The following is a 115,343-nucleotide window of genomic DNA, read 5'->3' on the forward strand; positions in this document are numbered from 1 at the left end:
TCACAAATGTCTCATACCCTCCGTAAACGTAGGGATATCCCCTTGTACCTACAATCGCCACATGCAAGGGCTTACTGTTTTTTGACATACTGTATTTATTTACTTATCAAGAAAAAATTTTTGTTATTTTCTTACCATAAGCCGGTAATGAAAAGTTTTCTAAAACACTCCTTCTGGCATTTAACCCTATATTTTGAATTTGGTTTATATTATTCACCAACTTTCCCACTTTCCTGGCAGCGGCTGCAGCATTATCCCAGGGTATATGATAGCCAGATTTTCCTTCCTCAATCATTTCCAGAGCACCTCCATGAGCAGTGGCAAACACAGGTTTGGCAGCAGCCATTGCTTCCAAAACAACGGTAGGAAAAGGATCCGGTAAAGTCGAGGGAAGAATAAAAATATCAATGGTAGCCAACACCTGGGAAATGTTTTTCCTAAAACCTAAATTATAAATTTTATCTTTAAATGTCTTTTCCAAAATCTTTTGTTCTAACCCGTCAAACAAGCACTCTTCACCTGGGAATGCATCTCCAACCAAAAGAAAATGTAAATCTAAAAACTTTTTGTTTAATTCTTCTGAAATCTCCAAAAAGTATTCCTGACCTTTCCAGCTGTTCACCCTGCCTATCATACCTATGACACATGCGTCTTTCGGAATGCCCAGCTCTTCCCTTAAATCTTTTGTCTCGTAAAGATAAGGATTATAATCTATCCCGTTATACACCAAATGCAGTTTATTACCAGATATGTACTTCTCCCAGTGGACTTTAACAGCCTGAGAGACCACAATCACCTTATCTGATCCATTTTCAACCATTTTACCCATCATGGAAGCAAACCAGGCCGGTTTGCCTATGATTTCATGAAGGTGCCATATGTGGATATATTTTTTCTTTTTAGCCAGCAAAGCCCCCACCCAGACTGCTGCTGTATTCGAATAAACATGGGTAATACCATTGGCATCAGCCAGCGCTGCAAGTGCCTTGTACGCTTTCAACATCACTTTTGACCGGTTTAATAAGCCCCTGGAATTAAAATACTTTCTTCTGATTACGCCAAGCCGAATGAATTCCACCCTAATCCCCAATTCCTGCAATTGCCCGGACAAAGGCCCTTCTTCTGAAAGTACTACAATCACCTCAATGCCATTTTGCTGTAAAATGGACGCTGTCAATAAAAAAATCTTACTGGCACCATATACATCAGAAGATCCATGCAGCATCAACACCTTGCTATTTTTCATTTGCTTGCTCATATACGCAAATTCAATCTCTTCCAGATTTCTTTAGGGCATAAATTGCTCCCAGATGTCCTCCATGATCAGTGAACTCAATATGTACCTGCTTTGAATAACAGGAAAACAATTCGAATAATTTTTGAGGGGAATAATGGTTCATCTGCATGACCGGCTCGGAACATAACCTGCGGTGTTTCAAACTGGAATAAATAAAATTGTAGGGTTGAAATTTGGTACGGAGGAAAAAATTTGTGTATGTCTTCCAGGGCAGGCGGTGGCCAAAGGTTACCTGCACCTGCACAATCCCATTCTCCCTGGTGATTTCCAACAATTGACGCAATAACCCCATCCCTTTCCGGAATTCTATATGCTGGAACACGATATAAGCGTTGACAAAATCAAAAGCAGGGATTCCTTCCAGGTCCTTTCCATTATAGGTTTTGAAATGCAGGTTGTGCAATCCCATGGAATCCCTGTGCGCATTTGCCCTTGCTATGATGTCTTCGGAAATATCCAAACCCCAAACTTCTTGTCGGGTCAATTTTGCAAAGGGTATGGCCAATCTTCCCACCCCGCATCCAAAATCCAGGATATTGCCCTGTGCAATATCTACTCCCATCCATTCACTGATTCGTTTTCGGCTTTCTGCTACATATACTTCACCCGTTTCAAAAAACTCCTTCAGACGCTCTTCCGAAAGGCCTTCCATCCGGTATTTTTCATCCGAAAGCACGCCATAGTAGGGGTCTTTTTCTCCCCATTTCTTCCAATTGCTAATTGATTCCGACATTACCTTGTTTTAATTACCTTGGCGGGATTTCCAGCTACCACACTATAAGGAGGCACATCCCTTGTCACAATGCTGCCTGCCGCCACCACGGACCCCTTGCCTATGGTTACACCTGCAAGGATAACTGCATGGGAGGCAATCCAGCAATCGTCTTCAATAATGACAAAAGAACGGTCAACACCCTGCTCAATCATGGGCCTGCCGGTATCTTTAAATACATGGTTCTCCGAATAAATACTTACTCTGGGTGACATCATGACATTGTTTCCAATTTCTATGTATCCCGAACAGCCGATGTAGGCATAAGGCCCGATGCTGGAATGATCCCCCACCTTTAACCCCAGGCCTGGTTCTCCGCCATACAGGTTGGTGGGGCGAATAATCGCATATGAACCCACCGTAACCTTATCTCCAAAAACGATCCCCTTTTGGGACAAACAGTTGATTTCACAGTGATCCTGAGCGACAAAATTTTTGCCCACCGTAAAATACCGGGCCTGACGAATGCTGACTCCCTTTCCAATCAAAAGCAGCCCTCTGGCAGATTTCATTCGCCACCTCAACCACAAGCCCCTTACCCACCAAATTCCCATCCTGCACAAAACGGCCAAAACCGATATACTGTCCCATCCCGGTCCGAAACGATCCGATAAATCCATACCGGATATTCTGGAAATAACTTTTCCGGCAAAATTACCCATGAAGTATCCTTTTGAAATATTCCTGCAAAGATAGAAAAAACTTTTCCCCGGAAAATTGCTCCAGCCTTTGTGTACCCAATGCAGCAAGCTTCTCCCTTAATTTCTCATCTCCGGCCAGGAGCTTCAGGGCTTTTGCAAAATCTTCCGGAAGAAAGGATTTGCTACAACAAACCGCAGGACCACCGACTTCCTGCAGGGCACCCTGAGGCCCTATGATTACCGGAAGACCATAAGCAAAAGCTTCCAATACAGGAAGACCAAAGCCTTCATTCCGGGATGGAAAAACATAGGCCAAAGCATTTTGGTAGTATTTTGACAAGGTATCCTGCGACACATACCCAGGTAAAATCACCTTTTTCTCCAGCCCCAGTTCTTTTATTTGTTCCATCATTTCATCGAATGCATCCAAAGTAGCCCTTGGAGCCCTTTGCCCTACCAACACCAGCTGGTAATCTTTATCCGCCTGCTCTGAAAAGAGTGCAAAAGCTTTGATCAATGTGTTGAGATTTTTCCTTTTTTCCATTACCCCTACATGCAAAAAATAGGGCTTTGTCTGAGGAGAAGCTACATGGGCATTCCTGCTACGGTGAGGCATATCCAGACCAGTAGGAATGGCGGTAATGGGCTGTGCACTTTTCAAATATTGTGCGATTTGGCTTTTTGCAAAATGGCTTACCGTAAGGATATGGGCACCCTTTTGAACACTTTTGGTCAATAGATACAGGTAAATCTTTCTCCACAAAGGATGGTAGTGCCCTGGACTCTCCCAAAAAAAAGCATCATGGATCACAGAAACCCGTTCACCCCTGCTTCCTAATGGCGAAAGAAAATCAGGAGAGAAAACCAAATCTGATTTAAACCAATAACTCAATACTGGCAAAACGATCAATTTATGTGAAAAATACCTGAGTTGAAACAGCCAGTTTTTCCACCTTGCAGTTTTGCCTTTAAAAAATGACTGATTCCTTAATTTTCCGGGGGAAGGATAAACGATAAACTGAAAGGTCTCCCCCCGGTAAGATTCAATCTGATCGAGCAAACTTTCGATATAAGTCTTGATACCGGTCTGGGCCAGGCGCAGAAAAAAAATATCCACCAGAATGATTTTTCTTTTCTCCTTCATCAGCTGCTTAATTGTACCGTCTGACTGTCTTTGCTGCTAAAAAGCCCGTTATAGGCTGTAAGGGTGTACCCCATCATCCACCAGGTGGTAAGTGAAACATAGGCATACAACTCGGCATTTGCCGTAAACAATGGCAACAAAAGACCAAATTTAGTAGTTGCTGCCACAAAAGCTACTCTGGCTACACTGCTATCCCTGCTGTGCCTGAAAACAAGAAGGCTTTTGTAAATCCCAATGCCCAAAACAAGGATATACAGCATCATTCCCAATACGCCCAACTGCACTCCGTAGATTAAAAATTGGTTTTCCCCACCTACCCGGACTTCATCTTCCACGCTTCCCGTATTGCCGCTCATGGCCAAACCCAGACCTTCAGGGTTGGCTATCATGGCATCCAGGGCCAAAAACCACTCCACCAAGTGACCTACACTGGAAGCATTTTGAAAGGTGATGGTATCATAAACGAAGTAGTAAAAATCCTCGGAAGCAAAATACAGTACATAAATAAAGAAAAGGAACAACATCATAGCACCCAGGGCCAATAGGCGGTACAACCTGAATACCAGGGCAACGAAAAACAACATCACAAAGAAGGCACCGAAAGCGGCCCGGGAAGCGGAAAAAAACAAACTTCCCAATGCTGCTGCCATAACCAGTAAATAAAACCAGCTCTCTGCTCTGTTCCTGCTGAGGTACCAGATCAATCCTGTGGCAAAGGCCAGCAAGCTTGAACTGGCCATCTCCAGTGGATCTGAGAAAAAAGAAGCCAGACGCATTCCAGTGGTCTGGGTTTCAAATGTCCAGGACAAGCCGTAATTACCAGAAGGTGCTATGTCGTTAATGGCAAAATTGAAAAGCGCATATCCTGTCAGGTTTTGAAAATGGATGCCTATGACTGTTTCCACCACATTCAGGCAAAAAGCAGCAATAGCTATCACCATAATGCATTTAAATACCAGGTCGATTTTTCGGGAATCAAAATGGGTGTTTCTACCCAGAAAATAAAAAGCTCCTATGAGCAGCGTATTCTTAAGATAAAGCAGTTTATTCAAAAAAGTGGCTTCGCCCAGCGGTAAAAACAAATAAATGGTGGCCAAACCAAAAAAAGCCATAAACAGTTTATCTACTGTATTTAGCCTGAAAGGGTATAACCAGAAATCCTTTTGGTAAAACAAAAAACCCAGCAATGCCATCAAAAGGAGCAACTCTTTAACATATTGGAACAGCGCTACCACAACTTCCGAACCGGTAGCCTGATAGACTATGCTCAAAATGGAAATATAAAAAGGCAGAAAAAGAATCATGAAGAAAATGATGAATTCCCATTCTCCCTCAAACACTATTTTCTTGATTGTCACATAAAGCAACATCGAGACATACACCACCACCAATAAAAATAAAATATAGGCCATCATGCTTCCTTCTTCAATAAGGTATTCATTCCTGCCATAAGCCCATCCAAAATCGCTTTGCGTTTCAATTTGCGGTTTTTTACAGTAAAATGGACCAGCATCAAACCAAATATCAGGAAATGAACCGGCCAGGACAACCAGGTTATGGGATGCCTGCAATATTTCCGCAACTGGAAAATCTGGTTCCTTACATTTAGAAAATGAACTTTGGGGCTCAAAAAGCCTTCATTTCCTTTATTTTTGCTTTTGGATGCCGCTCCAGCTTCATGATAAATGATTGACCCTGGATGGACTTTAAGCAAATAGCCGGCTTTCCTCATCCGAAGCGACCAGTCCACATCTTCGAAATAAGCAAAATACCTTTCATCCAAAAGACCTATTTCCTCCAAAACGGACGACCTTACCAAAATGGCGCAACCAGTAATCCAATCGGTGAGATAGGGAGCATTTCCTTTTGGTTTAAGTTTGGTCTGGGAAAAACCAATCCAGGAATGGTACCTGCCACCCGCATTCCAAAGGACATTCTTGTCATTCAGGAAATAAATCAAGGGTTGAATGGCGGCAGTCCGACTGCTGGCTTCCATTTCCTCCAGCAGGGGTTCCCAAAAGCCGGGCGCTATTTCTGTGTCGTTGTTTAGCAACATGATATAGCGATACCCTTGGTTAACCGCCAAACGCATGCCTACGTTATTTCCTCCGGTAAAGCCCAGGTTTTGTTGATTTTGCAGCAGCTGAACAGTAGGAAAATGTTCTGCTATGGACTTGGGAGAGCCATCTTCAGATCCATTATCCACAAGGATAACATCTTCCATAGGAAAACCAGCTTCCTGAAGAGATTGAAGACAAGCCCGGGTATATACCCAGCCATTCCAATTAAGTATGATGATGGCGGCCGAACAGGACATTGTAAAATTCAATTATTGCTTGAGGCTGGTGTTTGTAAAGCAAATAGGAAGTGCTGATATAGGCTACCAATTCAGTGGAAATTAGTGCCAATGCCAGACCGGTTCCCCCAAATACCTTTGCGAGAAAAATGGCCGCTAGCAACATGTACAAGCAAAAAACCCATGTAGCATGCAAAAGAATTACCTTTTGGTCCATTGCCAGAATAACCAACATGTTGCCAATATTCAAGGCAGCCAGGAAAGGTAAAAAAGCCAAAATCTTAAGAAACAAAACCGATTCCTCCAACACATTTCCAGCCATTACCTTAATGATAAAGGGTGCCAGATAAAATACAGTCAGGCTGATAAGCAGGTTGAGCAACAATGATGACCACTGGACTTTTTTCAAGAACGGATAAAATTTTTCGGGCTCATTGGCAAAAAGCACGCTTGCCCTGGGATAGGCTGACTGGGTAATCAGGGCAGGTGCTATCCGCAAAACCATGCCTATACGTTCGGCCATCCCATATAGCCCCAAAATCTGAGCAGAAGCGAAAAAACTCAGAATGATCACACCCCCATTTACAGCAACATGAGCTGTCAAAGAAGAGAAAAAAAGTTGAATATTCTTCCTCCATGAATTCCAAATATGGGAGAATTTTGGCCATGAAATCTGAATGTTCATTCCAAAACAGATATAAACAATTAAACCCAGATTAGCTATTAAAGCCGTTGAGCCCAATAAGAAATTGGCCAAAAAACTATCTGAGGGCTCTTTGATAAATGCTGTCAATAACAACAGGTAAACCAGCTTGCTGAAAATATTGGCTATAGAAACCCAATGAAGGCTTTCTCTTCCCTGAAAGAACCAGACCAGGGTAGTGGCCTCAGCAAACAATAAAATTGTAGACCAGCACAGTATCACCCAATAGTCCCCAAAAAAGCCGAAAATAAAACCCAGGATTGCAATCATCAAGAAAGCAAACAGGGCCAGGGTCAGTTTACTCCAAAGAATTTCGGAAAAACGCTCACCCATAACCGAAACACTCCCCCCGCTCAAGGCAATGTCTCTGGGACCGCTGAGGTTATAGCCATAACTTACCATCACATTAAAAAGTAAGATTACAGAAAAGGAGAGATTTACCAAACCAAATTCAGCCACACCTATGGAGCGGATCAGCAAGGGCATGGCCAGCAAGGAAACCAGGATATTGGAAGACTGGATCAGGAAGAGAAAAAAGAAATTCCTGATAGACTTGTGTCTGATAAAAGAAAGAAAAGAAAGCTGTTTGATTCTTTCAAGCATAGAAAAAAGGCAATCTTATTGCTTCAAATGCCTGAAATACATCGTTTTTAAATAAACCCAGACTAAAGCCAAAATAAAAAAGAATACCGCTCCCAGAACAATACCGGTCAGTATTTTAATTTCTGACTGCTCAAGTGGATAACGGGGCTTGTCTATGATCTGGATCAATGGCGTGTTATTTCTGTGGTTGATTTTGGCTATTTCCAGGTTTTTCACTACCTCTTCATATACTGCCGCAGCAGCCTGTATATCAATTTGCAGTTGCTTTGAGACAACCATTCCTTCCTGAAGCAGGGGGTTTGGATTGGGCACATTATCCTGAAACCGGGCCAGGTCCTTAATTTTATCATCAAGAACTGTTCTGACACTATCTGCCTGGTTTTGAAGTACCCGTAAGTTTTCCGCCGTCTTTTTTGTCTTCGTTCTCAGGTAAAAATCATTCACTGTTTCTACCAGATTTTCATTAAACACCTTTGCAAAAGGCTGGTCCTTTGAGGAAATGGTAACTTTGATGATATTCAGCTTGCGGTCGGGTTTATCCACCATCAGGTTTTCCTTTCGGATCAATTTCACCACTTCTCTGAGCACACTATCCTGCTGTATGGAAAAATCTTCTCTATTCAGAGAAAAGTCCAGGGCATCAAAATCCACTTCTTTTTCCCACTTTTCATCCAGTTCATGAAAACTAATAAACCTTTCCACCAGCAACTGCCCTCCTGCGCTGGTATCAAAGGCTGCCAGCAGGGTATTGGACAACATGGCGTCCGAGCGGTACAGTTCCATAATATTATCCCCTTTAAAGAGCCCGCTTTCAGAGCCAATTGAACCAAGGTTTAAACCCAGCATAGAGGCAATTCCCGAAATATTTCCCAAACCAGCCATATCTGACTGTTCCAGTACAAATGTGGTATCGGCATGGTAAACTGGCTTTTTTACGAGGGCAACAAGCAAGCCCAGCATTATACCAATCAAAACAAAAACAAGGAAGGTTCTGTAATGACGGATAAACACCATCAACCATTGACGTAGCCTGATCACAAGTTCCCTGAAGGTAATTTTATCATCCAAAATGTGGGGGTTCTCCTGCATCATCAATTGCTGTTTAGGATCTGAGTGATGACCAATGCTATGGTGGCCAGGCCTGTTGTCAGTCCTACCAAATCGCCTGGCCGGACGGGTATCCTGGGGCCTTTAGTAGGAACAATGATTTCGGATCCCGGTTCCACCGAGGGATAAATGTTAAAAAACAAATAGTTTTTTGTCCTGGCCACCTCTCCGTTGGCATAGACCACGTAGGTCCTTTTCCTTTTGGCCCGACTGTCAAAGCCCCCTGCCCTGTCAATATAATAGGGCAATCCGCGAAAATCTTCGTGTCGGACAGTAGTGGGATAAATCACGTCACCCCTTAAACGGACGGTCTGTAGCTGTCTCGGAACACTTAAAATATCCCCTTCCTCCAGGATGAGATCGAATTTTGAATCGGGGTTCCTTATAATTTCTTCCAGGTCTATGGCGATGGCTTCAGTTTCTTTTATTTTGATGGGATCTATTTCTTCCCGGGAGGCTGATATTTCATTTAAAAGGGTCCTTCTCGCATTGATGACACTTTCTTCCATTTCATTTTGGGTGGAATCCTTTTCTCCAAAAAGGTAGGCATTGATCCGATCGATCATTTGTTTTTGTGATTCTGTTGGTTCCTCATTTCCCCGGTTCAATCTTTCCAGGAGATTCAGCAAGTTTCTTTCCTTTCTTATGTTTTCCGATGCTGTCTGGTAAAATTCAGTGCGTCGAATGAGCGTGGCACCTTTGGGGTAGGCAAAAGCTGTTAACCCCCCCGCCCTTTCAATCAGGTCAGATATGCGCTCCTCAGCATCTTTGATGGCAAAGGTCCCCGGAGCGTTTACCTGACCTTCTATACTGGCCATCCTTTCCAGACTAAAATTTGTTTTCCGCCTGACGGTTAAATGGTCAAAAGGCATTAACCCTATGGGATTTTCCGAAAGTGCAAGGTCCTGTCTGACGGGCACAGGAATAATCCGGGCAAATTCCTTTCCATCCTGGTCAGCAGTCCTTCTGGCTATTTCAATATTTCCGACTGATGCGGCCTCTTTTAGTCCGCCAGCCATTAAAATAAGATCTTCAGATGTCATTTCACGGGAGTAAGGATAAGTCCCGGGATACAGTACTTCCCCAGAAACCTTAACATAAAACTCCTCACTCAATTGATAAATAGATGGGACATGTACCACATCCTCCTTCCTGAGGGGAATATCCGGAGAGATTCCGGTCTCAATGGCATTCAGGTCCACCTGTAACATGTTGGTTGTCAGGTCTTCATTTGTTCTCACGATATTTATTCGCTTCCTGTAAGCTTCTCCGCTAAGCCCCTCCGCTTTTTTGATCAATCCTGTGAGGGTAAGCCCTTCCTCATAGGCATAACTGCCTGGTCTGTATACAGACCCCTTTACCTGTACCCTATTGGTATACCTGTCCAGGACTTCACCTACTTTATACCGGTCCCCTCCTTTTGCTAAAAATAGAGAAAACTGTTCATTAAAAATGTCTGAAACCGCCTTCTCCTTATCCGTGAGCCGGGTTACGTTTACCCTTTCCCGATAAGCATTATCCGTAAATCCCCCGGCATAAGTGAGAATATTGGCAAAGGTTTCGTCCGGCTTAATCTCAAAAATTTTAGGACGTTTGACGGCTCCTTCTACCTTAACCCGCTCTAAATAGGGCTGAACCAATATTACGTCCTGATCCTGAAGGGGTACATTTAAGCTGGGATCTCCATTGATTAGGAAATCGTATATGTCAATTTCTGCAATTTCCTTATTTTGACGGATCAATTTTATTTCTCTTAAGGTTCCGTTTCTATTCGGGCCACCCGCAGCATACAATGCATTGAAAACAGTACTGAAAGCACTGAGGGTAAAAGTACCGGGCAGCCGAACCTCCCCTACCATATTCACTTTGATGGTTCTTACATTTCCCAAATTCACCTGTAAAAAAGTATTGGGGTTACTACCTCTTAATCCGGTATAAAAAACTGAAAGCCGGTTCTTTATGACAGCTGTTGCTTCATCAAGAGAAAGGCCCGATACATTAATAGGTCCTATATTTTCTAAAATTACCTGGCCTTCAGGAGTCACTGATGCCTTATAAAATTGCTCAGATTGGCCATAAACGTCCACATACAATTCATCTCCCGGACCCAAAATATAATTTCGGGGAGTGGCCATGTTCAAATTGGGTTCGAATGTGAGCCTTCTTTCCTTATTGTAAAAAATATCCAAGCCAAAAATGGGCTCTGTTTCTGGTGGAGTCGCATCCAATTCACTTTCTTGCGGGATGATCCCCTGAGTAATTTCGTTAAACCCTATTTGCCTTCTGGGGCTTCTTTTGTTTGGTGCCGTACCTGATTTCTGTCCTCCTTGCAAACCAATCACCATTCCTTGGAGGCGTTCTTTTAACTTGTCAATTTCTGATGCCGGCACACCCCTGAGTTGTGCCATTTGAAGTAATTCTGCTTCTGAGAGGCCTGCTTCTGTGGCTCTTTCCATTAAAACCTGAATTTGCTGGTCCGATAAATCATCGACTTTAATGGAGGAAATATCTCCCAGGGACTGAGCTCCCAAATTGAAGGGAAGGAATGAAAGCATTCCTATAATGAGCAACAAATTCAGGTTCAAAAGTCTACTTGAAATCATACCAGTGATTTTATCGTTTTTGCACAGCTTCGCCACCTCACCCACAATCTAATCAACAAGGGCCAGTTGGTTGGATTGAAAAAATCCCCAAAGCAAGCGTAAAGATAATTATTACTTTCTTTCTGGAACCGAAGTTTGGGTATTAAACCCGAAATATGCATGATAAATTCTATTGCAGTCTGATCTTGAGGTTCAGGGACAGCATCAACCAATACTTTAGAGATTTTAGCTTCACCATTTCGTTATTACAGCCAAATATCAATGCTGCCTGATTTTATTACAAAATAAATCTTTCCCGATAAGGGACAGGCCATAACCAACCCAAACAATATAAGCCTGATTAAAAAAAAATACCACCCTGAATTTCAATTCAAAGGCAAAAAAAAACAGGTTCCCGGAAGAACCTGCTTTTTCTAAAAAAACCCAATATAAAATTTAAGGAACTAAAACCTCATCAATCACATGGATCACACCGTTTGTTGCGTGTACATTCAGCAATTCAGGAACAAGACCTGATTCATTGATTTGAAGATCGGCCAGATTTACGATCAATTCTTCACCCTCAAGTAAGGTGGGCAACATGGCTCCTTCTCTCAAATCCTGAGAAAAAGCTCTGGCTGGTACAACGTGGTAGGTAAGCACATCTGTTAATGTCTCCAGAGGAATGTCTTCGTATCCGTCAACCTCAAGAGCCTCATATAAAGCTTCGAATGCCGCATCTGTAGGGGCGAAGACCGTTAAATTGTCATCAACTCCTCCACTGACTGCATCTACAAGATTTGCTCTGGTAAGCGCACCTACCAATTGCGTGAATTCAGGAGTTTCTGCTGTAGTATAACCTACAGCTATTTCAGCAATGGATTGGGTAGGTGGTGTAATCACATAATCCAATACGTGAATAATACCATTGTCAGCCATAATATCCGTTTCTACAACCTGGGCGTTACCGTTGATCCACACGTTGTCATCAGGATCCACGCTAACATAAAATGACGATTCATTCAAAGCGGTAACACTTCCAGCTTCTACAGCCGAGGCAGGAACTTCACCTTCTACAACATGATACGTCAAGATAGAAGCCAAGTCGGGAGAAGCCAGTAAGTCTTCTGCTGTCAACCCATTAGCAGTCAAATACGCTTCAAAAGCAGCATCCGTAGGTGCAAATACCGTAAATGGACCTTGCTCCAACAAGGCAGCGTCAAGTTCTGCTTCCAAAACAGCCGCCAGTAAGGTGGAGAAATTATCATTTCCCATTACGATATCAGCAATGGTATTGCTTTCTTCTTCTGGCATCAACACCCCATCGATTACATGAATCACGCCATTGGAAGCATTTAAATCACCGGTAGTTACCTCGATATCTTCATTGATAGTGATAGTTCCATCAGAAACCATAAAATTCAAGCTTTCCCCTTCCAATAAAGTAGGTACTTCTCCTGTACTCACCTGGGAGGATAAAACCCTTCCACTTACCACGTGATACAATAAAATATCACGCAGATCTTCGACAGGTACATCATTCACATCTGTGATCCCAGCATCTGTAAAGGCTTGATTGGTAGGTGCAAAAACCGTAAAAGGTCCTGCAGCTCTCAAATCATCTACCAGATCTGCCCTTTGTATGGCGGCTACCAATGTAGAGAATTGGTTATTACCCGAAGCCAGATCAATGATATCTTCTTCTTCAGGCGGCTCAGGTGTAGGATCATCATCCGAACAACTTACAGCGAAAAGTACTCCTACTACCATTAGCAGGGGCAACATTAATTTTCTTTTGAGCAATGTGATTTCCATAGTAAATATTGGTTTAGTTATAAATTAAAAACATGAACACAACTGATCCTAAGCCTGATAGTTATACATTTTGGTATGAATGATATATTTTGGTTAACAAACGACATGATTATTTGGGTTTATTTATCTGTATATACAGTTAAGTAAAAAGACTACGCTATATCCTTCAGGAGGGAAAGAACGTTTACTGATCATAGTGCATAAAATGATTAAATTTCTGGTCTTTAAACCTACCTTTGTTTGCATGAAAAAAATAACACTCCCTGCATTAACCTTCTTCTCCGTATTGGCTATTATCAGCTGCAACCGAACTAAGGACACCTGCGAATTGCCGGAAGCATATTTAAAAATCCCGGTTGATTTGGAGATTGTGAGGATGGAGGATTTGTATTTTGAGGAGTTAACCCGGGAAAAGCTACTCTACAACCAGGAAAAATATCCTGAGTTCTCTGCGGCCATGTTTGATAATATGGGATTCCAAAATCAGGACCAAATGGTAGATGAGTTGCTCAAGATACATGGAGACAGTGGCATGCAAGATTTATATCAGGAGGTAAAGGTACATTTTGACAATATCGAAAATATTGAGGAGTCTTTGGAAAATGCCTTTCGGGGAATCAAACACCATTACCCTGACTTTAAAATCCCACAAGTATATACCTTTGTAACCGGTTTTGGCAGTGACCTGATCATCAATGAGGACATCATTGTCATTGGTCTGGACTATTTTCTTCCGGAAGATCATCCTTTTCAACCTGTAGACCTTCCCTATTACATCTTAAAAAGATACAACGAACAGCACCTTGTCCCAACAATAGTCACTGCTCTTTCCTCTCAGTTCAATCATATCGATGTGAAAGACAGGACGCTTTTGGCAGAAATGATATTTTATGGAAAAGCCTATCATTTTACCAAAACCATCCTCCCCTGCACGCCAGATGAATACATTATCGGCTATGAAACTAAGGAAATACTTGGCAGTTATGCCAACGAGGAGATGATTTGGGGGCATTTTATAGAAAATGAATTGCTCTATGAAACCAATCCCTTTGAGATCCGAAGGTATACTGGTGAGGCCCCTTTTACCGATGTGATCAGTCCGGATGCACCCGGAAGAATCGGCAGATGGCTGGGTTGGAACATCGTGGATGATTACCTGATCAACAATGATCTCAGTCTTCAGGAACTAATGGAGCAAGACGATGCCCGGGAGATTTTCAGCAAGTCAGGGTACAAGCCCCGGTGATGTTGAGCCTGAAGGATTTCCAAGTCCCTTCACTATTTTCAATATCCGGGAAATCATGAGATGCTTATCAAAACGCTCTTCGGCCAGCTTCCTGGCCTTTAGGTTCATTTCATTCATCAATTGAGGAGAATTCTCCAGGTTTTCAAGTGAACCTATCAACGATTCGTGATTGAAGCAGTCATGGTAAAAACCTATACCATTCCCTTCAATCATTTCCCAAATCCAACCCTTGAAATTCACCACTACAGGCAAACCCATGGCCAGGGCATCAAAAAATTTGTTGGGACTACTAAGTTCCAGCACCTTGAGGGGCAAAAAGGAAATGTAGGCAAAATCTGCTTTTTTCATGCGCTCTCTCACCTCAGCTTTATCTCCAAAAGGGAGGAATTCCACCCGGTCGAGTGCATTTGCTTTCGCGTCTCTTTTCAAAGCCTCCAGTTGATTTCCTTTTCCCATTAACTGAAACCGCCAGTTTTTACGGTGTTTTGTTGCCGCAGCGGCCAATTCCAAATACTGGTAAAGCCCATTTACCTGCCCAATAGCACCTGCATAGATGAGGGTCAATGGTTGGCTTACAAAATCCCTGCTTTGCGTTTCCATTTCTTTTCTGCTGAAAAAATCCGTATCCGAAAAGTTTGGTACCATTTCCACACTTTTCTCAGGAACTAGTTTTTTGACATAGTCTTGAATACCAGGAGATAGCGCCACTATCCCTCTTGCTTTCCGGTAGATTTTATATTCCAGGCCATAGAGCCACTTTTTCAATAAACGATTCTGAATTTGCTTCACCTGAACCGGAGCTTCAGGCCAGAGGTCTCTAACCTCAAATACAAAGGGAATACTCCACTTTTTCCTTGCCCAAATGCCTATTTCCCCTGTAGACAGGGGCGTAGAAGTGATGTAAAACAAATCCGGCAAATCCTCCTTTTTGATTAAGCTTTTGGCTTGCCTGACAAAGGAATAAAAGGACCATAGCCTTTGTAAAGTATTGAACTTATTGTCGTAGGAAACGGGCAAAAGGTGAACTTTTACCTTTCCATCCCAGCGAATACCATAATTCTTCCCATTATAAGCCGTAATCACCTCTACTGTCAACCCTTCAGCAGACATGCCCTGGGTCAAATGGTAAGATCTGATTGCTCCTCCCTGACCTGGGGTAAGGTAATACTGATGAATATAAATAATCCTCATAATCGGTTGGCTTTCATCCATCCGGACAATAAAAAGACATTGAATAAAAGTAAAAAATGTTCTGCTATATAATTTTCAGGCTTTTTGACAAGGTCCCGCCACTCCAACGGTACCAGTTCCGAATGAAACTGGCCAAATTCCCTTATTGCGGACAAGACACTATTCCTGAATTCAGGATGCCTGGTAAGCCATTCTATAAGGGGCAAGCCAAAGCCAAGTTTCCTCCGATTGGCAAACTTTTCCAGGCCATTTTTTTTCAGGATAGATTTGATCCAAAATTTGGATGTTGTTTGCAATAATTCCTGTTCACTTAATCTGTTACTAAAATCCACCACTTGCCAATCCAAAAACGGTGCCCTCCCTTCAATGCCTTGGGACATACAGGCATTGTCATGAATTTTCAACAAATCCTGCACCAGATAAATCTTTCTGTCCCATTCCAATGCATTTTTAAAATGATCCTTCCCCACTGGATAGAAAGGGTCAAGGACCCCTGCCAATGCATCAGGAAGTGGATTCAGAGCAGCAAAGTTCATGAAAGTCCTTTGGGCTGTATCCTCTATGGAAGATAAAAACTTTTTCCTGCCCCTACCCCAAACAGGTACACGGCTGAGAAGGGAAGCTGCAAATAGCCAAAAATCGGGGTGTTTCAGGAATTTCCTGAAGGCAATGTGCCGGTTATAACCCGAAAAAAGCTCATCTGCCCCTACCCCACTAATCAGAATTTTTACTGATTCCCGGGCTTTTTTGGCAACAGCCCATGTGAGAAAGCCCGCACTATCGCCTACTGGCTGATCCAGTGTACGGATATATTCCGGCCAGTTTTCCAAAAACCATTCCGGCGAAATCCTAACCTCATGATGCAGCCCACCAAATTTTCTGGCCAGCAATGAAGCAAACTCAGGATCCTTGTATTTTCTATTGTAAGGATATTCAAAACCAACCGTAAAGGTAGGTAATGAAGTGCCCGTTTCCTTATACCATAGATGGTACAATAGGGTACTGTCGGCACCGCCACTCAGGATCAAACCCACCGGCACATCTGCATGAAAATGCTTCAATACCGCATCGGTCAAAACTTCTTCAAAGGAGTTGACATTTAGCGCTGGTTTTTGATCTGAAACAAGCAAATCAATGTGTTTTGACCGGGTTTGACCGGCATCCAAATCGAATTCCCTCAACTCCCCTGCTGCCAGCTCTTCAATCCCGGAATAAAAGGAATGCCGGGGCATAGCATGTCGCAGGTAGAAATAGGGCAGAACCTGATATTTATCGATTTTCTTAGGAAAAAGACCCGATGCCAGCAGACAGCGGCATTCTGAGGAACAGACCAGGCTGTATTCGTTCCTGGCAAAATACAGGGACTTCATTCCAAGAGGGTCTCTACCCAATAAAACCTTGTTTTCATGCACAAAAGCGAAGGCATACATGCCCTGAACCAGTTTTACCCCATCCTTTCCTTTTTTGAGTAACCATTCCAACAAGACTTCCCCATCAGAAGTACTTTTGAATTTCACCCCTTCTTGGATCAGTTGATTTCTTAAATCCTGGTAATTGTATAAAAAACCATTCCAGGAAAGGAATGCGCCGCTTTCTTTATGGAAAAGGGGTTGGTTGGCCTCTTCCCGTAGATCCAGGGTTTTTAGCCTGTTTGCTGCCAGGTAGACCCCAGCTGCAACTTTTTCCCAGGAGGAATGGTCAGGCCCCCTGTGTTGGCATGCCTGCATCATGGCAGTAATGTGATCTTCGTTTTTACCGGAAGTACTCACCAAAAGGTGTACGCCACACATGTCAGGTACCTTTGGTTTTGTTTTTGGTGATTACTTCCAGGTCTGTTTGGACCCTGTTTTTTTCGAAATACCGGCAAATGAACGTAATGGAACATTCCTGGCACTTTGGTTTTCTGGCCAGGCATACATATCGTCCATGAAGGATCAGCCAATGATGCGCCTGGTGTATGACTTCTTTCGGAAGGTGCCTGATCAGGTTTTTTTCTACTTCCAGAGGGGTTTTAGCACGCTGTGGTACCAGCCCCAATCTTTTGGATACCCTGAAAACATGCGTATCCACTGCCATATTGGGCTGGTTCCAGATCACACTGGTGATGACATTGGCTGTTTTCCTACCCACACCCGGTAATTTCATCAATTCCGGTACGGTGGACGGAACCTCCCCGTCAAATTCTTCCACAAGCATCTTTCCCAGGCCCAACAGGTGTTTGGTTTTGTTATTCGGGTAGGAGACGGAACGGATATAGGGAAACAATTGATCAAAGTCACTGGCTGCAAGATGGGCCGGGCTGGGAAAATCCCTGAATAGGGCAGGAGTAACCATGTTGATCCGCTTATCCGTGCATTGGGCACTCAATACCACTGCAAGAAGGAGCTGATAGGGCGATTCGTAATGGAGTTCTGTCTCTGCAACCGGCATGTTTTCAGAAAAATGATCAACGAAAGCCTTATACCTATCTTTTATTAACATATTAGCTTAAAATAAATTTTTCTTTCTAAATATCCAGAAACGAAATCAATCAGCGGTTGTGAGGAGATTTTCTTCATAAAAAAACCTACCGTTAGCTGCTAACGGTAGGTGGAATAAGTTTTTTGTTGGTGTTAAACTTTTTCCAGTCCACGGGACCGGGCCCTTTTTTTAATGGCGTAAACAATGCTCTCAGAGGGTTCAAGAAGCAATTGATCCAGTTTTTCTACAGTACTTAGCAGGTCAATGTATTCCTGCATCAGTAAGGGGTCTTTTTTTAAAGATTGCATCAATGTTTCATTCTCTTCCTCCGTCATTTCCTGATAAATAAATCTTATCAGCTCACTTTGGGTAAAAGATTTGGTCATAGGCGATATTTATTTGTTTAAGTTTCTTTCTTAGATTGATAAGCGCATAGCGCATCCTTCCCAAAGCTGTATTGATACTCACTCCCGTCTGCTCAGCAATTTCCTGGAAACTTAAATCCATGTAATGCCTCATGATCAGTACCTGCTTCTGACTTTCCGGCAATTCATCAATTAATTGTCTGACCAATTCGTAAGTTTCATCCCTGACCTTCATGTCTTCCACATTTTGTTCAGCAAAATGCATGGTATTGAAAACATTCGATCCATCTTCCATCACTACTGTGGGATAGCGTCTCATTTTCCTGAAATGATCAATGGCCAGGTTGTGAGCAATCCGCATCAACCAAGGTTGAAACTTCCCTTCCTCATTGTACCTGTCAGAATTGAGTGTCTGAACAACTTTTACAAATACATCTTGCAATAGATCCTCAGCCACGCCTTGCTCCTTCACTATCATCAATATGGTTGTATATACTTTGGTCTTGTATTTATCAACTAACCTTTCAAAGGCCACTTCACTTCCATTTCTATACTGTGAAATCAATTCACTGTCTTTAGGTCCTACCCTTTTGCTCATAAAACTGATGTTTAAATAACGTAGAGTTTTATCCCATATTGTGGCTTTTACGGTCGATTAATGTTTCTTGTGTTTTCAAATGTATATAATAGGATAAAACAACGCAATCTATTTTGTATTTTTTTATAATAAATAGCATCCTAAAAAAAGGAGGTCAGAAGATTATACTTTTTGTTAAATTTTTAACCAAATACAATACTGATCTTTTATGCCACATGATAAAATACAACAATTACAATACCAATATTGTTATTTTAGCCATTTAGGAATTGTCTAAATCTGGCACCTTGGTGAATCCTTTCGCCAAAATACTATAAACCGTACCTACCAAGCCCAAAATACCACTAATATAGGCAGATGTCTCGTTCAAAATATTCGGGTCGTAAAAACTAATCAATGCAATACAAATCAATACAAAACTAAAAACTGCTGCCTGAATCATTTTTGCATTGCCAGACTTTCTTTCATCTTGCTTGAACCTGGACAGGTCTTCTTCACTTACAAACAGGCATACAAAGTTTCTAAAGCTCTTGGAAAAAAGCACTAAACCGTCCCTTCCGGTATTCATCTTGATAATACCTTTTTGGATCAGGGCCGTCATGGTTTCCCTGTTAAAAAAATTGATAAATCCCTCAGTTGCATAGTTGTAAACCATTTTCCTTTCCTTAAGGCTTAATTCTGCCCAAATATTTAAAAAATAGGCCTTATTATATCTTTGGATTGAAAGGATACACTTTTCATATCTTTCCAGAGACAAAGGCTGTTCCAATGGATCACGCGACAACTCTTCCGTAATTAGTGAGGCCATGGCATGCGCATTCGGACCATAGGCTATTTCAGTTGCCAGTTCCAATGTCTTTGGATCATTGAACAAAACACTTTCCGCCCTGTGCTTAAAATGCTTTCTTTCATCCATATCCAATAGCTCCCATTCCAGCTCAATATAGGGAAGGGTAATGGCTTCATTTTGGAAATCCAATGGCACATACTGGAACAGGTATTCAGAAAAAACCTCTGTGATCATTAAACGTTGCTGCTTTGGGGTATCTGCCCTTAAAATTTCCTGAAGAGGTTTTCCGGAAGTCACAAAAAAGCAATGACTTTTTCCGGAGTATTTTTTCCGAAAAGTCAAAATTGCCTGCAATACCCCTTCCGCATTACCCAGACAATGCAGGTTTTCTAACACTACCCCCTTGTGGTGCGGCTCAGGGGCAGGCATTTCCAGGGAATCTTCCCCTGCATTAATGAACAACAGTTCTTCTGAGGTCAAACCAAATTCATGGCAAATCCATGCCCTGGACCGCAGGGCATCAACCCCTATGATAAAGCTGTATTTTTGTTTCCTGGCAGCATGTGGAAGGGAGGACGACCCATAGGCAAAGTGGTAATCGATAAGGTAAATCTTATTGCCAAGCCTCATGATCATATGGAAAAGCCAAATCAAAACCAGAAACAAGGGAAGCAAAAGCAGCAAGTTGGATTTTAGGATTTCTCCAAAAAAACCTTTTTTAAAAAATTCACCAAGAACAAAATTCGGTGGCCGTTTAAAGGCTTTTACCAGTACTTCATGTGGTGGGGCGATGAAATCCCTGATCAACTCATCATCCTGATTGGAGAACCTTCCAAAATTGGTCCTTCTGAATTCCTCGTGGATACCAATCAATTCCAAATAAAAAGCATCAGTGATACTATTCCCCTGAACTTCTCGTTCTTCTTCGCTACTGATTTGATCCCAAATAAACTTTTCCTGATTAAATATTTGCCTGTGAATAAAATAGCCTGGTAAAAAGCCAATGATGAGCAACCACAGCAGAAAATTCAGGGCATAAACCCTTTTATCCACGTGCACACCGGTTAGCTTATTCCAAAAATCGTTGAGCCAGCGATGCACCTTTCCAATCTTACTGTCCGGGGACCACATATCCGGTGCCAACCTGGGAAATTTTCCTGTATTGGAGAGGTAATGACAGAGTACCTGCAAGGATCCCATCAGGATAAGCACAAGAATGGAAAGTGAAAAATAAAAAGGTTCAATGCTACCTCGGGACAAAAAAACCAACAGATAGGCCAAAATCAGCCAAAGCAAGGTCACCATGATCAAAAACCCATTGATGTTTTTCTTTTGAGCACCAGTTCCTGAAGTAGATAACATCAAAAAATTACAGGTTCCGGATTGAATGGCAAAAAGAGCAGACCAAAGATAAATATTGAATATGCTCAAAGGTAAAAAAAGATACACCCCCACAAAGAGGATCAAATCAAAAAACAAAATCACATTCAACCATATGAATTTGGTTCTTTTAGCGGGGGAAGGGCTGTACCAGGCAAAGGAAAAGTCCTCAAAGGCCAGGTAAATACTAGATTTATTGGTGATTAGCGTTAAAAGACCAAGCAATACCAAAACCAACAAATAGGGCAGAAATACGGTGATGGCTTCAAGGGAGGCCAGGGAATGCAAGGTATGCTGCAGGTTTTTATCTTCCAGGTACAACACCCAATTTTCAGCTACAAATTGCCCCGAAGGTATCCGACTCAATAAAGCCTCATATTCATGGCCATTTACATAAATGGGGGTCTTCCAAACATGTTCATAGGCGGCATTTTGATTATTGCCCATCAAAGTTCTGATTTCCTGCCACTTTTGTTCTCCCACCCCTTCCTGCAGGTAATTAATGGGAATATTAACTTTTTGGCTTTTCAGGAGTACCTTTCCATCAGGCTTGAAAATAAAAAACCTTTGGTTTTGACTGATTTTCGGGGAAAGGGAATCAAGGCTAAAGGTCAATGCATAGCCCAGACTACCCGCCCGCTTGCTAATGACCCCCTCCAGATTGCCAGTAGATTTGGAAAAATGCGCACTGATAAAATGCTTTTCCGTGGATTCGGGAAGAGCTTGCACATAATCCCTGTTTGCAATGGAAACAAAAGGGAAATCACCAAAATCTATTGAACCATCCACGGCTGTGGTATCCGGTATGAGCATGGTCTGAATGTTTCCCCTCAAATCAAATTCAAGAAATTCGTTGACATTATTTTTCCTGTTCAGGGATTGAATTACAGTATCAGAGCCAATACTGCCCCTTTCCAAATGAATTCTGAACCGGTCCAATGACGATTTCAAACTGTCAATTTGTTCGGAAAATGAAAATTTCAAATCCCGGACGTACTGGTCGGAAGGAATATGGCTCCGGTAATTCTGAACCAGAGAAAACGAAAAAAAGCCCAAAATCACCATCACCACAATCAAGGATAAGCCCAGGCCCAACACTCTTTTTTTTGTCAGAACATCTCCGTCTCCCAGATTAAATATACTGATGATGGGGATGGAGACAAAAATCAATAACAACAGGGTAAGAAATGTACTGAGTACCTTGAAGTTGATCTTTAGCGCCACACTTTCAAACTGAGATTTTTCCTTGGTGCCCAGCAAATAAAAAACCTGGTTACCTATCACTGCGGGAGATAAAAACCCCTGGTATTCATCCCCGGAAATGCTGATGGTAAGCTCCCTTTCTCCAACATTTAGCTTTCCTTTCAGGGAATCCGTATCAATGACGGGAAGGCCCGCCACCTCATTGGGGTAAATGGCGGCACCCGTACTATCCAGGACAAACAACCTGTCAAAAAATAAACTTTGAATATTGTTTTCCATGAGGGAATAAACCGGAACGGAATGGTCTACTTCAAATCCTCTACCCACCAAACTATTCCTTTCAAATGTTTGGCCCAATACCTCTCCTATTTTTTCCGCAAGCAAAATATTATTCAATTCAGGTAGGTCTCCTGACCGGGTCGTATCATCCAGAAAAAACCGAAACCCTTTTACTTTAATCAGAAAGGCCGAATCCTTTTTTGCCAGGGAAATACCATCCTGAGCAAAAATTTGCCTGTCCTGGGAAGGGTCCTCCTGGAGATTTTTAATTTTTTCTATTCCAAATTTCGGTTTTCTATCAATCAGGCCTACCATTTGAGCAGCAGCACTTTGCCCCTGTCCTCCACCCCAGGTATAAAAGTTCCTTTTAAAGTACCCCTCCAACTGAACGTGGTAATTGTAGAAAGCATCAATAAAATTATGCTTGGCCAGGTAGATGGCTTTGATCCCCTGGGATTCAAGCTGTGATTGATTGGTTTTGGAGTGTTGATAAAGGTAGGCACCGATCAGCAACATGCTCCCAAAAATCAAAATCCAAATGCGTAAATCCTTGAACTTCATATCGGTGGACCCTAATTTGCCTGATGGCTTCAATTTAAGGAAAACACCTTACAATAAAAACTTTAATTTTGAACAGTTCAGAAATAAGGGGGATTATTCTTTTACCAGGTTTATATTTGAAGAAAACCTGCTGCTTATTGGCTATTTTATTGGGTTTTATTCCCCGGCCGGATCCGCATCCTTTTTATTCATCCATGAGGGGGCAGTACCAAACCACAATACCGTTCCGATCAACATCAGAAGTTTACAGGTATCTGCAGACATATAGGTGCCAAAAACTAGAATCGCAGGAATGATATTCAGGCCCAGGCCCAGAAAAGAAATAATTTTTATCAGCAGCTTCATTTTTTCTGAATAATTTTAGCGGTAACAACATATACCAGTACGGCAACAAACCATCCCGGGAGGCCCAGGAAAAATATTTCAATACCCATGACCAGATTCAGTAGCAGACAGAAAGCCAAAGTAATCAACCAGGTCAGGGCCACTGACCAGTTCAGGGAAGTACCCCTGGCTTCAGCATAGTTGGATTGAAGTCCAATTTTTTCCAGCAGGTAAACATCTATGAAAATCACGGCTCCAACCGGCATTAGGATCAACCCGTACAGGGCTACAAATTCCAGCAGCATCATGACCAGGGCAGGGAAACAGGCAGCAATAGTGGTAAACAAGCCTACGAATAGGGTCACTTTCCAGGTTTTCCATTTAGGATTGATGGACTGTATTGCCAGACCGGCCCGGTAAAGGGTAGGATTGGCGGTAGTCCAGCCTGCAATCACGACGCATATCGCTCCTGCCACTCCTACCGCACTGTAGGCGATAGGACCCGGGGCAAACGTGAGACTTCCTTCAGATTCGATCAAAAACAAGGAGTACAATATCCCGGAAGCAATCCAGGCAATGAAATGTCCCAAAAAGACGCCAGTAGCTGAGGAAAAACCAACCTGCCATTTTTTGGCATACCTTAATAAGGACAGATCCGCCATACCGATATGCATGGCCATATTGCAAAACCAGGCGAAGAACAGGATGTGCCAGAAACCAAATTTACTTTGACCCTCTAAGGGAGTACCGGTCCAAATAGTACTTTCTGCTACTGACCAGAAAGAGCCAACTTCTGTTACACCCAACCTGGGTAAAACTGCCAGGGCAGCTGCTATAAACACCATGATCATCCAGGGAGCTGCCACCATGGCAAACTTGGATACCTGATCAAAGCCGAACATGGCTATGACGGTAGTCACTGCCCCCACTGCAAAAACCGTGGTCACCCAACCCACGTTGTTGGGATAAATATCTGTCAACTGTGGCATGGTCATGTCAAAAGGAATACCTACTGCCGTAGCTGCCACTGCAATCATGGAGCCTGCCAGAAAACAAAACAAACCCGCATTTACCAGGTTATAGATCAGCGTAAATTTCTTTCCTGCGATTTTTTCCAATAAAAAATAAAGCGTAACCCTGGTCTTTACGGCAATTTTTGCGGTAAGAAATGCCCAGCTTAACACTGCCAGAATATTTCCCAGGATCAACCCGGTTACCAGGTCAATGGCACTTGCCCCGTGCGCTACAAACAAGGGCCCGATTACGAATTCGGTACCAGCAGTATGCTCCCCCGCATAAGTTCCTAAAAAACTCCGCCAGCCTTTAAGCTTGTTATTAGGTATAGCTTGTTGCTCGTATTCATTTACTGCATTTAAACGGGCTACAAGACTTTTTCTGTTTTCCATAAATAAGGTGGGGTAATTAAGCTTTTATTGAGATTCAGTGAATTTTAGATAATAGTAATTCATTGACTTCGGGAATAGGTTTATCCTTACAGGAAACCAAAATTCAAAACAACGATTGATCGACACGCCATTTGGCCTGCCTAAACTGATCCCCTGTTGATGAATTTGAAAACATTTTTAACCGATTCCCTCTTATTTTTCTTGATCATGTATGCCGCGGTCTCTCCCATCAGCTTGAAATCAGTGGAAATAACTGTGATACCCAAAAGCTCTTTCAATGGGGTGTCGTTATAGGATATAATTCCGATTTCCCTGCCCAATTCATAATGTTGCTCTCTGACCTGTTTGACGAGGTTTACGAGATCATTTTCCTCTATGACCACAAAGGCATCTTTTGGCCTGAGCTCCATTTCCGGATACACTGTTTCCAAAACTTCGAAATCAAAATCAAAATCCTGGCAGAATTTTTTAAACCCCATGAGTATTTCTTTGGGATAAGGGTAAACGGTTTCCAAAGGGTAAACAAGCATGAGCTTTTCATAATGCTGCAATTGAAAAATACCTTCACAAAGCGCATTATAAATGTCATTCTTAAAATCCTGATAGATGGCCGACACACTTTCACCCAATTGAGGGATTTGATTGTCCATGATGATCAATTTTTCATTGGGTATCTTTTTAAGACAGCGCATCACCTCCTCATCCAAATTGTAATGCCCCTCATGCTCACTTTTAAAATGGGGCATCAGCACATAATAGTCATAGGCTCCCATGTTTTCATTTAAAATATTCTTCAGTAATCTGGGGTCACAATGATAAATATGCAAATCCACCTGCGCATCAGCCCCCATGCTGTCGATAAAGGAATTATAGGTTTTGAGTTTATAGTTACTCAGCTTGTTCAATAAAAAAAGTACGCTTAATCTGGATGTGGATATATTTTTGGCCACATAGTAACCTTTACCTTTAACGGAAAGGATAATTTTCTTCTCCTTCAGCTGGTTGTAGGCTTTTTCTACTGTATCCCTGGAAAGGTAATGCTCTTCACTGATTTCGTTAATAGAAGGAATTTTATCCCCGACCAGCAAATGGGCATTTTCTATGTCTTCAATGATGGAATTGACGATCTGCTGATATTTGGGTATTCGTGAATTTTCATCCAGACGAACAAGAGTCTTTACTTCATTCATGGGTTCAGGTTATTTTGTGCTACCAATAATTACCGCTTCAAATGCTATGACTAAAATTAACTAAAAATTTTAAATTGTCGCATTTACACTCAATTAATTGAAATTAGTAAAGCTTACCACAAAAAATTTTATCAATGGTGGATTTCAAGTTTGACCGGACCGCGAAGACCAGAGGGCATGGTTTTCCAATCTGATGCATCAAATGGCCCATAATCGATATTTACAAAATTTATCTCATGGTAATTCCTCCAGACAATTTTGTTTTGGTCCAGATAACGTATCCTGTTTGCCATAAGGTTGGCCACTTCTATTCGCAGCTGGTTGCTGCCTTTCTGAACAAATTCGCTGATATCCAATTTAAAAGGCACTCCAAAAGCATAAGCCACTTCTTTTCCATTGATCCATACCCGGGCACTTTCCAACACCTGGCCCAAATTCAAAACATATTTGGCATTTTCATCTACCCGCTCCAGATTAAATGAATTTTCGTACAATGCCTGTCCCGAAAAATCTGAAGCTGCGGGATCGTCCAGTTCAGTCCAGGGCTTGATTTCATCCAGAGTTACCGTTTCGGGCAGTTCTGGTCCACCATGTATAAATTCCAAACGCCAGGGGCCTTTAATAGAGACGATTTCCGGCTTGCTACTATCATACTTCCAGTTCGGGATATTCCCTGGGTCCCGATTGAGCACATGGACAATCAGGGACTCCCCGGGATCTAAATTTACCTGCACCGAGCTTTTCCCAGCTGTTTCAGCATTCCTGCCCAATCCAATGATCCCTTGCTCCGGATCCATTAAGACAGCTGCCTTCCCGCCGTATTGCAGGTCTATGGATTTATTTACAGATTCACCAGAATGATTGACCAGGTAATAGTATTTTTCGCCATTCAAATCCCTCCTCAGAAATTTGAGCCCTTCATCAACCAGGCTCTCCCTTTGCAATCCCAGTCCTTCCAATGCCTGAAAAATATTTTCAGCTAAAATCACCTGCCCTTCACCTTCCACCGCCTCTTGCCCATAGACCTTGTCTTGAAAGGATAGTCCCGACCAAAGTGCATCGAGGGCTTCCTCTCTGGAAGAATGATCATGGAATCCGGGAACAGTCTCAGGTGGCTTTTGAAAGATTACCGTTCCTCCCTTTTTTGCCAGAGAAATGGCATTTTGCAGGGTAGCTACAGGCATGTAGGTTGTCTCCGGGACAATCAAAACCCTGGACCGGTAGTCTCCTCCGGCAGCCAAAAACTGGCCAGCATCTACCTGTAAGCCCCCAATCATGCTATCAGAGACAAAATCCAATCCAAAGCCCTTCTCCATGAGCATTTTGGATTCCTGGTAAAAAGCAGTGGGATGCAACCATTCATCAATGCCATGGACGGTCAACATTTTTGACAATCCCTGCGGATCGGACCAAATATCGTACACCGGCCAGTACATCATCAGCTCATTATCAGGTGTACCAGACTGCAATACAGACTGCACCCTTTGGATATATCCATTAAAACCCTTGAAATGCGGCCAAAGGCTATTGTGGGTGTTCAGATTCAGGGAAGCATAAAACAACCAACCCGGAAAATCCACGGCTTTGGGAGAATAGGTAAGGCCATGGTAAAACATGTGGTTGACGCCAGCCAGGAAGGCTTGCTCCAGTTCTGGCTTGGCCTGCGAGAAGGCAGACTTAAAATGCTCTCCCAGCCAGGTAAAGGTTTCGGTGGACACAAGGTTTTTCCCAGTCAGATGCGCTGCCGAAGAGGCGAATTTCAGCATGATAGGATCTGGATCAACATTCCTGATATCGGCACTGTCTCTTCGGATACCGGGGATAAGGAAATAGCTGGAGCCAAAAGTTTCACCTTCAGGAATGTCCACAGCGGCATAGAGGTCCAATAAATTCCCCGGGGAACCATGTGCCTGGTTTTTGGTCACCTTACCATGGCTATTAGCCCAGGCCGTCCAGGGCTTGGTAAAGTTCTCCAGCAACATGTCATGGATGGTCTCCCGGTAATCAGATTTCAAACGACGGCTGATGTCATCCGGCTCCTCAGCCAATAGTTTCGGCAGGTGTTCCCTCAGGTCATAGCCACGTTTTTGTTCAAAAATCCTGAAAAATTCAGCAGTGAAATCAGCCCCATACACTTCGAAACTATCGTTATAAAACGAGCGGATGCCGGGGAAATCTCCTTTAAATGCCGTTTCAAAATGGTTCAGATAGTGTTGTACGGCGCTGTCTGAATAGTGATCGAGGGTGAAGCCCTTTCCTCCCGGAGCTGCTCTTTTCACCATTTGCCCCGTCTGGGCCTGAAAGACGGCAATAAGGTCCCATGACCCGGGGGCATCCCAGTCCAGGCGAAGGGAATCAATAAGTTTTTCGCTAAGGTTTTCAACTTTCCCATCTTGGTAAGCCATTAAGGTGTGCAGTTCATATTCAAATCGGGAGGCCCTTTTATCTTCCAGAACGATGGGACGGTCCAGGCCTTGCCCATTGGTATACCTGTACCTTTGAACGATCATTCGCTGAGCTGCCAGTTCCGGACTGACCATGGGTCCGCCAAAAGGCCAGCCTGTACCCTGGGTCAGGTCAATCCCCATGTTCAAACTATCCGCTTTGGCAACAGTATGCTGCAGCATTTCCTTCCACTCCGGAGAAAGGTATTCCAGAAATTGGTCTTCAAAGCCCTTGGCCCCATATATCGGAGCTATTTCAAGCCCTCCCAGGCCCGCATCTTCGTATTCTTCCAGCAAGCCCGTCAGATTTTCCTTATCCACCGCATTGCCCATCCACCACCAGCGAGTCCATGGTTTTGATGTTTTGGTTACTTCCGGCCATTCCCCGGCGGTTACCTGGCTGGGTTTATCCTGTTGTTGACTACAAGCAGACAGGATTGCCAGGCAACCAGAGAAAAGAAGCAATAAAATGCCGGTAGATCGGGATATTTCTGGTTTTTTTTTCATGAAATGCTGACTTACTTGCTGTATAAGCTGTAAACTTTTTGAAGGGCTTGAACCTTGGGGGATTGGTCCGGGTTGGTTTCCATCAGGTCTGCCATAAAGTCCCACCATTTCTTCATGATGGCCTGCCCGGCCAGGCTGCCTGTTTGGTTGTCTTCACTCAGGCTTTGAAAAGCAAAGAGGGTACCAGAGGATTTGTCCAGAAAAATATGGTAGGACAGGATGCCTGCTTCTTTGAGTAGCTTTTCCAGCTCCGGCCAGATTTGTTGGTGACGTTTTTCATATTCCACTTCATTTCCGGGAAGAAGCTTCATGGTAAAGGCTACAGGTTTCATGGGCAAAGTTGATTTGAAATTGAAATAAAGGTAATTTTAACGGTTAAAAAATGCAAACCTTTTGAGAAAAGCAGTAGGAACTTATGGAGTGAGGGAGTCGGAGTCCTGGAAATACCTCCTGTAAATACCCCATCCAATCGTTCCAACAATTAGAAGCAAAACCAAGATTTGAATATAGAAAACATAATTTGTCCTCATATTAAATGTAAAGGACTTGCCAACAAGTACCTCCGCTGCCCAAAAGTATGGCAATTGATAATTGCCCGGGTTTTCATTCAAAAATCGCAATTTAGCTTCCTGTAAAGCCAGGTCGGTAGGTTTTCCCTGACTCAGTATCTCATAAAATATTTCTGATAAAGAATAGGTGGAATGATTATCTATTGGCCAAAGCGAAGTGATGCTGGATGGGATTCCTGCCGATGCAAACCCCCTGGCAAGGCTAAAAACCCCTTCTCCTGGTACATTTTTGCCAATTGCTGTATTGCAGGCAGAGAGTATAATAAGCTGCGTGGGTAAATTCCCCAGGCCCTGTAATTCGGAAACAAACATCATGGAATCAGCAAAGTACAAAGTGGGCTCGGTATCCGTATCATCAGCTACCGCATGGGAATATAAATGTACAATGTCATTTTGAGACAGTTGGCTCAGAAATTTCTCTTTGGTGGCCTGCTGCCCAGTGAACAATGAATAACTGGAAAAATGCTCCTTCAAACGGTCCAGGGATTGACCTGAGCCCAATAGCGATGTTTGCTGCAAATGCGATTGAAAATCTACCGGAGCCATGCCCAGCAAAGTTGCAGTTTGGTTCCTTACTTTATTCCCATTTTTCAAAAGGAAACCAACAGAATAGGTATAGCTAAACGCATGGTCTTTTAGTAGAAAGCTGTAAAAATCTTCCGGATCTTTGATCAGCATTTCGAAAGGAATTAAATAATCATCTGGTGAAATAAGGATTCTTCTGTTGGTGAGTCCCAGTGGTTGAAAAAAGGATTGGTACAAATCATTGGACAACTCAATATACCTGGAATATTGCTGGTTCAATTTTCCCTGGCTTGAGCTGAGTGAAAGCAATTCCCTTGCCGATGAATGGAAATCTCCCAGTGGAAATTTGTGCAGTGCAGCGGTATCCTGGTCCACTGTAAGCGCATAGAGGTGTTCCTTTCCAACAAAATATCCCAGGTAAGCCTGATCTGGTTCAAGAACCTCTTTGGTCAATTTATCCAATGAAACGACGGTGGTGTCGTATTTGTATTGGTAATAGTTGGGGTATTTCGCTTCCAGTGATCTGATAAATGCTTCATAGGCTTCCTGGACCTGAAATCTTTCATTGGCCAACTCTTTATAAATGGGGCTGGTCTGGGGCGTGCCTGACAATTTTCTTTGTAGGGATACCATCTTCGATTTGAATTCTTGTTCTTTGGTTGCGTCCTCCTCGCTTAAAAACTGATGGGCTCCCAGCTCACTGAGCTTGTCGTTTAACAAAACTGCACGGCTTTTTTCGAAAAAATACAAAGCACTTTCGATATCTTGTAAAAGGTAAGAAGTCTCTATGGCCAATTCATACATTCCCCTGGACTTTTTCCTCCAAAAAAGCTTGGATTCATCATGTTGTTGGTTCCACCGCATTAAATTGATGGTAAGGTCCGCCAGTTTGAAAGTTTCCAAGGCAACTGGTAAAATGGCCGGATCTTTTCGTTGTTTATGAAGTTTGAGTAAGGTTTCGGCTTTGTTATCAATTAAGGTGTATAATATTCTATCATATGCAGCTCCCCTGAGGGCTTTTCTGCTTGGATTTTCACTCCAATCCAGGTCTGAAACCCCTAAAGGCAATACCATTAAACCGCTTTGAAAACTATTTAATGCTTCCTCAATATTACCCTGGTCTTGATATACGTATCCAATATTATTATAGACAGTCGGTAGTTTTGTTTTCTCACCAAGTAAATCCAGTAATTCAATACACTGTTGAAAACATCTCAGTGAGGCCTCAGGGTCCTTTACATCCAGGGCATAAACAACCCCCATATTATTCATTGCCTTATAACTATCTAAAAAATACCCTAATTTGTAATTTAGATCATGTGTTTTCTGGTAGTATGAAATCGCTTCGTCAAAATTTTCTCTTTTCTCAGACAAAGAAGCCATTACCAAATAGGCTATGCGAAGATATCTTTCTTTATTACTACTTTTAGACAATAATTCTAATGCCGTTTCTATAGTCGTATTGGCCTCTTGAATTCGATTTTCTTGAAGTAGAACTTGTGCCTTTTGTAGGTACAGTAAGGAGGTATGCGCATTAGAACCAACTTCCTCAGCAAATAGCAAGCCCTTATCTATATGTTGTAAGCTTCGGAAATGATCTCCTCTTTCCATATAATGGATTGAAATTTTTTCGAATGCATTGATTCCATTTTCTAACCTTTTAGGGTAGTTCCTGGCTGTAACAATGCAACTATCCATATAAATATGAAAGTTTTCCAACGAATCTAATTTTTCATAAAAATACCCTAGATTAAAATATAATACAGCCGCAAAGGAAGCATCTACCTTAGGATTTTTTGAAATTTTACAATTACTCAATGTCTTTTTCAATAAGAATATTCCCCTATCATAGTCGCCATTTTTACAATACCAATCTCCCAAGCGATTTGCAATTTGGTTATAAATACTATCGCTATCTGTATATTTTTGTCCGTATTGCTCAAGCAATACTTCCAGTTCTTCGATATACCCATTCAAATTCCTTGGATTCAATCGTTGTTTCTCCTCCAGCTCCTGTAATTTAACAAGCCAATCTTTTTCAGGGTTAATACTTTTCCCTTCACTTATATTGGCAAATATTAAGAAGAACATTACTACAAGAATTGGGTATTTAGTACGTATCATCATGAGTGAATTAAATGAACTGAAAATTTGATCTAAATGACCAATTTTACACATAAAGTCCATGTTTAATCCAATCCTCCAACCGCGGATCTTTTCTAAAAAAATCCAGTCCTAAATCACTTTCAAGAAAATGTTTTTTATTAATTTTTTCTACTCTATCCTTCGATAAAAATTCTGAGGCAAAATTTGAGCCGATCTTTCCTGTAGCTATTGCGGCTGCAAAGGAAGACCCAAAAACAAACGCTTCTCCTTCATCTGATGCTTTTTTTAGAGGAATTTGAAATTTAAAATCCTCAATTTCCTCATCCTCAGAAATATACAAACCATCAGCTTTGATTCCCAGGTCCACTACATTAGGAGAAAAATTTTGTCTGGGGCTTATTTTGAAACTTTTGCTATCATTTTTTACGGTAGTCACCACAAACATATATTTGGATTCATCCTCAATTCGATTACCAAAAAAAGCTGGATAGAAATGGTGCTGTGATAGGTCCCTTGGATTTCTATCTTCTCCTTTTCTGGACGGGAAATCGTTTAAAAATTTATCATCATCTACTTTAAAAGCATTTCCCGAAGCAGCAACAAATAGAACACCCTTATTTTTTAAAGAATTAGTAATCAAGTCTTTTAAGGGTTCCAGGGATTCATAATCCTGTCTATAAAATCCCCAACTTGCATTAATAATATGAGCACCCTTCTCTATGGCAAACCGAATGGCCGATATAGCTGTAAATAAATTTCCTACACCTTTTTCATTATGGGTTTTCAGGTTCATGATTTTGACCTTAGTACCACTCCCCCTGAATTGCTCAATTATAAAAGCATTTACCAAGGTGCCATGGGATACATTGTTGTCATCTTCGATATCAAACCGTTCATAATTGTTCCCATCCTCACTAATTTGATCAACAAGAAAATTTACCCCATTTATCAGGAAACCATTCTCCTCTCCTTGCCATAGGTATTGTTCCGGAATAACACTGGTATTTACGCCTGTATCCAAAACAGCAATTATTACTTCTTTATCTCCATTTAATTGACTTGGATCAATGTCTATCTTTTCAAAATTTGTTAATCCCTCCAAATGCTCGATATCTATAATTTCAGGGATTCCATTTTCGTGGTTATAGATTATAAAATCGACATTAGTTCGATCCTGACCGGCTATTTCTCTTTCCATGGACCCGACGACATCAATACGCTGATGTTTCCATAATTCCACATTTTTAAAGACAGGATCTTGAATTCGCTCAATTTTTATGTCACCAAATTCTGGATGAATTTTTTTAACATTATCTTCTATCTCTTTCAAAAAACAATCACAAGCTTCCCGGTCCTCATCTTCTTTAAAAACAACGATAAGTTGGTTTTGATTAAAATTGGGGTTTTTGGATGGAGTTTTAATATTGCTCATTGCCATAATATTAATAATTGTAGGATTTATTAAATAGTTAGTTAAAATACTTGTCGAAACAAATCTTATTATGGGCTATACGTTGGTTTAATATTAAAAAGTATAGGTAATATAGCTCCCTAGTTTTACTTTAGCAAATTTTATACGGTTAATTTACCAAATAATCAAAAAGGAAGCTTCCAAAAGAAACCAAGCCCTACCTCACCGAGAGATTACCACTTTTTCTAAGAAAATCCAGGTCCCTGTTTAACTCATCTATTTTATCTTTGGAGGATCTCAATTCCTCCTCTAAATATTCTACCCGGGACAATCGGTCTTTCAAACCTATGAACTGTTCGTTCATGACCATATAGTCGTAAAGAAAATTAAAGATATCCGTATTGATCCTACCGAAAATTTCTCCATCCTTTTGCAGGTGTTGGTCCATGATACGCAGGTGCTGCTCAATGTCACTTTTTACCAATGGATTAATATCCCCGATCTCTTGAAGGGAATCGGTCAAATACTGAATCTCTTCCATGGCTACTATAAATGGTTGCTGTTCATGAATCTGAATTTCGAGATCTTGTATTTTTTCCCTGAGTAAGGCATTTTCATCTGCAGGAATCAGGGTATAGAAAAATACCGCTGCAACAATCAGCGATACCGTTACAATAAACGAAAGGACAAATACAATTAGCGCACGATTCCTTTCCCTGGCATTTAATACATTTTTCATGACTTTGGTATTTTATTTTAATGAAGATTTATTCTAAAAAGAAACTATTCCGCTTTCCTTGCCGCTCATCGCTTGTGGGAGGATTCACATGGCTTTTGGAGGAGGAGCCCTGCTCTTTTTCGGATACCTGTTCTTTAACAAATATTCCGGTATCTTTCCGCTTTCCGATATAATCCAGTTTGGCCAGGTTCATCCATAAATCACCCACACACCTGGCCATGGCTTCCATTTTATCGATGGAGGATTGAATATTGAGATGGTCGTAGGGATGATGGGCAAGATCCGTCAGGCAACTTTCAAGTTCTCCTTTCCCTACCCCACACCAGTCCACAAAATAATTGATCAATTCTTCTTTTCCTGATCCTATATAAAAGTCAAGGCTGTTTTTAAGCAATCTTGCAAAGGCGACTGCCCTATTGACCAGGTGTAACGGAGCCTGGTCCATCCCTTCCAATTTAAAACTTCCCAGATGAGCAGAAGTAAACTGAATTACCTGCTCCCCTAATTTCTGTACAATCTGGGCCATGTCATTCTGCTGTTTTTTCTGAAATATTTTCTGAATGATTTGTAGGGAATTCAGTTCCAATTTGCTGAAGAACTGTTCCATACCTGCATGCACATTGATCAACTCATAATGACTGCTGATCCTGGCACAAGGTGGAATATAGGCATCATCCAATGACACATTGTTTTCCAGCAAGCTGATTTTACCTATTGGGAGCTGATACTCCCCAATGGAATGAGAGGAAAGTTCGTCTGCAGGGATCAGGTGCAAGGTATAGGCAGGCCTCGTAAAAGGTAGCCTTGGAGACAGTTCCGTCAGGTCTGCCTGCCCAAAAGGATTCCTTTCAAAAGGGTTGATGACCAATACAATATAAAAATCGGAGGATTTGCCCTTCAACCTTTGAAAAGAAAGGTTCAATTCCGTTTGAGTGAGCCCATTGGCCTGGGCATTGGCACCCTCCCCTTCAGTAAGCTGAATCAAATGTCCTCCCCGGGTAACAGCCTGACATTGAAGCAGTCTTACCTGCACCTGTTGCTGATTGTCAATACTGACCGATATTTTGGGAACATTTCCCGAAACAGGTAGCAATCCATAATTGAATTCATTTAATGTAGTGCTTAATCCCAAAGCCATATGGTGGGTATGGGCATTATTTTGGGCAATAAAATGGGACTTATTGATTTTCATCCCATCCACCCAATTCACCGGCAGGTATTCAAATTGATTGTTTAACATGACAAAGGTTGTTTATGAGGATAATGTCCGGTTACAGCGTATGACATTATTTTCCCTGATTTGATTGTTGAATATGGTTTTTTCGGCATCCACATATTTTTCAATAAAGCGGATGTAAGGGTTTCTCTTGAAAAAAAGCCAACCGTAAGGCTCCCCGGATTTATCCATGTAGGCAATTTTATCATTGGGATGTCTTTCATTGTAGTCGTTGATAAAATAGTAGAACAGTTCACCCATTTCCATGTCAACGGGTGCTTTGGCCCGAAAATGGGTCTCCCTGGGATCATCTGGTTGCTTTTGGATCAGGAAGCTGATGACCAGCAGGTTTTTTAATTTATCTTCATCTGGTTCTCCCATTTCCTCGCTGCTGGGATAATACCACCTTTTGAGAATACCGGCAGGTATGGCCATGGCATTGGAAAAGGTTTGATTCAGCAGCCAGGGGACGATGAAAAATATAATACTCATGGACATGTTAAAGGCGAGCGTGGCCTCACTGAAATAACTGAATACCGCCATAAAGCCCGTTCCTCCCAGCAGGCCCAGCACCAGAGTAAATAAAAACTCTGCCCACAAGGACTGCTCATTCCCGGCCCATTTGACATATTCTTTCAACCAATTGACATGTGCTATTCCCAGAATCAGGAAATAAGCCATAAAAACCAGGTGAAAAACCTGTTGATCTTTCAAATAGGACCAATAAGAAAGTGAGGCAATTCCTGAGATCAATACAATGGCAACCAATAAATAAAGGACTGTGACTTTAAAGTAGGGTTTAAAACTCCCATGTACCCTTGAAATAAGCTTGACCATAAAGCCCAATGAGCCTGCTGCAGCCATACCGAAAATCAGCATGGTTCTGGTTAATTCGTCTGTGAGCATCCTTTCCATTTTTTAATTTTTTTGACTTTCAAGTATTAATAAGTATTTCATTACGGCCGCATGCCCGCTTGTGGACGAAAAGAGAATCCAGCAGGTTTGATCATCATCCCTACCTGGTTACCTGGTTGTTTTCGTCATGCTTGATTCCTATTTAAATATCCCACAACTGCTTCGGCAAGTAGCCCAAAAGAATATCCCAATAGTGGAGCTTTCTCTTGTTCCAATCCATTGGTCATTTCTTCTTCTGCCAACTTAATCTCGATCACACTTTCTGCTTCTACCGGAAGAAAAAAGCCTTTGAAGACCTTCAAAAAGGAATGGTAATTTCCTTTTTCCAGGTAATCCTTTACTCCGGAATTTCTGAGCGGTCCGATAATGAATGTATAGCAGGGGCTCTCTTCCCAGAAGTGGTTGCCCATGGTCAAATCCAGGCCCAGCCGGGAATTACCCAATTCATTATAACCCTCACCCATCTCCTCCAATCGCTCTAAATTATCCATCCTGACCTCTACAGGCTCCTGAATTATTTTCTCCAAACAGCGAGCTAGCAGCTCCGGATCGCCATTAACCTGGTGTACCTGTGGCAACATTCCGATAAAAGGGGTAACAAACCTGTAGGGAATATCAGGGGCTATTCCCCAAAATTCCATAAAGAAGTCATTTAGGGTTCCGGTATTCATTCCCTTCAGCAAGTGGAATTCTTCCGACTCCAGTGCCACCTTTTCATCATAAAACGCCTGTTCAAATGGCTTGAAAAACTGTCTGCTTTCTTGTTCAACCTGCTTGTTTTTAACATAGTCCCCAGCCATTTCACCTGCAGACAGCACCGGCAAGCCTGTATTGACCGGCTGATGAAACAAGCCCTCAGGCAATTGGTCATACCAACCATTTCTGCTAATGGCCAATTGTAAATAGGTTTTTTTATTGGCGTCTTCTTCCAAAGAAGGGGTACTTACATCCCTGCTGTAAGGCCTGTGACAGGTGCTTTCCGAGGCCAGAACAAAATCCTCCATGGCCAATCCCTTTTCCATGGCCAACACCAGGATGGATTCTGCTCTTAAATCATGGGAATGCTGAAGCATTTCCCGATGCAGTTCAGATATTAAATGGTCCTTTTCCATCTTCCTGTTTTAACAAGTTAATTTAAGATCACCTGTAAAGGCATCCATAGCATCGTTTTTTCTTCCAGCGCCTGGGTGAGGTATGCTTTCCAATAATCCAGCTCCCCTGACTGGGACATGGATTTATAATCCTCCTCCTGAAGATTTATGGACACAACTATGGACTTCTGGTAACCACGCTTCGCATCCGGCAGGCAGCAGACACCTTTTTCGATGGCAATATGTTTTACCTTTTTCCCCATTTCACTTTCACAATAAGCTTTAATGTCTTCTGCAGAAGTCAGCCTGTCTTTGGAAAGAAGGGCGTTTTTGTAAGCCATGACCTTTTCTGTAGCGGACAATTTGTTTCTTCCACCAATGGACCTACTTGCCAAAATGATATTGTTACTGATAAATGAGCCTCCATTATAGGGCAACAGCCTGGTACCCGGTTTGATGTGATTGGCCAAATCCCCATAGGTACTGCTGTATTGAATGGTCAAATTTGGTTTCAAAAGTTGCTGATCACGCTGAATTACCAGATAGGGCGTTGATCCTTTTTGAACCTGGCTGGCATGTAACCTTTGCTCCAATTTATTCATCACCTGTTTAAGGTTTTTCATTTCCTTGTTTACAAAATCATTGTCCATGATAGCAAATGCAGCACTTTCATCTCTCAATAGTTGTAAAAGGTAATCGATGGTATCCGCAGCATCCCGCTCATCAAAGCGACCAATCCCCCCCTGACGCATTAGCATGGCAGTAGAAGTAGTGCCATCTATTCCTCTCCCCCCTGTAGAAAGGGGCCTATTGTCATCGGTTTGAACCTTTTCCAAATCCAGAAACAGGTCCTCCGAATGGAGAGGAACTACATTGATGATGTCCTGCATCCTGAAATTGACCTCATGGACTTGCCGGTTGATGACCGGGAAACAATTCATGATGCAAACCAGGTCTTTTAACAGACTGCCGGATAATATTTCCGGAAAACAAATTTTCACCCAGCGTATGGGTTGACTTTTCCATTCATCCACTTCCTTACCCTGAAAGCCATCCAAAATATCCTGGGACTGACCATTGCTTCCTCCTGCTGTTTCCTCCTCAGGGTCCAGGAGAGTAATAAAATAAGGCTGATAAAACTGATTGGTTTGCCTGATTACTTGCCTCAACCGAATACCTTCAGTAGTATCTGATCCAATCCATGTTTGTTTATCAATGGTATTTTCTGAAAATCCAAAATCCTGGGTATGTATCAGACGGCGGTCATCAAAAAACCACTGTGCCTTGGGCAGCTGATGGTAAAACAAGCTTTTATCTGCTTCATTCCTGAAATCAAAATAAAATGTTGTTTGGTGCAGGCCCACTTCGGGATGATCGATTCCTAACCAAACTGTATCCCTGGAAAGGCCCTCAGGTGCTGTGGCCAATACCTCTTTCTGATTACCAGTGATTTTGTACAACTGATTTCCAATGACCATCAGCTGAAGGCCGGCTTTATTCAGTCGAAATGGACCTGTTGGTGAAAAATACACATCTTTTCCAAGAGGCTCCTGATTTTCACTGTTAGTCCCCAGTTTGATACGGGTATAAAACTGCATATCCGGATCCAAAACGGCTGTGTTTTCCAAAGGCATTGCGCTGGCCACAGCATGGGCCGGCAAGGCTCCGGTAAGCGTCTCGGGGGAGAGCAGGCCGACCAGCCGCTCCATGATCCTGGCCCTGGATGCATGGATGTCTGAAGAAACCTTTTCCAACTCTGTGGCACAAGCCTCCAACAACAGGCCTACCAACGGGTCAAAATTGCTTTCTGCCTGGGTTTCCGCATATCCCCACATCCTGGCTACATGCTTTAACATTCTGGTTTTTATATGTTCCTTGGATTCCAACATGGCAGATCAGATCAATTGGTAAGATAAGGGACCGGTGAAAATGGCATCTTCATAGATAAATTTTTCGTTGGTAGCATTGAGCCAGCCGGTAATGGTGATGGTGATTTTCTTTTTCACCCTACAGCCGTTTTTCTGGCTGGCCATCTCTTCCTGACCTATTTCCAGTTCCACCCTGGTATTGCCCAGGCGCTTCTCGTAGCGGAGAATGGCATTGGAAAGGGATTCCCGAATGAATTCCTTGATTTTATGGCTGCTGGTGATATTGTCAAAATCATATTCCCATATGCAGCAACCAAACTGCTCATCCATGGAAAGCTCTCCATAAGCCGTAGTAATGATCAGGTGCAGGTGCTGGGCAATAGACTGCTCCAGGCTACAGGTCCGGTGGTCCTTTTTTTGCATTATCCCGACCAGGGAAAAGGGAAGTTTATAGAAATGGTTTTTCATTACAACAATTTTGAATTTATATCCACCTAATAGCCTTAATGTTACCTGAATCGGATAGGAATTATCGGTTTTTAGGAAAATTATCATGAACTGGAAAGGGCTAAAAATTGGTGAACTACCAAAAAGAGGCATGGTTCTAGGTTGAGACGGGCTCAAAACAACTTTCCGGTTGAATGGGCTCCCCATAAAAACCGGCTAAAAAGATGCGTTTTATTTGCGTAAATCATTGAAGGTTGCGGAGTATGAATATGAACTTTCACATTAGGGGTTTTTAATTAAAAAAGCCTTGAAGGTTCTAGCCTTCAAGGACTGCTTAAAATGCTCAAAAATTCTTGCCGTCTTATATATTTATTTATGGTAACTAACATTATTCTCCCAGTCTTTTTTGTGAAGGGTTGTGGCTAGGAGTTTGATTGGTATTGGGTTTCCTTCGTTCCGGATTGCACCGGATCACCGATGGCCGTTCTACTGGTCGAAGGCTTCTTTGCTCTCTGGGCTTTTCTTCTTCTATACAGCCCCATTGCAGGGAACAGAAGATCACAACAAGGGCCATTCCTATCTGGTTACGAAGGTATGAGCTGGCATAATTCATGGTTTTGATGGTTTAAATTAAAAATTCCTTTACTTTGATTGTATATCCGGATTAGTCTTCGTTTGTTACCTATCCCATTAATAAAATTTTGGATCAAGTTTATGGATCGGGTTTGTGGCGATTTTTTCGTCAAGCTCATCAAAAGAATAGCCCTCGTTTGACATATCGATTTTTTCTTTAGAATTAGCAACCACTTCTTTCTCCTGCTCAGGGCTTGGAAAAGCTGCTAAAAAACCGATGGAGCCTATCAGGGTCAATATCATTTGGATATTGCTAAACCGCTTTCTTTTCCGAATACTGATTTGATTTTTGAAGGTCACATAGCCAGACCCGAATTCGATTTGGAAGAATCTCTGATGAATGAAAATCATCCGGCTTAGTATCTCCTCAGTCACGGTCGATTTCATAATGGATGTTGTTAGGATTTGAATGAAAACTAACTTTCTACAGGTAGATCGGGATATGTGTTCTGTTGTTACCCATTAGTAATTAAAAGTTCAAGGAAAAAGATCTGTTGATGGTAGTTTTCAAATTTACATCAGTTAAATGTCAATTTTGGAAATAAAAAATGGGGTCTAGGTCAGATAGGGTTACTTAATTATTTAATCGCTTAAAAACCCTACAATTAAAGGAAAGTTCATACCTGTAGAATAGGAAATTCTTCTCCTTACGCTAAAATTTGAACCAAAAAAAGCCGTTAAACATAACGGCTTTTTACTTAAATTAATAAGCGTCAATTTCAATCATTCTGCTAACCCTACACCTTGCATGACTTGATTATAGTCTCTTATATCAACAGTAGGTAAAACAGGAAGTTGAAATCGAACTGCAGGAGTGGTTTCTATAGCTATTACCTTTATTTCATTGTAGCTTTCTCCTGCACCAGTTTCTACTACCCGAGAAATACTTATTCTGGCCGAATTACTGCTTTCGAGATACCGGTGAAAGGTTCTGTAATAAGTTCTTCCCAGTGATCCATAATTCGGCAAAACGTACCAGTCAGCACCCCTCCGCATGTAGGTATAGAAAATTCTATTGCTAAAATCACTTTGAGACATTGGAATAAGCATTTCGTAACTCTCACTTTCAGTGAAATCATGGCCATCAAAGGTAAATTCCCTCACATTGGCATTTCCAGGAGCCCCTCTTTCACCTCTGGGGCCTTGAGTTCCCTGGGGACCAACCGGACCAATTTCTCCTCGCTGTCCCGGCTCCCCTCTCTCTCCCCGGGGACCCACCGGCCCCATTTCACCTTGTGCACCTCTCGGACCCACTTCTCCCGGGTCGCCTTTTGGGCCTTCAAACATGTCACATGACCAAGATAAGCTTAGGGCAACAATAAAAGTCATGATAACCCTGAATTTTTGATTAATGATTCGATAAAATTTCATACGAATAATATTTTGAGTGAATAAATAACAACAGGAAAAATTCCGATAGTTGTCGTTCCGTAGTTATATCCGACTGCAAAACATTTGTTACCTAATAAAAGAATGTACAGTACAATTTTAATCCATACAAACATCTCTGTTTAGCCTTTCTTTTTTTCACCAACTACCAACAGATAAAAAGGATTCAATAGAAAAAAATATCGATTTTATTCAGCGTGAAACCCCTTCTTTTATATACGTATGTGCTACCCCAGTCAATCCAAGAGGCCTAAGCTTTTTTAATAGGGTAAATGGCCTTAGGGGTGTTATTACAGACGGTGTTCGGAATCCTGACTGACCGCCTTATTCTAATAAAAAATTTATGGCATTTTGAATCTTATGGGCACCCGTATAAAAGACGAAATAGACTTACCGTTTTCCTGGGCGGGAGTCCATTTGTGGGGGTAAGCTTTTATTACCCGTAAGGCCTCTTTGGCCAGGGAAGGATAGCTCAAGGCAATAATGTTCCCTTTCGCTTTTAGCCGGAAGGAACAGAACTGGTGCTTTTGGGCCAGTCTCCGACCTGGAAATAAGGAGTCGTTGATGGGTGGGTAAAAATCAAGCATTTATTGGCTAGTAACTTACTCTTAGTGTAAGTGTATTTATCCGTTCCCAGCAGGGGAGTGATTGGAAAATAAAAAACAGACCCTGAGGAGTTCTTTCAAAAAAATGTTCATCCATTTTGCACCTGTCGGGTAGGCTTTCCAACCAGGAATTTTTCCGGAGTTCTACCCCGCTACCTGCCCTCCTTATACATGCCAAACGGTTCACAAAAAGATTACTATTCCCAATCAGTTTACGTTGGCTGCAACAGAACCGGTAAAAATGGTACCATTCAGGTTCACAGACACTTCCATTTGGATGGTGAACTACAATTAAAATGCGAATATTTCACGCCTCCCATGGATTATTAAAAAAGTCTTTTTAACTTAATGACAAATTTTCGTATTTGTATTTCATTTATTTTGTAATAAAAAAACTTAAATTCTTTATCGGGACACTGTTTTAGATCACTTTTTACCAAGATGCATGCCTATGAAACGTTGTAAAACCTACTCAGAAAGTTTTACTAAGGGATTGTTCTCCGATCTCCATTTTACGCAAGGCAACAATGTTCCCGACTGGAATAAAATCTCTATTGAATTATCCTCATTCATTCAGGCTTCACCCTGTGCCTGCATGGTTTCGGATTTGCCAAAGAACCAATGGGGATGGGTCAGCGAAAATGCGGAAGCTCTTTTTGGTATCCATCCCCGACATTTACTTAACCCGGGACCATCCTGGTTTCTGCCTATGATACCGGCCACTTACCAGGACGCGGTAACATCCACCATCGAATCCATTTGGGAGCATATTAAAAATCGTTACAAAAGCGAAAATCAGTTGTGTAACTACAACCTTTGCTTTCCTGTAAAGCTGCCAAATGGTCAGGAAAAAGAAATTCTGCAACAAAACACCTTTTACTTACCCGAACGCTATCAATGCAGTTATTTGCTCAGCATTTACAGCGACATTTCTTCCCTACAAGTCAAAAAATCAATCCACGCAACCGTATTGCTGGGTTCCTATTCCCAGGATATCTGTCCGAAAGCCTGCCAATCCCATCAAACTCATTTCAGCAAAAGGGAAAGGGAGATTTCCGTCTTGCTGAAAAAAGGCTACAGCAGTAAATGCATTGCTGACAGGTTGCACATCAGTTTCCACACGGTAAACAAGCACCGACAGAACATGATGGAGAAATCCGGTGCAAAAAATACGGCTGAGTTAATGGCCATGGTAGAATAAATACCTAAAAATCAGTATGGTATAAGGAATACCTTTTTTTTAACTTGCTCCGGTAAACAAACACAAATATGACCGGAAATGTAGCCCTCGATATTTTTATAGGTTTGGTATTTGTATACCTGCTTTATAGCCTTTTTGCCACCGTTATCCTGGAGATCATCAGCACCAACCTGAATATCAGGGGCTGGAACCTGAGGAGAAGCCTGTATTTTATGCTGAACGATAAAGTAAAGCTTGGCTTCCCTGCCCAGTTCTGGTCGGACATTTTGACCATGTTTGGCCGGGGATCAAATTATAAAAAGGGAGGATTGGCAGGAAAAGTTTACAATTCCCCTGGAATAGGCTGCAGAAATACCCAGGGACTGATAAGTGGGGCCCCATCCAATATTACCTGTCAGGGATTTATCAATGCGTTGATTTACGCAATGACATCAACATCGGAAGATCAAAAAGCCCAGGCCATAGGAATCAGGGAGTATCTGGAAAGCGATATAGATAATGAGGAATCGCATAATGGGAAAAAACATTTGCTTTTCCTATTCAATGATGCCAACAGCGACGTGGATAAATTTAAACTCAGGTTGGAACAATGGTACCGGGAAATGACCACAATTTCTTCAGAATGGTATAAAAAACGCATGCAGGTTTGGCTGTTTTTAATCGGATTCGGTTTAGCGTATTGGTTCAACTTAAACACCCTCTACATCACCAAGATCCTGTCCATGAACAATAAAGCAAGGGATCAAATGGTGCAGATGGCAGTAGCTTATCAGGAGAATAACCCTGAAATGGACTCTACTTGTCAAAAGCAAAAGGAACTAAGTCTCTATTACAAAGAAATCCAGAAACAGGCCAGAGAGGCCTCCGACGTATTGAGCCTGCCCAAAGACTTGCCGGAGAAAATAAAAATCAAAAACCTAAAATTGTCAGAAGAGGATTTTATAACCCGTAACGACTCCCTGGTTAGTTATGTCAAGGAGGATTCCACCTACATCACCTTTGAACAGCCGAAAGAATTACAATATTTAAATATAGGCCCCTATCTTAAAACAGGAAACGACGGAAAATTAAAAACCGCCAATGGATTTGCCATATTCAATAAGTCTCGGTATTTCCTGTGCTACCAGCTTTGGGGTTACATAATTACAGCTTTGGGAATTTCCTTAGGCGCCCCTTTTTGGTTTGATTTATTGAACAAGTTGATGCAGCTGAGAGGAGCGGTTTCGCAAAAGGAACCGATGAGGACGGAAACTCGGGAAAGTGGGACCGATAAACCTGATCCAGTATGACAAAGGGAGTGGTGACATGTAATCTTTATATAAAGAAAGATAAGTAAAAAACTTAAATAAATGTATGAATTTAATTTACTGATTAAAACTGCTATGCCGATCATCATCTTAAAACAATATAGCAGAATTATCAAATTATATTTTCTAAAATAATTTTACAAATTTTGAATAAAATTACCTAGATATTCTCTCAATCCGGTGAAGGGATCATATTCTAATATTTATGAACTCAAGTAATTAACAACACTGTACAAACTAGTTTCTTACCAGTTGTAAAACCAACATAAATTAGATATTGTTTTTACAATAAATTTTTCTTAAATTTAATATTATCTACTTCGATAAAATATTTATAACAATTTTAGGGGTATTGTAATAAACAATGTTTTTATCTGTGCAAGTCATGAAAAATCCATTCGTAATATTTTTATTTATCATACTTCCTTACATGGTGACTTATGGGCAACAAAAAGTGGTCAATTATAATATTGACACTGGTACCTTCACCGATGAACTTCCATTTGACGAAAGGTTTACAATCGCATTCACTTCCACAAACGAAATATCCTCCTTAGAGATTAAATACAAAATCCAGAATTATGATGTAAAAAAATTAGAAAAAAATCCAAAAAAATACTATTTTCAGGATCCTACCCTAGTAGACGATGATGGTTTTATCACTGTTACTCGAAGAGCCATTAATAGTAAAACGTTTTCAATTGGCAATATCGGACCGATACATGCTAACACACCCTATACTTTTAATTTTAAGGGGTTTGAAAAAATTGTATTAAATGAAGATGAGGAAAAAAGATTAAAAAATGATATCAAAAACTTTCTTGAAAACATTTACTTAGGTGACAAACAAATACCTGATTTTGAAATCGTTTTAACTGAATTTAACAATATTCTTAAAAAATATGTTGAGGATGATATATTTGAAAGTAACCGGAAAAAAGTGACCGAACTTGATCTATTAGCCTCACTAAGTGTACAAATACGTGAATTAAGAAATCTGCAAAATAAAAGAATTTATCTAGAGGAATCTAACGTTGCAATTGTAGGGAGTATTATTAAATCTTTACCCATAGTATGCTTCGAATTTAACTCAATTAATCTTGATGATAATAATTGGAAAGCACTTAATGGAAATATTAATAAAAATATTGAAAAGTTTAAGGATGTTACTATAAGGGATTTCATTTCATTTTTAAAAGAGGATTGTAATGACTTTATTCAAACAGAAAAATTAATATTAGGTGAAAATTCACTTGTCTTAAATAGCGGTAAATTAAAAATAATCGATACTGAAAAATTCGATAATATTGAAACACTAAATTTCATTTCTTCTGGATTTAAAGCTTTATTTGAGCTTAGGAAGCCTGATCAATCTCCAGAATATTATTTTAGAGAAGGCTCAAGGAATCTTTTCGAAAATTTAATCCATGAATTTGATTATAATATTGAAAGTGGTTATGAGAAGGACGGGTTAACCGCTATATCAGAAAAAATGCTATCCCTTAATAATAAGGCAATATCAGAAATCCCAAATATCCTTGCTAATAAGTATACAGAGGTAATGCTCTCACAAATAGAGTATTATAGTTTTACCGATGTGCAATCCCAATCTACCCCATATGTTAATGTAGATCTAGGTATCTTATATGCCGATGAACTAAATACTCCATTTATTTTGGAGACCATTAACTTTCATTTCAGCCCGATCAACAGGGATGCGCTTCTTTCAGATATAAAAGGATTTTGGAATCATTTAGAAAAAAGACTGTCATTTCAAGTTGGGCTAGCACAGAGGTTAGGACCAACAGATGAAACATTTGAAAATTACCTGGCTGGAGCTCTTGGTACACCTTACGTTGGTTTAGGGTTTAGAGCTAACCGAATCCTTCGGATAAGTACCGGGGCAATATTTTACCAACAGTCAAACCTCAATCCGGTTGTTGATTCAAAATACACGAAAAGTTCCTTTGTCTTCTCAGTATCGATTAACTCTGCTCTATCCAACGCTCTGGGCGGTTTAAATAGCTTAGTAAACAACGATGGAAAATAAACTTAAAAATTACATATTATGCCATTACCTTATATCGTAACCGTTGTCACAGAAAAGAAACCTACCAAAGATATTAGGTTTAAAGAAAATGCAGAAGGCAAATTAATGAGTGAGTCTTGCAAAGTTAAAATAAGAACAACTCCCAAGCATTATGCTGTTGCCGTAAAATGTAAAGTGATTTTCAAAATTCCATCTAAAGATCAAGGATACCTTAGAATGTTGATTGGCGGTAGAGAAGAATCTTCCTTCACCCACGACTTTGGTAAAATAGAGAAAGAATCAAAAAATGAGTATAGCTTTGAATTTCTTTTTATTTCTGATTATTCCATCGAAAATTTAAAAACAGCACTAGGGGGAGTTATTTTCTTGAAAATTAACACCTTTGATTATGAAGATAACTTAACTAGCACTGGCCCTTGGCCAACACCACCTCCTCAATGGGATATCATTTAAAACATCTACCCTATGAATATGCAGCTTTGGAGAATATCCTCCTTTCTTACCTATTTTGGTCTATTTGTAGCTTGCCAAGAGAACACAGATGCATTAATTCCCAATAATGAAATTATTGAATTAATCATATTAGATCCGTCATCAGAAACAGAACTATTTGAAACTTTGGGGGATGGGGAGGCAAGTATAATGTTAAAAGTCCAGATTCCGCATAATGCTGCAGACAAGTACAAATCTGTTAAGTTCACAGCTTCTGACGGCAAGTTTATAAATGATTCAGGTGAGTATATCAAGCGTACGAATTCCGAGGGTATTGCCGTCAGCTACTTGACGGTCCCATTGAAAAGTGGACCATTATACCTTTCCGCCCAGATTGGGGAAAACACTGATATATTCTACGATGAAAAAATCATCAACCTAGTCGATATAGGTAATATTCTTGAATTTGAAATTCTGGATAATTCCTTTCAGCACATACCATCCAATATGAAGGCAGACGGTACTACGATTCTATCCCTAAAAGTTACAGCGAACCATTTTGTAAACAATTTAGGGAGTATTGAGTTTTCGGTATCTGATGGTGAGTTTATTGGTTCAGCTTCCTCATCTATTGCTTTTAACACTGATAAAGAGGCGATAACTAAATTCAAACTCCCTCAAACTCCCGGGGATATTTATTTTACAGCAAAATCATCAGAGAATTCTAGTATACAACAAAATGCAGGCATAAAATTAGAAAGAGCTTACCCTGATCACATTCTATTAGAGCCTAGTTCTCTATTTGTAACAGAAACAGATAACACCATCAACATCGTTACCTATTTGTTGCGAAATGAAGGCTCGGTAAGTATTGGTACCCGCGCAGAGTTTCAGGCCTTCCAAATCGATTCAAACAATCAAGAAAAAACAGTCGGAAGATTTACTGGTTTAACCGAAGCTGTTACTGACGAAAAAGGAAAAATTAGTAGTGTTAACTTTTTGGCAGATACGGGAGATATTGACTTTGATAATCCCATTTTCATTAAGGCCTTTACGACCAATGATACGGGTGACGTAATCGAAGAAATATTGGCTATTAATAATTAGGCGATTCCGATAAAATTAAAGATTTTAAGTTTAAAAAAATAAGACCAAAAAATTTCTAAAATTTTATTTGAATTAGACACCTAATAAATATTGAGCATTGTTCAAATATCCCTAAAAAGTATTTGTTTCCGGAAATATCCTTAAAGGTCCAAATTGCTAGCTTTTATTACAATTAACTAAAGAACCTGACAAACAGTATATAAGTTCAAAATTATTATTTACCAAAACATTAATTTAAAATATTCCCTACCTTAAGCATTCTTTAATCTATATTGCTCCAACATTTAATGGTATCATTGATAAGTTGTTTTGAAAATAACTGGCATTTGTCAATTGGGACAATACAATAAATTGGTTCTTCTACAATAATATCTTTACCATTTTTGAGAAAATTCTGGGCTATAAAACCAAAACATACTACAGCGATAAAAAAAGAAGATAATTGAGCAAATCCAAATAGTTGAATACTTTTTTTATAAATTGTTAAATCATCTGGAGAAAAATATCTTTTTTGCTTAACTTCACCTAATTCAGAAGCATTTTTATTCTCTAATTCAATTTTACTATTTATCTTTCTTAGAGTACTAACATCCAAATAACCGGTCAGATTCATATGGGTAAATAATCCGAAAAATATAGAGAAAATTAAACACCAAAACGAAAAAATTAATAAAGAAGGTGATTCAATACTATCTAAACCACCTAAATTTCCAACTCCTAAAGTAATTATTGCTACAGAAATAGTAATTAAATGTTTATGAAAGCTAGATGCATAATCAAAGGCTTTTATTTGATTCTCTTTCATCTTACTAGCAGAAAAGATGTAATCCGGGGCAAAAAAAGTCTTTCACAGCCTCAAAAACAGAACGTGAAATCATAGGTGAATCGGGACTACTGATCTTTGATTCAGTTATCAATTTTTCTATAAATTTATTTAAATTTATTAGGAAAATTGGCGCTTTATCTAAATTATTTACCTTTTCTACCGCATTGAGAATAAATTTATTTAACAATTCATCAACACCCTCCTCCAATTCAACACCACTTGATTCTAGAGATTCTCTTACGATCTCAAGAGCATAGTTCCTGAAATTCAAATATTCTTGATTTTCACCATTCATACAGTAAAATGTTAATCAATAAAACACATTAATAAATTAATGTAATAATATATAAAAATCCTATTAAATCACCAAAAAAAATAACACTAATTTAGGGATTTTAAATATTCCTGATAACAATTAGACCCAATGCTGTTAAGTTAAGCTTATTGGATTGTTTTTTTTAGTTTCAAAATGAAATAAATTTGATTTTCCCCTTACGGTTTTGGGCATACACTTCCCTACTCCTGAAGCAGGTGCCAATTTTTCGGGCGATATGTTGTGTTTTTTTCTTTCCTTCTGCTTTTTCCTATTTATAGTATTGGTTAATCCTAACCGGTTTTCCCAAACCCTTTTCTCGAAAATTGCCGTCCCTTTTCTACCGCTACCAGCTTTCGAGCTACCTTGGTGACCAGGATTTCCAGTATTTTTTCCACACTTTCCCGGCAGAACAACTCTACAATCCTTTTTCTGAGTTGTAGAAAAGCATTTTTCCAGTTGTATTTGTACGTCAATTTCCGTTTCTTTTTCCTGGTCCTACTTTTCTTTTCAATCTGCTCAGTAGCAGCTATTCCGGCAAGTGCTACCATGTTCATGGCGAGGTTATGGGCATAAAATTCCTGATAGATCCTGTCCAGCACCAGCAGATCATCCGGCCTGGGTGGAATTTCCAACCGGCAGTCATCGAGTAAGCCGGATTCGCCCGTACACATTCTTCCGAGTCTTGCCTGTAGCTTAAGGCCGGTAAGCACGTCATAGACAAGAAGCATACTGGCCAGTGAGGTCTTTGAACTATTGGATTGGACTCCAAAATATCCTCTTATCTGCTTGGATGCTGGCATATTTAGCGTTCTTCCATCGCCACCAAAGACTCTGTACCCATTCCATCTGGCAGTGGGAAACCTATCATTATCATCTGAGCTGATAGCACAGAGATCAGAGAAAAATTGAAATTCAATTTTATAGCCTGCCTGATAGAAAGCACTTCCGGTAACTTCTTGTTTCCTCAACTTGGAAAGGACATCCTCGGTATCAGAATCGGCGGATTCTTTGAACAGTTGGAGCACCGAAAGTACTACAGTTTGGAAGTTAAGTGGGGAAGACCTGGAAAAATGAGCAGGATCCGAGCAGTAAACAGACTGATTATCCGTAGATTGTATTTTTTCAAAGATTTTTTTTCGGACAATCCCAAGATATATCCGTCGTGTTTTGGTTGGTATTTTGTACCTTCATAGCTATATGTTTTAGAAACTTTAAGTTACTTAAAGCAAGCAGGTTTCATAAGGAAAACCGGCTTACTTTGTCTTATAGAGCATTTTTTCTTAACTTAAAAGCATTGTCTTTTTGATGAAAATTGTAATTGGAATTTGAAAAGTAAAAGACCCAATAACTCTTTAAAATTTATTGAAACAAAAACACTAATAAATATGGAGCATAATCTTGGAAATTTAAAAGGCCGATCTAGGCAAATACAGGAAGAAAAACGTCCAAAATCAATCTCGGCTGAAAGACTCGGGGTTTTACTATTTGATATTATAATTGAAATCGAGACTATTTTCAAAAAGGTAAACAGAAGGACTTTTATTCTTAGTTTTTGTTCAGTGTTAATATCTATTACTTCATTGATTTTTTCAATATTTAAATCAGATGATATTACCGTGAATGGTGCAAATTTATTGGGTGTAATGGTTGGCGTACTAACGTTTTTGGTTACTCTTTTAATCGGATTTCAAATATATAAAGCGATTGAAATTGAAGACACCATTGATAAAAAATTGAGTTCTATTGAAGGAAGGATATTTGATTATCTTACAACTCATGTGGATGTGAGAATCGAAGAGAAATTAGATGAAAAAAATAAATAATCAAATGAAGATTTTTTATGATTCTGTCTGACATTAAAGCACTTAATGACGGGTATTCCAAATTAGTCATGGACTGTTCGGTCTTTAGTCCAAGCAATATTTGGTACAACCGTTGATTTGATCCATCTTTCCCTTCACATAGAAATATGCCCGAATCAATCGAGGTTATAATAAGGGCTTCTTTAGTTACTACTAAATTATACAAACCTGAATATGAAGGATTTAACTAGAAAAGATGTTATTAAACTTATCGCAATTGCCACAACGGGCTTAAACCTTACCGGAGTAAAATTGAGTGGAATTGATTTAAGCTGGTTAGACTTAAAAGGAGCTTGCTTAGCAAACACAGACCTGGTTGGCGCAAATCTAATAGGTGCGAATCTGTCTGGAGCAAACTTATGTATGGCCAATCTTAGTAATGCTAAATTAATGATGACAAACTTTGAGCGTGCAAATCTGACAGGCGCAAACCTATCTGGAGCAAACTTAGAAATGGGAAGCCTGGCCATGGCTGACCTGGAATCAACAAACCTAAGTGGTGCCTGCATAGAACAAACCGACCTTACGGATGTAGTAAATTTTACTAAACAACAGGAAAAATCGGTTTTGTAATCCGTAATACCAGTATAGATGCAAAATCATTTGACACACAATAATTGAAACGTTCCTTTGAGGATCTCCAGTTTGGAAGGAGATTCTCAATGCTTTAGTTTTTATGATTAATTTTATTTCTAACAAGTTTAAACTTTAAGGGCTCATGTGCCAACTTAAAAACAGGGATTTTTTTCAATTTACAAAAATCGATAATCTCCTTTTCTACCGACGCTTCCGCCTTAAGGCCAATTAGCACTTCAGCGATAAAATTATCCGGAACTTTGATAATCCTTTCACTTTTTTCAAATGGTTTCGGGTATTGTAATTTTGTGAACCTATATTCCTCTTCGTATTTCCAATCGAAGGCCTTGTGATGGGTAATTATAAACTGACTTTCAGCCTTAAACTCTATTGCAGGCGTGATTTCGGGAAAACTAGAGTTATCAGGATAGATAACAGGTCCTCCGGCTCCAAAAAAATCCGAAGAGGTAAGCATTTCTTTATGAAATCCAATACAATACCCTTTGTGATAATCTGCATAGTGAGACCACATTAATATGCTATCCCACCTTTTGGAAAGCGAAAGCACTCCTAAATGCTTATCATAGCCATCAAACGTACGCTCTTGAAATTCATTTTGAAAACTTTCGCTGTCTTCGTTTATCCTATCTACTATGTATCGGTATTCTTCGTTTAAATCCCAACCCAATTCAATCATTATTTTCGAGTGGTTTTTTATTATAATCCCCGCATATTCCTCGATATCTTCTTGAGTCATGGCTTTAAAATTGGAAGGAATTCTACAATCAAATGGATCATTAAAATCCATTGGAGAGGATAGATAAAGCTCGGATTGAGTCAATGGGGATTTTTGAATATCACTATTCCAACTTCTGTATTTGTAAAGTATTTCGGGTTCAATCATTTAGATAAAGGTGAATAGTCATATTATTTAGTTGATTTAGCAGTGATATAAATCTGTCTGAAAATGTGATTTGGCAATATCAAATCTCCTTTTTCTTTCTTTTTCTGAAATACTCTCTACTAATAGATCATTCAATTCCTTTTCTTTGGTTTGAATAAGGTTATTTAGGCAACTATTATATCTTCGATCTGGATTTTCTCCTTCTGATAGTTCAATTGGTTTATCTAATAAATTCATCATGTTTGAAACGGCATTTTCAACATATTGTAATTCCTATTATCCACATTTATTTGCTTTTAAAACTTCATTCATTTTTTAAGGGTACTACCAAAGGTATTAAATTTGGATTAAAATAATCCATTCATTTTAGCTATCCAAGTCATAAAATGGGCGCAAAGGGAGTTCTCGTGAAAAAAGCATCCAAGGTTGGCCTAGGCATTTTTTTTTGGGCAACATCACCGGAATATCCACCCTAAGATAAAATCGATAGTTTGAACGGCATGGAAGCCGATTTCCCGAAACATATTCGTGAGAAATCCGGAAAATACTTCAAGCAGATGCATTGCGTAAAAATGATGTTCAAAGCATGGCTGAGAAGAACTCATCATTTCGTGAGGGACCTTCAACACTACAATAATGAGTATACCTATCGGTACAATCGATATAAAATGAAAGAAGGGATTTTTGAAAATTTAATGCAAAGGATGGTAGCAAAGACACTTTATCCGGACAAAGCGTTTATTTGATAAGTACCTTATTCAATATTTTTATTAACCTAATTATTTATCAACTTGTAGCGGAAACTCTACGGATATATTTTCTGCTATAATATACATTGGACAATCTAAATATTCGCCAATTATTTTGAATACCGTATTACCTTGTATTACTTCATATTTCTGATTAAATAAACATTGTTCATTTTCGTCAGCAATTGAAAAAAATTTGTCATATAATTTAACTTCTGTTTTCCATTCATATAAGCATTGGATAAAAAATACATTCTTATAAGTAATTAAAATATCGTACTCATTAGCCTCATTAAAACCTGTTTTTCCTCCTATTTTTAAATGTCCTCTCAAATTGATTATTTCAAAATCGCACCACTCATTTTTTTTAATGAATGAATTAATATTTTCTAAAACTTTTTGCATATTAATGGCATAATTTTGGTTTTTTCATATGTGTGTCTTTTGCAGCTTGCGCATTGAATAAAGGATTTTTAGTGCCGTCCTTATTAAATTCTTTAAGCGTACTTTCATGATGCCACTTACCATGTTTGTCTAAATATTCAGTACCAAATCCTTGTTTTGTACCAGGTTTGAAACCTGTCTGTCTTCTAGAAACTCTAAATATATCGCCCTCAGCATATTTTGGATTGGCAACATGTATTCTAACTTCATAAACTATTTTAGTACTTACATCCCCCCATGCTTGCTTCAAATTACTAGGAATGGTATCACCAGTCTCAAAATCTTGTTGAGTTAATGCTTCTTTTAAAAAGTCTAGAGGATTATTTCCCTGTAACCCAAAAATATCCACCCAACTATTGCTATCATGCACAAAAGCATAAAATGTAGAATTGCCACCCGCTAAACCTATTGGGTCTTGTGAAATGTAAAGCCCTGTTTGGCCGTCGTAGTACCGGAACCGATTATAGTACAAGCCAGTCTCCATATCCTGGTACTGTCCCTGGAATCGGAACGGGATAAAACCTACCTCACCATAACAGGAAGCTACCTCACCGTAAGCCTTGTGCTTACAGTCCCAGACCTTCTGCCCTTCCCGGTCAAAGGCCTGCTTGGGTGTACCAAGATAATCATTTATGATGGAAAATGCTTCGCCTCCCGCCAATTTTGCAGCAGGCTTAAAACTGCCCTCATCAAATACCCAGGTAATCAGGTTTTCAACCGGTTCTTCCCGGTCTTTGGTCAACAGGCCATCGGCATCCAGGACGGGTTTTGGCCGCTCCTTCAGCGAATACTGCCATTCATGCAGGGGTACGTTGCCATCCCAAATCCAGCGGATCAGCTTGCCCTGAAAGATTTTTGCTGTTCTTCTGCCAAGGGCATCGTATTCGAAGGCCACGGTTCTTCCATCCGGACGGAGGACTTCCCTAAGGGATCCGTTTCCGTTCCAATGGAAAGCCCAATCTCCCTCGGGGGTGGATTTTTTGATTAAATTTCCTTCTTCATCGTAACTGTACCGGGCAGCTCCCTTGGCAACCAACTTTCCACCCTTATCATATTTTCGGTCGCTTCTGTCCGCTTTTTGGAAGATATTGCCGATCCCATCCCGGAAATAATTGTCCTCTGTGCCAATACCTGTCAGGCTTTGGACAAGGTTGCCCAAGGCATCGTATTCAAAGTCCTGCCAGCTGTGGTCCATCAAATCATGGATGCGCTTAAGCTTATCGTTGATCCCCCAATGGTACCTTTTGTGAAGGTGGTTGCTGCCCCTGCGGGATGTTCTCTGTCCTGCCACCCTGCCGGCCTTGTCATAGCTAAATTCGTTCTCCAGCATCCCTATCTTCCGGATCCGCTCCTGACCCAGTTGGTTATGGGTCAGCAGGGCTTCCCAATCCTCCCTGCTTTCCGCATGACGGGCATTCATTTGCTTTACGCTACCTGCGGCATCCCATTCGATCCGGATATCGGCACCCAAACTGCTGCTAACCGTTGTTCTATACCCCTTTTCATTGTACCCGCTTTCCACAAGCTGTCCATCCTGCATCTCCTGAATCACACGCCCGGCCTTGTCCCGCACCAAGACTACCTGGCTGTTTTCGTTGACGGCTTCTATCAACAGGCCTTCCCGATCATAGCCATAGGCCTCCCAACTGCCATCCGAATACTCGCTGCGGATTACCTGACCATTCAGGTCGTATTCATAATCGGTCCAGCGGTCTCCGGGCCTTTTGATGCGGATCACCTTGCCAGCCCTGTCCCTGAGGTAGGATCTTTGGAGCCCGTCAAAGCCTATTTCCTCCACCACCCTTCCCATCGGATCCAGAACAAACCGGTACCACTCACTGTGCTCGTTCCTCAATCCGGTCAACCTATTCTGGCCATCATAATGAAAGGATATGGCTCTGCCGGCCTCGATCCTTCTGACCATGCTGCCCAGCGCATTGTAGACAAAATCTACCTTTCTTTGCTTGTCCCGTACCTGCACCACTTCATCATAGGCATCGTAAGACAGGGCTACCTTGTTGCCATCCGGTTCTTTGATCTGAATGACCCTGTCAAGGGGGTCAAATTCATAGGTTTTGCTTTGTCCCTCGGGATTGATTTCGGCAATACACCTTCCCCAGAGATCGTATTGCCATTGCTGTTCGCTACCACCCGGTAGCACCATTTTTATCAGGTTGTGGTCGGTATCGTAAAAAAACCGAAATGCTTCTCCATCACTGGTTTGCAAAAGGGACAGCTGCTTGTTTTCATTGTAGCTGAGTTCTGCCAACCTGCCGTCCGGATAGGACATGGTTTTGATCAACTGATCCTCCGTATAGGTATATAAGGTTTGTTTTCCGCTCTCGCTGATCACGGCCTGAGGCTTTTGCGCTTTATCGTAAAGATAGTGCTGAGTGGCCCCATCAGGTTTCCGGAGGGAAGTAAGGTTGCCCTGATCATCGTAGGTATATCCGGTAATCAGGCCTTCCTCATCCACCTCCCGGTACAATTTCATGTCTTCGGTATAGATAAACTCCTTGACATTGCCCAGGGGGTCGACAATTTTGGTACACAGGTTGTTTTCATCGAAATAATAAAGGCTGGTTTCACCTAAAGAATTCGTCACCTCGTTGCAGCCGTCTCCATAGTTGATCCACCCTTCCATAAGGCCCTTATCTCCCCAGGTATGCACGCACCTGGCTTCCCTGCCTTCTCCCTCGTATTCCCAGTAAAAAATATCCCCGTTGCGGTCTTTCTTTTCCACCATCAGGTGATTTTCGTACCGAATACCCATGGCCCTGCCCAGGGCATCCATCACCTGCACCATATCCCCTGCCTCATTATAGGCATAGCTGACCAAGTCCTTTCGCAACCCTTCATAGGTGGCATATATTTTGGAAATAAATCCCTGATCCGAAAGCTCAAAATGAATTTCCCTACCCACTGCATCGGTCAGGCCTGTCCATTTGCCTTGGTTATCGTAACGGTATTGAATGGAAAAGCCCTGCAGGTTAGTAATTCGGATAGGTCTGAAATTGGCTTTACCGGATTGCTCAAAAATAAAAGTAATGTTCTTGTCATGATCCTTCAGCTCGAATCCATTGATGGTTCGGGTCAGGGTCATCTTTTCCATGACATTATAAAAAGACTGCTTTTCCTCAGCCAGCCATTCAAAAATCGCCGGTCTTCCATCGGGTAAGGTCACCATCACGTAACCCTCATTCGGATGCGCTTCCAAGCCTATGTCATAGCTGGAATGCATCCCATGTCCGCAGGCACCCACCACAGTGGAATCAGAGTAATAGCTTCTCTCCCATTTCAGGGGAAAGGGCCCGGCAATTTCAAAATCCTCTGCCGTGTAAAATACGATTCCCGCGATAAGGTCTACCGGTTCAAATCCAAATTTGCACAACACATCGGCCTTTTTATTGGACCATTTGGTGTTTTTTGCCCTTAATTTTTTGTTCCATGCTATTCCTTTTTCTTTTATCCACTTTCCCATGGCCTTAGCCTTGTTCATAGCCCCTTTAAGCAGCTTTCCTCCACCCTTCATCAAAGAGCCCATACCAAAAGACATGACAATGGCCATCAGCAGGCCCTGTAGATCCGGAACATAGGGTCCCCCGACCATGACCGGCTTGCCGGTAGGTATGGGAACACAGGCGGATGTAGGTAAATAGGTGGTGGGTACGGGTTTAAAGTTTTTGCCGGGAGTAATACTCATCGGCATACCCACATCGCTGCATGACATGACCATAAAAGGAGATACGCCAAGAAGATTCCCTTCGGCCTTGACCCGCAGACTTCCAAAAAACTTATAGGCATCGTGGCCAATGGGTTTAGGGGTAAAGGCAGCGCCGGGCGGCATTGGAAAATGCTTCATCGTGCCCAACATGCCTGTAGTAAAGCTACAACCCCTGCATTTATAATTTACAGAAACCGTGGCACCCAACATGGGAATCAAGTCTGCCGGATCAAACACAAAACCGATAAAGGGGTGCGGCAAAGGGGTGGGTATGGGCCCTGCCGGGCTGGGAACCATGACAATATGTATGTCCAGCCCTATAATGATGTCCTGATGGGTGCTCGCTAGTAACATGGCCTAGGCATAATTGGGTTGGAATTCCTCAGGAACCGGTTCTTCTGCCATACTTCTCCAGGACGAACCAAAAAGTGAGGTCATTTTGTTGTCCGCTTCAACTGCTTTTTGCGGCTCTCCTTTGTATTTATGCCAATCACAATAGGTCTTGGCCAGCATCAAAAATCCACTCAGTTTGATTTCGTCTTCATTCAAGCGGTCCTTCAATGAAAAGGCTTTTTCCAATAATTCAGGAACAGCTTCGGTTTGGTATTTCTTCGCCAAATCTATGGCCAATCGAAAACTGTTCACTGCCTGCATATATTGCCCTGCCTCAATAGCGGCTTCAGCACCTTTTCGGTAACTATTGATGGCAGGAAGGTACTTTTTGGACAATTGCTGACTGGAACCAAGAAAATTATAGTACTGTAATACCAGGGCCTGACAGGTAACATCCCCCTCTCTTGCTCCGTTTTCGGTGATGCTCAGCCCCTGCCTTAACAGGTCCTGAATCTGCAGGTGGGCTTTGAAATGAAACAACATGCCCGCATAGGCGATATGGGCAGTGGCCAACAATACTTTTTCCCGGGACTTGCGCATTTCCTTCAGGCAGGATGTTCCCAACTGGTTTAATTTGTCCAGGTTTCGTGCGGCAGTGGCCTGTGACATTTGATAGATGTAACGCTGTAATTTGACCCCAGGCTGACTGGGATTACCAGACTGCATGACCTGTTGTACAGCACCCTGATAATCCAGGTCCGGGTCGAGCGTCTTGACATAGGTCGGATCCAACTGCTTCATCAACGGATCAAAAAACCGTTCCTCTTTTAAGTCAAAAATGCAGCATCTTAGATAAGTTGGAAACTCAGCTGAATACAGGGCTTCCAACCATTTACCATACGCCTGGATATCTGCAATCTGATAGGGCATCAAAACCACGTTCAGCAAAGTGTCTTCTATACCACTCGCCTTTCTAAAGGAGTCGATCAGTTCGAAAAATAGCGATTTAGCTTCCTCTTCCTTTACGGTTTTTTCTATATTGAATGGTGTCGTATCCCAATTAAACGGGTTTCCATACGCATTCAGGGCTTCTTTGGTTTTCTGGTCCTTTTCAGCCATTTCCACCCAGGTTTGGATCAAATCCCGGGTAAAGCTGCCCTTAGAAACAAAAGGACACATCAAAACAATAAACACTTCGGGAATTGCACCCTGGGGAGTGGACTCTAAATGAACAAATCCTTCGTAAAGCCTGGCCTCTTCTGGTAAAATCATCCATCTTACCAAGGCCAGTTCTTCGTTGGAGGAAACCTCCTTTATCCAGGTCTGTTGAAGTTTGGTAACTAAATGGGCTATGGGATTGTGTTCGTTCATGATCAACAGTTTAATTGAACCATACCACCTTTTATATCCGTCATCATCGCACCTTCGACAGTTACCATTTTACCGGATACTTTGAAAGCGACGTCCGCTGTTTGTTCTATTTCAGGGCTATTCATGGAGATTTTGGCTCCACCATTTACTTTTAGTTCCTGATCCGCTTTGGCCTCTACCGTCTTTGCCTCTGCCTTAATGAGGGAATCCGATTTGATCTCCACTGCCTTCTTGCCGGTGATGGATACCGTCCCATCCTTCTTCATTTCCAAAATGGCATCTCCACAGCTGAGTTTGATACTCTCTGAGGAAGAAATACTGATATTCCCCTTTCCATCAATCATCACCTTATTGCCCTCTGCATCTTCAATCATTACGCTTTTATCCTTATCATTCAGCACCAGCTTGTTTCCGCTTTTGCTCTGAAAGGCCTTGACATCGTTGCCGCCGTTACTGAAGGTACATTTGGCCTTGCCGTGATAGACGCTACCGATGACATAGGGCTTGGTGGGGTTGTCGCCCTCGAAGCCTACGATCACCTCTTCTCCCACTTCGGGCATCAGGAAGATGCCTTTGCCTTCCCCGGCATGGGGGCTGGTGACGCGGAGCCAGGGGCTCTTTTCATTGCCTTCCATCCAGTGGAACTTTACCCTTACCCTTCCCAAACCTTTCTCATCGTGGTTGTCGGTCACCAGGGCACTTTGTGTTTCGCAGTAAGGCTCAGTACAGTTTGTTTCCGGTGGCATTTTTACCGTAGCGGGGATGGCAGTAAAATCATTGGAATAATTTCCCTGCCCGTCACAGTGATGGTTTACAGAAATTACCGTGTATTCCCCAAAAGATTCATCGGTCAGGCTGAACACATTTTTGCCGCCCACCTTGATGGTGGCGCCCACCTGCACCCCCGGATGGTTGCTGTTGCCGTTGATGCGGACCATGTTGCTGCTTTGGGTGGCCGCACGGGTGGCAATCCGGTCGTCCAGTTGTTTTTTGCTGGTGAGAAATTGGTTGTGCCATTGCTTGGGCTGGTCGGTGTAGAATGCTTCACTTTTCTGCAAGGCATGTTTCCCAAGATCACTCAGGCCTGCCTTGTCGGCTGTACCATTGGGGGAACCGTTGTACACCTCATGGTTGATGTAATCATAGGCCATCATCTTAAAGCTGGCAGGTTTTACCTGCATGGCCATATTGAAGCGGTTCAGGCTGTTGCCATAGACCAGGTTGATGCTGTCTTTCTTTTCCAGGCCCAGCACGAGTTTGGCCCCCTCATAATACAGCCATTCCCCATGCTCGGCACAGAGGCGCAGTAAAAATTGCCAGGCCGTTTCCCTGTATTGCACTGTGTAAGACAGCTTATCCGAAAAGGCTGGGTCCAGCTGGGTTTTCAATAAATTTTTGGGAAAGGGTTGTAACACCTCTTCTGCAATATCTTTGATGCCTTTTTTCTCCCAGGTCTGGCAATGTGGCCCATTGTCCATCAAAATGGTGGGGCCAAAACCACTGAGGATAAGGTCTCCTGCATGGCCTGCAAACCGGGAAGCCTCCACCTGGGTCACCAGTCCGGCAAATTCCAGGCTGCCGGCAAGGCCAATTGCTTTCACCTGGATCAAAATTGAAGCCCCCACCCAATTCTTTGATTTTTCAAAGACGGCCCCTTTGGCCCCATCCACCGCTTCGGACGGACAGACCAGGGAAAAGGTATGGTGAGCGGAAATCTCCTGGCTTAGGCTCAGGGAAGAAAACTGCTTCAGTGGCTTTCCATCGATTTCGATACCGGTGATTACAAATTGTGCCATGATAAAATTTTTAAGTTCCGACCTTTGAGGTTTCCAAAAACCTTGGAGTCTTATTTAACTTGATGATTAAAACCTTCGGGGTCTCAAAGACCCCAAAGGTTTGAAGACCCTGACCTTTGAGGTTTCCAAATACCCCGAAGGTCTTTACCGTCCCAGGGCATCCTTTGATGTTTCAATAACTTGGAGCTCTTATTCAGCTCCTGGATAAAACCTTCGGGGTCCCAAAGACCCCAAAGGTTTGAAGACCCTGACCTTTGAGGTTTCGAAAAACCTCGAAGGTCTTTTTCATTTCGGGCATACAACCCTCGGGGTCTCAAAGACCCCAAAGGTTTGGAGCCGTTTATTCCGGCCAGTTATTTTTGAAAACCGAATCGTTGAGTTTTAGCTCCCTGGCACTGAGTTTCAGTTCGACCAACATGGGGTTTTCTCCTTCATGGTCGAAGGTTTCCCGGTAGCGGATACAATGGGCATCGATAAATTCCAATGTCTTGAGCTTGCTCATCTCATCCCTGCGATAAAAGGTGATGTCCCCACTTTTCACCTGGGTCGAACTGATCATCCAATCGTAAAAATTGGTTTTGCCATTGCTTTCAATTTTGATGGATACCATACCTCCCTGTGGAATGGAGGTAGGTTTTCCTGTGGCATCGGTGATTTTCCGGAAAGCGTAGGCACAGTGCAGCACCTTGGACTCTTCACCGTCTATTTTTAGTATGGCTCGGAATGACATGATTGGAGAGGTTGAATATAAGTTTACTTGGTGATAGGGTTGAATCAAATCTTTAAAAAAGGGGGAAGGAAGACGCCTTCCCCCTTACCTGCTGCTTACACCGGCCATTCGTTTTTGTGTTCGCCGTTCCCCAATTTGATGCTTTTGGCACTGATGGTGAACGTTTCCCTGACGGGCCTGGAACTCTCACTGTCAAAACTTTCCGAATAAGAAACCATATAGGCTTCAGAGAAGGTGAGTTCTTTCATGGTCGCATCCGTGTCCCGCTTGGTGAAAGTGATGGTTCCGTCCTTTCTCTCGAAGCTGTTACACATCCATTCGAAAAATGGGGTCTCTCCGGTGGATTCTACGGTAATGGTGATTTTTCCACCCCGTACATCTTCAGAAGGTCGACCTGTGGCATCGGTATTCCTTTTTAACTCATAGTGAGTGTCCAATACAGGCAGGTCCGCACCTGCCACTTTTAATCTGGCTTTAAATGACATGGTTTTTAATTTTAATGGATAAATGATTACATATAACCCGGGGCCTGGAGGAGATCTACCATTAAACCCCGTAACGGTTCTTTTTTAAAAGAATGAAATTCGGAAACTCCACTACTGCTGGGCATATTCTGAATCCCAATCTGTTCCATCGTCCCCTTTTTGTCCATCCAACTTGATCAAAAAGGACTTGGCAGGAAAATAGGGCTTCATATGGATGTCCAGGTAAATTCGGTCCTTTTGGACCGGGTCTTGTTCGAAGCGTTTGATGGAGAAGTTTTCTATCAGTTTGGTTGGACCCGTGATGCTGTCCAGAAACTTGACGATCTGTCCCATCAGCTCTTTTCTGGTGCTGGCAGAAAAATTTTCAAATGCCCGGCGGTTGAGGAAATCCATCATTACCTTGGACACATAATCGAAAACCCTGACCACAGAGTAAGTTTGTAGCCCCAGATTGTCTCCATTGAAAAGGGTTTTGGCAGAAAAGGCCATGACCTTGCCATATTCCTTCACCATGGGCACAAGGCCTAATTTTTCCAGGTTGGCGATCTCACTTTTTTTAAGGTCAAATTTTACCCCGTCCACCTCATTGATGCCGCCGAATTTTTTACCGGCAGTGACCTGAGACATCAGGGTATTGTATATTTTTCCGCCCAGGGCAGCCGCAGGTGGCACCAGAAGGTCCTCTTCTTCACCTACCTCGCTGAACCTCCCCCGGCCTACCAGCCAATTGCAGGTCATGATGGTATTGGAGCGGTAATTATCCCCTCCTGTGAGGTTGGCGATTTCAAAAAGCTCCATCACATCATCCGGCTGGTCCAGATTTTCAAAGTCTGTGACCAATAAGACCTTATTTTCATAGGCCAACCTGGCCCATTTTTCTACTACCATATTGGACCCCAGGTATCCCGGAAGGATCAATAAGCTGTAGTTGTTGCGAAGGTCCAGGCGATCGTAATTTTCCACCAGTTCGTTGTGGATGGCATCAATAAACCGGGTATTGTCCAGGTCCTTCAACTGATCCGGCTCGGCGTTGATGATCGATATATTCTTGACCTTCGTACTTTCGGTATTCTTATAAAACAATGCCACAGATCGGTAAGACCTTTCTAACTCTTTGGTCTGGTCGATGGCATTTTTCATGTTTTTCTTTAAAAGTGACTCGGATTTTTCAGCCGCTTCTTCACAGCCCCGGATCATTTCGGAGATCTCATCTGAACTCCCCAGAACCTGGATCCACCACTCTAACTTCTTCTTCAGTTCTATTCTTTCCGTCTTTTTGGAAGTTTCCTCCAAAAATATTTTTCTTCTGGCCCTTCGGTCGGGATTGACGTTCTGTACGCCATCTATCATTGTTTCCAGTAAATCGAATCCGCCAAACTTTTCCAGCTGTGAGGTGGCTGCCTGGAGGACTTGCTCTTGCTGTTTTAAGCCGTCCTGGGTAGCTGATGAGGATGAAGTTGAAGTATCCATGGTTTATTTTTTTTAGTGATGAAGGATTGGGTAAAGCATTTATTTAGCGGACTCCAGTTCATCCACCAAAGCATGTAAGGCAGCGATCAGGTTTTCTTTATGATCCTTATCAGCGAGTGCCTGTTTTAACAATTTATTCGTTTTGAGTTGTTTGACGATTTTCAGGTATTGTTCTCTTTTCAAAGTCAGGTCATTGAGCAGTTTACTTTGGGGCGTGATTCCCCTGATACCAAAATCTCCCAAATTCCTGAAATGCATGGTTTCCTTTTGTTGGGTACCTTCTTCCGTTTCCATTTCCAGTTCCACTTTAGGTTTGAAATGGTCGAATACCTGGCCGATATTGGTCAGTCCACTGACTATCTCCGGTTTGATCGGAGTATCTGCAGAAAGTTTTTCTGCCAGCAAAACCCTGTTCTGGGGGATATCCGCGAAAGCCTCAAAGGCCTCGTTTTCCAAAACTGTTCCGCCAATACTGTATTTTTCAACTGCCATGATTACTGTTGTTTTATGAAATTTTACTTTCTAATGCTATATCCGCTGATTATGAATTTGTTACCCTGGTATTCCGAAATTTTTTTATTTATTTTCAGGAGCTTTTAAAAGGCATTGTGGCTTCAGGATCCATTGAAGGTTTTGTTCATGGTCAAGGTCCAGTTGGATACTATCCCCAGCCTTCAGTTCCCCTCTGATGATCATTTGGGAAAGAGGTCTCCTCAGCGCTGTTCGGATCAATCCGGAAAGGGGCCTTGCTCCAAACCGGGGATGATACCCCCTATGAGCCAGCAGTTTTAGGGCAGCTGCAGAAATATCCAAATGAATAGATTGTTTCTCCAAAGCCCCATACAGGCTTTTCAACTGTATGTCAAGGATTTTGGCCGCCATTGTTGCATTGATGGGGGCAAAAGGTATGATCTCAGTAATCCTGCCTAAGAATTCCGGTCTGAAATGATCCCCCATTTTTTCCAAAAGCTCATGGGCAGAAGGCATTGTTCCTTCCTGAAATTTTTCCGAAATAAACTGACTTCCGATGTTGGAAGTAAATAAGATGAGTGCATTGGAAAAATCCCCTTCTTTTCCCAGCTTATCATGTAACTTACCTTCATCCAGTATCTGCAGGAAGACGTCGAATACAGAAGCATGGGCTTTCTCTATTTCGTCAAACAAGACCACAGCATAGGGTTTTTGTCTGATTTTATTGACCAAAAGCCCACCTTCTTCATAACCCACATAGCCGGGAGGAGCTCCATATAGTAAAGCGGCTGCATGCGCTTCCTTAAATTCTGACATGTCGAAACGGATCATGGCGTCTTCATCCTGAAACAGAAATTCCGCCAGGGATTTGGCCAGTTCAGTTTTCCCCGTTCCGGTAGGCCCAAGAAAAAAGAAGGATCCCACCGGCTGACCGGCTTTGCCCAGTCCTGCACGGGACTCCAAAACCGCATCTGAAATAGAACGGATGGCATGATCCTGACCCACCACTCTTTTGCGCAGAACGCTTTCCATCTGCAAAAGCCTCTCCCGCTCACCAGACTCTACCTTCCCCAAGGGAATTCCGGTTTTTTGTGAAACGATGGCTGCGATATCGCGTTTTTCTACAGAGGTATGTTTAATGGAAGCAGCCGTGAGCATCTTATCCAGGCAATTTTGAAAATGTTCCCGTATTTGTTCCACCCTTAGGAATGCGTCCTGGTTTTTATCAGTGGATATATTCTCCCAAAGTAATGGGCTGATATCTTGCCTTGCCTGCTGGAAAAACCATTTCCAATCTTCCAGACCGTGAGGGCTTTCACCCCTATCCTCTTCACACCAAATTTGAAATCGCCGCATTAAATCCTCTATAGACCTGGTGCCATTTTCATTGAACAGGCGTAATGCGGCCATGGTCCTGTCCAATAAGTCCAGACCGGCATCGGGGAGTTTCCGTTCTTTGATGTATCTTTTCGCCAGGTGGATGGCCTCATGGATGCTTGCATCCGGTACATCCAGCTCATGGTGTTGCTCATAGTAAGGGAGTACTGCCTTCAGCATGTGGAAGCAGTTTTGGGAAGAAGGTTCCTCCACTTTGAGCAGTTCAAACCTTCGGTTAAAGGCTTCGTCCGGTTCTATAAATTTCCTGTATTCGTCCAAGGTGGTCGCGCCAACCACGGTGATTTCCCCTCTGGCCAGCTCCGGTTTCAGTAAGTTCGCACTTCCGGCAGCGGCACTTTGCTTGTCCAAAAGGCCATGTATTTCATCTATAAAAAGAATGGCCCTGTCAAATTGCTTGATTTCTGAAATAATACTTTTCAGCCTTTCCTCTACCTCCCCTTTATAGGAGGCTCCCGCCACCAAGGACCCGGTATCCAATTCAAATACCGGAACACCCTGTAAGTGGGAAGGCACTTTCTTTTGGATAATAGCCAAAGCAAACCCATCTGCCAGGGCAGATTTACCCACTCCGGGATCGCCTACCAACAATACGTTTGGTTTAGATCTTCGACATAAAATTTCTGACATGATGCGGATTTCATTTTCCCTTCCCACGATGGCATCCAATTTCCCCTCCCTGGCCATCAAGGTCTTTTCCCGACAATACTTCAGCAATGCATGCTTGACCTTTTGTGATCTGGATGTCTGGGATTTTCCTGGTATGGTGCCGTTTTCACCTGCCAATGCCGATAAAAACTCTTCGTCCCGGGCTTTCCTGCTAATAAGGTCTTCTCTTTTTAGTGGAAAGGTTTTCAGTTGCTCGTAAGTATAGGCCACGCCAGGAGTACTGATCGCAGCCAAAACATGAACAGGATCTATACTATCTTTTGATAGGATCATACGAATGCTTTCTGCCTCGTTCATTACCTCCCTTATCTGTGGACCAGCAGCAATCCATTCCTGAAAATCCATGCTTTTGGACTGGTTTTCCATCCTCACTTCAGCCCATTCTTCCAGGTAATAGATGTCCTGATCCAAATCATTTAAGTTGGGCTGTAGTCCAATATCCGGGTGTAATAAAGCTTTCAATAAGTGGGACGGGACAAACTCAGCATGCCTGTTTTCCCTGGCAATGGCCTGGGCTATTTTTATGGCGTTTCTCAAGTCTTCCGACAAATGCAAATCCTCTATAGTGGCTTCCATGATGTATTATTTTTATTAAAAGAAGGGGAATCCTTTTTCCTCCAGGATTATGGTCATAGAAATAATGCAATTGTTATTTGGGTTCCTACTTACTTTTACGTCCAGGTTCTTGATTCTCCTTATTTTCTTCACATCCCTTAATTCGGCATTCAATTCTGAAAGACTCATCACCCTGCCGTTGTAATTGATATCCATGTGTTCTCCTGCACATAGGTAAGGGATAAATTCGGTCACTGAGCTGCTTCCTTCCACAATACCGTTCAAAATAGCTTTCATGCGCTGGGTGGATATTTCAGGAAATATTTTTTCAGCAGGAGATTCATCTTCTATTTGTGGCTGAATTGGTTCTAAGATAGTTCGCTCTGGGACCTGAATGCTTGATTTCCTTTTTGGGGCAGGAGCAGGTCGTGAAGGGGCTTTGGGTGCATAGACTTCAATCATTTTCTCACCAACCCTATTGCCGTTCACCAATAACCTGACTTTTTTCTTACCGGGAGTTTCAAATGTGTAGGTAGCTTTTCGGCTTGTAGCATCCACAAAATTATTCTCACCAAACCACCACTTCCACTCGCTGGCCCCTTCAGTGGTATCTTCAAATGAAACGGGTGCACCTACCTCAGCCATTTCCGGACCTGAAAACCAGGCTACCAGGTTTTCATCCACCACAGGTGGTGCTTCCTGAACATAAATGGTTTTATAGGTTTTGCAGTTATTGTTGGCTGTCAGAATTACCTCATACCTGCCTATTTGGTTGAAGGTATGATTTACGACAGTCCCTGTTTTAGAAAAATATTCATCAGTTCCAAAATTCCATTCCAGTTCTCCTCCAACAGAATGGCCAATGGCTTTAAATTGTATGATTTCTCCTACGTACAACAATCCTTGTTTGACAGAGATCTCTATTTCCCGACAAGGCTCAAAATGGTAAAACCTGTACCCCAAAGTAGCTAAGGAGATAGTAGCGGCGATGGCCAGTGAAATAAACACACTGGGATCAATTATACTGGAAATTGAGGCTGATGCTTTCATATTGGTCCTGCTTTTATCTGTATATTCAGATCAAGCATCCCAAAAAATGTTACCCTCTGTGGAAGAAATTTTACATAAAAGTGAAGCTAAATATAGGAAGCCGACTGTTTGAGAAATCCGAATGCCAGAAACCCTTCATCTCCTATTACAACCCTATCGTGATCAGATAATTTGCAGGTTAAGGAAAAACTCTTTTTAATTCCACTTGAAAGGGGAATTTACCTGATTTCTTTTTTTGTATCTATTTCAAAGATGGAAATATCCACATCCTACCGCAAGGCACATCAATTAACGTAATATTACAGGATGTTTTATTGGAAAAAATAATTATTCAAAACCCTCTAGCCACTCGGCTGCCAATCTACTTCCTTCAGATTGAGCAGCCACCACCTGCTCAAGTTTATCCTTAGCCATCTCCCTGTCCCCCTTTTCATTTCTGATCAACAAGGTAATTGCATGAAAAAAAAGTCCCGGATTGTTTAACAAATCATCTCTTTGGGACAAGCGCTCAAATTGTGCTATTGCATTATCATATTCACCATTAGCCAACTGTGCCAGGCCAAGATTTTTAAGCACTTCTGCGTTTTCTGGTTCTTTTTCTAATAATCCTTCAAAATAAGCCTGAGCAAGGTCATATTCCTTTTTATTATAGGCTGCTATTCCCAATTGCAAACTATCCTGACTTGAGCCCATGGTTTGTCCTAGTTGTAGCAGGTTGCTTGCAAAGTATTCTTCTGCAGTTTGATTCATGTTTGCAGGCCCCTTCCCCACAAAAACGACATAGGACACCACAATCAATACCAATGCGGCTGCTATTCCCATGAAAAAAAATTTTCGGTTTTTTTCATTTAAATGAACTGTCTTCCCCTGTAAGTCGCTTTGGGACCTTATGTATTTATCGTTCAAGCTGTCCAATGTCTCATTAAGTGCTGCAGTTTCCTCTCTAGAGGCAGACAGGTATCCCATATCTGTTTCTATGGCTTTGAAAACATTAAAAGCCTCACGCATTTCCATGTCAGAAGCCAATTTGTCTTCAAAATCCTGTTTATCCCCTGCGCTCATTCTATTCAGCAGGTAATCTTCAAATTTTTCTATCCAGATTTCATTCATTCCCTTACCATTTTAAAGTCTTGTATTTATCAGACTTCTTTACCAACTCGATCAGTTTTGCCATGCATTCTGATTTCTTTTTCCGGGCATATCCATAGGAAAAATCCAGTAAACCTGCTACTTCTTCCATAGATTTTCCTGACCAACTTAACTGTAGAATTTCTCTGCAAGATGCTCCGATTTCATTTATTTTTTCTTTCAACAAAACCATTCTTTCCTCTTGCAACCGGCTCTCTTCAGCCAACAAAAAGCTATCCTCTCCTGGGATAGATCGGTCTTCATCGGTAATTGTTACCTTGCCACTCACCTTTCTTTTGCTTAAAATATTAAGCCACTTTTTCTTGCATATAAGGTACAAAAAAGCGTCCAGCGGGCAGGTTAATTCAAAATTTTCTCTTCTTGCTTTGTGATAAATGGTGATCAAGGCCTCCTGAAAGATATCAGCAGCATCGTCTTCACTCCCGTTGTTTTTTAAAACCATCCATTTGATTTTACCGGAATACTTTTCATAAAGTTCATCCAACAACTTTTGATTGTTGTTTAGCAAGGCTTCAATATATTTTTGGTCAGGATGTGGCATCTGCTGAATATAATTTTTTTTTATGACGGAAAAAAATATATCTATAAAAATCAGTAAACTCCCTTTAAAGAATATATCCTTTCACTACATGCCAATTTACCTTACCTTTGCATCCTTAATCAGAATCTATGAAAATCAATGAAAATATGGTCGTGGGCCTTACCTACGAACTAAAAGTTACCAATGAAGAGCCGGAATCGGAACCTTTTAGTGTGGAGGTCAGAAATGAAGAAGATCCCTTTTTTTTCCTGTTTGGGAACAGCGGCTTGCCGGAGGCGTTTGAAACCAGATTGAAGGACAAAACCAAAGGAGATCCTTTTCAATTTGTGCTGCAGGTTGACGAGGCCTATGGAAAGCCGGATGATGAACTTATCGTCTCCGTACCCAAATCTCAATTCAACCAGGAGAGGGGATTTCAGGAAGACATGCTGCAGGAAGGTAATTTTCTCCCACTGGTGGATGAGGATGGTTATCCCATGCAGGCCAAAATAGTGAAGGACCTGGGAGAAGAATTGCTGCTGGACTTCAACCACCCCCTTACAGGTATGAACCTGCATTTTGAAGGAGAGGTTTTGGAAATCAGGGAAGCCACAGACAAAGAAAAAGAGGAAGGTTTCATGGCCTGAACTGCCTTGGTCCACTGACTATTCCTCCAGTCGCAAAATGTGGCTTTCTTCCCAATCCAGGTTTACGGAATCACCTTTACTTAAACCACGGAAGGGAGCTGCCACCTGCCAGTAATTGGACTGTCCCTCCAGGGCTATGGTAAGCAGGTCATGATCGGGAAAATACCGCTTCAGCAGGATTTTTCCAGCTGCCTTGCCCTTTTCTTTAGTCACCTGGATTTGCGATGGACGAAGGTATTGGTTTTCTGACAGGGCATTTAATGGTCCAAAAAATCCAGCTACATAAGCAGTCCCCGGATCCTGGTGGATGTCTTTTATTTTCCCCTTTCTTATCAGCCTGCCATGGGCCATGACACAAAGTTTATCGGTAATCAATAGTGCATCCTGAATATCATGGGTCACCAGGACCAAAGTAATGTCCAAATCCTGAAAGATCAGATTTAACTCGTCCAACAGGTTTCTTTTCTGATGGCTATCCAGGGAGCTGAACGGTTCATCCAGCAATAATATTTCCGGCTCCAGGCTCATGGCCCTGGCAATGGCCACTTTCTGTTGCTGCCCTCCCGAAAGCTGCCTGGGTAAGCTGTCCTTTTTCTCCTCCAAACCAAACAGGCGCAGCAATTCAGCTAGTCGTTCCCGGGCATAGGTTTTGTCATACTGCAACAATGGTCTACTGATATTTTCACCGACTGTGGAATGAGGGTAAAGTCCCTTGTCCTGTTTTACAAGCTGAATGGCATCATATCCGGGCACCAACTTTTCTCCTGAATGAAGGATTCTCTCGCCCTTCAAAAAAACAGCCCCCTCATCCTGCGCTTCCAGGCCCGCGATCAACCTGAGTAAAGTGCTTTTTCCACTTCCACTGGCCCCTACCACTGACCACCGGTCCCCTTGCCCGATTTCCATCGAAAAATCTGCTAAAGCTGTGGTAGGGCCTTCATAGGTTTTACTCAGCTTTTCTATAGATAAAAAACCCATTAATTGATTTGATCTTTTGTTTTTTTGGGAAGGCTGGAAAATACCAGTTCATAGGAATGGTCTACCAATTCCAGAATAAGGGGATCAGGTATCGAACCATCGAAAGATACGGTATTCCAGTGTTTCTTGTTCATGTGGTATCCCGGAGCTATGCCTTCATAATGTTCCCTGAGCTCAATGGCCCTTTCCGGGTCACATTTCAGATTGACACTTTCAAACAGGGTAATATCGATGATGGCAAATATTTTACCCCCTACCTTGAAACAAAGGGTATCTTCATCGAAAGGGGTGTCCTCAGTAACTCCCCGCTTTTTTAGGCAATAGGCCCTGAAAAAATCAATGGTCATCTATGACAGCCGCCTAAAAATCCAAAAAATAAGAGCTGCCAGAAATACCACTATGGATATCTTATTGATCCCATGCATCATTCTCAGATTGAAATTACTTTTTTTATCAGGATCGGGCTTTTTGAAAACCCGGATAAAGTAATTGCCTACTTCTCCAACCTGAAAAAACTCTTTGATTTTATTTGACATGATTCCAGAAATTGCTTGATTAAAACACTTGTTAATGGTGGTCACTTACTTCGGGTTCTATCCACTGACCATCCTGCTTGATGATGTCAATCAGTTCGTCCACAGCTCTTTCTGACGGAACGGATCGCTTGACTACTTCCTTGCCTTTGTACAAGGTGATTTTCCCTTTACCAGAGCCCACATAACCATAGTCGGCATCGGCCATTTCGCCTGGTCCATTTACGATACAGCCCATGATACCAATTTTAACTCCCTTCAGGTGGTCTGTCCGTTTCCTGATCATGGCTGTAGTCTCCTGAAGATCAAACAATGTCCGGCCGCAAGAGGGACAGGAGATGTATTCTGTTTTGGACATACGGGTTCGGGCGGCCTGAAGCACTCCAAAACTTACCGAATTATGTAATTTTATCTGAAGCAAGGCTTTTTCTCTGTTTGCCATAGCAAGCCGGTCCATTCCGATCATGATACCGTCTCCCAACCCGTCAATCAAAAGCCCGCCAACATCAGTGGCCGCAAAAAGCATCGTCTTCTCTGCATCAGCATCCGTATACTTCACCTTGGGCACCACAGGGAGGTTAATCTCTGCCTGCAACAAGGAAATAAAAGCTCTTCTCAACGCCTGCATCTGATGGGCTTTGTCGGTGCTCAGGAGAATAACTACAGGTAACGCATTGGAGAGTAAAGGGATCGCAGTTGAGATCTCTTCACAAGACAAATTCAGAAAATTCAATGAGGGATGAAGTTCCGGATTGGACTTCAATTGGTCCAGGCTTAATGCCGGAAATTTATTTTTCCTGTCCGAATGATCCTTCCAGGAATCATGGTCCAGTATTTCCTTGATGCCATTTGGGAGCATAAAAGGAATGGGTTCTTTACCCGAATATATATAATCACATCCCTGGTCATTCATTTTCCACTTGTCCAGCTCGGGCAGGTAAAAATGACCTGTATTTTTCAACTCTTTGGGTTGCATCCCATCAATGACAGATACATCGGTAATTACCCGGGGAACATTAGCTCCCCCAAAGTTCACTACTTCCTCAGATTTTCTCTTGTTGTAACTGAAAGGATCAATTGGGCAGTCCTCCACGGGTGGAATGCCAGAAAGCTCAGGACGATGGTTATACCTTTCGATCAGGGTCTTGACTACCGGAGATTCAAATTCGGGATCTTCTGTCAGGGACACCCTTACGGTGTCTCCCAGCCCATCTTCCAGCAATGCCCCTATACCCACAGCAGACTTTACTCTACCGTCTTCACCATCACCTGCTTCTGTCACCCCCAAATGAAGGGGATAAGGCTTGAATCCACCTTCATCCAGCTTCTGGACCAGCAAACGATAAGCCTGAACCATCACCTGGGTATTGGAGGATTTCATAGAGATGACGATATCATGGTAATTTTCATCCTCACAAATCCGTAAAAATTCGAGTGCAGACTCCACCATACCCAGGGGGGTGTCTCCATAGCGGCTCATGATCCTGTCGGAAAGTGAGCCATGATTGGTTCCTATCCGCATGGCTGTACCATGTTCCTTGCAAATTTTCACCAAAGGCAAAAACCGCTCCCTTATGCGCTCCAATTCAGCCTGGTAAGATGCATCGGTGTAGGCGAGGACCTCAAACTTCTTCTTATCTGCATAATTCCCGGGATTGACCCGAACTTTTTCAACTATCTTTGCCGCAACTTCTGCCGCATTGGGGGTGAAATGAATATCTGCCACCAAAGGTGTCTGGTAGCCTCTTTGCCTGAGGCCTTCCTTGATTTTTCTGAGATTTTCTGCTTCTTTGATACTCGGTGCCGTGATCCTCACCAGCTGACAACCACTCTCGATCATTCGGATAGACTGCTCTATGGAGCCTTTTGTGTCCATGGTGTCCACGGTGGTCATGGATTGAACCACTATGGGATTGTCCCCACCAATGAACAGGTCACCTACCCTTACAGGTATGGTTTTCCTTCTGGAATAATTGGTCAGGCTATTGCAATACTTGTAATTATCTGTGACGGTTTTTAGTTCCATAATTATATATCGCCAAGTTGTGGACGGATCACTATTTCTTCAACAACAGAACGGGGAGAAAGGTTATATGCAGACCAGACGGCTTCGGCTACATCGGTAGCCTTCATGAATCTTTCTTCGGGCAAATCTACTCCTTCCCAACTCGCTGTATACGTGGCTCCAGGCATGACTGAGGTGACTTTTATACCATGTGGCATCATTTCCTGCCTCAGGCATTTGGTAAAACCCAACATGGCCCATTTGGAAACTGCGTAACTTCCTCCGTTGGCATAAGCGGTGAGTCCCGCAATACTGCCAATGGAAAAGATATGTCCGCTTTTTCGGGACATGAATTCAGCGGTAAAAGCCCTGCTCAGGTAATACGCACTGAATAAATTGGTATGCATGGTCAACTCAAAGTTTTCTTCTGGCTCCAAATGCAAACTACCCGGAATAAAAATACCAGTATTATTTACCAAAACATCAGGAATGGCCATTTTTTTTACAAAAGCTGCAAACGCCTTGGTCTCCTTTTTTTTGGACAAATCTGCGGCCATTACCTGCACCCTGATATCCGGATTGAGGGTTTCAATTTCCTTTTTCAAGGCACTTAAATCGGCCTCATTCCTGCTACAGGTAAATATGTCAAATCCCGCAGCAGCAAATTTTTGGATGATGGCTTTGCCTATTCCTTTGGTGCCACCTGTTACCAGAATACTCTTTGACATTAGTTTGTGTTTTAATTATTAGTATGACAACCAAATAGTCGGTACAAAGTTACATTTTTTACCCGGTTATGCCTAATCAGAACAAGGCAGACACCTGCATGCGACCGGTATGCACCAATTGATCCAGTCCCTGCGAATTCCTACCCTCATAAACCATGTTCAGCTGAAGCCCTTCTCCTATTTTTTGAAGCCAATTCAGGCTCCAGATGGTATTGCTGCCGGGAGTAAGTGCCTGAAGCATCTCATATCCTGTGGGACTGTTTACCTGCCCGTTATAATCGATGTAGGTATACTTTATCTGGGCGTTGAGGGTGGTCTGTATGGCTTTGGAAATCCGAAGGCTCAACACCGCTTCATGAAGCCGGGCTTTTTCATCAAACTCCGGATTGGCCAGATTTTCCTTTTGGGTGATCCGGTACTGAAAAGTACCACGCAGGGATGGGGAGGGCTGCAGGTTAAACTCCGGCCCGAGGGTATTTTGCTGAATGGTATAGTTGCGGTTTTCCAGAAAATCAGAGGCGGAAAACCTTGAACCATCACTCCAAAAAAGCAGCATATTCCACCTGGAATCAATGGAATACCGGGCATTCAGCCGCCAGTCGTCCTGGGAGACTTCCTCAAATCCCCCCGTCAGCAACTGTTTTTGGTGGCTATTGAAAAAGGATACATCCATTCCGTATTTGGAAGCAGCGCGGTTAAAATAAAAGGAAGAACGAAAAGTCTGGCGCAGGGAGAGCAAGGCTTCATCTCCCGTCCCTGCCAGTAGGGGACTGATCCGCTGGAAAAAATCCCTGGAAGTGATTTTTTTCTCCACATTCCAGTTGGTGTTATTTGAAAACTTTGACAGCCAGCTTTTCAATCCGCCTTCCTCCTTCCAGGATACCGGAAACTTCCCACTCAAGCGGTAATTGAAAAGAGTGGTATATGCTTGTATATAGGTATCTGTGGGTACGAAAACCTTGATATAGGATTTTTCTTCCGGATTGATGGCCAGGTAGAATTCATTCAGTTGTTGTGCTCCATCTTCATTGTCATCTCTCCAGGTATGGGTGCCTTCCCCGGTTGGAACAGGAAGAAAAACAAATTCACGTCTAAGCTCTCTTCCATTTCCCAAGGCATAGGTAAATTCATTGTTTAGGTTATTGTCAAAAAGTGAACTCCGGTAATCCAGCTTTCCCATGACGGTGGTTTCCTCCTGCAGGTCCCTGTTCAAAAAGGAAAGTTCCCTATAGGTAAAGGAGCCATTGACAACATGAGGCCCAAAATTACCTTTCAGGCTGTAATTGGCAACAAATGCTTTGGTATCCGGCACCAACTGCCCGTTGTTTACCGCCTGATCCTCCCTGATACTTGCTGAAGCAAAGAATTGAAATTTTAAGCTGTCACTGCTCTGTAGGGAAAACAGGTGTTCCTCAAAATTCATGGCAGTACTGACTACATTTTCAGTATTTGGGTTGGAAACCACATTTCTGTCCAGGTTATACCTGTATCCGGGAACCAAAACCCTATTCAGGTAATTGACCTCAGCCTGATACCGAAGCCACTCCGAATGCAAAGGAAACACATCGCTTTTCAGGTGAAAAAAATCATTTCTAACAAGCAGGTGTTTTCCAAATTTTTGATTGACTTTGGCCCTTTGTTGCATCCCGGAAAGTACTCCCGACCTGTTTCTGAGATCAAGTTCATAAGAAAATATGTTGTCCTGGTCCTTTACCAACTCCGCTTTGGCATGAAACAGCTTCTCAACAGCATTTTCTGTGGCATCAACATTATTTAGCCCCCAGTCGCGGTCAAATTCTATGAACCTCAGGCGGTCAATAAATGAAAAATCCGCCGCATTGTACTCCACCGTAGACAGCCCATTAAATTGATATCCTTTCATCGTTTTGAACAACCTGCCTTCTGAACGAACCCCGGCTTTCAGGGCCTGGCCCACATTGTCTTCATTGTCTATTGTAGAAAACAAGTTTTCATCGGTGTTTGAAACGGCCCATTCTGTAAAAACCCTTTCGTGGGCGCCAAGTTTTATTTCAGCACCTGCGGTAATCATCTGCTTTTTATTGGGAGCAGGCAACGGGGACCTTATGGAGAAATTTCCCTGAGAAACGCCATTTACAGGGGGGACATATTCATATACAGCACCATTGGCCAATTGTCGTTGACGCCGGTAATTTCCATTACCGGGGCCTACCTCGGTGAACCCAATGACAAAAAAGGCCTGTTCAGGGTTCGTGCTATGGGCATAGTAGGTAATTGTTTCCCCTGCTTCATTTGTTTCCGCCACCTTGCGGTACATGATCCTGTTTGGATCGAAAGGAATACTGTCGATTCTGGGTACAGCCGCCTCATTAATATTGTCTCCCACTGCTGCCAATAATCTTTTATCGGCGTCTGTAAGCCCGGTAAAAAGAGGTCTGTTCCTGTCATCCTTTTCCCGGTAATAGTTAAAATATACCTTCACTTTTCCATTATCCTGAATATGGTTTGCGGTAAGTATAGACCTGGAAAAATTTCTCTCCGCATATTCAAAATCAATTCTGACCCTGGAGTACTGGGTTATCAAGACTGTAGGCGTGAATGTAATCTCACCCTGATTGTAATCTATGATATAGTCATGGTTAAAACCTCTTTTCAACTGCTTGCCATCCAAAAATACCTTTTCTGAATTTGCCATGATAATAACAAACCTTTCATTTCCAGGACCCCTTACCCGGTAAGGTCCGGAAACACCTTCCAAAACATCCAGCATCATTGATGCAAATTTACCTTTGGCGATGGCGGCACCAACCTGGGAAGAAGCTTCCCAGCCCTTATTCATATCATAAGCTGAAGTAAATTGTAATCCCTGCACATTCTTGTAATAGCGCAGAAATTCTGATTGTCGTTGCTGGAGTACCACATCCCCTCCGGCCAGATTTATCTTGTCATTGTAAAGTTCAATCAGCACATTATCAAAATCCTGTATTTGCTGCGTATTGCCTTCAGGTTGAAAAGGCACATGCTGATCTGTTATACTGGCCCGGATATTCAGGTTATCAGCCAACTCCCCATCCATCTGAAGGTTTAGTGCAGAATTGACAAAGACATTCTGGGCATTCCCGAATGAAATGCCCCTGGTCAGGTTTCCGGATTGATTGAGTTTGTCCGAGGTAAAAACCTCCTCCCTGAAATCCAGGGCAGGAATTTTTTCCCGCGGACTATCCTTAAAATACGCCAGGGAATCATAATCGGCTGAAAGAGACCGCTTGCGGTAAACCTGATGAAGGGAGAAGGACAAAGCCTGATAACAAAACAACAGTGAATCGGGCAGAGAACTGTCTCCGGCAACGGAAATCCTACCGCTATTGATGTCATAATTGTGGTCAAGTTGATTTCCGCTCGGGTCAATAACCCTGATAGTGGATTCCAAAACGGTCATGGAGTCCAAAAGAAAGGTATGGGTATCCTGGCCTACCTGTCTCCAGCTGCATACCTCTTCCTGGGATTGGGCGATAAAAACTGCCCCCTGAAATACCAATAGAAAAGTAAAAAAATACTTCGCCAGCCACATAACACATACAATTACAGGGCACTAAAGTAACAATTTCTGCCGGATAATTTTACCCCCTAAGCCACCAGCGGAAAAAGCAGGTAAAACACCGTACCCGAATCACTGGAAGTTTGGAACCATATTTTGCCACCTGCCGTTTCTACACCTCTTTTGGCTATGGCCAGCCCCAAACCTGATCCTTCGGATTTGGTACTGAAATTGGGTAGAAAGACCTTTGCCTTCAAATCCTCATCAATACCTTTTCCATTGTCTCTGATCGCTAGTTTTACCTGGGCTTCATTCTCAATGGTAAGTTGAATTTGAATGATGGGTTTTCTATCTTCCGGAACGGCTTGAATACCATTGATGATCAGATTGGAAATCACCCTGCCATAAAGTTTTCGGTCTCCCATGATAATGATTGCCTTTTCCCCGGGGGTTTCATCTTCAAATTCAATGAGGGTATCCTCTCTGTTACAATACAAGGAAACCGCTTCCATCACCACTTCCCGAAAATCCAGTTCCTTGTTTTGTGGAAGAGGCATTTTGGCGAAAGTAGAAAAGGAGCTGGCAATGTCACTCAGGGTGTCCACCTGGTGAATGATTGACATTATGGGCTTTTCCAGGGCTCCGGAATGATTCAATTTGTTTTCCCCCTGCAGGCGCAACAGGTGCTGCAAGGTAAGTTTCATAGGGGTAAGCGGGTTTTTGATTTCATGAGCTACCTGCTTGGCCATTTCTCTCCAGGCAGACTCTTTTTCATTGGAAGCAAGCACTTTTTTACTGGTTTCCAGCTTGAATAACATGTTGTTGTATTCATTGACCAGCAAGCCTATCTCGTCCTTTGACGGCCATACCATGTATTCGTTGTTTTCCAGATTGGTTTCTTTGAGCTTTTGGGTAAGCAATCGGAATGGTTGGGTAAGGTGCTTGGAAACAAAATAGGAAATGATTAAAAATATAAGGAACATCACCACAAAAATGATCAGGATATTACTGAATACCTCAGTGATCATCAGGTTCAACTCTTCCTCGGCCTCAAAAAAGGGAATGGCAATAATGGCCTGCAGTTTTTGGCTTTCAGCGTGTTTCAATGCCAGGTATACTGTTTTAAACTGCATGTTCCCTACCCATTCGGTTTGGAGCAGCCGGTTTTCCATAGATTCGATGATGGCCGCATAAGCTTTGGGATGGAGGAAATGAGACAGGATTTTTTTATCAAAAATAGCAGGCTGATTGGTGGCTAATAACTTGCCTTCAGGAAGATAAAGATTAATGTCCGTATCTGTTGCACTGGCCAGAGCGAATAATTCATCGTTGAGTTCCTCTTTATTCAGCCCATTGAACTGATTACCAGCTACACTCCTGCTTAGATTTTCCCGAATAATACCTGCTTTTTGAAAATATTGGCGGTTCAGGTCCTCTGTATAGGAATGACTTAGAAAACCAACCGATATCACACTGATGATCAGCATGGGAAAAAAGAAGGCAAAATTCAGGTACAACTGAAGTTTGGTGGCATAATTGTAACGGAGCTGGTTGATTCCGGCCAATACCAGAAAAACACTGATCGAGATCAGGGTGAAGATCAAATAACAAACAAAAAAGAAAGCTACGTCGGCAAGAATATAGTTGTTGGGATATTGAGAGGAGGTAATGACAATGATTTTATCGTTGAATCGTACGCCAAAATGATGAAATCCTCCCAAATGCACTCCTTTTTGATACAGGCTTTGATTTTGAAAGATCTGCTCCATGTCTTCGCTCCGGTAACTGTACAGGCCGGCACTATATTCCATAACTCCCTCATCAAAAATGGCAAAATCAAAATCACTTTCAATGTAATTGGAAGCGTATTTGTTATCCATCAGCAGTTTGGGAAAGGCCTTTCCTGATTCCATCTGCTGCTGATTCAATTCGATAACAATGGTACCCAGGAAAGCATCCGCTTTCTGAATCTTAATAAAGGAGACAAACCTGTTTCCCATATTGGTCTCTGTAGACCTGACATAAAACAAATTATGCACCTGAGTGGCATAATCGCTGTTCATGTACTTTCTCTTGTATTCTTCCAGACCCGGTTCATCCTCTTTGTCAGTGAGGTTTTGGCCGGAAGGATTATATAGGGCTATTTTTTGACTGTACTGATCAAAATACCCACTGAGATAAATTTTCCTTAGTTTTCTCTCTATGGGTTCTTTGGAGAGCAATGGGTCTGCAATTCTGTTTTGGATAAACAGATCTGATCTTATCCTATCCATGATTTCCTCCAGTAAAAATTCTCCCATCACATCCCTATCAAGCATGATGTTATTGGCAAACTTTTGCTTGGACCGTACTTCATCATTCCTTTGGTGATGAAATGATGCTGCTCCCGAAATTACTGCGCCTATCAGACAAGCAAAAAAGAAGGTCAGGAAGGTATTGAACTCCAACTTAAACAGTTTATCATACAGCCGGAAACTTATGATAGCGACCAGGAGAATCAAATGGGCAAGAAATGCAACCAGTAAAATAAAATTCCAGAAGATCAAAAAACCCACTACAGGCAGAGAAAAGGCAAGTAGCACCTTCAGGGAATAAAATCTGCCACTATCTTTTTTGTAAAGGACCATATTTAACCCAATGAGGGTAAATAACAGGTAACCGGCTCCACCCAGAAAAACCACAAAGAGACTGATGGCCTTGAGGTAATTGAAATTGGGAATGGTCTCAATGTTCAGGTTCCACTGGGCATTTTCTACGATGTTCAGGTAAAGGAAAAAATATAAAAACATCAGCAGGGTAGAAAGCAGGAACGCCGCAGACAAATGAACCCAATCCGCATATTTTTTTCTGAATTGAATGAAATTGAAAAGTAATCGCTTTTGTCCCAATATGGCAATCACCATAGTCAAAACGATTAAATAACAAATGACATTAAGCAGTAAATCTCCCAGGCTGGGATTGATTCTGGAGGAGGCATACAAGCCTGGATCAAATATGCCGGTCTGAAAAAAATCATTTGGAAAGTTAAACGACAACATCAATATCCGGATGCAAGCAAGAATTAAAAAGGTATACAGGGTAGCCAATAATTTCCTCCCCTTAATCCAGATCGTATACACAAAATCCCCACCGATGATAAGAACCAGGCCCAGAAGAGAAAAGAAAAATACCAGCAGTGTAGAATTGGAGGCGTGACCGGGAGGGCTATATCCTACCCGGAAAAGAATCGAAAATAAATAGTCCTCGCCGAAAAAAACATCCTGAAAATCTTCTTCACTGTGAGGAGATAAAATGAACCGATCATTGCCAAAAGTATCTTTATTGATGCCATAGCTCAGGTATTCGTTTTCAATATCCACTTTGCTGATCAACGGGTGCACCTGAAGCAGCCAATAATATTGATCGTTGCGCGTGATCTTTTTTAATTTTGTGAAATATACTCCCCGGTTATTCTCTAAGAGTTGGTATTTTTTAGTAACCAAAAAACTTTCAAAATCGGGGACCATCTCTATATCAGACCAATACACCAGTTCACCTTCTTCGGAAAAAAGGTAAAAAGGGTACTGGTGCGTGACATTTAATGAGGAAAATGCTATTTCGCTTTTAGACCCGTTGCCCATTACAATTTGGATGTAATCGGCATCAAAGCCCTTGATCACCTCGGCAAGGCGCTCTTCTAATTTTGATAAATATATTTCTGGCTCCTGAGATTCCCCATGCCTCAGGAAAAAATTCAATGACAATACCACTCCTAAAAGGAGTATGGAAATCATCAGAATTAACCTTCTTTTCTTAAGCATACAGGAGGGTTAGCAATACTCTATTCAGTAGCTTACCAGCAAAATCTGTTCTAATCTACTCCCGAAAAGCAAATCAATAAAAAATAGTTCGGAAGAAAGAAAAAACCATGCTACCGCGGATTAAACCTACCGAAATGAAAACTTCTTTTTCTTTTTGGCATTTTTGTACCAAATATAAGCCAGAACCGACAAAAGGATATATGGAGCGACAAATAAATACAAAATCCCCAAATTTAATCCAGCCCCTACTGTAGTGTCGCCGTTGCTGACATTATTTTCTATTGTAGCCCGGCACATGGCACATTGGGACAAAGACACCTGCAAGGTACCAACACTAAACAAAAACAAAGCAAAGAGAAATTTTATAAGTTTACTCATCTGTAAATAAACGGTTTCAGGTAAAATAAAGTTCTTTCCGGCTTCAATGGCTGTAGTAAGGACTGATCATGAGGTACACTATTACGCCGGTAACGGTCACATACAGCCATATGGGGAAGGCATATTTGACAACAGACCGGTGTTTACTGTATTTACCGGTAAATCCATAATAGTAAGCCCACAAAATGGGAAACAGAGCCACTGCGGCAAGGACTATATGGGTAATCAACAGGAAATAATACAGCCCCCGAATCCAGCCCTCTCCTCCAAAAGAGGTGCTCTCTGCTGCTGCATGGTATATCACATAACTGATAAGAAATACTGCTCCCAGCCCAAAGGCCGTAGTCATGGACACTTTATGCCAGGTGATTTTACCCTGCTTGATAAAATAAACTCCCAACAACAAGGCAATGGTAGCTGCCGAATTGATCACAGCATTGAGGTGAGGGAGAAAATAAACCCATTCCTCTCCTATGCTTACTTTTGAGGGCATGAATAGCAATACGGCCACAAGAATAGGGACCAAAACAGAGATGAAGGTAATCCAACCGGTAATGGCCTTATTTTGAACTTCAAGGCCGGCATTATTCTTTATCATAAAGCAAAATTTTCGTTTCCAATATCAATTGATCCACCCCTTCCCTTTGCGTGCCACTGTAATAACCCCTTATCCTGCCAGATTCATCTACCAGGACAAATTTATCGCTATGGATAAAATCATCTGGATTACCTTCCCCGTCAATGGTCGGCAACACAAAGCCACATCGGGCCAATTCATAGGTCAATTCCTTGTCACCGGTAAGGAAATACCATTTGTCTTTTTCTGCCATGTGCCTGTCAGCGTAAGCAGCCAGAACTTCAGGTGAATCATATTCCGGATCAATGCTGATGGAAAAAATCTGAACCTGCTCCTCATCCCGAAAGGCATCCTGTACCCGCTCCATCTCTGCAGACATTACCGGACAAATACTGGGACAGCTTGTAAAGAAAAAATCAACAATAGTGATTTTTCCCTCCATGTCTTCCCTGCCAATGCTTCTGTTCAAGTGATCTGTAAAAACAAATTCAGGAATAAAATGCTGCCCCGTATTTTCACCATAATCGCATTCCTGATAAGGATCCTCTACCCCTTGCTCATACATAATGGGAATATCATATTCGTTCGAAGTGAAACCCCTCAAAAACAAGATAATCAATACCGGAATCATCAACACACAGACCAACACCATGATCTGAATAAACCGCAACATTTTCATAACATTTATAACAAAAAAAATGGTTGAAGATTCCACTCCAACCATTCATATATTTACAATTATTCACCTCATTTACCAGCGCATCAAGAAGATGTCAGAACCTTCCTTGAAAAGAGCGATGATCAACCAGATCAAAAAGATCAAAGGGACGATAATGGAATAAAACAAAGGCTTGACTTCATCTCCCAGGTGCATGAACTCCATCATGATGTACTTGGCCTTAACTATGGTAAGTACGATAAAGATGATATAAAGGAACATCCCCCGCTCCATGGTGAAAGCCAATAAGAATTCTACAGCCGTTACCACCAGTAGGATCAAAGCCGTCATCCAGATTTTTTTGATTTTTGCGGAATCTCTTGGAATTACTTCCAGCCCGTTTTTATTTTCTTGTGCCATAAGTCAAATATGCTTTTAATATACTAGATCAGATAGAAAAAGGTAAAAACAAATACCCAAACCAGGTCTACAAAGTGCCAGTACAGTCCGATTTTTTCAATCATTTCATAATGCCCTCTATTTTCGTAAACACCTACCGCCGCCTGGTAAAAGGCCAGAAACAATAGGAATACACCGATCGTTACGTGAAAACCGTGAAAACCCGTGATAAAGAAAAACAATTGTGCAAAGGGTGCCGGTCCGTATTCATTGACGATGAGGTTTGCTCCATACACTGTTTCTGAAACCACGTTGCCCAAAGAATTGACATAGGTAAGCATGGCACCTTCATCCGTCCCATGAATAAAGTGCGTCCATTCCCAGGCCTGACAACTCAAAAAGGTAATACCTCCCAATAAGGTCCAAAGCATCCATTTTACTACATCTTTTTTATCATTCCTGTGGCCAGCTTCTACTGCCAATACCATTGTCACTGAACTAAGGATAAGGATAAAGGTCATCAGTCCAACAAAGACCAAAGGAAAATGGCCCCCATGTACAAGAGGAACAGCATCAAAGATCATTTCGGGAATGGGCCAATACTCATTGGAACTGACAAAATCAGCTGCCTCTCCTCCATAAGCCGGATAGCTGACCCTGATAGCTCCATAGGTGATCAGAAAGGCCGTAAAAGTAAAAATATCAGAAAGCAGGAAAAACCACATCATCAGTTTTCCATAACTGGCCTTTAGCGGTTCATTTCCTCCACCCCAAACACCTCTTTTAGATTGGATTTCAATAGCAGTCGAAGACATAGGATATAAATTAACTTATATTTTAATGATTTAAAAGCAAAAACATGAACAAATACAGCCAAAGGCCTCCCAAAAAATGCCAGTAAGTCACACACATATCCAACTGTGACAAATTTTGAGAATGAATCTTATTTCTTAAAGACGAAATTAATACAATAATTAGAAAAATCACACCGCTAATCAGATGTATTCCATGCAAACCAGTAAAAACATACATAAATGAACCTGCCGGATTACCCACGAAATACACATCCTGAGCTACAAGAGCCACCCAGCTGTACCATTGACCTATCAAAAAGCCTAGTCCGAGTATTGTGGTGATGATCAGTCCGATTTTGAGGGTATTGAAATCGTCCTTTCGCGCCGAAAGGTAAGCCCAATGAAGACTGATGCTGCTCAGTACAATGATAGCCGAAGAATACCAAAAAACATTAGGCAAATCGAATTCCAACCAGTTTCCCTCGGATTGACGAACAATGTAGGCACTGGTCATACCAGCAAATATCATCACCACACTAACAATGAAAAGCCATAAGGCAAATTTCTTCGGATGCATGGACAGGGGCTGTTCTGCCCCTTCTACAAATGCTAATTTCTCTTCCATACCAAACTAAATTTTATCCAATAAATAAGCAATTTGTACTATCGGCAAATACAGAAAAGATCCGAACATGATTTTTAAGGCTGATTTTCTGGAACAGTCTTTCATCAACGAAAAAGTCTGCGCCAAAAACAATACCCCGCAAATAGTAGCCACCACACCTGAATTTAAACCGGTAAAACCGAAATAAGTAGGCAACAAACCAAGTGGCAATAAAAACAGGGTATAGATCATAATCTGAATGGCCGTATTCAAATCCTTCTGACCACCGGAAGGAAGCAACTTAAATCCGGCCTTTTTATAATCTTCATCACTCACCCAGGCAATAGCCCAGAAATGAGGAAACTGCCAGATAAACTGTATACCGAATATAATGAGTGCTTCGTAAGATATGCTACCCGTGGCAGCCGTCCAGCCCAAAAGAGGAGGCATGGCCCCGGGAATAGCCCCTACCAGTACAGCTATAGGGCCTACCCTTTTTAAAGGGGTGTATACAAATACATAAAGGATCATGCTCAAAACACCCAGGCTTGTAGTCAGCCAATTGGTAAAAAAACCTAAGAGAGCTATTCCCAACACAGCAGATATAATGGTAAACCAGTAGGCCTCATTTACGGAAATGACCTGCATGGGAAGTGGGCGGTTTTGGGTCCGCTTCATCAGCTTGTCATAATCCCTTTCCTTTATCTCATTGGCTGCTCCTGAGGCCCCGCTTACCAGAAAGCCACCTGCGATAAGCGCCAAAAAGGTGGTCCAGGAAAACACTTGTCCGGAATGCCCCAATATAAAACCAAACACGGCAGAAAAAGTAACCAATGCCGATAACCTTACTTTAAGCAAGTCCATATAAGCGCGTGACCTTACAGCCAGCGTGTCGAAAAAAAACTTCTCAGATAAACCTAATGTACTCATACCAAAGCAATATTTTTAGGATGCATTTTTTCTACACCCAACTCAAGCCAAATATAATACTGAAATCCAATAATCAGAGATCCTAATAACAAATGTATGGGCTGAATAAAAGCAGGAATCCCAAAATAAGCCATCAATACGCCCGACAATATCACCGTCAGCAATAATCCCAAAAGCCAACTGAATTGCCTGAAAATCGCCGGACTGATATCTTTTCGCCTATAAAAACTATAGGCAAGGTAAAGGTGGAGTCCCAACAAAACCAAGGAAAAAGACCTGTGTACATAAAACGTAATGCCCAATTCATCAATCCAGGCAAAACGATCGCTGTAACCGTAGTCTGCTGCAATCAAGTCTATATGCTCTCTCACTTGTGTTCCCAAAATTATCTGCAAAACCATCAGGAATATTCCAATGCCCAATACCGACCTGTAAACCGATGTCCTTTGCCCACTGGACAAATTATTTCCAGTAAGAAGTGTACCAGACCTGAAATGGATGTACAATAACAAACACACCAGAACGAGGGCCACTATCATGTGTACGCTAATCATCCACTGCAATAGGTTGGTGGAAACTACAATTGACCCCAACCAGCCCTGAAATATAACCAGCACCAATGAAAGAAAAGCCAATAAAGTAATTTTTGGATCTACTTTCCGCAATCTAATCGAATAAGCAAATGTCAAAATGATTAACAACCCAATGAGTGCACCAATCAATCGATTGATATATTCAATCCAGGTTTTAGTAGCATTGAAGGGTTCGTGGTCCAGAATACTTTTATCCTGTTGAATTTCCACGGCTAAAGCTGAAAAACCCAATGAACTCAGAAGGGAAGCAAAGCGCTCATTCTTCTCCACCCTTTGAGCAACATAGATTTCCGCATAATTTTTTGGGAGCTGATCCACCGATGTAGGTGGCACCCAGCTCCCAAAACATTTTGGCCAATCGGGACAACCCATTCCTGCCCCTGAGCTACGGACAATTCCCCCGACCAGGATAAGAAAGAAAATAGCCACGGTAGTAATAAAGCTTATCCTACGGAAGCTGTAAATAGGATTACGATTCTTTTGATTCATTCGCTACCAATACATCCCCTTCTTCAGCCATGATCTCTTTTTCCAACTGAACAAGTTTATTCTCATGAGGAAGATTTGATTCAGGAGTTGCAGATAAAGGTACAGTTTGCGGAATGAAATCTTCCCTGGCTCCCGGCTTACTGTAATCATAAGGCCATCTGTAAACAGCAGGAATTTCGCCAGGCCAGTTTCCATGGCCGGGATGAATGGGAGTTGTCCATTCCAGGGTATTGGATTGCCATGGATTAGGAGAAGCCTTCCTTCCCTTGTACATGCTGTAGAAGAAGTTAAATATAAAGATGAACTGTGCCACAAAGGTAACAATGGCTGCCACGGACACGAACATGTTCAAGTCAGTATACATGTCCGAAAAGGAGAAGTTAGTCCAGCTGTAATACCTTCTTGGGAAGCCGGCAATTCCAATATAATGCATGGGGAAAAACACCATGTACACACCCACGAAAGTAAGCCAGAAATGAACATGACCCAGCTTTTCATCCATCATTCTACCAAACATTTTCGGGAACCAGTGGTATACACCTGCCATCATTCCGAAAAAGGAAGCTGAACCCATTACCAGGTGAAAGTGAGCCACAACGAAGTAAGTATCGTGAAGCTGTATATCTATAGCTGAATTACCCAGGAAAATCCCGGTCAATCCACCGGAAATGAAGAATGATACCAAACCTATGGAAAACAACATCCCCGGTGTGAATCTCAGGTTACCCCTCCACAAAGTAGTGAGGTAGTTGAATACTTTTACTGCAGAAGGAACGGCAATGATCAAAGTCAGGAACATGAATATGGAACCCAGAAAAGGATTCAAACCTGACACAAACATGTGGTGCGCCCATACCACGAAAGATAATATGGTAATACCCAGCATGGAAATGATCATGGCCTTATAACCAAATATCGGTTTCCTTGAATTGGTAGCGATAATCTCGGAAGTGATACCCAATGCCGGAAGAAGTACAATGTATACCTCAGGATGCCCTAAAAACCAGAACAAATGCTGGTACAAGACAGCACTACCTCCTGTGTTTGGCAATGCTTCACCCCCTATGTATATATCGGACAAGTAAAAACTGGTACCAAAACTCCTGTCAAAGACAAGTAGCAAGGCAGCAGAAAATAAAACAGGAAAAGACAACAATCCAATCACAGCCGTAAGGAAGAATGCCCAAATGGTCAATGGCAATCTGGAAAACGACATTCCTCTGGTCCGCAAATTGATTACAGTAGTGATGTAATTAATACCTCCCATTAAGGAAGAGGCGATAAAAAAGGTCATTGCAATCAGCCAAAGAGTCATCCCCAATCCGGATCCGGGTATGGCTTGCTCCAGGGCAGAAAGTGGCGGATAAACCACCCAGCCTCCTGCTGCGGGACCTTTCTCCAGAAAAAGGGAAGCAAACATGATTACACCGGAAATAAAGAAAAACCAGTAAGAAAGCATGTTCATAAAACCGGAAGCCATATCCCTTGCTCCAATCTGAAGTGGTATCAGAAAATTAGAGAAAGTACCACTTAGACCTGCTGTCAATACAAAGAAAACCATGATGGTACCGTGCATGGTGACCAGGGCCAGGTAGAAGTTTGGATCCAGTTTTCCGGAGGCATCAATCCATCCACCCAAAAGAGGTCTCAGAAAGGAAAGATCCATGTCAGGAAAACCCAATTGCAACCTGAAAAGAACAGAAAGGAAGCCTCCAATGAAAGCCCAGAACATACCTGATATCAGGTATTGTTTGGCTATCATTTTATGGTCAGTGGAGAATATATACTTCGTGATGAAGTTATCTTTGTGTTCATGGTCATGATGGTCATGATTGGAAACATCGTGAGCCGATACGTTTGCTACTGCCATGTTATCTTAATTTAATCAATGATATTATTCTTCGTTTATATATATTTCCGCCAATTCCTTCAAATCAGCTGGTAAATCAGCTACCAAATCAGGATTGCTTTTGATAAATGGTGTTTGCTCTGCCAGCCATGTCCTGTATTCATCAGGCTCCACAACACGAATAACTTTTCTCATAGAGAAATGTCCGTTTCCGCATACTTCGGTACAAGCAATTTCATATTCAAACTCCTCATCTCCCAATTCAGCCCTCATCTCTTCGGTAGTTTTATTGGGTACAAACCAAAACCGGGTAGGCATGCCAGGCACTGCATCCATTTTCAAGCGCATGTGTGGCGCAAAAACAGAATGCAATACGTCTCTGGCCCGAATTTTAAACAAAACCGGCTCGCCTTTGGGTATCACCACATTTTGGGAAGGGAAATCATCAAATGAGTTTTTATCCGTAAAATCAATACCCCGGGAATTGGTAGCATTGGTAAGCCGGTAGTCGTAGTCACCCAAGGTATTGTCCATTCCTCCATACCTGATATCCCAGGCAAATTGGTAACCCATAATTTCTACCACATGTGCCTCTTCAGGAGCTGGAGCGGTAATGTCTGACCAGGCTTTCCAGCCGGATACCACCAATACGGTCAATACCACAGCCGGTACCAATGTCCAGATGATCTCCAGTTTATTGTTATCAGGATAATAGGCTGCTCTCCTGTCATCTCTGTATTGGTAATGATAGCTAAACCAAAACAGTAAAATATGGGTAAGAATGAAAATAAAACCGGTAACAGCCATGGTGATCCAAAACAACCTGTCGGTTATGATGCCATGTTCAGATGCGATGGGCATTTGGTAATTGTCAAATTCCTTGATGGAGTACCAAAACATCAACACCCCACATCCTATAAGGAACACCATCATCAGGAAAGCATTTACCTTATTACTGGTGGTAGCAATCTTTTTATCAGAACCCTTGGCTACCGAAATCAAGGTTTGAATCCTATATACCATCCAAATCACCAGGATCAGGAGTATTACACCTATAGAAATAAGAAGTCCGTACATAATTTATAACTGTTTCGGTATTATTTAAATGTGATGATGATAACTTTCCTCCAACATGGGATGGTTTTTGGGTACCAAATTTTTCTTGGATAGATTACTTAAAGCTACAAATGCAAAGGCAGCACCATAAACCAGCAACATGCCCACTTCCATTAATCCCAATCCACCATTATGCCCCAGTGTTCCGGGTTGAACCATGAGAAAGAAATCCACCCAGTGTCCAAAGATGATGAGGGTACAAACCAATTTAAGAAATATGTTGTGCCTTTTTGCATCTCTTGTCATAAGAACAAGGAAGGGTAAAACAAAGTTTAGTACAATGTTTACAAATATATACGGTCCATACACGTCACTAGATAACCTTTCTATAAAGTATACCGACTCCTCAGGGATATTGGCATAATAAATCAAAAGAAACTGTGAAAACCAGATATATGTCCAGAAAATGGAGAAAGCAAAAACAAATTTTCCCAGGTCATGGATGTGATTTTGATTGACCATTTCCAGATATCCCTGATCCTTCAGAAAAATGGTTACCAGGGTAATGGCAGACAGGCCAGCCACAAACCAGGAAGCAAAAACATACCATCCAAATAAGGTGGAAAACCAGTGGGTGTCAATGGATAAAACCCAATCCCAGGCACTAACGGAAGAGGAAACAGCAAAAAACACAAGGAAAATAGCAGACCATTTCCTGATGGTGTACCAATAGGAAGTACCTCCGTTTATATCTTCTTCCAGGGAAAGGTTTTTCAATTTATTGAAAAAGAAAATCCAAAATCCAAAGAACAAAACCATCCTCACAATGTAAAATATGGGAAAACTCCCCTTCTCCATGGGCCAATAGAAAAAGTTACCCTTTCCATCAATGATCCTGTCATATTGCGGATCGTTAATATCGAAAATATAACTATGTGTCCAGTGGAACAGATCGTGATTGGCAATAAAGAAGGTGGCCAACATCAGGACCGCTGCTATGGGCAACCAGTTTCCAAAAGAAATCATGATCCTTAGCAAAGCTGTAGACCAGCCTGCCTGGGCAGCATACTGAATGGCGAAAAAGAATACGCCTATAATGGCTATGCCTGTAAAATATACATTATTGATCCATAGGTTGGCATACAATCTTTTGGTCCAGTGAAAGGCATGACCGCCTTCTTCACCCGCACCATGATGTCCCCCAAATGCTGCTGCAATGATTCCAATCAGTAAAAGGACTGCACCCAAACCGCCCAGGAAGAAAATAACCTTTTTTACCGGAGCGGTAAAATCAAATTTTTGATCCAAATTATAATTGCTTGCCTGTGCCATTATTGCGCTTGAATTTCTTGTTTAACATAGTGTACGATTTTCCACCTTCTGTCCGCAGGAATCTGTGATGCATGAGCCCCCATTCTGCCTTTACCATGAGTAATGACGTGGAAAATATGGCCTTCAGGCAAATTGATATACGCCCCCCCTTTGAGGTTGGCTACACCGCCTATTACTGCCCCGACTTTTCCATCACCTTCTCCCCCGGCACCATGACAGGAAGAACAATATTGTATATACAGCTGCTGTCCTTCCGCAACAACCTGATCAGTGAGTTCAATTGGATTTTCTACCAGTGCTGCTCCTTCAAGGTCTGCTACTCTTAACCGGTAGGGCAACATGCCATCCGGGTTTCTGGGAACTGTATTGGCCACAGGCTTCCGCATGTTCATTTCATGCGGGTTGTTTGGGTTGCTGTTATAAAATTCCCCTTTCTCATCCTCCCTGTTGGAAAGCCACATGCCTTCTTCCTCATTTCTGATTTGTGACAATGGCTCATAAGGTACCGAATGATACATCTGAGGGGCATATTCAGTGCCCGGATAATCACCTTCGGCTTCACAGGAAGCCAATCCAAGTGCCAGGCCTGCTACAGCTATTGAATATATAGAAATTACTCTTTTCATTTGCTCCTGATTACTTATTCAAAACTTTTACTGTTCACTTCTGTCGCTCCCGAGGCCTTCAGTGCACTCTTGATCTGCTCCAGGTCAACTGAGCCATTGCTGGCGATATCTATGGCCATGACGTGTTTGTCGTCTGTGCTCCTCAAATCAAAAATCCTCGGTTGTGCCCAGGGCTTCAGGTTACTGCTGATCATGAAAACGCCAACCATACCAAAAGCTGCCAACAAAACCGTTAGTTCGAATGTAACCGGAATAAAATCCGGAAAAGCTGCATGGTCCTTTCCCCCAATGATCATGGGCCAGTCAAATTTCATCATGTAAAACTGCATGGTTAGTGCCAATGTAGTGCCCAATAAGCCAAACAAAAACGCAGCTATGGGAAGTCGGCTTCTGGTATACCCCAATTCTTCATCAAGGCCGTGCACCGGATAGGGAGAAAATACTTCGTGTATCTTCACTCCTGCAGCCCTTACTTCCTTTACAGCGGACAATAGGATATCCTCATCGTCAAAAATCCCCAGGATAAAATGCTTGTCTCTTTCCATGATTATTTAATTGTTTTTTCAGATGAAGATTTCAGAACTGCTTTTACTTCTGCCATATTGATCACCGGGAAAAACTTGGCAAACAATAAAAATGCGGTGAAGAAAAAGCCAAAGGTAAACAGGTAAACCCCAACATCCGTGATGGTCGGATAAAACATCACCCAGGAAGAGGGAAGGAAATCCCTGTGAAGTGAAGTAACGATGATCACAAACCTTTCGAACCACATGCCGATATTAACTACCAAAGAAAGGATAAAAGTCGCTGCGATGGAAGTTCTGATTTTTTTGAACCAGAAAAGTTGTGGGGAAATCACATTACAGGTCATCATGGACCAATAAGCCCACCAGTAGGGGCCAAACATTCTGTTCACAAAGGCATATTGCTCAGCCGCAACACCAGAATACCAGGCCATGAAAAATTCAGTGATATAAGCGATACCTACAATAGATCCGGTAATGATAATCACAATATTCATCAGCTCTATGTGGCCAATGGTGATGTAATCCTCCAGTTTGAATACCTTCCTGGTAACAATCATCAGGGTCAGTACCATGGCAAAGCCGGAAAAGATGGCTCCGGCCACAAAGTAAGGAGGGAATATGGTGGTATGCCAACCGGGAATCACCGAAGTAGCAAAGTCAAAGGATACAATGGTATGTACAGATAGTACAAGAGGTGTAGCCAAACCGGCCAATATCAGAGAAACACTTTCATACCTCATCCAGGTCCTGGCAGCACCGTCCCAGCCAAAGCTCAATGCTCCGTATATGGTTTTTCTTAATCCTGTAGCTCTGTCTCTGATAGTAGCAAAATCCGGAATCAGACCAATGTACCAGAAAACCAAGGAAACGGAAAAATAGGTAGATATGGCAAATACGTCCCAGAGCAGGGGAGAATTAAAGTTTACCCAAAGTGATCCATAAGTATTGGGTAAAGGCAATGCCCAAATGGCCCCGATCCAGGGCCTGCCCATGTGGATCAAAGGGAATAGGGCTGCACATATTACTGCAAAAATGGTCATGGCCTCCGCTGCACGGTTAATGGAAGTTCTCCATTTTTGCCTGAACAGCAGCAATACGGCAGAGATCAAAGTACCTGCGTGACCGATACCTACCCACCACACAAAGTTGGTGATATCCCAGGCCCAGCCAACGGTCTTGTTCAATCCCCACATGCCTATGCCTTCCCAAAGGGTAGCTACCAGGGCAAGACTGCCTATCAAAAGTGTACCAAGTGAAACCGCCAGTCCAAGCAGCCAGCCTACAGTCGGCTTTCCTTCGACCTGCCTGGCAATATCATTGGTAACGTCCTTGTATGTCTTACCGCCGGTAACCAGCGGCTCGCGTACGGGTGAAGTAACCTGCATATCTATCTGATTTATTTTTAAGCTTCGTTTTTATCCTTATTTCTGATTTTGGTAAAATACCAAACATTGGGGCTGACATTGATTTCCTCCAATACATGATAAGCCCGCTCTTCATTGACTTCCTTCACCGCTTCGGTTGAATTTTCTTCAATCTTCAGCATTTTGGATACCCTGGATTCCGGATCATTCATGTCGCCAAATACCAAAGCTTCGGTAGGACAGGCAACCGCACAGGCCACATTAATATCCCCGTCTTTCACCTTCCTTTTCTCACGCTTGGCAGCAAGTTTTCCAGCCTGTATGCGTTGTACGCACATGGAGCATTTTTCCATTACCCCCCTGGCCCTTACCGTAACGTCAGGATTCAATACCATTTTACCCAAATCATCATTCTGGGCCGTGTTCACACCTGCGAAGTCTTTGTTGTCGTGGTATTTGAACCAGTTGAAACGCCTTACTTTGTAAGGGCAGTTGTTGGCACAATACCGGGTACCAATACACCTGTTGTAGGTCATCTGATTCAAACCTTCAGAGCTATGGGTGGTGGCCACTACCGGACAAACCGTCTCACATGGGGCGTTGTTACAGTGCTGGCACATCATCGGCTGGAAAGTAACTTCCGGATTATCAGCTGCCTGCTCCAGTTCTTTATTGGAAGTAGCTTCATCGGGTGAACTGTAATACCTGTCTATCCTGATCCAGGCCATTTCCCTACGATTGAGCACTTCCTGCTTACCCACCACGGCCACATTGTTTTCTACCTGACAAGCCACCGTACAGGCCGCACAACCAATACAGGAATTCATGTCAATGGCCAAACCCCAGTGGTGCTGGCTGTATTTGTGTCCGGACCAAAGGGAAATTTTGCTCGGCTTTAAAAACTCTCCGTCCTTATAAATCTCAGGGTGATAACGCCCTGCACTGGCATCTTCTTTGTACTCTCCTAAAGTAGCTTCCTGTATGACGAAATCCCTGCCCATATAAGTCTGGTGAGTCTGGGTTTGGGCTATTTTATAGGGTTCGCCGGTGAGGCTGATTTCCACACCTTCGGTGACATCATAGTTGACATAGCCTTTGCTGGCGTTCAGCAGCGCATAAGCATTGACGCCCAGGCCATCGGCTACCCTGCCTGCGGAAGTGCGCCCGTAACCCAGAGCCAGTCCGAAAGTCCCTTCTGCCTGGCCCGGCTGAACAAGTACCGGTACGGAAAAAGAAACTCCATTAGCGGTAACACTGGCCATCTGTGTGGCACCTTCTTTCATGCTCAAACCATTGTCACTGGCCCATTTCTGGGATACCGTCAGGTAATTGTCCCAGGTGGCTTTGGAGATGGGATCCGGCATTTCATGCAACCAGGGGTTGTTGGCAAATGCACCTGAACCGATGCCAACCTTGGTATATACGATCAATTCTGAGCCCGAACCCTGCGCCTTGTAGGCCCTACCAACTGCTGTAGCAGCAGCACTGATATCTCCTGCCGGAGTCAATGGCTCAGCTACTTCTTCTTCTGTGGAAGTTACCTGATAGACACCGTCATGCAGGCATTTGTCCCAAAAAGTCTGGAAGTCAGCAGTTTCCTGCTGGCCCTCAAATTGCATTTGCCAGCCTTCCATTAGAAAATCATAATAGCTGGTCGTATTGCCTGCCCATTTTAAGAAGCTTTCCTGCGCCTGCCTTGTATTGAACAAGGGAGATATCGTAGGTTGAGACAAACTGTACATTCCCCTTTTTGGGTTGAAATCATTCCATGACTCCAGGTAATGGTGATCCGGAGCCAGGTATTGTACCAAAGCAGCCGTTTCATTTTTCACTTCTGAAGTAGATACGGATACCTTGGCTTTGCCTATGGCCTCTGAAAGCGCCTGACCACCGCCAAAATCATATACCGGATTGCAGTTATAAAAAATCACTGCGCCTACCCTTCCGCCATTTAGTTCGGTAATGAACTGGCTCATGCGGCTATCGTCACCCTTTCGGTAATAAACCGGATTTTGAAAATCAACAGTACTTCCGGTATTGCCCAGCATCTCATTGATGGCATGCACCAGCACCTGAACATTGGGGTCGTTAGATCCGGAAACGACCAAACCACTGCCCCTATTGGCCCAAAGTTCGGCTGCGGCTTTGGCCAGGTGTGGCAGGTCCAGGTTGTTTCCGCCTGCGGTACCAGCTCCTGCTTTTTGGGCGATCAGGTTGTGCAAGGTCAAAACAGCCAATCCACTTTGAGAAGCAGCTATGGGAGTTCGGTAATCTGCATTTGCTCCGGTCAAAGAAAGAGTAGATTCAAACTGGAAATGCCTTGACATATTGGGGTTTTCCTTGGAAATCTTCCTTCCCTTGCTGTACTGCCTGGCAAATTCTATGGGAGAAATCCAGCTGCCCAAAAAGTCAGCTCCAAAGCTTACGATTACCTTGGCCCGGTCAAACTGGTAAGAGGGCAACATCTTAGACCCGTAATAGGTCTCGCTGGCCTTTGTGATACCGTAGTTAGAAATCGGATCATAGGTAATGTGTTCCACATCTCCGAAACGTTCGGCCATCTGGCTGATGGCCCTTTCCGTACCTGGTGATAACAGGGTATTTGACACAATTTTTACGGATCCGGCAGCAGCCAGCTTGCTGCTTAATTCTGCATCAAGAGCTGCCCAATCAGTGGGCTGACCGTTGATCTGTGGACCTGTCAATCTGGCCTTATCGTATAAAGAGAGAACTGAAGCTTCTACAATGGCGTTGGTTCCTCCCTGAGTGATGGGAGAAAGGGCATTGCCATCTACTTTAATGGGGCGTCCCTCCCTTGTTTTGACAACTACAGCGGCATAGTCACCGCCATTGACAAATGTGGAAGCATAATAATTAGGTATGGAAGGGTTGATGTCGACCGGCTTATTTACATAAGGAATGGCCTTTCTTACCGGAGCTTCACAAGCTGCCAGAGAAGCAGCTGCAACACTGAATCCCATCATTTTTAGAAAGTCCCTTCTGGAGGAAGCACCTTCTTCTGTTTGATTTTTCTTAGAGGTAAAGCCAGGGAATTCCTGATCGGCGTTTTTTACAAACTCGGGATCGTTCGTCAACTGCTCTAACCCTTTCCAATATGTCTTTTTATTTTCTTTCATTGTATATTAAAGAAAAGAATGTTCGTAAAGATTTAATAGTGACACTTTGCGCATTCCAACCCACCAATATCCTTGACCTTCAAGGCATCTTTGGATTCGGAATGCAATTGCACGAGTTTATCGTAGTATTCATTTCCCTGAGTCGTGACCTCAGTATTTCTGTGACAATCTATACACCATCCCATGGTCAGGGCGCTGTGTTGGTATACCACTTCCATTTCTTCAATGGGACCATGGCAGGTCTGACACTCGACTCCGCCTACAGCCACATGCTGGGAATGATTAAAGTAGGCAAGGTCGGGAAGGTTGTGAACCCTCACCCATTCGATCGGTTGGTTGTTATCCACTGCATCGTAAATTTTTGCTATTTCAGGGGAAATACCCTCTTTGCCACCTACATTCTGGATGTGCATGTGACAGTTCATACAGATATTGGCTGAAGGGATGTTGGCAGATTTGCCGATTTCCACCCCAGTATGACAATATTGACATTCAATTTCATATTGCCCGGCATGCAGTTCATGGGAGTAGGCTATGGGCTGCGCAGGGGCATAACCCTGCTGTACGCCTACCGTATATAAGCCGTCTATGGCAGTTTTGACTACAAAGGCAAGAACTATGGTCGTGACGATCAGGATAAAGCCATCACTCTTTAATATACCCAGGTAATCCGTTTTCTGGTTGATATACTCCTTATCTTCCTCATCCAGCTTGTCGCTGTTGTTCATGTATTTGGTCAATACCGATACAATCAATCCCAGAACTACCAGTACCAGGATCAGGACAATTACCAATACCACCAGGATGATGGTCAGGTATTCACTGGGGATGCCCCCGCCTGAACCTCCACCTTCTCCGGCAGCTGTCCCACCTTCAGCAGCAGCAGCCTCCGCATCCGCTTTGCCTCCATACTCAATGTAGGCCAGCAAGTTCATCAGGTCCCCGTCACTTAAAAAGTCCATGGCCGGCATGACCGTATTGTTATATTCTTTAAATAGAGCCACAGCAGTGGCATCGCCACTTTGGATAACGGCCTGAGAATTCAGAATAAAACTCTTTGCCCAATCCAGTTCCCTGCGGTCGGTAACCCCACGCAAGGCAGGACCGATTAGCTTTTGATCCAGTCTGTGGCAGGTTTTACAGTTGGCATTAAAAATTGACTCTCCGGAAGAAATAGCATCCTCGCTTTCCGGAACTTCAGGGTCTACCGCATATGCCTGTGCTCCCAAAAACAGGAAAAACAGGACCAACAGGTGATATAGGCGAATTGAAACCCCTTTTGATGAGCGCATGATCGACATAGTTATATATACTTTTTTCAGATTACCTCAGTGCAATTCAAATTCCCCACAAATGTACTACCCAAGTTCTATTTTTCAAACTTGCCGAAGCAGCCTCCAAATCATTGGGATAAAATTGTGTAGTCAATGTAAATAATTGTATTTCAATATTTTATGATTTTTTTTCAGAACATTCATTTAATTTAGAACTGTTATAAATAACCTCTAATTGTCAATATTTGCCAAATAAAATTTACACCGTACCTTAGGGCAAAAGAAATTTCGAAACGATTGGCAAAAAAATGGCCTGTCCATGAAAATAATATTTTTAACTCCAGGTATTTGAATTCGGAAGTATTTATGCCTAAATTTGCGCTTCAATTAAGCAAAAGGTCGAGTGGCCGAGTGGCTAGGCAGAGGTCTGCAAAACCTTGTACAGCGGTTCGAATCCGCTCTCGACCTCCGGAAAGCATCCCCAAAAGGGATGCTTTTTTATATTGCCCCTATTGCTTTTTATTCCCCCAGGCAAGGGGCTTGTGATACCATTTACCCAGGCTCAGGTCGCAAAAAAAATCGATCTTGAAAACGGGCCTGGCTTGCCATTACAATTGGTTAATGGCAAGCCCTTTCTTTTTATAATGTCGGCGAGAGCAGGTCCAAGGTAAAGTACTTTTTTCAGTATAATTTTTCACTGTGTCAATCTGTGCTTTCTGTAAAATTCAATTGCAGATTCCCAATTTAAAATGAAGCCTGACGCTAGCGATTCACGAAGTGATGATTATTAGCCTGCAGGATTCACCGAAAAAATATAGGCGCAGGCTACTCCTACCTTTGGCAGGGGGCAAGTATTGCCCTCGGGCATCTTTGTATCGGAATGTATACCTTGTTTTTACTAGCTTTGGTCCCGCCCCGGCCATTTTTTTACCGTGCCTGTCCCCAGGATCAGGTTCATTGATCTTTTTACCAATACCCGTAATACCGTCCCATCCAGTAAGCTACCAGGTAGAAACTCCCACTCTCCTCTGACAGTCCCTTTCCCCCGCCATCCAGTTGTTTGGGATTGGTGTTCCAGCGGGAAACATTACTTTCGGCGGGCGGAAGGGCTACCAATGCCTGCGCAGCTCCTCCACGTCCAGGAAATTCATCTCGTTTGATATCCCAGCGGTGGCTGTTGGTATAAGACCAGTTGACCTGGTCCAGCGGAAACTCTTCTAAGATTTGCTGCGCAATTTCCAAATCAAGCGCTTCTCCCAGCAGACTGCTGCTTAGAATGTTCCAAACAGGCATTCGATCGCTTCGGACCGCTTCCCATGACCGTCTCAGACTTTTGAGGTACAAGGGGTAAGAAGGATCATCTTTTGGGGTATACCGAAACAGATTGTGATAGGGGAAGAAATTCAGGATATCGTCCGAATGGCTGATTTCAAATGGATCGGTCATTTTAGCGGTAAGGGCATTTACTGCATATCCTTCTTTTTCGACCAATAACCGATAAGCATTTTCATATTTTTGCTTACCGGTAAAATGATAGGCTGTTTTCAGATGGGAAAGGATTTGCAGGGAATTGAGTCCCCGCTCGTACATCCAGTTGGAAGACCGGTTGAGCGAATCCGGATTCCAAATGCCCCAACGGGTAGGAAGTCCATCGGCATCAATAAGCTGGAACTCATGGTCTACTATATGACTAACGATCCGGTCTATCAGGGCTACCACCTGTTTTTGTTGGGAGTCATTGGCTACCAGCTCATGAAACAGGGCCAGAGAAAAAAGGTGCCCCACAATCTCGTCCGAACTGGTGTCATCCAGCCACTGCCACTGCCCATCGGCTGAAAGATGCCAGTTTTTGGGATGTGGGGAGCGGGAAGGAGCGACCAGATCGGTTGCTCTGGCATAGGAACGGGCAGGGTAGCCAGGAATACCGGTGACGGTTTCCAGTCTTTCCAAGGCTTCAAAGGTCCGCACAGCCCTTTTCCTTGCCGTTTCGTCTCTGGTAACTGCAAAACGGTAACATTGGGCGATCAGGTAACAGGAGGTCCAAAGCCCATCATTATCCTCATTTTCCATAAAACTACTACTCAACTCCCCAGGGACAGCCAGCTTAGAGCGGTTGATCAATCCCATTCGATTATGGCGGGCTTCAAGTACTTGTTCCAGGGAGTCAGCCTTCTCTTCCAGGCTCATCCTTACACTCCCTATTTCCACAATCCCCTGTGGAGTGGCGACCCAGACCTTTTTATTTCTCATTGCTAATATATCCTGTACCCTATCATCCGGTAACCACCTTTTCCCGGCAAAGTACTGCCAATTCTCCTCTTTTTTGATCAACCCTTTGGCAGTTGCCATCCAAATCACCCCATCTTTTTCTTCGATCCGGGTAACTGGTCCGTATGGCAAGCCATCCGAGCCTTTGGCCAGCCAGTTGTCAGCACTTTCCGCTAATTTGCCTACTGCTTTTGCTGAACTAAAGTAAAGGCTGCCTCCACTAGCTGTTGGCTCCAGGGCCATATACCTGCTTTCATGTCCCGGGGCCATAACGGTTCTGTCCATATTGGTCCACATTTCGTTTTTGTGCCGCCAAAGTCCTGTATTTCCGGCTACCCACCAGCTTCCTTCTGAATCAATGGCAAGGGAATTGATGCTAATTTCTTTCAGGGCTGCTGGCAGGGTCCATTCCCCATTCCAGACAAACAGCCCCCTGCTGCTGCCGGCAAGGAGGGTTTGGGTATCTACCCAGGCAAGGCAGGTGATCGATTCCCCGGAATGCAAAGGAGGATTGGGGATTTTTTTACCTCCTTCAGACCAGATAGATCGCCCGTTGGAAAGCCAAACCTGGTGTGAAGGATCCATGACCCCAAATTGCAATCCGCTGATAAAAGGTTTTCCTGACCAGGAACCCTGATAATAGGTAAATAGGCCATGTGAAGTAAGCATGAGGACAGAATCGCCTCTTGCAAAAAGTTGGAGAACATTTCTTCCTGCTCTTTCAGGTAGAGTAATGTTTCTGCTGATTCCCTGATCGAAGTATCCGGGCTGCTGGCAAAAGGAGAAGTAATTCAGAAAAAGCATCAATCCTAAACTTTGGAGGAGAAAGTACTTGGTGGATGTTTTCATACTGTTTTCTGGTGTTAAGGATTGAAACTTAAATTTCGGCATACCCTTTTTGGCCCAATTTAAACCTGATTAAATGACCTCTTTGGCCTTTTCCCTTATCGGAAAGGTATCAAGTGCTATACTTCGGGAGCTGAAAGATAGGCCATTTCAAGAAGGATAGTCGAGGTGTTTTCCCAACTTTCGGGCTTCCTGAATAAAAAAACAGGGCTTAATGTTCATGCGTAGCACTCTAATTCTTAAACCTGTTGAAAGGTATATGTTGACCGGGGAATGCCCCTGCCTCCCCGGAGCACCAAGATGCCCTGAAATAACATTCAGGAAGAAATAATCAAAAAACGATTTCGTAATAAATGGCTTTGGTTTCCGCTCCCCTGATTGTTATGGTGTTTGAGCTGACAGGCAATGTTTTGCCGGTTCTATTGCCAGCATGGTCAAGTACATGTACCGTAAAGGTCCGATCATCAGGCAGGCTGAGTTCCACATTTACAGGCTCAAGCAACACAGGTGCCTCGCCGGTGGCGAGTAATTCCGTCTTGTCCTCATTGTATTCCATGCCAGTGTTTTTTGCACGGGCCATTGTGGTGACCAGTAATCTGTCAGCATCTCCAAGACCTCTGGAAGGATCCATACTGCTCAGCAATATAACGGCAAACTCGTTGTCGGTTTTTATACTGAACCGATCCAGGTCTATCTTACTGTTTTTTGCAAACCCTACCAGTCCTTTTGTTCCCGAACTATTGATGGTAAAATGCCCTCTGTTCTCTTCTGTCCAGTACAGTTGCCCTGTATTGGAAACAATTCCCCCATCCTTTTCGTAGGGTTCCAGGTTCCCTATTTCGTCCGGAAGATCTTCACTGGTAAATGTTAACGTGATTTTGCCCGCTGCCATCGCCGCTATGGGGAAATTGCTTTTAAAAACTTTCCGGTCGTGATCCTGAATAACCTTTTCATCGAAAAAGCTTGCTCCGGCTTCCAATGCCTCAAAATTTATTTTCCTGTCTACAATGGTTTCCCCCTCCAGAATGTCCTTGCGGTAAACCATCATGGCCAGTGCAGGGTATAATGCCAATTGGGTAGGTGAAGTAACGTTGTAGACTCCTCCCCATGGAGGTGTTTGAATCGTGGGGGTATAGGAGGGCTGGTCTATGGCAAAGCTAAAGGAAGCATCCCATCCCTGAAGTCCCAGGCCATAGGCCGCAATAATGGGAGAACTTTCAGCAGTCCATTCTGAAGGAATCAGGCTCATCCATTCCGACAAGGCAAACGGCCGGTCACTGACTTGCTGCAGGCCCGTCCCAAATAATCCGGAGCCAATTTGGGACAACATGGAAGGATTGGATATTTTTCCGATCTTTAGGTTATGGCCACTTCCTCCTCCAAAGTAGTTGTGTCTGTCGATCATTCCCACTTGGTAGTCGGCATACAGGTTATATAAATGTGAAAGTCCGGTTCCCGCCTGCCAGCAACTTGCTACAATGGTTCCTTTGTATCCCGTAGCTCTTACCGCCTCCTTAAATTTAAAGTAGAATTTTGCTTGCTCCTCAAAAAGATAATTTAGTTTATCCAAAACGTGTTGTTTAACAGGCCTGCTTTCAGCCACTGCTTGCTCGTATTCATGGCTGAAAAAGCCATGATTCGGGTTGGGGTAGAGGTTCTTTTTATCCAAATGCGCTCCTTCGGAAATCCCTTCCCCATTCCAGGCCCTTATTAATTTTTCATGGGTCCCGTACTTTTCCTGAAGCCAATCGGAGAATTTGCGGCAAAGTAAAGCCCTGTAAGTAGGGGTTTGTTCCAGGGTTTTTTCAATAGCACCCCAAAAAATATTGTCTTCGTTTTGGAACTCCACAAAGGCCAGGGCAGGATCATCGGCATAGCGCAGACCTGTATGTGGATTTTTATGGTTGAGCATATTGACCACCAACTCAATATTCAGGTTTTGCAAATCCCCGGCAAAATTAACCAATGATGCCGTGGAGCCGTTGAGGTGTGCCCATGGAAAATCCGTATTGGCTACTTCATCGTAGGCCAGAAGCCTGGTACTGTCGGCGGGTTTGACCCTGTGCCCATAAATAGGGGACCAGCCATAATAAATGCCTTTTTCACGCAGCGTGAAGCTGAAATAATCAAAATTCTCCCATTTTTCAGACTTAAGCTGAGTGGAGCTTTGCTCATCGGTAGCATCCCAGGTAAATTTGTGAAAGCGCACACAATTGATGCCAAATTTTGCTAAAAACCTCCCCCAATCAGCTGCTTTTTCTGCGGAAGAAAAGGGGTTGCTGCCATTGATGTTGGTTCCCCAAAATTTAACCTGCCGGCCATTTTCAAAGACCAGGTCAGTGCCTTTCATCTGCACAAACCCGTGTTTGCCTGCCGGTGCATCCAGCCAATCGCTGAGATCCAGGTTGTCGGTTTGATAGTAGTTTTTCGGTTGAAATGGGAACCATTCGCTGTCTTGGCAACTTGCGGACTTTGCCAGGCAAATAAAATAGATTATTAGAAAAAGATTGTAATGGAATTTACCTGAAAAGTTGGTTTTCATAATAACCCTACTCCGACTTTCTGGTCCATTTGATACTGCATCCTATGGCTTTGGTGGTTTTTTCACCTATATTTTGTCCTTTGATCACTGCTTCCACCGCTTCTGCTGCATAGTGCCTGGTGACTGCTGAAGCATCCTGGTAATTGTTGTCTATGGCACCGATATACTTGACGATATACTTTCCATCCTCTTTATTCAGCAGGAAGACATGTGGGGTTCTGGAACCTCCATATGCTTTGATGACCTCCTGGCTTTCGTCATGGAGGTAAGGAAATGGGAAATCCTTTTCCTGCGCCCTCTTTTTCATGGCATCAAAGCTGTCCCCGGGGCTGACCTGGGCATCATTGGGGTTGATGGCAAGCACCGGATATCCCTGAGGAGCGTATTTTTCGTGCAATTGTATCATCCGATCCTCATAGGCTTTCACATAGGGACAGGTATTGCAGGAAAAAATCACAAAGGCTCCTTTCGCATTTTCCATACCACTGAGAGAAACCAGTGAACCATCCACATTGGTCAATTCAAAATCCATGGCTTCATCCCCAACGGAATAACCTGCATTTTGGGCCAGGGATATCTGGGTGATGCACAGCAGTGCAAAAAGAGTCAGGATAAAAGGGCTTGTCTTTTTCATGGTTTTAGGGTTTGAGTTGATCGATCAGGTTTTGCAGTTCATTTTCTTCCAATTCTCCTTCATGAAAACGGCGCTTACCATCAGGTAAAATGAACAGGGTGGCAGGAATGGCACCTGTCCAGCTTTTATCCACCTTGTCAATCCAGGAATTGAAATCCACATCATTGAGCAGGTAGACGGGGGATTGGATGTCTTTTCTTTCCATAAATGAGGTCACCCTTTCCGGTCTGCGTCCGTCATCCATAGAAATAAATACCAGTTCAAGCTCAGGGTTGTCTTTACTGGCTTGTTCAAAATGGGGCATTTCACGGATACAAGGGGCGCACCAGGTGGCCCAGAAATTGTAAATGCGTAATTTTTCCGAATCCGCCGAAGTCAGGGACTCAAATTCTTCAAAAGAGATGATTTTAAAATCCGGATCAGGTTTTTCGGTACTTGAAAAACCCGGTACCAGAAAATAGAAGAGGATGATTTTTAAAAAAAATGCGTTCATTTATACGGTTTTAGAAAGGTTGATGTTGGTAACCGTTTTAACGAAAATGCCACCTTAGGGTTTCGGAGGGGATTGAAGCTGATTTTTTACTGGGAGAAGAGCCGCTTTTCAGAAAACCTGGTTCAATATTTAGGTGTGCATTTTTTTGGTTGAAAATTGTGCAATTTATTACATCACATTGGAAAAACTTGTCTTCAGCGCAAAAAAGGGATTAAAACCCATTAAAAATCAACTACTTATAAAGGTTTTCATTGAGCTAAAAGGCGCCATTCACGCCTTGCAGATAAACTGGAGGAATGGTTTGTGAAATCGGGGTAATCCAAAAAAAACAGGGCCCATTCAAATCCGGAAAGAAAGACACTTTATGTCGGTGACCATATAGACAGGGGACTTAAAATAATTGAAGTCTTGTCAATTGTCAGGCCATAGTAGACGTTGATCAGGCCATGGCGTTGATGGGCAACCACGAATGCCGTCCCCCCTGTTTTCATTTCAAGGCTACTGAAAATGGCCACCTGAGGGCACATCTTATCAAGAATATCCTTCTACTGCAGGAAACTTAACAGCAGTTTCAAAACAGACAAATCTTCAAACGATAGTTTTTGGTTAAAAGTAAATTGAGTAGATTGTGGCCGGAATAATGGAAAAACCAGCTGTACAAATCTTTACCCACCTGAAAAATTTAAACTTAACCCAAGTATAACAATGAAGCCTTTACTACTCCTTTTGTCTTTAATTTTGATCACGGTCAGCAGCTTGCATGCCCAGGAAAGTCGTGTTTTTGATGCGCTCAGCATGGAAAGCGAGATCCTGAATATGGAGAGGAAATTTGCCGTTTACCTGCCTCCCGGATATGAATATTCCCAGCGCTCCTACCCCGTTCTTTACCTGCTTCACGGCGCAGGAGACGATCAGACAGGCTGGGTACAGTTTGGAGAGGTGCAATATATCGCAGACAAGGCCTTTTCCGAAGGCATTGCCACACAGATGATCATCGTCATGCCCGATGCGAATACAGGTAAAAGAGGTTATTTTAATGATGTGAACAACGACTGGCGCTATGAGGATTTCTTTTTTGAAGAGCTGATGCCCTATGTTGAGTCCCAGTACAGGATCAAAAAGGAAAAGCGCTACCGGGCCATAGCAGGCTTGTCCATGGGCGGAGGAGGCACCTTCTTTTATGCCATGCATCGACCGGACCTGTTTTCTTCTGCCTGTCCCCTCAGCGCGTCTTTGCGCAATTCCAGTTTTGAGGATTTCAAAAAGGGGTTGGAAAACAACCAAACACCTGTCAAAGAACCTTCCACCTTAGAAGCCTACTTCGACCGGCATCAGGCCTTGCGCCAGATCGAACTGAATGATCCGGAGGAGATGAAATCCGTCAAATGGTTTTTTGACTGTGGCGATGATGATTTTCTATACGAAGGCAACAGCCTGGTGCATATTGCCATGAAGAAAAAAGAAATACCGCACGAGTTCAGGATACGGGACGGTGCCCATAACTGGACTTACTGGAGGGAATCCCTTCCTCATGTATTGAGTTTTGTTTCGGATACTTTCCGGCAGAAATAAAATAAGCCCAGGGTTTAACCGGAGCTTATCTGATAGATTAAATTATAGTTGGATGAAATCGAGCATGACTAGAACGTCACACAGTGGGATGATTATAAAGCATGCGAGATTCCCCGTCCGACTGGCATCATCCGGGCGGGCATGTGACAACTTAAAGACAATTAGAAACACATGAAATGTTTTAGATTTTGGTATAGGCCATTCTTTTGGAAACTTTCTTCATCAGGGCCTGAACGATTTCTTCATTCATGCTTTCCTGATTGGCCGCAATGCCATTTTGGAATTGAACCAACAGTTCACCATCTTCAGCATTGAAAATAGACAGGTTGATCACCGCCAGATTGGTGAGGTTTTGTTTATTTCGACTTTCACAGTCGATGTTCCCCACTTGACCTGCCTTGGGCTGATTGGTCTCATAATAGCCCATCACTACTGCATCTACTCCTAAAATATGCGCCAGATGCGCAGGACTATAGCTGTAATAATTTTCAGGGGTAATGCCTTGCTGCTTTTAATTTGGCATTGGAAATGGCCGGCTCCTGAATGGTAACGGACAATTTTCCATTCTCCTGCCTTTGCAGAAACCAGCTGTAAATGGCTTTTTGAATGCTTTCCCCTTCAGTTTTTTCCATCGAAGCCAACTGCTGCCCACTAATGGTATCCATTTGATCCGGCAGTAAGGTTACTTTCGTGAGAAATGGAACTGTGGCGATTGTTTCATGGGCATAGGCAATGTTTTCAAAATCTGCATTTTTAAAAAACTGCATTTGCCCCCATAGCTGGCTGACCATCATAAAAGTCAGCAAAAAAACACACATGAATCTTTTCATGGATTAATAAGATTAAAAGGTGAATGATCTCTATTTACGTTAAAAAGCTGGAAAAAATCCAACACCGACTTCCTCTTCGATATGCATCACCCTTAAAAATTTGGTGATGATATGGAAGCAAAGATCATATTAAATACCAAAATAAAAAAATTTATTTCACCAAAAAACAGTAACAAAATATGTGTTAATTTCAATTTGCAAATTTTTATTTTTAAAGGGCAAATAATTGCGTACAAATAGAATTTTGATTTTTTGGTATAAAACTTAAATGGAAACCAGGAACACAGGCGATCAACTCTTTTTCCATTTGCCTTTGGTTTTCATTTGATTGCGGTTTTTTTTGGCCTTGCTATTTTTGTTACCGCGTTTTTTGGGTTTTTCCTGCGCTTTTTTGGGAGGAGATTTTTTTTCATGGAAAGCCCCCTTGAAATCGGGATCACTTCCTCTTTTTTGTTTGTCTATTTCCATTTCAAAGGCTTGTTTTTCCTCAAAGGGGGTTTCGTGTACCGTAATATCCCTGGGAATCCGGCGTTCCGGAACCTGCATTCGGATAATGCCCTCTATTTTTTCAAAATGGTAGACCTCTGCCGGATTGATAAAAGTAAAGGCTATGCCCTCATTTTCTGCTCTGCCGGTCCTTCCAATCCGGTGTACATAATCTTCGTAAATCAGGGGAACATCAAAATTGACCACATGGCTCACCATGCTTACATCAAGGCCCCTGGCAGCCACATCGGTGGCCACCAATATTTTAACACTTCCTTTTTTAAATTCCTCCATGCTGTTGATGCGCGTATTCTGACCTTTGTTGGCATGGATGACCCGGATGCTTCCGGGCTGGTGATGTTCCAGGTAACGAAATACGGCTTCGGCATTCTTTCTGGATCTGGCAAACACTATCCCTCTTTCGAATTTGTGGTCTTTGACAATTTTCTCCAGCAGGTTCAGTTTGGTTTGGAAATTGGGCACAAAAAACTTGGCTTGTGTAATGGTCTCAGCAGTGGTGGCCTGCTGTGCTATTTCCACCCTCTCCGGAAATTCAAGAAATTCGTGTGATAATCTTTCAATTCTCTCGCTAAATGTGGCAGAAAAAAGGAGGTTTTGGCGTTTTACGGGGATGATTTCCAAGATGGCCCTGATCTGGGGCAGAAATCCCATATCCAGCATTTTGTCGGCTTCATCCAGGATCATGGTTTTGATATCCCGGGTATACAACACTTCCTTTTTGTACAGGTCCATAAACCTACCCGGAGTGGCGATGATGATATCCGCACCCTGCGCTACTTTTTCTATTTGAGGCTTAGGTCCAAGGCCACCATACAAGCATACAAACCGCAGGTCGGTGTATTTTCCCAAACCCATGATGTCTGCTTCTATCTGCATGACAAGTTCTCTGGTCGGTGCCAGTATCAGCGCCCTGGGGTGCTCCCCCTGAGCATATTTGACCTTATATAGGAGTGGTAACAGGTAAGCTGCAGTTTTCCCGGTCCCTGTTTGGGCAATACCAAGGATGTCATGACCGGAGAGGGCAAGAGGGATGGCTTTTTCCTGGATAGGGGTGGGTTTTGTATATCCGATTTCTTTTATCGCATTTAAAAGTTGGGTATTGAGTTTAAAATTTTCAAAAGATTGCAGCCGATCGGACATGATTTTATAATTTTAAGGAAAATATGAGGAATGAAATTTTCATACACCCGCCCATAAAAAACAAATGACATGAAAAGAATATTGATCCGTGATGCAAATATAGTGAATGAAGGGAAGATAATGCGAGGGGATACGTATATAAAGGAGGGGTTGATTTTTGCTGTTGGAGGCGACCTTTCCGGTCATGAGGCGGATATTGAAATAAATGCCGGGGGAAAATACCTGTTGCCGGGTTTAATTGATGATCAGGTTCATTTCCGCGAGCCCGGATTGACCCATAAAGCTGAAATTTACACGGAAAGTAAGGCTGCAGTGGCTGGAGGAATCACCAGTTATATGGAGATGCCCAACACTGATCCACAAACGACCGACCTGGAATTGCTGGAAAATAAATACGATCTGGCGGCAGGAAAATCCCTGGCCAACTATTCTTTCTACCTGGGAGCGACCAATGACAATATTGAGACTATCAAACAAGTCAATCCGGAAACAGTCTGTGGAGTGAAGGTTTTTCAGGGATCTTCCACCGGAAATATGCTGGTAGACAACCCTGAAAGCCTGGAGAAAATATTCAGGTATTGCCCTATATTGATCGCCACCCATAGTGAAAATGACGATATCATCAAGGCCAACCTGGAAAAATACAAAAAGGAATACGGGGACAACATTCCAACCCGTTTCCATCCAAAAATCCGGACAGAGGCCGCCTGCTTCGACGCCTCCAAGACAGTGGTGGACATGGCAAGAATGTATGGCAGCAAGTTACATGTCCTGCATATCAGCACAGCCAAGGAAGTCCGGCTTTTTGACCATCGGCTTCCATTGGAGGAAAAGCGCATTACGGCCGAGGCCTGTGTGCACCATTTGTGGTTTGCTGAAGAAGATTACGAAGAAAAAGGCAATTTCATCAAATGGAACCCTGCCATTAAAACCGCAAAAGACAGGGAAGGCATTTTAAAAGGGCTACTTGATGGTCATATAGACGTGATAGCCACGGATCATGCCCCACATACCCTGGAAGAGAAATCCCATCCTTACACCTCAGCCCCTTCAGGTGGTCCGCTGGTGCAGCATTGCTTGCCGGCTTTGCTGGAAATGTATCATGAAAATAAAATAAGTCTGGAGGAGATCGTTCAAAAAACCAGCCACAATGTGTCAGTACTTTTTGAAATCGAAAAGAGGGGTTACCTCCGGCCGGGATACAAAGCAGATATGGTATTGGTTGATCTAAATGACCCATGGGAAGTAAAGAGGGAGAATATTCTTTCAAAATGCGGCTGGTCTCCGTTTGAGGGGCAGACCTTCCGTTCAAAAATCACCCATACCATCGTTTCCGGACACCTGGCGTACGATAATGGCACATTTAACGAAAGTAAACAGGGGGAAAGGCTTAAATTTTCAAGAAATATATAACATTATTTTGCTTGACTAAAAAAAGCATATTACCTTTGCGTTCTCTTCTGATAAAAGGATCAAAAGAGCATAAAATGGTGATTGTAGCTCAGCTGGTTAGAGCGCTGGTTTGTGGCACCAGAGGTCGCCGGTTCGAACCCGGTCTTTCACCCAGACCCTCCCCTACAACGGGAGGGTCCTTTTTTATAAGGACAGATTTATTGATTTTAGTGGTGTTTTCAAATTAGACCATTCAATGGCCAAAATTTTAAAACACTTTGAAACAAATTACGTTTTTTGACATAAATCATGATGTGGCACATAGATATTTTCAAACCTAATTTAAATCAGAAAAATCACCATCGCCATGCAGGTTGATTTATGGCATTTTATTTGATTACCAGTTGTTTTAGGATTTATTTAATATTCAGAAGTCATGTTCCAATTATTCCGCCCTTCTAAGAAATTCCCTCAAATCAGGTATGTCAATTTGAGTCAGATTCAACAATATATCATGAAATTTGAGGAGTCTATAAAGAATTTGGAAGAAATCCAAAACGAAAGTAGCTGATCCATAGCACCATATCAATGTAATAACAGGGCATAAATGCCCTTTTTTTGTGTCTTATTTTTTCCTGAATATTTTTTTTACCTGCAAGAAAAACTTATTTGCACTAGTTTTTCCAACATTTATTTTACTTTACGAAGTATTCAAGTATTTTTATGAAAACCACAAAAATTGTTTAAATGAGCTACATACATTTCGATAAGACGCAACTCATCAACCTGAATTATTCTTTGGAAAAGGAAATAATTCGATCTAACCGCTCAGGTTGTTACACGAGTACAACGATTATCGGCTGCAATACTAGAAAATACCATGGTTTGCTGGTGGCACCACAGCCTCAAATTGATGGTCAACTGCATGTTTTACTTTCCAACGTCCACGAAAGCATTGCCCAGAAGGATGCGGTTTTCAACCTTGGTATCAACAAATACCCTGGCAATTATTATCCACGGGGCCACAAATACCTTGAAGATTTTGATTCAGAACCTATCCCCAAACTCACCTACCGCGTCGGAGGAGTACTTTTGGAAAAGGAAATCATTCTGGATTCCACGGCAGATAGAGTTATGATCAAATATACCCTGCTGGAGGCTTTGATCCCTACCAAAATCAGGGTGAGTCCTTTTCTGGCTTTCAGGGGCTACCACACCCTTTCCAAAGCCAATACCTATGTGAACAAGAAAATCAAGAAAATAAAAAATGGGGTTCAGTTTAGGTTGTATGAAGACTATGACCCCCTTTCTTTACAGGTTTCAAAGGATAATACCTTTGTACCTGTGCCCGATTGGTTTTATAATATTGAATACATCAGAGAAATCGAGCGGGGCTACGACTATCAGGAAGACTTGTATGTGCCAGGGTATTTTGAATTTGACATGGAAAAGGGTGAATCCGTCATTCTTTCTGCCGGATTGAAGGAAGCAGACCCGCAAAAACTGCAGGCTTCTTTCGAAAAAGAGATCAGCAGGAGAATACCCAGGGACAATTTTGAAAATTGTCTCAAAAATTCAGCAGGACAATTTATCAGCAGAAGAGGGGGGGAAACAAGGGTCATTGCCGGTTATCCCTGGTTTGGCTGGTGGGGAAGAGACACCTTCATAGCACTGCCAGGATTAACCCTGACCATGGGAGATTCACAGACTTTTCTGGAAGTTATGGATAGCATGTCCAAGGATCTGAAAGGCGCACTGTTCCCGAATGTGGGTAGCGGGGTAATGACCAATATGAATTCCATTGATGCACCCTTGTGGTATTTTTGGGCATTGCAGCAATATGTACTGTTCACCGGGGATAAGGAAACCATTGTATCGAGGTACATCGAAAAGTGCAAAGGCATCATAGAAGGCTTTAAAAAAGGGACGGCTTTCAATATTCAGGTTAAGGAAAATGGCTTGTTGTGTGGTGGAGAGGCAGGGATTGCCCTTACATGGATGGATGCCGTTACCAAGGATGGTCCGGTTACTCCCAGAATGGGATGCCCGGTAGAAATCAACGCCCTCTGGTACAATGCACTGTGTTTTTATCATGAACTCACCGGGAATACAGCCATCAGGGAATTGGCTGACCAGGTTGGGGAATCCTTTGTGGAGGTTTTTTGGAGCGATAAAAAAGGCTACCTGGCCGACGTTGTGGATGAAGATGAAAAAGACTGGTCCATCCGGCCCAATATGGTTTTCGCCACTTCTTTGCCCTACAGCCCATTAAGCAATGATCAAAAGGATCAGGTTCTGGAGGTGGTTAAAAGCAATCTATTCACCAATAGGGGACTCAGGACTCTGGCACCAAGTGATCCAAGATATAAGGGCTATTACAAGGGCGACCAGTATGAACGAGACAATGCCTATCACCAGGGTACGGCCTGGCCCTGGCTGTTGGGTCATTTTGCTGAGGGTTACCTGAAGCTGCATGGCAAACAAGGTAAAAAGCTTGTGGAAAATATGATCAGTAGCTTTGACGGTGTAATGACCCAATATGGTATAGGCACCATAGCGGAAATTTATGACGGAGATCCTCCGCACCGGCCAAAGGGATCTATTTCCCAGGCATGGAGTGTAGGGGAATTGTTAAGGATGAAATATTTAATCAATAATCTCTAAAAGGATTTATATGAAAGTTTTAATGTTTGGATGGGAATTTCCACCCCATATCTCCGGAGGATTGGGTACTGCCTGTTATGGGTTGGTAAAGGGAATGGCCCACCACAAACAAGAGCTGATTTTCGTTGTCCCCAAATTGTGGGGAGATGAGGACCCTTTGGCCGAATTTGTCAATGCCAGCGATGTGGAAATCGATTACCGGGAGCGGCGTTTTCGGGATATCTGGAAAAACCTCACCTACCTGGAGGTCAGTTCTTTTTTAATCCCCTACCTCAGCCCGGAAGAATACCAAAACCATACAGAAAGACTACTCAAAGACCAGGACGAATTGGAATCCAGCGTGCTGGCCAATAAATTCAGTTTCAGCGGTAAATATGGGAAAGACCTGATTTTAGAGGTTTCCCGCTATGCATTGGTCGCAGCACAGATCGCAAAAAACAAGGAGTTTGATCTGATACACGCCCATGACTGGTTGTCATTTCCAGCAGGGATAGCCGCTAAAAAAATGAGTGGCAAGCCATTGATCGCACATGTCCATGCCACCGAATTTGACCGGTCAGGCCAGACCGTTAACCAAAGGGTTTACGATATTGAAAGAGCAGGGATGGAAGCTGCTGATAAGATCATTGCTGTCAGTCAGTTGACCAAAAACACCATTGTTTCCAAATATGGTATTCCTGAAGAAAAAGTGGTTGTGGTGCACAATGCCGTATTGGACACCAGCATTATCAAATCCAAAGAAAAGAAAAAGGTACCTGAGAAAATTGTTACTTTTTTGGGGAGGATTACTTTCCAAAAGGGGCCGGAGTATTTTGTGGAGGCGGCCTATAAGGTGATCAAAAAAGATGACAACGTAAGGTTTGTTATGGCAGGTTCCGGGGATTTATTGAACCGGATGATCCAACGGGTGGCGGAATTGAGGATTGGTACCAAATTTCATTTTACAGGATTTCTAAAAGGCGATGATGTGGACAAAATGTTCGCCCTGAGTGATGTATATGTCATGCCTTCAGTTTCCGAACCGTTTGGCATTTCCCCACTGGAGGCCGTAAGGCACAATACTCCGGTCATTATTTCCAAACAATCCGGTGTGGCCGAAGTGCTGCAAAATGCCGTCAAAGTGGATTTTTGGGACATAGATACCATGGCAGATGCCATTTTTGCGCTGCTCCATTACAATGGGATTTCCAAAATGTTTAGGGAGTTAGGTAGAGAGGAGTTGAAAAAACTAAAATGGGAGCATGTGGCCAAAAAAGTAATCGATATTTATACGCAAACTGTTAATCAATAGGATATGAGAACCATTTGTTTTTACTTTCAAGTACATCAACCGTTCAGATTAAAGCCGTATCGATTTTTTGAAATTGGTGATGATCATGATTATTGGGATGACTATTCCAACAGGAATATCATGAATAAAGTAGCAAAGAAATGCTATCTGCCCATGAATCGGCTTTTGCTGGAACTCATTCATAAATACCAGGGTAAGTTTAAGGTTTGCTTTTCCCTATCAGGGTCCATTCTTGATCAAATGGAGGCTTATGCACCTGAAGTTTTGCATAGCTTCCAGGAACTCGTGGCAACTGGAAATGTAGAATTGCTCAACGAAACCTATGCACATTCGCTATGCGCACTTAAAAGCGAATCCGAGTTCAGAGACATGGTAAAATTGCATCAGGAGAAAATCAAGCACCACTTCAATGGCTATGAACCCAAAGTTTTCAGAAATACAGAGTTGATTTATTCAGAT

The 115,343-nt window shown here is 42.5% G+C and carries 95 protein-coding genes and 2 tRNA genes (2 of these 97 running past the window's edge); 16 read left to right on the top strand and 81 right to left on the bottom strand.

The genetic code is table 11. The features are described from left to right. From G9Q97_RS16660 to G9Q97_RS16710, 11 genes are all read right to left on the bottom strand, one after another. Positions 1-88, bottom strand: the start of a protein-coding gene (locus G9Q97_RS16660; protein WP_166148851.1) for a DUF1972 domain-containing protein. Its footprint begins 1,070 nt before the window's first position; the window shows 88 of its 1,158 coding nt (coding positions 1-88); it begins with the start codon at positions 86-88; its stop codon lies beyond the left edge, outside the window. A gap of 18 nt (positions 89-106) precedes the next feature. Further along, positions 107-1,246 (bottom strand): glycosyltransferase family 4 protein, encoded by a 1,140-nt coding sequence (locus G9Q97_RS16665; RefSeq protein WP_246255761.1) that lies wholly within the window; start codon positions 1,244-1,246, stop codon positions 107-109. A gap of 22 nt (positions 1,247-1,268) precedes the next feature. Continuing rightward, positions 1,269-2,030 (bottom strand): class I SAM-dependent methyltransferase, encoded by a 762-nt coding sequence (locus G9Q97_RS16670; protein ID WP_166148855.1) that lies wholly within the window; start codon positions 2,028-2,030, stop codon positions 1,269-1,271. Then, positions 2,030-2,731 carry an acyltransferase gene (locus G9Q97_RS16675; protein ID WP_166148857.1) on the bottom strand — a complete coding sequence of 234 codons (702 nt, stop codon included), beginning with the start codon at positions 2,729-2,731 and terminating at the stop codon, positions 2,030-2,032. The genes G9Q97_RS16670 and G9Q97_RS16675 overlap by 1 nt, the downstream gene beginning before the upstream one ends. Continuing rightward, positions 2,724-3,854 (bottom strand): glycosyltransferase family 4 protein, encoded by a 1,131-nt coding sequence (locus G9Q97_RS16680; RefSeq protein WP_246255762.1) that lies wholly within the window; start codon positions 3,852-3,854, stop codon positions 2,724-2,726. Before G9Q97_RS16680 ends, G9Q97_RS16675 begins: the two co-directional genes overlap by 8 nt. Then, positions 3,854-5,269, bottom strand: coding sequence for an O-antigen ligase domain-containing protein (locus G9Q97_RS16685; protein WP_317168772.1), 1,416 nt, complete (start codon positions 5,267-5,269; stop codon positions 3,854-3,856). Before G9Q97_RS16685 ends, G9Q97_RS16680 begins: the two co-directional genes overlap by 1 nt. After that, complete coding sequence (locus G9Q97_RS16690; protein ID WP_166148859.1) at positions 5,266-6,171, bottom strand: glycosyltransferase family 2 protein; 906 nt, start codon at positions 6,169-6,171, stop codon at positions 5,266-5,268. Before G9Q97_RS16690 ends, G9Q97_RS16685 begins: the two co-directional genes overlap by 4 nt. Then, complete coding sequence (locus G9Q97_RS16695) at positions 6,140-7,456, bottom strand: oligosaccharide flippase family protein (RefSeq protein WP_166148861.1); 1,317 nt, start codon at positions 7,454-7,456, stop codon at positions 6,140-6,142. Before G9Q97_RS16695 ends, G9Q97_RS16690 begins: the two co-directional genes overlap by 32 nt. A gap of 15 nt (positions 7,457-7,471) precedes the next feature. Continuing rightward, entirely contained in the window at positions 7,472-8,548 is a 1,077-nt protein-coding gene (locus G9Q97_RS16700; RefSeq protein WP_317168773.1) for a GumC domain-containing protein, read from the bottom strand. Then, positions 8,548-11,166 carry an SLBB domain-containing protein gene (locus G9Q97_RS16705; RefSeq protein ID WP_166148863.1) on the bottom strand — a complete coding sequence of 873 codons (2,619 nt, stop codon included), beginning with the start codon at positions 11,164-11,166 and terminating at the stop codon, positions 8,548-8,550. Before G9Q97_RS16705 ends, G9Q97_RS16700 begins: the two co-directional genes overlap by 1 nt. Before the next feature lie 435 nt (positions 11,167-11,601). After that, complete coding sequence (locus tag G9Q97_RS16710; protein WP_222852014.1) at positions 11,602-12,960, bottom strand: fasciclin domain-containing protein; 1,359 nt, start codon at positions 12,958-12,960, stop codon at positions 11,602-11,604. Between the two features lie 244 nt (positions 12,961-13,204). Between G9Q97_RS16710 and gldB the strand changes: the two genes are divergently transcribed. Next, positions 13,205-14,206 (top strand): gliding motility lipoprotein GldB, encoded by a 1,002-nt coding sequence (gene gldB, locus G9Q97_RS16715; RefSeq protein WP_166148865.1) that lies wholly within the window; start codon positions 13,205-13,207, stop codon positions 14,204-14,206. Here the strand turns inward: gldB and G9Q97_RS16720 are convergent. From G9Q97_RS16720 to G9Q97_RS16830, 23 genes are all read right to left on the bottom strand, one after another. Beyond that, positions 14,186-15,397 (bottom strand): glycosyltransferase family 4 protein, encoded by a 1,212-nt coding sequence (locus G9Q97_RS16720; RefSeq protein WP_166148867.1) that lies wholly within the window; start codon positions 15,395-15,397, stop codon positions 14,186-14,188. The two genes, gldB and G9Q97_RS16720, sit on opposite strands and share 21 nt — an antisense overlap. Further along, positions 15,394-17,187: an asparagine synthase (glutamine-hydrolyzing) gene (gene asnB / locus G9Q97_RS16725; RefSeq protein WP_166148869.1), complete on the bottom strand. Its 1,794-nt coding sequence runs from the start codon at positions 17,185-17,187 to the stop codon at positions 15,394-15,396. Before asnB ends, G9Q97_RS16720 begins: the two co-directional genes overlap by 4 nt. 1 nt (position 17,188) lies before the next feature. After that, entirely contained in the window at positions 17,189-17,878 is a 690-nt protein-coding gene (nth, locus tag G9Q97_RS16730; RefSeq protein WP_166148871.1) for an endonuclease III, read from the bottom strand. 131 nt (positions 17,879-18,009) lie between these two features. Further along, complete coding sequence (locus G9Q97_RS16735) at positions 18,010-18,243, bottom strand: hypothetical protein (RefSeq protein ID WP_166148873.1); 234 nt, start codon at positions 18,241-18,243, stop codon at positions 18,010-18,012. Further along, positions 18,218-18,820, bottom strand: a complete 603-nt coding sequence (locus tag G9Q97_RS16740) for an RNA polymerase sigma factor (protein WP_166148875.1) — start codon at positions 18,818-18,820, stop codon at positions 18,218-18,220. Before G9Q97_RS16740 ends, G9Q97_RS16735 begins: the two co-directional genes overlap by 26 nt. A gap of 262 nt (positions 18,821-19,082) precedes the next feature. Beyond that, positions 19,083-23,033, bottom strand: coding sequence for a hypothetical protein (locus tag G9Q97_RS16745; RefSeq protein ID WP_166148877.1), 3,951 nt, complete (start codon positions 23,031-23,033; stop codon positions 19,083-19,085). Positions 23,034-23,189: 156 nt separating this feature from the next. Beyond that, the gene (locus G9Q97_RS16750) at positions 23,190-23,378 is read right to left on the bottom strand and encodes a hypothetical protein (protein WP_166148879.1); all 189 of its coding nucleotides are present in this window, start codon (positions 23,376-23,378) and stop codon (positions 23,190-23,192) included. Then, complete coding sequence (locus tag G9Q97_RS16755; RefSeq protein ID WP_166148881.1) at positions 23,375-24,763, bottom strand: purine-cytosine permease family protein; 1,389 nt, start codon at positions 24,761-24,763, stop codon at positions 23,375-23,377. Before G9Q97_RS16755 ends, G9Q97_RS16750 begins: the two co-directional genes overlap by 4 nt. Before the next feature lie 140 nt (positions 24,764-24,903). Beyond that, complete coding sequence (locus G9Q97_RS16760) at positions 24,904-25,953, bottom strand: GntR family transcriptional regulator (protein ID WP_166148883.1); 1,050 nt, start codon at positions 25,951-25,953, stop codon at positions 24,904-24,906. 131 nt (positions 25,954-26,084) lie between these two features. Then, positions 26,085-28,904: a glycosyl hydrolase gene (locus G9Q97_RS16765; protein ID WP_166148885.1), complete on the bottom strand. Its 2,820-nt coding sequence runs from the start codon at positions 28,902-28,904 to the stop codon at positions 26,085-26,087. Positions 28,905-28,915: 11 nt separating this feature from the next. Next, a complete protein-coding gene (gene rhaM, locus G9Q97_RS16770; RefSeq protein ID WP_187357732.1) occupies positions 28,916-29,236 on the bottom strand; it encodes an L-rhamnose mutarotase in 321 nt (106 codons plus the stop codon). Between the two features lie 81 nt (positions 29,237-29,317). After that, positions 29,318-32,089 (bottom strand): CHAT domain-containing protein, encoded by a 2,772-nt coding sequence (locus G9Q97_RS16775; protein ID WP_166148889.1) that lies wholly within the window; start codon positions 32,087-32,089, stop codon positions 29,318-29,320. Between the two features lie 79 nt (positions 32,090-32,168). Next, entirely contained in the window at positions 32,169-33,536 is a 1,368-nt protein-coding gene (locus G9Q97_RS16780) for a S8 family serine peptidase (protein WP_166148891.1), read from the bottom strand. Positions 33,537-33,732: 196 nt separating this feature from the next. Beyond that, positions 33,733-34,254, bottom strand: a complete 522-nt coding sequence (gene tssO / locus G9Q97_RS16785) for a type VI secretion system TssO (protein ID WP_166148893.1) — start codon at positions 34,252-34,254, stop codon at positions 33,733-33,735. A gap of 28 nt (positions 34,255-34,282) precedes the next feature. Beyond that, on the bottom strand, positions 34,283-35,494 hold the full coding sequence (locus G9Q97_RS16790; RefSeq protein WP_166148895.1) for a type VI secretion system baseplate subunit TssK: 1,212 nt from the start codon (positions 35,492-35,494) through the stop codon (positions 34,283-34,285). 12 nt (positions 35,495-35,506) lie between these two features. Next, positions 35,507-36,385 carry a TssN family type VI secretion system protein gene (locus G9Q97_RS16795; protein ID WP_166148897.1) on the bottom strand — a complete coding sequence of 293 codons (879 nt, stop codon included), beginning with the start codon at positions 36,383-36,385 and terminating at the stop codon, positions 35,507-35,509. 125 nt (positions 36,386-36,510) lie between these two features. Then, positions 36,511-37,497, bottom strand: a complete 987-nt coding sequence (locus tag G9Q97_RS16800) for a type VI secretion system baseplate subunit TssG (RefSeq protein WP_166148899.1) — start codon at positions 37,495-37,497, stop codon at positions 36,511-36,513. 17 nt (positions 37,498-37,514) lie between these two features. Beyond that, on the bottom strand, positions 37,515-39,332 hold the full coding sequence (locus G9Q97_RS16805) for a type VI secretion system baseplate subunit TssF (RefSeq protein ID WP_166148901.1): 1,818 nt from the start codon (positions 39,330-39,332) through the stop codon (positions 37,515-37,517). Between the two features lie 39 nt (positions 39,333-39,371). Beyond that, complete coding sequence (locus tag G9Q97_RS16810) at positions 39,372-39,812, bottom strand: GPW/gp25 family protein (protein ID WP_166148903.1); 441 nt, start codon at positions 39,810-39,812, stop codon at positions 39,372-39,374. 367 nt (positions 39,813-40,179) lie between these two features. After that, positions 40,180-40,404 carry a hypothetical protein gene (locus G9Q97_RS16815; RefSeq protein WP_166148905.1) on the bottom strand — a complete coding sequence of 75 codons (225 nt, stop codon included), beginning with the start codon at positions 40,402-40,404 and terminating at the stop codon, positions 40,180-40,182. Between the two features lie 77 nt (positions 40,405-40,481). Continuing rightward, on the bottom strand, positions 40,482-40,667 hold the full coding sequence (locus tag G9Q97_RS16820; RefSeq protein WP_166148907.1) for a hypothetical protein: 186 nt from the start codon (positions 40,665-40,667) through the stop codon (positions 40,482-40,484). A 480-nt stretch (positions 40,668-41,147) separates the two neighbouring features. Next, on the bottom strand, positions 41,148-41,795 hold the full coding sequence (locus G9Q97_RS16825) for a collagen-like protein (protein ID WP_166148910.1): 648 nt from the start codon (positions 41,793-41,795) through the stop codon (positions 41,148-41,150). A gap of 359 nt (positions 41,796-42,154) precedes the next feature. Next, on the bottom strand, positions 42,155-42,400 hold the full coding sequence (locus tag G9Q97_RS16830) for an energy transducer TonB (RefSeq protein WP_166148912.1): 246 nt from the start codon (positions 42,398-42,400) through the stop codon (positions 42,155-42,157). A 469-nt stretch (positions 42,401-42,869) separates the two neighbouring features. On the opposite strand from G9Q97_RS16830, the gene G9Q97_RS16835 reads away from it, so the two are divergent. The 5 genes from G9Q97_RS16835 to G9Q97_RS16855 all read left to right on the top strand — a co-directional run bounded on the left by G9Q97_RS16835 (position 42,870) and on the right by G9Q97_RS16855 (position 48,515). Further along, on the top strand, positions 42,870-43,619 hold the full coding sequence (locus G9Q97_RS16835) for a helix-turn-helix transcriptional regulator (protein WP_166148914.1): 750 nt from the start codon (positions 42,870-42,872) through the stop codon (positions 43,617-43,619). 68 nt (positions 43,620-43,687) lie between these two features. After that, positions 43,688-44,908 (top strand): hypothetical protein, encoded by a 1,221-nt coding sequence (locus G9Q97_RS16840; protein ID WP_166148916.1) that lies wholly within the window; start codon positions 43,688-43,690, stop codon positions 44,906-44,908. A 403-nt stretch (positions 44,909-45,311) separates the two neighbouring features. Beyond that, the gene (locus tag G9Q97_RS16845) at positions 45,312-46,976 is read left to right on the top strand and encodes a hypothetical protein (RefSeq protein WP_166148918.1); all 1,665 of its coding nucleotides are present in this window, start codon (positions 45,312-45,314) and stop codon (positions 46,974-46,976) included. Positions 46,977-46,994: 18 nt separating this feature from the next. Then, positions 46,995-47,429, top strand: coding sequence for a hypothetical protein (locus G9Q97_RS16850; protein ID WP_166148919.1), 435 nt, complete (start codon positions 46,995-46,997; stop codon positions 47,427-47,429). A 12-nt stretch (positions 47,430-47,441) separates the two neighbouring features. Next, positions 47,442-48,515: a hypothetical protein gene (locus tag G9Q97_RS16855; protein WP_166148921.1), complete on the top strand. Its 1,074-nt coding sequence runs from the start codon at positions 47,442-47,444 to the stop codon at positions 48,513-48,515. 262 nt (positions 48,516-48,777) lie between these two features. Here G9Q97_RS16855 and G9Q97_RS16860 read toward each other — a convergent pair whose 3' ends face one another. From G9Q97_RS16860 to G9Q97_RS16870, 3 genes are all read right to left on the bottom strand, one after another. Further along, a complete protein-coding gene (locus G9Q97_RS16860; protein ID WP_166148923.1) occupies positions 48,778-49,320 on the bottom strand; it encodes a hypothetical protein in 543 nt (180 codons plus the stop codon). A 4-nt stretch (positions 49,321-49,324) separates the two neighbouring features. Continuing rightward, positions 49,325-49,636 (bottom strand): hypothetical protein, encoded by a 312-nt coding sequence (locus tag G9Q97_RS16865; protein ID WP_166148925.1) that lies wholly within the window; start codon positions 49,634-49,636, stop codon positions 49,325-49,327. 311 nt (positions 49,637-49,947) lie between these two features. Beyond that, positions 49,948-50,682: a hypothetical protein gene (locus G9Q97_RS16870; protein ID WP_166148927.1), complete on the bottom strand. Its 735-nt coding sequence runs from the start codon at positions 50,680-50,682 to the stop codon at positions 49,948-49,950. 360 nt (positions 50,683-51,042) lie between these two features. On the opposite strand from G9Q97_RS16870, the gene G9Q97_RS16875 reads away from it, so the two are divergent. Both G9Q97_RS16875 and G9Q97_RS16880 read left to right on the top strand, forming a co-directional pair. Beyond that, the gene (locus tag G9Q97_RS16875; RefSeq protein WP_166148929.1) at positions 51,043-51,480 is read left to right on the top strand and encodes a hypothetical protein; all 438 of its coding nucleotides are present in this window, start codon (positions 51,043-51,045) and stop codon (positions 51,478-51,480) included. Between the two features lie 213 nt (positions 51,481-51,693). Further along, positions 51,694-52,092, top strand: coding sequence for a pentapeptide repeat-containing protein (locus G9Q97_RS16880; protein ID WP_166148931.1), 399 nt, complete (start codon positions 51,694-51,696; stop codon positions 52,090-52,092). 94 nt (positions 52,093-52,186) lie between these two features. Here G9Q97_RS16880 and G9Q97_RS16885 read toward each other — a convergent pair whose 3' ends face one another. From G9Q97_RS16885 to G9Q97_RS16950, 14 genes are all read right to left on the bottom strand, one after another. After that, on the bottom strand, positions 52,187-52,999 hold the full coding sequence (locus tag G9Q97_RS16885) for a DUF2971 domain-containing protein (protein ID WP_166148933.1): 813 nt from the start codon (positions 52,997-52,999) through the stop codon (positions 52,187-52,189). A gap of 36 nt (positions 53,000-53,035) precedes the next feature. Next, positions 53,036-53,239: a hypothetical protein gene (locus G9Q97_RS16890; RefSeq protein WP_166148935.1), complete on the bottom strand. Its 204-nt coding sequence runs from the start codon at positions 53,237-53,239 to the stop codon at positions 53,036-53,038. A 539-nt stretch (positions 53,240-53,778) separates the two neighbouring features. Beyond that, entirely contained in the window at positions 53,779-54,153 is a 375-nt protein-coding gene (locus G9Q97_RS16895; protein ID WP_166148937.1) for a hypothetical protein, read from the bottom strand. Between the two features lies 1 nt (position 54,154). After that, positions 54,155-58,270 (bottom strand): DUF6531 domain-containing protein, encoded by a 4,116-nt coding sequence (locus G9Q97_RS16900; RefSeq protein WP_166148939.1) that lies wholly within the window; start codon positions 58,268-58,270, stop codon positions 54,155-54,157. Between the two features lie 3 nt (positions 58,271-58,273). Further along, the gene (locus G9Q97_RS16905) at positions 58,274-59,620 is read right to left on the bottom strand and encodes a hypothetical protein (RefSeq protein ID WP_166148941.1); all 1,347 of its coding nucleotides are present in this window, start codon (positions 59,618-59,620) and stop codon (positions 58,274-58,276) included. A 2-nt stretch (positions 59,621-59,622) separates the two neighbouring features. Then, on the bottom strand, positions 59,623-61,416 hold the full coding sequence (locus G9Q97_RS16910; RefSeq protein WP_166148943.1) for a type VI secretion system Vgr family protein: 1,794 nt from the start codon (positions 61,414-61,416) through the stop codon (positions 59,623-59,625). 340 nt (positions 61,417-61,756) lie between these two features. Then, positions 61,757-62,146, bottom strand: a complete 390-nt coding sequence (gene tssD / locus G9Q97_RS16915; protein ID WP_166148945.1) for a type VI secretion system tube protein TssD — start codon at positions 62,144-62,146, stop codon at positions 61,757-61,759. Between the two features lie 95 nt (positions 62,147-62,241). Continuing rightward, complete coding sequence (gene tssD / locus G9Q97_RS16920; RefSeq protein ID WP_162418440.1) at positions 62,242-62,631, bottom strand: type VI secretion system tube protein TssD; 390 nt, start codon at positions 62,629-62,631, stop codon at positions 62,242-62,244. Between the two features lie 111 nt (positions 62,632-62,742). Next, positions 62,743-64,101 (bottom strand): DUF5458 family protein, encoded by a 1,359-nt coding sequence (locus G9Q97_RS16925; RefSeq protein WP_166148947.1) that lies wholly within the window; start codon positions 64,099-64,101, stop codon positions 62,743-62,745. A gap of 39 nt (positions 64,102-64,140) precedes the next feature. Next, complete coding sequence (locus G9Q97_RS16930) at positions 64,141-64,593, bottom strand: hypothetical protein (protein WP_166148949.1); 453 nt, start codon at positions 64,591-64,593, stop codon at positions 64,141-64,143. Positions 64,594-64,677: 84 nt separating this feature from the next. Continuing rightward, entirely contained in the window at positions 64,678-67,212 is a 2,535-nt protein-coding gene (locus G9Q97_RS16935; RefSeq protein ID WP_246255763.1) for an ATP-dependent Clp protease ATP-binding subunit, read from the bottom strand. A 15-nt stretch (positions 67,213-67,227) separates the two neighbouring features. After that, a complete protein-coding gene (locus G9Q97_RS16940) occupies positions 67,228-68,241 on the bottom strand; it encodes a PKD domain-containing protein (protein ID WP_166148951.1) in 1,014 nt (337 codons plus the stop codon). 327 nt (positions 68,242-68,568) lie between these two features. Beyond that, positions 68,569-69,351, bottom strand: a complete 783-nt coding sequence (locus tag G9Q97_RS16945) for a tetratricopeptide repeat protein (RefSeq protein ID WP_166148953.1) — start codon at positions 69,349-69,351, stop codon at positions 68,569-68,571. 4 nt (positions 69,352-69,355) lie between these two features. Next, a complete protein-coding gene (locus G9Q97_RS16950) occupies positions 69,356-69,931 on the bottom strand; it encodes an RNA polymerase sigma factor (protein ID WP_166148955.1) in 576 nt (191 codons plus the stop codon). A gap of 128 nt (positions 69,932-70,059) precedes the next feature. Here G9Q97_RS16950 and G9Q97_RS16955 point away from each other — a divergent pair, with 128 nt between their 5' ends. Beyond that, positions 70,060-70,557, top strand: coding sequence for an FKBP-type peptidyl-prolyl cis-trans isomerase (locus G9Q97_RS16955; RefSeq protein ID WP_166148957.1), 498 nt, complete (start codon positions 70,060-70,062; stop codon positions 70,555-70,557). A gap of 18 nt (positions 70,558-70,575) precedes the next feature. Here G9Q97_RS16955 and G9Q97_RS16960 read toward each other — a convergent pair whose 3' ends face one another. The 23 genes from G9Q97_RS16960 to G9Q97_RS17070 form a co-directional block, all read right to left on the bottom strand. Continuing rightward, entirely contained in the window at positions 70,576-71,535 is a 960-nt protein-coding gene (locus G9Q97_RS16960; RefSeq protein WP_166148959.1) for an ABC transporter ATP-binding protein, read from the bottom strand. Continuing rightward, a complete protein-coding gene (locus tag G9Q97_RS16965; protein WP_166148961.1) occupies positions 71,535-71,882 on the bottom strand; it encodes an MmcQ/YjbR family DNA-binding protein in 348 nt (115 codons plus the stop codon). Before G9Q97_RS16965 ends, G9Q97_RS16960 begins: the two co-directional genes overlap by 1 nt. Next, a complete protein-coding gene (locus tag G9Q97_RS16970; protein WP_222852015.1) occupies positions 71,883-72,071 on the bottom strand; it encodes a DUF6728 family protein in 189 nt (62 codons plus the stop codon). Between the two features lie 31 nt (positions 72,072-72,102). After that, positions 72,103-74,094 carry a (E)-4-hydroxy-3-methylbut-2-enyl-diphosphate synthase gene (ispG, locus tag G9Q97_RS16975; RefSeq protein WP_166148963.1) on the bottom strand — a complete coding sequence of 664 codons (1,992 nt, stop codon included), beginning with the start codon at positions 74,092-74,094 and terminating at the stop codon, positions 72,103-72,105. A 2-nt stretch (positions 74,095-74,096) separates the two neighbouring features. Then, the gene (locus G9Q97_RS16980; RefSeq protein ID WP_166148965.1) at positions 74,097-74,801 is read right to left on the bottom strand and encodes an SDR family oxidoreductase; all 705 of its coding nucleotides are present in this window, start codon (positions 74,799-74,801) and stop codon (positions 74,097-74,099) included. 76 nt (positions 74,802-74,877) lie between these two features. Beyond that, on the bottom strand, positions 74,878-78,351 hold the full coding sequence (locus tag G9Q97_RS16985; RefSeq protein ID WP_166148967.1) for a hypothetical protein: 3,474 nt from the start codon (positions 78,349-78,351) through the stop codon (positions 74,878-74,880). Positions 78,352-78,407: 56 nt separating this feature from the next. After that, positions 78,408-82,118 carry a sensor histidine kinase gene (locus G9Q97_RS16990; protein ID WP_166148969.1) on the bottom strand — a complete coding sequence of 1,237 codons (3,711 nt, stop codon included), beginning with the start codon at positions 82,116-82,118 and terminating at the stop codon, positions 78,408-78,410. A gap of 126 nt (positions 82,119-82,244) precedes the next feature. Continuing rightward, on the bottom strand, positions 82,245-82,496 hold the full coding sequence (locus G9Q97_RS16995; RefSeq protein WP_166148971.1) for a hypothetical protein: 252 nt from the start codon (positions 82,494-82,496) through the stop codon (positions 82,245-82,247). Positions 82,497-82,539: 43 nt separating this feature from the next. Next, positions 82,540-83,094: a DUF420 domain-containing protein gene (locus tag G9Q97_RS17000; protein ID WP_187357733.1), complete on the bottom strand. Its 555-nt coding sequence runs from the start codon at positions 83,092-83,094 to the stop codon at positions 82,540-82,542. Then, positions 83,081-83,752 carry an SCO family protein gene (locus tag G9Q97_RS17005; RefSeq protein ID WP_166148973.1) on the bottom strand — a complete coding sequence of 224 codons (672 nt, stop codon included), beginning with the start codon at positions 83,750-83,752 and terminating at the stop codon, positions 83,081-83,083. The genes G9Q97_RS17000 and G9Q97_RS17005 overlap by 14 nt, the downstream gene beginning before the upstream one ends. 72 nt (positions 83,753-83,824) lie before the next feature. Further along, positions 83,825-84,151 carry a cytochrome C oxidase subunit IV family protein gene (locus G9Q97_RS17010; protein WP_166148975.1) on the bottom strand — a complete coding sequence of 109 codons (327 nt, stop codon included), beginning with the start codon at positions 84,149-84,151 and terminating at the stop codon, positions 83,825-83,827. Positions 84,152-84,174: 23 nt separating this feature from the next. Beyond that, positions 84,175-84,945, bottom strand: a complete 771-nt coding sequence (locus G9Q97_RS17015; RefSeq protein ID WP_166148977.1) for a cytochrome c oxidase subunit 3 — start codon at positions 84,943-84,945, stop codon at positions 84,175-84,177. 22 nt (positions 84,946-84,967) lie between these two features. Beyond that, complete coding sequence (locus G9Q97_RS17020) at positions 84,968-85,549, bottom strand: cytochrome c oxidase subunit 3 (protein WP_166148979.1); 582 nt, start codon at positions 85,547-85,549, stop codon at positions 84,968-84,970. A gap of 6 nt (positions 85,550-85,555) precedes the next feature. Further along, positions 85,556-86,458: a heme o synthase gene (cyoE, locus tag G9Q97_RS17025; protein ID WP_166148981.1), complete on the bottom strand. Its 903-nt coding sequence runs from the start codon at positions 86,456-86,458 to the stop codon at positions 85,556-85,558. Next, positions 86,455-87,540, bottom strand: a complete 1,086-nt coding sequence (locus G9Q97_RS17030) for a COX15/CtaA family protein (RefSeq protein WP_166148983.1) — start codon at positions 87,538-87,540, stop codon at positions 86,455-86,457. Before G9Q97_RS17030 ends, cyoE begins: the two co-directional genes overlap by 4 nt. Next, entirely contained in the window at positions 87,521-89,410 is a 1,890-nt protein-coding gene (locus G9Q97_RS17035) for a cytochrome c oxidase subunit I (protein WP_166148985.1), read from the bottom strand. Before G9Q97_RS17035 ends, G9Q97_RS17030 begins: the two co-directional genes overlap by 20 nt. Before the next feature lie 24 nt (positions 89,411-89,434). Continuing rightward, positions 89,435-90,466 carry a cytochrome c oxidase subunit II gene (locus G9Q97_RS17040; protein WP_166148987.1) on the bottom strand — a complete coding sequence of 344 codons (1,032 nt, stop codon included), beginning with the start codon at positions 90,464-90,466 and terminating at the stop codon, positions 89,435-89,437. A 24-nt stretch (positions 90,467-90,490) separates the two neighbouring features. Then, positions 90,491-91,777: a quinol:cytochrome C oxidoreductase gene (locus G9Q97_RS17045; protein ID WP_166148988.1), complete on the bottom strand. Its 1,287-nt coding sequence runs from the start codon at positions 91,775-91,777 to the stop codon at positions 90,491-90,493. Further along, a complete protein-coding gene (locus G9Q97_RS17050; RefSeq protein ID WP_166148990.1) occupies positions 91,777-92,403 on the bottom strand; it encodes a c-type cytochrome in 627 nt (208 codons plus the stop codon). Before G9Q97_RS17050 ends, G9Q97_RS17045 begins: the two co-directional genes overlap by 1 nt. Positions 92,404-92,417: 14 nt before the next feature. Further along, entirely contained in the window at positions 92,418-92,948 is a 531-nt protein-coding gene (locus G9Q97_RS17055) for a DUF3341 domain-containing protein (protein WP_166148992.1), read from the bottom strand. A 2-nt stretch (positions 92,949-92,950) separates the two neighbouring features. Further along, positions 92,951-94,315 carry an NrfD/PsrC family molybdoenzyme membrane anchor subunit gene (gene nrfD / locus G9Q97_RS17060; protein ID WP_166148994.1) on the bottom strand — a complete coding sequence of 455 codons (1,365 nt, stop codon included), beginning with the start codon at positions 94,313-94,315 and terminating at the stop codon, positions 92,951-92,953. Between the two features lie 17 nt (positions 94,316-94,332). Then, positions 94,333-97,431 carry a TAT-variant-translocated molybdopterin oxidoreductase gene (locus tag G9Q97_RS17065; RefSeq protein ID WP_166149006.1) on the bottom strand — a complete coding sequence of 1,033 codons (3,099 nt, stop codon included), beginning with the start codon at positions 97,429-97,431 and terminating at the stop codon, positions 94,333-94,335. 32 nt (positions 97,432-97,463) lie between these two features. Then, entirely contained in the window at positions 97,464-98,732 is a 1,269-nt protein-coding gene (locus G9Q97_RS17070; RefSeq protein ID WP_166149008.1) for a c-type cytochrome, read from the bottom strand. Between the two features lie 370 nt (positions 98,733-99,102). Between G9Q97_RS17070 and G9Q97_RS17075 the strand changes: the two genes are divergently transcribed. Beyond that, a tRNA-Cys gene (locus G9Q97_RS17075) sits at positions 99,103-99,173 on the top strand. Positions 99,174-99,671: 498 nt separating this feature from the next. Here G9Q97_RS17075 and G9Q97_RS17080 read toward each other — a convergent pair. The 4 genes from G9Q97_RS17080 to G9Q97_RS17095 form a co-directional block, all read right to left on the bottom strand. Further along, complete coding sequence (locus G9Q97_RS17080; protein WP_246255764.1) at positions 99,672-101,822, bottom strand: ligand-binding sensor domain-containing protein; 2,151 nt, start codon at positions 101,820-101,822, stop codon at positions 99,672-99,674. A gap of 328 nt (positions 101,823-102,150) precedes the next feature. Continuing rightward, on the bottom strand, positions 102,151-104,361 hold the full coding sequence (locus G9Q97_RS17085; protein WP_166149010.1) for a hypothetical protein: 2,211 nt from the start codon (positions 104,359-104,361) through the stop codon (positions 102,151-102,153). 7 nt (positions 104,362-104,368) lie between these two features. Further along, positions 104,369-104,995 carry a thioredoxin family protein gene (locus G9Q97_RS17090; protein WP_166149012.1) on the bottom strand — a complete coding sequence of 209 codons (627 nt, stop codon included), beginning with the start codon at positions 104,993-104,995 and terminating at the stop codon, positions 104,369-104,371. Between the two features lie 4 nt (positions 104,996-104,999). Then, positions 105,000-105,488 (bottom strand): TlpA family protein disulfide reductase, encoded by a 489-nt coding sequence (locus G9Q97_RS17095; RefSeq protein WP_166149014.1) that lies wholly within the window; start codon positions 105,486-105,488, stop codon positions 105,000-105,002. Positions 105,489-106,193: 705 nt separating this feature from the next. On the opposite strand from G9Q97_RS17095, the gene G9Q97_RS17100 reads away from it, so the two are divergent. Then, positions 106,194-107,060 carry an alpha/beta hydrolase gene (locus G9Q97_RS17100; RefSeq protein WP_166149016.1) on the top strand — a complete coding sequence of 289 codons (867 nt, stop codon included), beginning with the start codon at positions 106,194-106,196 and terminating at the stop codon, positions 107,058-107,060. A gap of 181 nt (positions 107,061-107,241) precedes the next feature. On the opposite strand, the gene G9Q97_RS17105 is transcribed toward G9Q97_RS17100, so the two are convergent. The 3 genes from G9Q97_RS17105 to G9Q97_RS17115 all read right to left on the bottom strand — a co-directional run bounded on the left by G9Q97_RS17105 (position 107,242) and on the right by G9Q97_RS17115 (position 109,537). Then, positions 107,242-107,487 (bottom strand): hypothetical protein, encoded by a 246-nt coding sequence (locus G9Q97_RS17105; protein ID WP_166149018.1) that lies wholly within the window; start codon positions 107,485-107,487, stop codon positions 107,242-107,244. Between the two features lie 61 nt (positions 107,488-107,548). Then, complete coding sequence (locus G9Q97_RS17110; RefSeq protein ID WP_166149020.1) at positions 107,549-107,890, bottom strand: hypothetical protein; 342 nt, start codon at positions 107,888-107,890, stop codon at positions 107,549-107,551. Positions 107,891-108,181: 291 nt separating this feature from the next. Next, a complete protein-coding gene (locus G9Q97_RS17115) occupies positions 108,182-109,537 on the bottom strand; it encodes a DEAD/DEAH box helicase (protein ID WP_166149022.1) in 1,356 nt (451 codons plus the stop codon). A 69-nt stretch (positions 109,538-109,606) separates the two neighbouring features. On the opposite strand from G9Q97_RS17115, the gene G9Q97_RS17120 reads away from it, so the two are divergent. The 5 genes from G9Q97_RS17120 to G9Q97_RS17140 form a co-directional block, all read left to right on the top strand. Next, a complete protein-coding gene (locus tag G9Q97_RS17120) occupies positions 109,607-110,950 on the top strand; it encodes a dihydroorotase (protein WP_166149024.1) in 1,344 nt (447 codons plus the stop codon). Between the two features lie 76 nt (positions 110,951-111,026). Further along, a tRNA-His gene (locus G9Q97_RS17125) sits at positions 111,027-111,102 on the top strand. A 574-nt stretch (positions 111,103-111,676) separates the two neighbouring features. Continuing rightward, positions 111,677-113,593 (top strand): amylo-alpha-1,6-glucosidase, encoded by a 1,917-nt coding sequence (locus G9Q97_RS17130; RefSeq protein ID WP_166149026.1) that lies wholly within the window; start codon positions 111,677-111,679, stop codon positions 113,591-113,593. A gap of 10 nt (positions 113,594-113,603) precedes the next feature. Continuing rightward, the gene (locus G9Q97_RS17135; protein WP_166149028.1) at positions 113,604-114,884 is read left to right on the top strand and encodes a glycosyltransferase family 4 protein; all 1,281 of its coding nucleotides are present in this window, start codon (positions 113,604-113,606) and stop codon (positions 114,882-114,884) included. A 3-nt stretch (positions 114,885-114,887) separates the two neighbouring features. Then, positions 114,888-115,343 carry the start of a glycoside hydrolase family 57 protein gene (locus tag G9Q97_RS17140; RefSeq protein ID WP_166149030.1) on the top strand. The gene runs 753 nt beyond the window's last position, so the window shows 456 of its 1,209 coding nt (coding positions 1-456); its start codon is at positions 114,888-114,890; its stop codon lies beyond the right edge, outside the window.

It is taken from the genome of Cyclobacterium plantarum (assembly GCF_011290685.1).
Classification (GTDB): domain Bacteria; phylum Bacteroidota; class Bacteroidia; order Cytophagales; family Cyclobacteriaceae; genus Cyclobacterium; species Cyclobacterium plantarum.

Coding starts and splice junctions, on each gene's coding strand:
- G9Q97_RS16665 (WP_246255761.1), bottom strand. CDS start 1,246: ATGAAAAATAGCAAGGTGTTGATGCTGCATGGATCTTCTGATGTATAT.
- G9Q97_RS16670 (WP_166148855.1), bottom strand. CDS start 2,030: ATGTCGGAATCAATTAGCAATTGGAAGAAATGGGGAGAAAAAGACCCC.
- G9Q97_RS16675 (WP_166148857.1), bottom strand. CDS start 2,731: ATGGGTAATTTTGCCGGAAAAGTTATTTCCAGAATATCCGGTATGGAT.
- G9Q97_RS16680 (WP_246255762.1), bottom strand. CDS start 3,854: ATGAAGGAGAAAAGAAAAATCATTCTGGTGGATATTTTTTTTCTGCGC.
- G9Q97_RS16685 (WP_317168772.1), bottom strand. CDS start 5,269: ATGATGGCCTATATTTTATTTTTATTGGTGGTGGTGTATGTCTCGATG.
- G9Q97_RS16690 (WP_166148859.1), bottom strand. CDS start 6,171: ATGTCCTGTTCGGCCGCCATCATCATACTTAATTGGAATGGCTGGGTA.
- G9Q97_RS16695 (WP_166148861.1), bottom strand. CDS start 7,456: ATGCTTGAAAGAATCAAACAGCTTTCTTTTCTTTCTTTTATCAGACAC.
- G9Q97_RS16700 (WP_317168773.1), bottom strand. CDS start 8,548: ATGATGCAGGAGAACCCCCACATTTTGGATGATAAAATTACCTTCAGG.
- G9Q97_RS16705 (WP_166148863.1), bottom strand. CDS start 11,166: ATGATTTCAAGTAGACTTTTGAACCTGAATTTGTTGCTCATTATAGGA.
- G9Q97_RS16710 (WP_222852014.1), bottom strand. CDS start 12,960: ATGGAAATCACATTGCTCAAAAGAAAATTAATGTTGCCCCTGCTAATG.
- gldB (WP_166148865.1), top strand. CDS start 13,205: ATGAAAAAAATAACACTCCCTGCATTAACCTTCTTCTCCGTATTGGCT.
- G9Q97_RS16720 (WP_166148867.1), bottom strand. CDS start 15,397: ATGAGGATTATTTATATTCATCAGTATTACCTTACCCCAGGTCAGGGA.
- asnB (WP_166148869.1), bottom strand. CDS start 17,187: ATGTGTGGCGTACACCTTTTGGTGAGTACTTCCGGTAAAAACGAAGAT.
- nth (WP_166148871.1), bottom strand. CDS start 17,878: ATGTTAATAAAAGATAGGTATAAGGCTTTCGTTGATCATTTTTCTGAA.
- G9Q97_RS16735 (WP_166148873.1), bottom strand. CDS start 18,243: ATGACCAAATCTTTTACCCAAAGTGAGCTGATAAGATTTATTTATCAG.
- G9Q97_RS16740 (WP_166148875.1), bottom strand. CDS start 18,820: ATGAGCAAAAGGGTAGGACCTAAAGACAGTGAATTGATTTCACAGTAT.
- G9Q97_RS16745 (WP_166148877.1), bottom strand. CDS start 23,033: ATGAAGTTCAAGGATTTACGCATTTGGATTTTGATTTTTGGGAGCATG.
- G9Q97_RS16750 (WP_166148879.1), bottom strand. CDS start 23,378: ATGAAGCTGCTGATAAAAATTATTTCTTTTCTGGGCCTGGGCCTGAAT.
- G9Q97_RS16755 (WP_166148881.1), bottom strand. CDS start 24,763: ATGGAAAACAGAAAAAGTCTTGTAGCCCGTTTAAATGCAGTAAATGAA.
- G9Q97_RS16760 (WP_166148883.1), bottom strand. CDS start 25,953: ATGAATGAAGTAAAGACTCTTGTTCGTCTGGATGAAAATTCACGAATA.
- G9Q97_RS16765 (WP_166148885.1), bottom strand. CDS start 28,904: ATGAAAAAAAAACCAGAAATATCCCGATCTACCGGCATTTTATTGCTT.
- rhaM (WP_187357732.1), bottom strand. CDS start 29,236: ATGAAACCTGTAGCCTTTACCATGAAGCTTCTTCCCGGAAATGAAGTG.
- G9Q97_RS16775 (WP_166148889.1), bottom strand. CDS start 32,089: ATGTTCTTCTTAATATTTGCCAATATAAGTGAAGGGAAAAGTATTAAC.
- G9Q97_RS16780 (WP_166148891.1), bottom strand. CDS start 33,536: ATGAGCAATATTAAAACTCCATCCAAAAACCCCAATTTTAATCAAAAC.
- tssO (WP_166148893.1), bottom strand. CDS start 34,254: ATGAAAAATGTATTAAATGCCAGGGAAAGGAATCGTGCGCTAATTGTA.
- G9Q97_RS16790 (WP_166148895.1), bottom strand. CDS start 35,494: ATGTTAAACAATCAATTTGAATACCTGCCGGTGAATTGGGTGGATGGG.
- G9Q97_RS16795 (WP_166148897.1), bottom strand. CDS start 36,385: ATGGAAAGGATGCTCACAGACGAATTAACCAGAACCATGCTGATTTTC.
- G9Q97_RS16800 (WP_166148899.1), bottom strand. CDS start 37,497: ATGGAAAAGGACCATTTAATATCTGAACTGCATCGGGAAATGCTTCAG.
- G9Q97_RS16805 (WP_166148901.1), bottom strand. CDS start 39,332: ATGTTAAAGCATGTAGCCAGGATGTGGGGATATGCGGAAACCCAGGCA.
- G9Q97_RS16810 (WP_166148903.1), bottom strand. CDS start 39,812: ATGAAAAACCATTTCTATAAACTTCCCTTTTCCCTGGTCGGGATAATG.
- G9Q97_RS16815 (WP_166148905.1), bottom strand. CDS start 40,404: ATGAATTATGCCAGCTCATACCTTCGTAACCAGATAGGAATGGCCCTT.
- G9Q97_RS16820 (WP_166148907.1), bottom strand. CDS start 40,667: ATGATATTGACCCTGATAGGCTCCATCGGTTTTTTAGCAGCTTTTCCA.
- G9Q97_RS16825 (WP_166148910.1), bottom strand. CDS start 41,795: ATGAAATTTTATCGAATCATTAATCAAAAATTCAGGGTTATCATGACT.
- G9Q97_RS16830 (WP_166148912.1), bottom strand. CDS start 42,400: ATGCTTGATTTTTACCCACCCATCAACGACTCCTTATTTCCAGGTCGG.
- G9Q97_RS16835 (WP_166148914.1), top strand. CDS start 42,870: ATGAAACGTTGTAAAACCTACTCAGAAAGTTTTACTAAGGGATTGTTC.
- G9Q97_RS16840 (WP_166148916.1), top strand. CDS start 43,688: ATGACCGGAAATGTAGCCCTCGATATTTTTATAGGTTTGGTATTTGTA.
- G9Q97_RS16845 (WP_166148918.1), top strand. CDS start 45,312: ATGAAAAATCCATTCGTAATATTTTTATTTATCATACTTCCTTACATG.
- G9Q97_RS16850 (WP_166148919.1), top strand. CDS start 46,995: ATGCCATTACCTTATATCGTAACCGTTGTCACAGAAAAGAAACCTACC.
- G9Q97_RS16855 (WP_166148921.1), top strand. CDS start 47,442: ATGAATATGCAGCTTTGGAGAATATCCTCCTTTCTTACCTATTTTGGT.
- G9Q97_RS16860 (WP_166148923.1), bottom strand. CDS start 49,320: ATGAAAGAGAATCAAATAAAAGCCTTTGATTATGCATCTAGCTTTCAT.
- G9Q97_RS16865 (WP_166148925.1), bottom strand. CDS start 49,636: ATGAATGGTGAAAATCAAGAATATTTGAATTTCAGGAACTATGCTCTT.
- G9Q97_RS16875 (WP_166148929.1), top strand. CDS start 51,043: ATGGAGCATAATCTTGGAAATTTAAAAGGCCGATCTAGGCAAATACAG.
- G9Q97_RS16880 (WP_166148931.1), top strand. CDS start 51,694: ATGAAGGATTTAACTAGAAAAGATGTTATTAAACTTATCGCAATTGCC.
- G9Q97_RS16885 (WP_166148933.1), bottom strand. CDS start 52,999: ATGATTGAACCCGAAATACTTTACAAATACAGAAGTTGGAATAGTGAT.
- G9Q97_RS16890 (WP_166148935.1), bottom strand. CDS start 53,239: ATGATGAATTTATTAGATAAACCAATTGAACTATCAGAAGGAGAAAAT.
- G9Q97_RS16895 (WP_166148937.1), bottom strand. CDS start 54,153: ATGCAAAAAGTTTTAGAAAATATTAATTCATTCATTAAAAAAAATGAG.
- G9Q97_RS16900 (WP_166148939.1), bottom strand. CDS start 58,270: ATGTTACTAGCGAGCACCCATCAGGACATCATTATAGGGCTGGACATA.
- G9Q97_RS16905 (WP_166148941.1), bottom strand. CDS start 59,620: ATGAACGAACACAATCCCATAGCCCATTTAGTTACCAAACTTCAACAG.
- G9Q97_RS16910 (WP_166148943.1), bottom strand. CDS start 61,416: ATGGCACAATTTGTAATCACCGGTATCGAAATCGATGGAAAGCCACTG.
- tssD (WP_166148945.1), bottom strand. CDS start 62,146: ATGTCATTCCGAGCCATACTAAAAATAGACGGTGAAGAGTCCAAGGTG.
- tssD (WP_162418440.1), bottom strand. CDS start 62,631: ATGTCATTTAAAGCCAGATTAAAAGTGGCAGGTGCGGACCTGCCTGTA.
- G9Q97_RS16925 (WP_166148947.1), bottom strand. CDS start 64,101: ATGGATACTTCAACTTCATCCTCATCAGCTACCCAGGACGGCTTAAAA.
- G9Q97_RS16930 (WP_166148949.1), bottom strand. CDS start 64,593: ATGGCAGTTGAAAAATACAGTATTGGCGGAACAGTTTTGGAAAACGAG.
- G9Q97_RS16935 (WP_246255763.1), bottom strand. CDS start 67,212: ATGGAAGCCACTATAGAGGATTTGCATTTGTCGGAAGACTTGAGAAAC.
- G9Q97_RS16940 (WP_166148951.1), bottom strand. CDS start 68,241: ATGAAAGCATCAGCCTCAATTTCCAGTATAATTGATCCCAGTGTGTTT.
- G9Q97_RS16945 (WP_166148953.1), bottom strand. CDS start 69,351: ATGAATGAAATCTGGATAGAAAAATTTGAAGATTACCTGCTGAATAGA.
- G9Q97_RS16950 (WP_166148955.1), bottom strand. CDS start 69,931: ATGCCACATCCTGACCAAAAATATATTGAAGCCTTGCTAAACAACAAT.
- G9Q97_RS16955 (WP_166148957.1), top strand. CDS start 70,060: ATGAAAATCAATGAAAATATGGTCGTGGGCCTTACCTACGAACTAAAA.
- G9Q97_RS16960 (WP_166148959.1), bottom strand. CDS start 71,535: ATGGGTTTTTTATCTATAGAAAAGCTGAGTAAAACCTATGAAGGCCCT.
- G9Q97_RS16965 (WP_166148961.1), bottom strand. CDS start 71,882: ATGACCATTGATTTTTTCAGGGCCTATTGCCTAAAAAAGCGGGGAGTT.
- G9Q97_RS16970 (WP_222852015.1), bottom strand. CDS start 72,071: ATGTCAAATAAAATCAAAGAGTTTTTTCAGGTTGGAGAAGTAGGCAAT.
- ispG (WP_166148963.1), bottom strand. CDS start 74,094: ATGGAACTAAAAACCGTCACAGATAATTACAAGTATTGCAATAGCCTG.
- G9Q97_RS16980 (WP_166148965.1), bottom strand. CDS start 74,801: ATGTCAAAGAGTATTCTGGTAACAGGTGGCACCAAAGGAATAGGCAAA.
- G9Q97_RS16985 (WP_166148967.1), bottom strand. CDS start 78,351: ATGTGGCTGGCGAAGTATTTTTTTACTTTTCTATTGGTATTTCAGGGG.
- G9Q97_RS16990 (WP_166148969.1), bottom strand. CDS start 82,118: ATGCTTAAGAAAAGAAGGTTAATTCTGATGATTTCCATACTCCTTTTA.
- G9Q97_RS16995 (WP_166148971.1), bottom strand. CDS start 82,496: ATGAGTAAACTTATAAAATTTCTCTTTGCTTTGTTTTTGTTTAGTGTT.
- G9Q97_RS17000 (WP_187357733.1), bottom strand. CDS start 83,094: ATGATAAAGAATAATGCCGGCCTTGAAGTTCAAAATAAGGCCATTACC.
- G9Q97_RS17005 (WP_166148973.1), bottom strand. CDS start 83,752: ATGAAAATGTTGCGGTTTATTCAGATCATGGTGTTGGTCTGTGTGTTG.
- G9Q97_RS17010 (WP_166148975.1), bottom strand. CDS start 84,151: ATGGCACAAGAAAATAAAAACGGGCTGGAAGTAATTCCAAGAGATTCC.
- G9Q97_RS17015 (WP_166148977.1), bottom strand. CDS start 84,945: ATGTCTTCGACTGCTATTGAAATCCAATCTAAAAGAGGTGTTTGGGGT.
- G9Q97_RS17020 (WP_166148979.1), bottom strand. CDS start 85,549: ATGGAAGAGAAATTAGCATTTGTAGAAGGGGCAGAACAGCCCCTGTCC.
- cyoE (WP_166148981.1), bottom strand. CDS start 86,458: ATGAGTACATTAGGTTTATCTGAGAAGTTTTTTTTCGACACGCTGGCT.
- G9Q97_RS17030 (WP_166148983.1), bottom strand. CDS start 87,540: ATGAATCAAAAGAATCGTAATCCTATTTACAGCTTCCGTAGGATAAGC.
- G9Q97_RS17035 (WP_166148985.1), bottom strand. CDS start 89,410: ATGGCAGTAGCAAACGTATCGGCTCACGATGTTTCCAATCATGACCAT.
- G9Q97_RS17040 (WP_166148987.1), bottom strand. CDS start 90,466: ATGTACGGACTTCTTATTTCTATAGGTGTAATACTCCTGATCCTGGTG.
- G9Q97_RS17045 (WP_166148988.1), bottom strand. CDS start 91,777: ATGGCACAGGCAAGCAATTATAATTTGGATCAAAAATTTGATTTTACC.
- G9Q97_RS17050 (WP_166148990.1), bottom strand. CDS start 92,403: ATGAAAAGAGTAATTTCTATATATTCAATAGCTGTAGCAGGCCTGGCA.
- G9Q97_RS17055 (WP_166148992.1), bottom strand. CDS start 92,948: ATGGAAAGAGACAAGCATTTTATCCTGGGGATTTTTGACGATGAGGAT.
- nrfD (WP_166148994.1), bottom strand. CDS start 94,315: ATGCAGGTTACTTCACCCGTACGCGAGCCGCTGGTTACCGGCGGTAAG.
- G9Q97_RS17065 (WP_166149006.1), bottom strand. CDS start 97,431: ATGAAAGAAAATAAAAAGACATATTGGAAAGGGTTAGAGCAGTTGACG.
- G9Q97_RS17070 (WP_166149008.1), bottom strand. CDS start 98,732: ATGTCGATCATGCGCTCATCAAAAGGGGTTTCAATTCGCCTATATCAC.
- G9Q97_RS17080 (WP_246255764.1), bottom strand. CDS start 101,822: ATGAAAACATCCACCAAGTACTTTCTCCTCCAAAGTTTAGGATTGATG.
- G9Q97_RS17085 (WP_166149010.1), bottom strand. CDS start 104,361: ATGAAAACCAACTTTTCAGGTAAATTCCATTACAATCTTTTTCTAATA.
- G9Q97_RS17090 (WP_166149012.1), bottom strand. CDS start 104,995: ATGAAAAAGACAAGCCCTTTTATCCTGACTCTTTTTGCACTGCTGTGC.
- G9Q97_RS17095 (WP_166149014.1), bottom strand. CDS start 105,488: ATGAACGCATTTTTTTTAAAAATCATCCTCTTCTATTTTCTGGTACCG.
- G9Q97_RS17100 (WP_166149016.1), top strand. CDS start 106,194: ATGAAGCCTTTACTACTCCTTTTGTCTTTAATTTTGATCACGGTCAGC.
- G9Q97_RS17105 (WP_166149018.1), bottom strand. CDS start 107,487: ATGGGCTATTATGAGACCAATCAGCCCAAGGCAGGTCAAGTGGGGAAC.
- G9Q97_RS17110 (WP_166149020.1), bottom strand. CDS start 107,890: ATGAAAAGATTCATGTGTGTTTTTTTGCTGACTTTTATGATGGTCAGC.
- G9Q97_RS17115 (WP_166149022.1), bottom strand. CDS start 109,537: ATGTCCGATCGGCTGCAATCTTTTGAAAATTTTAAACTCAATACCCAA.
- G9Q97_RS17120 (WP_166149024.1), top strand. CDS start 109,607: ATGAAAAGAATATTGATCCGTGATGCAAATATAGTGAATGAAGGGAAG.
- G9Q97_RS17130 (WP_166149026.1), top strand. CDS start 111,677: ATGAGCTACATACATTTCGATAAGACGCAACTCATCAACCTGAATTAT.
- G9Q97_RS17135 (WP_166149028.1), top strand. CDS start 113,604: ATGAAAGTTTTAATGTTTGGATGGGAATTTCCACCCCATATCTCCGGA.